Source organism: Pseudoxanthomonas sp. F11 (assembly GCF_037046485.1).
Lineage (GTDB): Bacteria > Pseudomonadota > Gammaproteobacteria > Xanthomonadales > Xanthomonadaceae > Pseudoxanthomonas_A.
On record NZ_JBANLZ010000006.1, the window covers coordinates 1 to 111712 of the forward strand.

109 protein-coding genes and 3 tRNA genes (1 of these 112 cut by a window edge) are annotated in these 111712 nt (G+C 66.2%); 45 read left to right on the forward strand and 67 right to left on the reverse strand.

Features of this window, described 5'->3' with window-relative positions:
• On the forward strand, positions 1-594 hold a 594-nt coding region (locus V8246_RS15970), incomplete at its 5' end, for a Sua5 family C-terminal domain-containing protein (RefSeq protein ID WP_336190101.1).
• A 108-nt stretch (positions 595-702) separates the two neighbouring features.
• On the opposite strand, the gene V8246_RS15975 is transcribed toward V8246_RS15970, so the two are convergent.
• The 4 genes from V8246_RS15975 to V8246_RS15990 are packed head-to-tail and all read right to left on the reverse strand — an operon-like array spanning position 703 to position 3083.
• A complete protein-coding gene (locus tag V8246_RS15975) occupies positions 703-1203 on the reverse strand; it encodes a GNAT family N-acetyltransferase (protein WP_336190102.1) in 501 nt (166 codons plus the stop codon).
• Positions 1203-1775, reverse strand: a complete 573-nt coding sequence (locus tag V8246_RS15980) for a DUF1993 domain-containing protein (RefSeq protein ID WP_336190104.1) — start codon at positions 1773-1775, stop codon at positions 1203-1205. The genes V8246_RS15975 and V8246_RS15980 overlap by 1 nt, the downstream gene beginning before the upstream one ends.
• 6 nt (positions 1776-1781) lie before the next feature.
• On the reverse strand, positions 1782-2588 hold the full coding sequence (gene aac(3), locus V8246_RS15985) for an aminoglycoside 3-N-acetyltransferase (RefSeq protein ID WP_336190105.1): 807 nt from the start codon (positions 2586-2588) through the stop codon (positions 1782-1784).
• Between the two features lie 12 nt (positions 2589-2600).
• Entirely contained in the window at positions 2601-3083 is a 483-nt protein-coding gene (locus V8246_RS15990) for a MarR family transcriptional regulator (RefSeq protein ID WP_336190106.1), read from the reverse strand.
• On the opposite strand from V8246_RS15990, the gene V8246_RS15995 reads away from it, so the two are divergent.
• A complete protein-coding gene (locus V8246_RS15995) occupies positions 3082-4029 on the forward strand; it encodes a S41 family peptidase (RefSeq protein ID WP_336190107.1) in 948 nt (315 codons plus the stop codon). The genes V8246_RS15990 and V8246_RS15995 overlap by 2 nt on opposite strands.
• Before the next feature lie 277 nt (positions 4030-4306).
• Positions 4307-4801, forward strand: coding sequence for a DUF2267 domain-containing protein (locus V8246_RS16000; protein ID WP_336190108.1), 495 nt, complete (start codon positions 4307-4309; stop codon positions 4799-4801).
• Between the two features lie 915 nt (positions 4802-5716).
• Here V8246_RS16000 and V8246_RS16005 read toward each other — a convergent pair.
• Both V8246_RS16005 and V8246_RS16010 read right to left on the reverse strand, forming a co-directional pair.
• Positions 5717-6274: a cytochrome b gene (locus V8246_RS16005; RefSeq protein ID WP_336190109.1), complete on the reverse strand. Its 558-nt coding sequence runs from the start codon at positions 6272-6274 to the stop codon at positions 5717-5719.
• 11 nt (positions 6275-6285) lie between these two features.
• On the reverse strand, positions 6286-6954 hold the full coding sequence (locus V8246_RS16010) for a hypothetical protein (RefSeq protein WP_336190110.1): 669 nt from the start codon (positions 6952-6954) through the stop codon (positions 6286-6288).
• 126 nt (positions 6955-7080) lie between these two features.
• Here V8246_RS16010 and V8246_RS16015 point away from each other — a divergent pair, with 126 nt between their 5' ends.
• From V8246_RS16015 to V8246_RS16040, 6 genes are all read left to right on the forward strand, one after another.
• Positions 7081-7641, forward strand: a complete 561-nt coding sequence (locus V8246_RS16015) for a sigma-70 family RNA polymerase sigma factor (RefSeq protein WP_336190111.1) — start codon at positions 7081-7083, stop codon at positions 7639-7641.
• Positions 7625-8683: a hypothetical protein gene (locus V8246_RS16020; protein ID WP_336190112.1), complete on the forward strand. Its 1059-nt coding sequence runs from the start codon at positions 7625-7627 to the stop codon at positions 8681-8683. Before V8246_RS16015 ends, V8246_RS16020 begins: the two co-directional genes overlap by 17 nt.
• Before the next feature lie 327 nt (positions 8684-9010).
• A complete protein-coding gene (locus tag V8246_RS16025; protein WP_336190113.1) occupies positions 9011-9916 on the forward strand; it encodes an IS3 family transposase in 906 nt (301 codons plus the stop codon).
• 1294 nt (positions 9917-11210) lie between these two features.
• Positions 11211-13625 carry a hypothetical protein gene (locus tag V8246_RS16030; RefSeq protein ID WP_336190114.1) on the forward strand — a complete coding sequence of 805 codons (2415 nt, stop codon included), beginning with the start codon at positions 11211-11213 and terminating at the stop codon, positions 13623-13625.
• Complete coding sequence (locus V8246_RS16035; protein ID WP_336190115.1) at positions 13622-14776, forward strand: hypothetical protein; 1155 nt, start codon at positions 13622-13624, stop codon at positions 14774-14776. Before V8246_RS16030 ends, V8246_RS16035 begins: the two co-directional genes overlap by 4 nt.
• A gap of 80 nt (positions 14777-14856) precedes the next feature.
• A complete protein-coding gene (locus tag V8246_RS16040; protein WP_336190116.1) occupies positions 14857-15933 on the forward strand; it encodes a hypothetical protein in 1077 nt (358 codons plus the stop codon).
• Here V8246_RS16040 and V8246_RS16045 read toward each other — a convergent pair.
• Positions 15930-17105 carry a Druantia anti-phage system protein DruA gene (locus V8246_RS16045; RefSeq protein WP_336190117.1) on the reverse strand — a complete coding sequence of 392 codons (1176 nt, stop codon included), beginning with the start codon at positions 17103-17105 and terminating at the stop codon, positions 15930-15932. The genes V8246_RS16040 and V8246_RS16045 overlap by 4 nt on opposite strands.
• Positions 17106-17328: 223 nt before the next feature.
• Entirely contained in the window at positions 17329-18414 is a 1086-nt protein-coding gene (locus tag V8246_RS16050) for a site-specific integrase (protein ID WP_336190118.1), read from the reverse strand.
• Between the two features lie 104 nt (positions 18415-18518).
• Between V8246_RS16050 and V8246_RS16055 the strand changes: the two genes are divergently transcribed.
• Positions 18519-19454, forward strand: a complete 936-nt coding sequence (locus V8246_RS16055) for a DNA-binding protein (protein WP_336190119.1) — start codon at positions 18519-18521, stop codon at positions 19452-19454.
• 26 nt (positions 19455-19480) lie between these two features.
• Here the strand turns inward: V8246_RS16055 and V8246_RS16060 are convergent, their stop codons facing one another.
• The 4 genes from V8246_RS16060 to V8246_RS16075 form a co-directional block, all read right to left on the reverse strand.
• Positions 19481-20017 (reverse strand): hypothetical protein, encoded by a 537-nt coding sequence (locus tag V8246_RS16060; RefSeq protein ID WP_336190120.1) that lies wholly within the window; start codon positions 20015-20017, stop codon positions 19481-19483.
• A gap of 25 nt (positions 20018-20042) precedes the next feature.
• The gene (locus tag V8246_RS16065; protein ID WP_336190121.1) at positions 20043-20582 is read right to left on the reverse strand and encodes a hypothetical protein; all 540 of its coding nucleotides are present in this window, start codon (positions 20580-20582) and stop codon (positions 20043-20045) included.
• Between the two features lie 4 nt (positions 20583-20586).
• On the reverse strand, positions 20587-20829 hold the full coding sequence (locus V8246_RS16070) for a hypothetical protein (protein WP_336190122.1): 243 nt from the start codon (positions 20827-20829) through the stop codon (positions 20587-20589).
• A 22-nt stretch (positions 20830-20851) separates the two neighbouring features.
• A tRNA-Ile gene (locus V8246_RS16075) sits at positions 20852-20944 on the reverse strand.
• A gap of 253 nt (positions 20945-21197) precedes the next feature.
• Between V8246_RS16075 and V8246_RS16080 the strand changes: the two genes are divergently transcribed.
• From V8246_RS16080 to V8246_RS16105, 6 genes are all read left to right on the forward strand, one after another.
• A complete protein-coding gene (locus V8246_RS16080) occupies positions 21198-21374 on the forward strand; it encodes an antitoxin (RefSeq protein ID WP_336190123.1) in 177 nt (58 codons plus the stop codon).
• 922 nt (positions 21375-22296) lie between these two features.
• Positions 22297-22722, forward strand: coding sequence for a GntR family transcriptional regulator (locus tag V8246_RS16085; RefSeq protein WP_336190124.1), 426 nt, complete (start codon positions 22297-22299; stop codon positions 22720-22722).
• Complete coding sequence (locus V8246_RS16090) at positions 22719-23603, forward strand: ABC transporter ATP-binding protein (protein ID WP_336190125.1); 885 nt, start codon at positions 22719-22721, stop codon at positions 23601-23603. Before V8246_RS16085 ends, V8246_RS16090 begins: the two co-directional genes overlap by 4 nt.
• Positions 23600-24286 (forward strand): ABC-2 transporter permease, encoded by a 687-nt coding sequence (locus V8246_RS16095; protein WP_336190126.1) that lies wholly within the window; start codon positions 23600-23602, stop codon positions 24284-24286. Before V8246_RS16090 ends, V8246_RS16095 begins: the two co-directional genes overlap by 4 nt.
• A gap of 37 nt (positions 24287-24323) precedes the next feature.
• Positions 24324-25454, forward strand: a complete 1131-nt coding sequence (locus V8246_RS16100; protein WP_336190127.1) for an acyltransferase family protein — start codon at positions 24324-24326, stop codon at positions 25452-25454.
• A 51-nt stretch (positions 25455-25505) separates the two neighbouring features.
• A complete protein-coding gene (locus V8246_RS16105; protein WP_336190128.1) occupies positions 25506-26588 on the forward strand; it encodes an alpha/beta fold hydrolase in 1083 nt (360 codons plus the stop codon).
• 57 nt (positions 26589-26645) lie between these two features.
• Here the strand turns inward: V8246_RS16105 and V8246_RS16110 are convergent, their stop codons facing one another.
• Together V8246_RS16110 and V8246_RS16115 are read right to left on the reverse strand one after the other, a co-directional pair.
• On the reverse strand, positions 26646-27911 hold the full coding sequence (locus V8246_RS16110) for a ferredoxin reductase family protein (protein ID WP_336190129.1): 1266 nt from the start codon (positions 27909-27911) through the stop codon (positions 26646-26648).
• Positions 27912-28000: 89 nt separating this feature from the next.
• Positions 28001-29002: a glucokinase gene (locus V8246_RS16115; RefSeq protein ID WP_336190286.1), complete on the reverse strand. Its 1002-nt coding sequence runs from the start codon at positions 29000-29002 to the stop codon at positions 28001-28003.
• A 147-nt stretch (positions 29003-29149) separates the two neighbouring features.
• Between V8246_RS16115 and V8246_RS16120 the strand changes: the two genes are divergently transcribed.
• The 6 genes from V8246_RS16120 (at position 29150) to V8246_RS16145 (ending at position 35781) form a co-directional block, all read left to right on the forward strand.
• A complete protein-coding gene (locus V8246_RS16120; protein WP_336190130.1) occupies positions 29150-29557 on the forward strand; it encodes a CopL family metal-binding regulatory protein in 408 nt (135 codons plus the stop codon).
• Positions 29558-29658: 101 nt separating this feature from the next.
• Positions 29659-31461: a copper resistance system multicopper oxidase gene (locus V8246_RS16125; protein WP_336190131.1), complete on the forward strand. Its 1803-nt coding sequence runs from the start codon at positions 29659-29661 to the stop codon at positions 31459-31461.
• Complete coding sequence (locus tag V8246_RS16130) at positions 31458-32372, forward strand: copper resistance protein B (RefSeq protein WP_336190132.1); 915 nt, start codon at positions 31458-31460, stop codon at positions 32370-32372. The genes V8246_RS16125 and V8246_RS16130 overlap by 4 nt, the downstream gene beginning before the upstream one ends.
• Before the next feature lie 11 nt (positions 32373-32383).
• Entirely contained in the window at positions 32384-32911 is a 528-nt protein-coding gene (locus tag V8246_RS16135) for a DUF411 domain-containing protein (protein WP_336190133.1), read from the forward strand.
• A gap of 90 nt (positions 32912-33001) precedes the next feature.
• Complete coding sequence (locus V8246_RS16140) at positions 33002-33397, forward strand: heavy metal-responsive transcriptional regulator (RefSeq protein ID WP_185896223.1); 396 nt, start codon at positions 33002-33004, stop codon at positions 33395-33397.
• On the forward strand, positions 33394-35781 hold the full coding sequence (locus V8246_RS16145; RefSeq protein ID WP_336190135.1) for a heavy metal translocating P-type ATPase: 2388 nt from the start codon (positions 33394-33396) through the stop codon (positions 35779-35781). Before V8246_RS16140 ends, V8246_RS16145 begins: the two co-directional genes overlap by 4 nt.
• Positions 35782-35828: 47 nt before the next feature.
• Here the strand turns inward: V8246_RS16145 and V8246_RS16150 are convergent, their stop codons facing one another.
• The 19 genes from V8246_RS16150 to V8246_RS16240 are packed head-to-tail and all read right to left on the reverse strand — an operon-like array spanning position 35829 to position 52645.
• A complete protein-coding gene (locus V8246_RS16150) occupies positions 35829-36266 on the reverse strand; it encodes an excinuclease ATPase subunit (protein ID WP_187572682.1) in 438 nt (145 codons plus the stop codon).
• Positions 36267-36292: 26 nt separating this feature from the next.
• Positions 36293-37534 carry a beta-ketoacyl-ACP synthase gene (locus V8246_RS16155; RefSeq protein WP_336190137.1) on the reverse strand — a complete coding sequence of 414 codons (1242 nt, stop codon included), beginning with the start codon at positions 37532-37534 and terminating at the stop codon, positions 36293-36295.
• Complete coding sequence (gene fabG / locus V8246_RS16160; protein WP_336190138.1) at positions 37531-38265, reverse strand: 3-oxoacyl-ACP reductase FabG; 735 nt, start codon at positions 38263-38265, stop codon at positions 37531-37533. The genes V8246_RS16155 and fabG overlap by 4 nt, the downstream gene beginning before the upstream one ends.
• A complete protein-coding gene (locus tag V8246_RS16165) occupies positions 38262-38717 on the reverse strand; it encodes a hypothetical protein (RefSeq protein ID WP_336190139.1) in 456 nt (151 codons plus the stop codon). Before V8246_RS16165 ends, fabG begins: the two co-directional genes overlap by 4 nt.
• On the reverse strand, positions 38717-39907 hold the full coding sequence (locus V8246_RS16170; protein ID WP_336190140.1) for a beta-ketoacyl-ACP synthase: 1191 nt from the start codon (positions 39905-39907) through the stop codon (positions 38717-38719). Before V8246_RS16170 ends, V8246_RS16165 begins: the two co-directional genes overlap by 1 nt.
• Positions 39904-40452 carry a DUF3261 domain-containing protein gene (locus V8246_RS16175; RefSeq protein WP_336190141.1) on the reverse strand — a complete coding sequence of 183 codons (549 nt, stop codon included), beginning with the start codon at positions 40450-40452 and terminating at the stop codon, positions 39904-39906. The genes V8246_RS16170 and V8246_RS16175 overlap by 4 nt, the downstream gene beginning before the upstream one ends.
• Positions 40440-41672 (reverse strand): NAD(P)/FAD-dependent oxidoreductase, encoded by a 1233-nt coding sequence (locus V8246_RS16180; protein WP_336190142.1) that lies wholly within the window; start codon positions 41670-41672, stop codon positions 40440-40442. Before V8246_RS16180 ends, V8246_RS16175 begins: the two co-directional genes overlap by 13 nt.
• Positions 41669-44041, reverse strand: a complete 2373-nt coding sequence (locus V8246_RS16185) for a hypothetical protein (protein WP_336190143.1) — start codon at positions 44039-44041, stop codon at positions 41669-41671. Before V8246_RS16185 ends, V8246_RS16180 begins: the two co-directional genes overlap by 4 nt.
• On the reverse strand, positions 44034-44666 hold the full coding sequence (locus V8246_RS16190; protein WP_336190144.1) for an outer membrane lipoprotein carrier protein LolA: 633 nt from the start codon (positions 44664-44666) through the stop codon (positions 44034-44036). The genes V8246_RS16185 and V8246_RS16190 overlap by 8 nt, the downstream gene beginning before the upstream one ends.
• On the reverse strand, positions 44663-45094 hold the full coding sequence (locus V8246_RS16195; RefSeq protein ID WP_336190145.1) for an acyl-CoA thioesterase: 432 nt from the start codon (positions 45092-45094) through the stop codon (positions 44663-44665). Before V8246_RS16195 ends, V8246_RS16190 begins: the two co-directional genes overlap by 4 nt.
• A complete protein-coding gene (locus V8246_RS16200) occupies positions 45084-46625 on the reverse strand; it encodes an aromatic amino acid ammonia-lyase (RefSeq protein WP_336190146.1) in 1542 nt (513 codons plus the stop codon). The genes V8246_RS16195 and V8246_RS16200 overlap by 11 nt, the downstream gene beginning before the upstream one ends.
• Positions 46618-47562, reverse strand: coding sequence for an acyltransferase (locus tag V8246_RS16205; protein ID WP_336190147.1), 945 nt, complete (start codon positions 47560-47562; stop codon positions 46618-46620). The genes V8246_RS16200 and V8246_RS16205 overlap by 8 nt, the downstream gene beginning before the upstream one ends.
• Positions 47559-48335: a glycosyltransferase family 2 protein gene (locus V8246_RS16210; protein ID WP_336190148.1), complete on the reverse strand. Its 777-nt coding sequence runs from the start codon at positions 48333-48335 to the stop codon at positions 47559-47561. Before V8246_RS16210 ends, V8246_RS16205 begins: the two co-directional genes overlap by 4 nt.
• Positions 48325-50007: an AMP-binding protein gene (locus V8246_RS16215; protein ID WP_336190149.1), complete on the reverse strand. Its 1683-nt coding sequence runs from the start codon at positions 50005-50007 to the stop codon at positions 48325-48327. The genes V8246_RS16210 and V8246_RS16215 overlap by 11 nt, the downstream gene beginning before the upstream one ends.
• Entirely contained in the window at positions 50000-50530 is a 531-nt protein-coding gene (locus V8246_RS16220; RefSeq protein ID WP_336190150.1) for a hypothetical protein, read from the reverse strand. Before V8246_RS16220 ends, V8246_RS16215 begins: the two co-directional genes overlap by 8 nt.
• 38 nt (positions 50531-50568) lie before the next feature.
• Positions 50569-50823 carry an acyl carrier protein gene (locus V8246_RS16225; RefSeq protein ID WP_142124725.1) on the reverse strand — a complete coding sequence of 85 codons (255 nt, stop codon included), beginning with the start codon at positions 50821-50823 and terminating at the stop codon, positions 50569-50571.
• A 23-nt stretch (positions 50824-50846) separates the two neighbouring features.
• The gene (locus tag V8246_RS16230) at positions 50847-51107 is read right to left on the reverse strand and encodes a phosphopantetheine-binding protein (RefSeq protein ID WP_336190151.1); all 261 of its coding nucleotides are present in this window, start codon (positions 51105-51107) and stop codon (positions 50847-50849) included.
• A complete protein-coding gene (locus tag V8246_RS16235; protein WP_336190153.1) occupies positions 51094-51891 on the reverse strand; it encodes a lysophospholipid acyltransferase family protein in 798 nt (265 codons plus the stop codon). Before V8246_RS16235 ends, V8246_RS16230 begins: the two co-directional genes overlap by 14 nt.
• Entirely contained in the window at positions 51884-52645 is a 762-nt protein-coding gene (locus tag V8246_RS16240) for a beta-ketoacyl synthase chain length factor (protein ID WP_336190154.1), read from the reverse strand. Before V8246_RS16240 ends, V8246_RS16235 begins: the two co-directional genes overlap by 8 nt.
• A gap of 139 nt (positions 52646-52784) precedes the next feature.
• Here V8246_RS16240 and V8246_RS16245 point away from each other — a divergent pair.
• The 3 genes from V8246_RS16245 to V8246_RS16255 all read left to right on the forward strand — a co-directional run bounded on the left by V8246_RS16245 (position 52785) and on the right by V8246_RS16255 (position 53405).
• Positions 52785-52860: transfer RNA gene (locus tag V8246_RS16245), tRNA-Ala, on the forward strand.
• A gap of 52 nt (positions 52861-52912) precedes the next feature.
• Positions 52913-52988, forward strand: a tRNA-Glu gene (locus V8246_RS16250).
• Between the two features lie 189 nt (positions 52989-53177).
• The gene (locus V8246_RS16255; protein ID WP_336190155.1) at positions 53178-53405 is read left to right on the forward strand and encodes a hypothetical protein; all 228 of its coding nucleotides are present in this window, start codon (positions 53178-53180) and stop codon (positions 53403-53405) included.
• A gap of 20 nt (positions 53406-53425) precedes the next feature.
• Here V8246_RS16255 and V8246_RS16260 read toward each other — a convergent pair whose 3' ends face one another.
• Both V8246_RS16260 and V8246_RS16265 read right to left on the reverse strand, forming a co-directional pair.
• Positions 53426-53908, reverse strand: a complete 483-nt coding sequence (locus V8246_RS16260; protein ID WP_336190156.1) for a DUF1249 domain-containing protein — start codon at positions 53906-53908, stop codon at positions 53426-53428.
• A 118-nt stretch (positions 53909-54026) separates the two neighbouring features.
• Positions 54027-54848 carry a pyruvate, water dikinase regulatory protein gene (locus tag V8246_RS16265; protein ID WP_336190157.1) on the reverse strand — a complete coding sequence of 274 codons (822 nt, stop codon included), beginning with the start codon at positions 54846-54848 and terminating at the stop codon, positions 54027-54029.
• Positions 54849-54999: 151 nt separating this feature from the next.
• Between V8246_RS16265 and ppsA the strand changes: the two genes are divergently transcribed.
• A complete protein-coding gene (ppsA, locus tag V8246_RS16270) occupies positions 55000-57390 on the forward strand; it encodes a phosphoenolpyruvate synthase (protein ID WP_336190158.1) in 2391 nt (796 codons plus the stop codon).
• Between the two features lie 93 nt (positions 57391-57483).
• On the forward strand, positions 57484-58434 hold the full coding sequence (locus tag V8246_RS16275) for a mechanosensitive ion channel domain-containing protein (RefSeq protein WP_336190159.1): 951 nt from the start codon (positions 57484-57486) through the stop codon (positions 58432-58434).
• Positions 58435-58502: 68 nt separating this feature from the next.
• On the opposite strand, the gene orn is transcribed toward V8246_RS16275, so the two are convergent.
• Positions 58503-59066, reverse strand: coding sequence for an oligoribonuclease (gene orn, locus V8246_RS16280; protein ID WP_336190160.1), 564 nt, complete (start codon positions 59064-59066; stop codon positions 58503-58505).
• 100 nt (positions 59067-59166) lie between these two features.
• Between orn and V8246_RS16285 the strand changes: the two genes are divergently transcribed.
• The gene (locus tag V8246_RS16285) at positions 59167-59637 is read left to right on the forward strand and encodes a DUF2721 domain-containing protein (protein ID WP_336190162.1); all 471 of its coding nucleotides are present in this window, start codon (positions 59167-59169) and stop codon (positions 59635-59637) included.
• On the opposite strand, the gene tadA is transcribed toward V8246_RS16285, so the two are convergent.
• From tadA to folD, 4 genes are all read right to left on the reverse strand, one after another.
• Positions 59634-60110: a tRNA adenosine(34) deaminase TadA gene (gene tadA / locus V8246_RS16290; protein WP_336190163.1), complete on the reverse strand. Its 477-nt coding sequence runs from the start codon at positions 60108-60110 to the stop codon at positions 59634-59636. The genes V8246_RS16285 and tadA overlap by 4 nt on opposite strands.
• Positions 60110-61675: a glutamine-hydrolyzing GMP synthase gene (gene guaA, locus V8246_RS16295; RefSeq protein WP_336190165.1), complete on the reverse strand. Its 1566-nt coding sequence runs from the start codon at positions 61673-61675 to the stop codon at positions 60110-60112. The genes tadA and guaA overlap by 1 nt, the downstream gene beginning before the upstream one ends.
• Positions 61676-61791: 116 nt before the next feature.
• Complete coding sequence (guaB, locus tag V8246_RS16300) at positions 61792-63249, reverse strand: IMP dehydrogenase (protein WP_245093950.1); 1458 nt, start codon at positions 63247-63249, stop codon at positions 61792-61794.
• A gap of 107 nt (positions 63250-63356) precedes the next feature.
• On the reverse strand, positions 63357-64214 hold the full coding sequence (folD, locus tag V8246_RS16305) for a bifunctional methylenetetrahydrofolate dehydrogenase/methenyltetrahydrofolate cyclohydrolase FolD (RefSeq protein ID WP_336190166.1): 858 nt from the start codon (positions 64212-64214) through the stop codon (positions 63357-63359).
• 70 nt (positions 64215-64284) lie between these two features.
• Here folD and V8246_RS16310 point away from each other — a divergent pair, with 70 nt between their 5' ends.
• Together V8246_RS16310 and V8246_RS16315 are read left to right on the forward strand one after the other, a co-directional pair.
• A complete protein-coding gene (locus tag V8246_RS16310) occupies positions 64285-64581 on the forward strand; it encodes a DUF1244 domain-containing protein (protein ID WP_336190167.1) in 297 nt (98 codons plus the stop codon).
• Positions 64574-65365, forward strand: coding sequence for an alpha/beta fold hydrolase (locus tag V8246_RS16315; protein ID WP_336190168.1), 792 nt, complete (start codon positions 64574-64576; stop codon positions 65363-65365). Before V8246_RS16310 ends, V8246_RS16315 begins: the two co-directional genes overlap by 8 nt.
• A 9-nt stretch (positions 65366-65374) precedes the next feature.
• Here V8246_RS16315 and V8246_RS16320 read toward each other — a convergent pair whose 3' ends face one another.
• The 3 genes from V8246_RS16320 to V8246_RS16330 form a co-directional block, all read right to left on the reverse strand.
• On the reverse strand, positions 65375-67216 hold the full coding sequence (locus V8246_RS16320) for a monovalent cation:proton antiporter-2 (CPA2) family protein (RefSeq protein ID WP_336190169.1): 1842 nt from the start codon (positions 67214-67216) through the stop codon (positions 65375-65377).
• Between the two features lie 99 nt (positions 67217-67315).
• Positions 67316-67861 (reverse strand): hypothetical protein, encoded by a 546-nt coding sequence (locus V8246_RS16325; RefSeq protein WP_336190171.1) that lies wholly within the window; start codon positions 67859-67861, stop codon positions 67316-67318.
• 85 nt (positions 67862-67946) lie between these two features.
• Positions 67947-68720 (reverse strand): SDR family oxidoreductase, encoded by a 774-nt coding sequence (locus V8246_RS16330; RefSeq protein WP_336190287.1) that lies wholly within the window; start codon positions 68718-68720, stop codon positions 67947-67949.
• 220 nt (positions 68721-68940) lie between these two features.
• Here V8246_RS16330 and V8246_RS16335 point away from each other — a divergent pair, with 220 nt between their 5' ends.
• Positions 68941-69135 (forward strand): hypothetical protein, encoded by a 195-nt coding sequence (locus tag V8246_RS16335; protein ID WP_336190172.1) that lies wholly within the window; start codon positions 68941-68943, stop codon positions 69133-69135.
• Positions 69136-69213: 78 nt separating this feature from the next.
• A complete protein-coding gene (locus tag V8246_RS16340) occupies positions 69214-69783 on the forward strand; it encodes an AraC family transcriptional regulator (RefSeq protein WP_336190173.1) in 570 nt (189 codons plus the stop codon).
• Here V8246_RS16340 and moeB read toward each other — a convergent pair whose 3' ends face one another.
• The 9 genes from moeB to ndk all read right to left on the reverse strand — a co-directional run bounded on the left by moeB (position 69784) and on the right by ndk (position 78936).
• Positions 69784-70920, reverse strand: a complete 1137-nt coding sequence (gene moeB / locus V8246_RS16345) for a molybdopterin-synthase adenylyltransferase MoeB (protein WP_336190174.1) — start codon at positions 70918-70920, stop codon at positions 69784-69786.
• A gap of 62 nt (positions 70921-70982) precedes the next feature.
• Entirely contained in the window at positions 70983-72200 is a 1218-nt protein-coding gene (gene glp, locus V8246_RS16350; RefSeq protein ID WP_336190175.1) for a gephyrin-like molybdotransferase Glp, read from the reverse strand.
• Positions 72197-73594 carry a ribosome biogenesis GTPase Der gene (der, locus tag V8246_RS16355; RefSeq protein WP_336190176.1) on the reverse strand — a complete coding sequence of 466 codons (1398 nt, stop codon included), beginning with the start codon at positions 73592-73594 and terminating at the stop codon, positions 72197-72199. Before der ends, glp begins: the two co-directional genes overlap by 4 nt.
• 185 nt (positions 73595-73779) lie before the next feature.
• Entirely contained in the window at positions 73780-74964 is a 1185-nt protein-coding gene (gene bamB, locus V8246_RS16360; protein WP_336190177.1) for an outer membrane protein assembly factor BamB, read from the reverse strand.
• Entirely contained in the window at positions 74961-75596 is a 636-nt protein-coding gene (locus tag V8246_RS16365; protein ID WP_336190179.1) for a tetratricopeptide repeat protein, read from the reverse strand. The genes bamB and V8246_RS16365 overlap by 4 nt, the downstream gene beginning before the upstream one ends.
• A 59-nt stretch (positions 75597-75655) precedes the next feature.
• Positions 75656-76450, reverse strand: a complete 795-nt coding sequence (locus tag V8246_RS16370; RefSeq protein ID WP_336190180.1) for a RodZ domain-containing protein — start codon at positions 76448-76450, stop codon at positions 75656-75658.
• A 20-nt stretch (positions 76451-76470) separates the two neighbouring features.
• Entirely contained in the window at positions 76471-77202 is a 732-nt protein-coding gene (gene pilW / locus V8246_RS16375; protein ID WP_336190288.1) for a type IV pilus biogenesis/stability protein PilW, read from the reverse strand.
• A gap of 73 nt (positions 77203-77275) precedes the next feature.
• Positions 77276-78499: a 23S rRNA (adenine(2503)-C(2))-methyltransferase RlmN gene (rlmN, locus tag V8246_RS16380; protein WP_336190181.1), complete on the reverse strand. Its 1224-nt coding sequence runs from the start codon at positions 78497-78499 to the stop codon at positions 77276-77278.
• 11 nt (positions 78500-78510) lie between these two features.
• Entirely contained in the window at positions 78511-78936 is a 426-nt protein-coding gene (gene ndk, locus V8246_RS16385; protein WP_162110370.1) for a nucleoside-diphosphate kinase, read from the reverse strand.
• 218 nt (positions 78937-79154) lie between these two features.
• Here ndk and V8246_RS16390 point away from each other — a divergent pair, with 218 nt between their 5' ends.
• The 3 genes from V8246_RS16390 (at position 79155) to V8246_RS16400 (ending at position 83548) form a co-directional block, all read left to right on the forward strand.
• Positions 79155-79784, forward strand: a complete 630-nt coding sequence (locus V8246_RS16390; protein WP_336190183.1) for a TetR family transcriptional regulator — start codon at positions 79155-79157, stop codon at positions 79782-79784.
• Positions 79785-79809: 25 nt separating this feature from the next.
• Positions 79810-82182 (forward strand): 3-hydroxyacyl-CoA dehydrogenase/enoyl-CoA hydratase family protein, encoded by a 2373-nt coding sequence (locus V8246_RS16395; protein ID WP_336190184.1) that lies wholly within the window; start codon positions 79810-79812, stop codon positions 82180-82182.
• Between the two features lie 160 nt (positions 82183-82342).
• On the forward strand, positions 82343-83548 hold the full coding sequence (locus tag V8246_RS16400; RefSeq protein WP_336190185.1) for an acetyl-CoA C-acyltransferase: 1206 nt from the start codon (positions 82343-82345) through the stop codon (positions 83546-83548).
• Positions 83549-83614: 66 nt separating this feature from the next.
• On the opposite strand, the gene V8246_RS16405 is transcribed toward V8246_RS16400, so the two are convergent.
• The 10 genes from V8246_RS16405 to cmk form a co-directional block, all read right to left on the reverse strand.
• Positions 83615-83947 (reverse strand): tRNA-binding protein, encoded by a 333-nt coding sequence (locus tag V8246_RS16405; RefSeq protein ID WP_336190186.1) that lies wholly within the window; start codon positions 83945-83947, stop codon positions 83615-83617.
• Between the two features lie 8 nt (positions 83948-83955).
• The gene (locus V8246_RS16410) at positions 83956-85254 is read right to left on the reverse strand and encodes an FAD-binding oxidoreductase (protein ID WP_336190187.1); all 1299 of its coding nucleotides are present in this window, start codon (positions 85252-85254) and stop codon (positions 83956-83958) included.
• A 67-nt stretch (positions 85255-85321) separates the two neighbouring features.
• A complete protein-coding gene (gene galU / locus V8246_RS16415) occupies positions 85322-86224 on the reverse strand; it encodes a UTP--glucose-1-phosphate uridylyltransferase GalU (RefSeq protein ID WP_336190188.1) in 903 nt (300 codons plus the stop codon).
• Entirely contained in the window at positions 86221-88134 is a 1914-nt protein-coding gene (locus V8246_RS16420; protein ID WP_336190190.1) for a nucleoside-diphosphate sugar epimerase/dehydratase, read from the reverse strand. The genes galU and V8246_RS16420 overlap by 4 nt, the downstream gene beginning before the upstream one ends.
• 24 nt (positions 88135-88158) lie before the next feature.
• The gene (locus V8246_RS16425) at positions 88159-89127 is read right to left on the reverse strand and encodes a lipopolysaccharide biosynthesis protein (protein ID WP_336190191.1); all 969 of its coding nucleotides are present in this window, start codon (positions 89125-89127) and stop codon (positions 88159-88161) included.
• Complete coding sequence (gene lapB / locus V8246_RS16430; RefSeq protein WP_187572716.1) at positions 89127-90305, reverse strand: lipopolysaccharide assembly protein LapB; 1179 nt, start codon at positions 90303-90305, stop codon at positions 89127-89129. The genes V8246_RS16425 and lapB overlap by 1 nt, the downstream gene beginning before the upstream one ends.
• 3 nt (positions 90306-90308) lie before the next feature.
• Positions 90309-90569 carry a lipopolysaccharide assembly protein LapA domain-containing protein gene (locus tag V8246_RS16435; protein WP_162110361.1) on the reverse strand — a complete coding sequence of 87 codons (261 nt, stop codon included), beginning with the start codon at positions 90567-90569 and terminating at the stop codon, positions 90309-90311.
• A gap of 71 nt (positions 90570-90640) precedes the next feature.
• Positions 90641-90946, reverse strand: coding sequence for an integration host factor subunit beta (locus tag V8246_RS16440; RefSeq protein ID WP_142124760.1), 306 nt, complete (start codon positions 90944-90946; stop codon positions 90641-90643).
• 96 nt (positions 90947-91042) lie between these two features.
• Positions 91043-92734, reverse strand: a complete 1692-nt coding sequence (gene rpsA / locus V8246_RS16445; RefSeq protein WP_245093900.1) for a 30S ribosomal protein S1 — start codon at positions 92732-92734, stop codon at positions 91043-91045.
• A 155-nt stretch (positions 92735-92889) separates the two neighbouring features.
• Positions 92890-93567, reverse strand: coding sequence for a (d)CMP kinase (gene cmk, locus V8246_RS16450; RefSeq protein ID WP_336190193.1), 678 nt, complete (start codon positions 93565-93567; stop codon positions 92890-92892).
• A gap of 173 nt (positions 93568-93740) precedes the next feature.
• On the opposite strand from cmk, the gene ykgO reads away from it, so the two are divergent.
• From ykgO to V8246_RS16490, 8 genes are all read left to right on the forward strand, one after another.
• Positions 93741-93866, forward strand: coding sequence for a type B 50S ribosomal protein L36 (gene ykgO, locus V8246_RS16455; RefSeq protein ID WP_010342887.1), 126 nt, complete (start codon positions 93741-93743; stop codon positions 93864-93866).
• Between the two features lie 193 nt (positions 93867-94059).
• Entirely contained in the window at positions 94060-94386 is a 327-nt protein-coding gene (locus V8246_RS16460) for a hypothetical protein (protein ID WP_336190197.1), read from the forward strand.
• A gap of 31 nt (positions 94387-94417) precedes the next feature.
• Positions 94418-95449, forward strand: coding sequence for an agmatine deiminase family protein (locus V8246_RS16465; RefSeq protein ID WP_336190198.1), 1032 nt, complete (start codon positions 94418-94420; stop codon positions 95447-95449).
• Positions 95450-95571: 122 nt separating this feature from the next.
• Complete coding sequence (locus V8246_RS16470; RefSeq protein ID WP_336190199.1) at positions 95572-96519, forward strand: aldo/keto reductase; 948 nt, start codon at positions 95572-95574, stop codon at positions 96517-96519.
• 8 nt (positions 96520-96527) lie between these two features.
• Positions 96528-97844, forward strand: a complete 1317-nt coding sequence (locus tag V8246_RS16475) for an MFS transporter (RefSeq protein WP_336190201.1) — start codon at positions 96528-96530, stop codon at positions 97842-97844.
• 94 nt (positions 97845-97938) lie between these two features.
• Positions 97939-98823 carry a carbon-nitrogen hydrolase gene (locus V8246_RS16480; protein ID WP_336190202.1) on the forward strand — a complete coding sequence of 295 codons (885 nt, stop codon included), beginning with the start codon at positions 97939-97941 and terminating at the stop codon, positions 98821-98823.
• 9 nt (positions 98824-98832) lie between these two features.
• Positions 98833-99363: a GNAT family N-acetyltransferase gene (locus V8246_RS16485; protein ID WP_253459619.1), complete on the forward strand. Its 531-nt coding sequence runs from the start codon at positions 98833-98835 to the stop codon at positions 99361-99363.
• A 4-nt stretch (positions 99364-99367) separates the two neighbouring features.
• Positions 99368-100603: a TraB/GumN family protein gene (locus tag V8246_RS16490; protein WP_253459616.1), complete on the forward strand. Its 1236-nt coding sequence runs from the start codon at positions 99368-99370 to the stop codon at positions 100601-100603.
• A gap of 61 nt (positions 100604-100664) precedes the next feature.
• On the opposite strand, the gene V8246_RS16495 is transcribed toward V8246_RS16490, so the two are convergent.
• The 3 genes from V8246_RS16495 to V8246_RS16505 are packed head-to-tail and all read right to left on the reverse strand — an operon-like array spanning position 100665 to position 108426.
• Complete coding sequence (locus tag V8246_RS16495; RefSeq protein ID WP_336190205.1) at positions 100665-103775, reverse strand: efflux RND transporter permease subunit; 3111 nt, start codon at positions 103773-103775, stop codon at positions 100665-100667.
• On the reverse strand, positions 103772-107287 hold the full coding sequence (locus tag V8246_RS16500; protein ID WP_336190206.1) for an efflux RND transporter permease subunit: 3516 nt from the start codon (positions 107285-107287) through the stop codon (positions 103772-103774). Before V8246_RS16500 ends, V8246_RS16495 begins: the two co-directional genes overlap by 4 nt.
• Positions 107284-108426, reverse strand: coding sequence for an efflux RND transporter periplasmic adaptor subunit (locus V8246_RS16505; RefSeq protein WP_336190207.1), 1143 nt, complete (start codon positions 108424-108426; stop codon positions 107284-107286). Before V8246_RS16505 ends, V8246_RS16500 begins: the two co-directional genes overlap by 4 nt.
• A 354-nt stretch (positions 108427-108780) precedes the next feature.
• Between V8246_RS16505 and V8246_RS16510 the strand changes: the two genes are divergently transcribed.
• Both V8246_RS16510 and V8246_RS16515 read left to right on the forward strand, forming a co-directional pair.
• On the forward strand, positions 108781-109179 hold the full coding sequence (locus tag V8246_RS16510; protein WP_336190289.1) for a cytochrome c: 399 nt from the start codon (positions 108781-108783) through the stop codon (positions 109177-109179).
• 7 nt (positions 109180-109186) lie between these two features.
• Positions 109187-109642, forward strand: coding sequence for a cytochrome c (locus V8246_RS16515; protein ID WP_336190208.1), 456 nt, complete (start codon positions 109187-109189; stop codon positions 109640-109642).
• Positions 109643-109794: 152 nt separating this feature from the next.
• Here the strand turns inward: V8246_RS16515 and V8246_RS16520 are convergent, their stop codons facing one another.
• Together V8246_RS16520 and V8246_RS16525 are read right to left on the reverse strand one after the other, a co-directional pair.
• A complete protein-coding gene (locus tag V8246_RS16520) occupies positions 109795-111447 on the reverse strand; it encodes a hypothetical protein (protein ID WP_336190209.1) in 1653 nt (550 codons plus the stop codon).
• A 15-nt stretch (positions 111448-111462) separates the two neighbouring features.
• On the reverse strand, positions 111463-111712 hold the 3' end of the coding sequence (locus V8246_RS16525) for an NfuA family Fe-S biogenesis protein (protein ID WP_162110943.1). 347 nt of this gene lie beyond the right edge of the window; the window shows 250 of its 597 coding nt (coding positions 348-597); its start codon lies beyond the right edge, outside the window; the stop codon is at positions 111463-111465.

Below are 111712 nucleotides of genomic sequence, written 5' to 3' on the forward strand. Positions count from 1 at the left end.
CGCCACTTCGGTGACGGCATTGCCGCACCTTCGGCCAATCGCTATGGCCGCGTCAGTCCGACCCGGGCCAGCCATGTGGCCGAGGCGCTCGGAAGCGCGGTGGATCTGATCTTAGATGGTGGACCGTGCGAGATAGGCCTGGAGTCGACCATCGTCGATCTCTCGGATGGAACGCCACGGTTGCTGCGCCCTGGCGCGATTACTCGTGCCATGCTTGAACATGTCCTGGGATCATCCATTTCCCTAGCAAATCCTCATGGCACACCCGCACCAGGTCAGAAGCCTTCGCATTACGCACCCAAAGCTCGCATCGTCCTGGTCGCTCCCGAACAGGCAGAAGCGATGGCGGCTCGCTTGGCAGCGCAGGGTTGCAGAGTAGGGCATCTAGCCGTTGCACCGTCGCACCATCCGGGTGTGTGGTGGCTCCCCCTTTCACTGACACTGGATCAGCAAGCAGCGAGCCTCTATCAGCGACTGCACGAGGCCGACGCGCTGCAGCTCGATATCGTGGTTGCATCGTTGCCGCGTGGTCACGGAATCGCCGAAGCCATTGCCGATCGCCTCATCAGGGCTGCGGGATTGGGAGAAAGTTAAGGGGGCTGAGACAAGAGAGTGACAGCATCGCGTCATTGCGAGGAGAGATCATCGCCGGTTGGCCGCGCCTCCGGCCACAGTTGATACTGATGCCGTCGATTGCTCGCATCAGCTCCAAGCTCGGTCCACATCATTGCGAGCGTACCGCATTGCAACATTACAGCGCTCATACCTGTTGCCGTACCGCTGCATGATTCCAGCGTCGTGCTGGAACCCTAGCTTCTCGTAAAGGTGAATCGCAGAGCTACAGGCAGTGTTCGTCAAAAGGTATAGCGGGTCGGCACCAATATCTAATGCTCGCTTGATGATCTCGTTCAGTAAGCGCTCGCCAATCTTGAGGCCTCTGGCGCGCGAAAGCACGCCCATCTTGGTGAGCTCATAGCTTCTCGGTCCCGTCTTCTGAAGTGCGCATGTGCCCACGATGCCGAGCCCTTCTGCCTCAGCAAACAAAATAACTCCTCCACGATCAATAATTCTCGCGCGAGCATTCAATAGTACATCTCGATCAGCGTCCTCTAACGTGAACATCGAGGTTATCCACTCGACGTTGATGTCCAAGAAGTGGGGAGCGAGTTCATCCCTGAAGTCGTAGACCGTGAAACGCGTCATCACACGTATTCTCGATGCTCAGCGTCTGCGACCCCATGGAAGTCGAGCTTGCCTAACGGAGCTCCTTGATTTCTAAGGATTGCGTAAGTAGTAGTCATATGAAACATAAAGTTTGGTATACAGAACTCATCCACGAAGCGACGGCCCGTGAAGTGCAGTTTTCCGCCTGTAGGAACCTCTAGTGTCACCGAAGCCGCCTCCCAGCCATATGGAACTCGCGCTGCTAGATTAGGCAGGAATCTAATCGCATGCTCGATAGCTCTTCTAGCGTCATCTAAGCTAACAATCCGTGGTTGCGGTGGAGAGGGAGGATCCTCCCCCGCCAATCGCGAAAAGGTTGCCATGGCGAGCTGGCATGCGATCTCGACCTGTTGGGAAAAACTGAACATGTCTGGCGCAAGCCTGGCTTCAAGGACCGATTGCTCGCTAAAGCCCGCGTGACGCGACCATGCAGAGGCTTTCAGGACGAAATGGAGATAGTTCGCCAATTGACGTTCAAAGAAGTTGGCGACGAGCTCAGTGGAATTCTGTCTGGTTTTGGCTTCTTCTGATTGACGTGTCACTGTGAGCATCCTCTTCTACTTGCTTCTGGAGTGGCGGGACTCGAGCCAGGAAACGCCGTAATCTAGAAGATGTCGGGCTTCAAAGAGATAGCAGACAGCCTCACCAATGCGCCCCCGCACGCCATGGTTGTCCTGCACGTAGCATCTGGCTATTGACTCGATGGCATCTGGACCAGTGAGATAGCAGTCAAGAATTCCATTGGAATCGAAATCACTGCAACGAACCCAAGCCTTCGTTCCGTTCTCTTGGAGGACCGGCATTTCATAGGTCACGCGACGCTTATGAGGGATTGCGGCCAAGGCTTCAGCATAATGAAGAAGCGTGACCGCATCGAGCGGTGCGCCCAGCATTAGAACTTGCCCATCTACATCAACAAAGCGCTCTAGTGGGGAACCAATGCCATATGCGCTGTCGAACGGATGTACTCTCATTAAGAAATCTGCGGCAGGTCCCACGGCAGCGAACGAAGCATCCGGATGAGGACTTCGCCGAACGCCGGGTTCACAAAGCAAGGCAGAATTGAGTATCCCGTAGCCAGGATACGCCGAGGAGGTTACGGGACAGAATGCAGGCCAGCTGTCTTTGAGGTGACCCGGCAGCGTGCGTCCATCAAGCGTCTCCGCATAAGGAGAACGGTCCCAAGAGACCATCGCCATCAGTGTACCCGTGGGGCCTAAGGCGCTGCGGAGTGCCTGTATGACGCCCGCAGCCCCTTGTTCCACTTGGCCCAGTTTCCGTAGTGACGAATGAACCATAACGACGCCGCCGGAACGCAAGCCGAGAGCGCGAACTTCTTCTGTCAGTGTTTCGATCTTGAGCATAGCGTGTCGCCACTACGTGGACCGATTCGTCTCACGGGCCTCTAGAAGCCTCGCGTCGAAAGACTTCTCGTATAGAGCTTGAAGTGCACGCTTCAACACTTCTTCAAGAGATATGCCAATGTCACTACTTATCGATTCGGCTGCTTGGGCAGTTATTGACCATTGTTGTTCCAGCGCAGGGTACGCCCGCTCTGCCTTCATCGACAGCCTGAGCACGCGTTCTCTTGCGTCCTCGCCGGGGCTGACGCTAATCCACCCCTCCTCGGCCATCTTGGATACCGTCTGACTGAGTGCGCTATGACTGAGGCCACAGCGCTGCGCCACTTCTTTGATTCGAGCCGATCCCGACTCGCGCAAGATGCGCACAACGGGCGTGAAACGCGGCCGGTATCCTAATCCTAGACCTTCGTACGCGCGTTCCACTGCTGGATCCAACTGATCAATCAGTGAGCGGAGCAGCGTGCCTAGAGTTGCTTGTTTGTCCATACGAGCCATGATATATAAGCGCTTATATAAGATCAAGGGGGTGCATATGCAGGTCTTGTCAGTTCTCAGTGTAGTAATGGCGCTTAGTTGCCCGACTCAGACCGAAGTGCTCTATGCGACAGCGGAAGCTGTTGAAGAGAACTACGTGGACATTGATGAAGGTCGCCGAATAGCAGCAGCTATCTTCCAATGGGCTGATAGCGGACGTTACGCTGAGTCGTGCAATGACACGGCAGAGTTCGCCGATCTCCTAAACAAAGATCTGGATGCCTATGATGGCCACTTCCATTTTGAAGCGCCCACAAGCAAATCGAGTTCGGAAGATTGGCTAATGGCGTGGCGCGCAGATGCCGCATCATCCAATGCGGGCATAAGGGAAGTGCGTGTCCTTGATGGGAATGTCGGCTACATGCGTATCTCGACGTTCTACCCTTGGGACCTTGTAGAGCAGAAGCTGACATCAGCGTTCAATCTCTTGCAAGGCAGCAGAGCAATGATTCTGGACTTGCGCCAGAACGGGGGAGGCGATGCGAGCACGGCAGAGCACTTGGTGCGGGCTGTACTGGAGGACGAAGTAGAAGTAGTCCAAAAAATTAGGAAGCGCACTTCCGTCGAAGCGACTCCTTTGCCGAAGCGAGAACTCCCGGCCTATACGAAGCCGATGGTAGTGCTGGTAGATAGAAGAACTGGCTCGGCAGCCGAGTTTGTCGCCTACTCCCTGCAATCGCTAGGCAGAGCGAAGATTGTTGGAAGTCGCACTGGTGGAGCAGCCAGCCTCATTGATGAGCCGATCACCCTGCCTACCGGATTTCGCATCTCTATACCCGTCGCGACACCAGTCAACGTGGTTTCAGGCAGTAGCTGGGAGAGGCGCGGGGTAGTTCCTGACTTCCCCGGTGGAGACGACCCCCTATTTGTCGCGCGCCTCCAACTCCAAGCCGTTAGCGACCATTAGCCTGGTGGATGTCTCGTTCCGACAAGATGCCAACCACCAATCGACGAACTGGTCGAGCTTCAGGATCTTTGTGCATACGCACAAAGCGTACTCATCTTCGGCGTTGAGACGTCGAGGGGGCGCGTATGTGTTCAGATGTCGCCAAGTACCGTGCTTTTGGGCGTGCGATCGTAACCTTGATTCGACGTTCTATCTAGCCAGTTTAACGTTGCAGGATGCGGCTCACCATTTGGAACACTATCGGTTTTACAGCAGGTCAAACTTGTCATGAACCTTCATGCGCAACATCGGTAAATGCGTTCTACGCTTAGCATCTACATTGTCTATGCCAATGCCTCAAGTCTTCCAACGCGCCGGTGAGGAATTTACGCGTTTCATGGTGATGGCTCGCGACTACTCCGGACTTCAGACTACCCACATGGCTTGGAATATGGTCGTGGGCGTACTGCATGCGTACCGAAAGCGACTGACCATTGCGCAGGTGATCTCCTTTTCCAGGGCGCTCCCACCGCACGTTGCTGCCATCTTCTTGACCGAGTGGGTGCCGGACATTCCCAAGGCTGTAGGAACCACCGAGGATTGGCTTGAAGATGTTCGCGCCGTTCGCACGGCTCACAACTTCTCGCCGCCTGGCGCCGTAGCTGCCGTTTCCGAAGCGCTTTGGGAGCTGCTCGGCGAAGACGGAATGGCGGAGGCACTTGCCGATCAACCCAAGTGGGCCTCCGCGTTCTGGACGAAGTCAATGGTGGGAAAGCAGTCGAGTCCTACCTGAGAATGGGAAGCTGTGCGGTCGCAGTAAGACTGGACCTCCATGATCCGTCCACGCCCCCTTTCTAAGCGAAGCAAACGCCGCGTAAGATCGATGACTAAGTTGAGGGAGTTGGAGTACTGATGAGTAGAGGGACTTCTGGCTTACTCCTGCGCCAGTACGAAATGGCATGGAGCCTAGCTTCGTATCATTTGAACGGTCTAAGCAATGAAGAGTGTCTGTGGCGCCCCTCCACCAAGGGTTTACACGTGGTGTCGCCGGAAGAAGGTTATTGGCGCGGGGAATGGCCAGAGCATGAGGGCTATGATCTGGGTCCGCCAAGCATCGCGTGGCTTCTATGGCACATTAGCTTTTGGTGGTCTATGGCCATAGATCACTCGTTTGATAGTGCGACGCTAGATCAGAACACAATTGCCTGCCCAGATAGCGCGGATGGCGCTATTTCGATATTGCGCGCATTGAATGATAGATGGCGTGGCCTCATATCAAGCATCGCCGATGAGGACCTACTGTCCGATGAGCGGACAAGGTGGCCCTTCCAAGAGCGTCCTTTTGGCGATGTTGTGGCTTGGGTCAACATCGAGCTGATGAAGAATGTAGCCGAGCTGGGGTACGTGAGATTCCTCTACGCGACAAGGCCTGCCAGCTGACAGGCCTGTTCAGGACAGAGCTGTCGATTCGAGATGGTGCTCACGGAGGGCAGGAGTTTCGGCTTCGCGGATTTCTTACAACCCCCAACAACACCCCATCGACATCAATAGCGGAAGAGCGGAGATTAATCGCTATCTCGTATGGCTGGAAGGTCAGCCCAATTGGTCCAGAGAGCAGCAGAGCACCAATGTCCACTCCTGGCCGGAAGCGGACATGCATCAACGTGTTCGTTGTGTCGATGATTTTCGGACTTGCTCGCTAGGACTTTCATGATCCGCGTTCTTCCCGCTGAGGCCGCTTGAACCCCATGCGTTGGGTGATGAACCCATCACGTCGGGCCCGCTGACGGAGTACTGCAGCGAGTATGTGGAGGCCTACGAGCCCCAGCAGGATCCAGGCGCCGTAGACGTGCACGTACCAGGCGATGGCGCGGCCGGTTTCGTCGGCGGGCGGGACGAACAGCGCCGGCAGTTCAAGTGCGCCGAACAAGGTCCGGTCCGCGCCCATCCACACCCATATGACATGCCCGCTGACCGGCACCGCCAGTACCAGCAGGTACAGCACGCCGTGGACCGCCGACCGGGCGCGGCGGAGACTGGGCGGCTCTCCCGGGTCGGCCGCTGGCGTCGGCATCACGAGGCGCAGGCACAGGCGCAGTACCGTCAGTCCCAAGATCATTACGCCGAGCCGGAAATGGAACGGCAGCAGCGCCTCGGACAACCGCGCGGCGCCATGCTCCGCTGCGAAGCCGAGCACGAACTGCAGGGCCAGCATCAGGGCGAGCAGCCAATGCAGCACGCGCAGGAGGCAGGGATAGCGGTCCAAGGGCTGCGGTCTCATGGCGCACACTCGGGATAGCCCGGGATGTTCTGGCCCAGCACGATGTCCCGGTGCGCCAGCCATCCGTCCGCGGTCCGCAGCGGCGTCACGATCCCGCTGCCACCGCGCCCCTTGTCCGCCTTGCGCGCGGCCGACGCGGTCAGGTGTGGGTCGTCGCGGAACAGCACGTCGTCGATGTAGTACAGCGCGCAGCCGGGCTCGATGACGTACAGATGGATGTGCTGCGGCATCGTGCTGCGCGGATAGCTGCCGGGACGGATGGTCAGGAAGGTGTACCTCCCCTCCGCATCGCTCGCGGCCCAGGCGCGCAGTCGTCCATGCTGGCGAATGCCATCATCGCCTTTGCCGCCTGCGCCCGGGTAGACGCCTTGGCGGTCAGTCTGGTGCGCGTATACGACCACGCCGCGGCGCGGCCTGCCTTGCGCGTCGGTCACGCGTCCAGTCAGGCGCAGGCGCTCCCCGGGTTCGTCATCGGGCGCTAGGCGGACGAGGGCGGGAGGATCGGCGGGCAGCCCGATCAGGGGCACCTCGCAGTCCTCGCAGGGCAACCCGACGACGGGCGTGGCGGCGGCGCCCGGCGCTGAGCACGCGGCGAGCAGCGACGCGAGGAGCACGCGCGCAACACGGGCAGCGAAGGGGCGGAACGAGGGCGTGGGGTGGGGCATGGGTGGTCTCCGGAGGGTCCACAAGGGAAGAGCCGGCGTCGCCACGCTGCGTTAACCGCGTCCGGCGTGTTAACACTTCCGCTCGAACTGTCCTCTACTTCCAGGCCACCCCGGACCCCATGGGCCATGAAGGCCAAGATCGATCCCGCTGACATCGCCAGGCAGGTGCAGGACGCGCGGCGTGGATCGCAGTCGGCGTTCGCGTGGCTCTACCGCAGCTTCGCGCCGCTGGTACATGCGATCCACCTGGGCGTGACGTCGCGCGCGCGAGCAGAAGAACTGACGCAGGAAACCTTCGTCATCGCGTTCGAGCGATTGGCGCAATTACGCGAGCCTGCGTCCTTCGGCCCGTGGATCGCGATGATTGCCCGCAGGAACCGTCCGACTTTCATGGTCGAGGAACGGGACCTCGCGGAGGTCGACGATCCCGCGTGGCGTGGCGCCGGTCCCGATGCGGCCGCCCAGGCCAGCGAAGCCCTGCGTGCGATCCGGCGCTTGCCCGACACCTACCGCGAGACCCTGATACTGCGGCTGGTCGAAGGCCTGAGCGGTCCGGAGATCGCGAACCTGACCGGACTGACACCGGAGTCGGTCCGCGTGAACCTCCATCGCGGCATGGCCCGGCTGCGCGATGCGCTGGGCATCGTCACGCAGCTCGAGGAGAAGGGTGATGATCGAACGGCCTGATCCGCTGTGGGATCCGCAGCAACCCGGCGACGAGACGCTGGCGCATCTCGCGTCGCTGCTGGGCCGGTACCGGCATGTTCCGCCACCCGAGCGGGTGTGGTCGGCAGGGCCGCCGGCCGTTCCGCGCAGGCGCGCGCGGCGCGCCTTGCTGGCCGCCGCCGTCGCGCTTGCGGCGTGCCTGGCCGGCGTCGCCGTCTGGGTGCCCTGGCGCCTGCACTGGGAGGAGCGCCGGCAATGGGCGGTCGATGCGGACACCGGTCCCGCATCGGCCGCGCTGGACGTGGGCACGACGCTGAGGACCCGCGCCGGAGAATCGGCCACGGTCCAGGTGGCGCGCATCGGCCGCATGGAGGTCTTGCCGGGAACGCGGATCCGGCTGCTGGATACGCGTGGTGGCCATCATCGTCTGGAACTGCTGGAAGGGCGCGTGCGTGTGCGCATCTGGGCGCCTCCCGGATACTTCGCCATCGCAGCGGGTACCAGCGAAACCGTCGACCTGGGCTGCGAGTTCGAGATGAGCCGCAACCTGCAGGGCGAGGGGACGATCCACGTCACCAACGGCTGGATCATGCATCGCGTCAACGGACAGGAGACGCTGGTGCCAGCGGGATCGGGCCTCGACTTCGATGCGACGCGCAGTGGCATTCCCCTCGCGACCATGTCGAGCGCCGCGTTCCGCGCGGCCGTCCGCCACCTCGATCTGGCGATGGCGGAAGGAGGGCGTCCGCCCGGCGGCGAAGAGGCCGTCGTCCGCGAGGCGACGCCAGCGGACAGCTTCGCTCTGCTCAGTCTGCTGACACGTTATCCAGCACTGGCCAGCGGGCCGGTCTATTCGAAGCTGGCGGCGCTGCTCGACTTGCCGACTGACGCCCAGCACCGCGAAGCGTGGTCACGTGGCAGCATGCATGCGATGAATCTATGGTGGGAGCGCATTCCGCGCCCCCCCAAGGCATGGTGGCTCAACTGGCGGGATGCATTCCCCTGGACGGAGTCTGCGAATCAGAAGGCCGCCGTATCGGTCACCAAACGGGAGACTCCATGACGGAGCACCTCATATCCATCGCGTACGGCCGTACTGCGCTTGCAGCAAAGGCGGGTTCAGGATGGTTATCGCTGGGGCGGAGGGCATGGTCGCTTCCGACCCAAAGCAGACATCCGCATACCCAGCTTGTTTTGGCCGGAGACGGACACTACTTTTGTACCAGACACAGCCGCCTGAATCTAGCAGGCGGCCCACCCAGTTCCGTACACGGCCCCCAGAACAGCGCTACCACGAAATCTTCGCCCCATGCCCCCTAGGTGATCTGTGGAGTTACCAGCATCTTGTGGACAGGTCTAGCATCCATGCGATCAGCGGGAGGCAAGCATCATGTCTTCGAAGAAGGTTCCAAGCCGGACTCGGCGGGCTTATCAGTTCATTGAGTCGCATCGGAATGAGTTCAGCGTTCAGATGATGTGTCGGCTGCTTGGAGTTGCTCGTGCTGGCTACTACGCTTGGCTCGATCATCCGGTGTCCGATCGAGCCCAGGAAGATGCGCGCCTGCTACGTCTCATACGATCATCTTTCACCGCAAGTTACGGGATCTATGGCGCCCCCAGGGTGCTGCAGGATCTACGCGAACGCGGTGAGAAATGCAGCAAGCACAGGGTTGCACGCCTCATGCGCGAGAACGGCCTCCAGGCGTTACACGGCTACCGCATACGTCATATCCCGGTTGCAAAGCCGCACGCATTGATCCCTAACGTGCTGCAGCGTCAGTTCACGGTGTCGAGGCCCAACGAGGCCTGGGTTACGGACATCACCTACATCCGTACCTGGCAAGGATGGCTGTATTTGGCCGTCGTCGTGGACCTCTTCTCGCGCAAGGTCGTAGGCTGGGCCGTCAAGCCGACGATTCATCGAGAGCTGGTCCTAGAAGCCGTCTTGAAGGCCGTTCGTGCTCGGCGCCCAAGAAAGACCCTGATCCACTCGGATCAGGGAACGCAGTATGGAAGCGACGCGTGGCGACGCTTCTGCAAGGCCAACCATCTTGAGCCAAGCATGAGCAGGCGGGCGAACTGCTGGGATAACGCAGTTGCCGAGTCTTTCTTCGGAAGCCTGAAGAAGGAGCGCATCAAGAAGCGCATCTACGCGGACCGCCAAACGGCAGCCTTGGACGTATCCGAGTACATCGAAGGCTTCTACAATCCGTTCCGTCGGCACAGCTACCTCGGTGGCGTTAGTCCCATCGAGTTCGAAGCGGCACATCGGTCCCGCCGCTCAGGTGTCCACTAAATCCTGGTAACTCCACTCCCGGCATCGACAAGGGCGGGGAATTGGGGAGATTTATCGTGAGTAGGGCACTCTCGACCCGAGGCGGTAACACCAAAGTTTTCGCCCCTAGACTCAGCGCACAAAAGATCGACCAAGCTCACCGCGTTGGCTGACGTGCCCGCGATAGCAGATCATGGATATTTGGTCCACGAGCCGCAGCGACGATGGGATGGTCGCGGTCAGTGGTCCTTCCTGTGCGGATCAGGCTAGAACAGCACACATTTACCGGCTCGCCTTTGGGGCCGGACACGTCGACTTGTTTGCCGCTCCCAGTCCCCCTAAGATCTGACGGTATCGAAGGCATGGCCCAACATTGGGGGGCTGTGGATAGGTCGGTTGGCTGATCCAGGGATAGGGGTAGTTGGCGCCATGACAAATGACGACTCAGAATCCATTCGAGAAGCCGTATTCGCCAAGCACATTCCGCCGCTGCGAAAGATGTGCTTCCACACGGGTGTAATTGTGCTTGCTGCATTGGTAGTGGGCTTGGTTGCGTTTCAGTTTGCAACCGTCCCTCCAGCAGTCTCCGAGACTGACGCAAGCATGCTCCGTCGAGGGTGGGGCCTCATGGCGGGCCTTACGCTGGCTGCGGTCGGTGCACTCGGATACGGTGCCTGGATAGTTGTCCTTGGCCTCCGAGCCAGGAGGGAGACACTGGGGCTGATCACTAAAGCTGCTATTGAGCGACTAGAGCGCAAACGCTAACACTTTATTTGATCAGGCGCTTTTTCGTTTCACAGCACAATTCCTGCATTAGCGCTAATACGCATGCACGGCGACAGTCTCTACTGGCTATTCAATTCATCTGCGCAAGCCATTGCAACGCATCGGTAATGTCGATACGTGCCTGTCAACATCAAGCCTGGTCAATGCCGCTTCTGGAAGGTTGGGTATTTCTACGGGACAAGAAAGAGATATGTTGCAGTTCCTTCAGGGATTTACATAGAGCTCTTACGAAAACATTGCGCTGATCTAGTATTATGACTATCTATCGCCGGGGGGCGCTGACGTGACAGATAACCCGCACAGGGGGCCAACACTCGCAGATGCGACCACCGCATGGCTCGATCGAGGGGGGCCATTTCCGAAAGAACTCGTCGTGAGGACGATGGATTCAAGCGGGGAAACCTATACGCAGCGCTTTGAAATCCTAGACAGGAACGAGCACGGTTTCATCGAACCACTAAAGAGCTCCCGTCGCGGCAAGAAGGGCTTCGTTCTTCGCGTCAAGGAACACTTGAGCGGGGGGCGAGAGATGGCAGCCAAGTTGAACATTCCAGATGACTACGACGGATCGTCACCGCTGATCGAGCTGGCAAATGCAAAGCGACTCAAAGGTGCGGGGACGCTCATTCATCTCCCCAGCTCAGTGGGCACCGTCGCCCGATTCGAAGATGAACCCGGCGCTGGTGGCACGCGGGACTGGGTTTGCTTCATAAGCGACTGGCTTCCCGGCCAAACCATCGAAGAGATCGTGAGCCACTCCCCGGATCTGGTCACGGCTAGTCTTGTCGCGAGTGTGGCCATCGAATTGATCACTGCGGTTCGTTTCTTCGAGGCTCGTGGCCTTAAGCATGACGACCTACATCTGGGCAACTTGATGCTGGTTGCACCCGACCCAGATCTAGTTGCTATCGACCCAGAGCGACGTGATCCGCACCTGACGGTGATCGACATAGGCAGCGTGAAAGACATCGATCGATCCACGCGGAAAGACGATGACGATTGGTCTTCAGTCGCGAAGTGCTTGGCGACGCTCTATAACGTGTTGCACCAGAACCGTCGTGAAGCGAGTCGGTATCCAGAGTTCATGACCCTCTTCCGGGCGTTCATTGAACAGATATCAGACGAGGATCCTAGCCGCTACTTTCCCGATCCCGGTGACTACATCGTTCGGCTTCGCGAAGCAGCATCCACCATAACCCTGCAGCCGCGTTCAAGAACCAATTTTTCGCCATTTAGCGCGATCAGTGCAGAGCATTTAGCTAGTGACGAGCTGCTCCTGAAGCTCTTTGTGGAACGCTTGCCCTGGATTGAGCTTGTTTCCAAGGGTGATCCCTGCTTGCTGTTTGGCCCGCGCGGCTGTGGTAAGTCAATGGTCTTTCGCTACCTTAGCGTCCGCACGCATGTGTCGACACGACAAGCGTCGACTGAAGCCATCAGAAAAATTGGATTCTTCGGCGTATATATCGGCTGTGCGAACGATCTTGGAAATGACCTGCAGTGGCTGGCTAGAAAGCCTGGCAGGACGGCTGAGCGAGCCCAGGAGATCACCACGTATTTTAATCTTGTCCTGGCGCGCGAATTGTTCCGGTCATTGGCGACCTGTGCACAAGCGCCAGAGGTCGCAGATATGCTTGGATTGTCCGACACGGCCAAGTCCTCGATCGTAGACCACTTGATCCGCCAATGCGATGGCGAACTGAGTATGGTGCGAATCGCCGGTATGGACCTGTTCCAGTCGTGTGTGGATGCTTTGGATCGAGCGCGATTGGAGCTTGGTCGAGATCTGATTTCTTCCACAACATCATCAGCTCTAGCGCTGCCTTCCACATTCATCAGAGACCTGTGCCGGCATGTCCTCAGCGTCGCGCCTGGATTCGCCACCTGCAGGATGACATTTCTGCTGGATGACTATACGCAGTCTCGGTTGCACGCGGAGATTCAAAGCATTCTGAACACCATTGTCTGGCAACGCGATAGCAGCTTCACATTCATGGTGTCTTCCGAACCCTATGGATTCGATACGACGCATCACGACGGCGCGCAGATCGATGCCAATCGCGAGTTCACACCGATTGATGCTGGTTCGCTGACACTTGGGAATGATCAGAGGGCCCAGCGCCGGGCATTCATTACACAGCTACTCAATAAACGCTTAGCAACAGCAAAGTATGCGGGAACGGCAGAGCAGTTGATCGGCGAAAGTGCTTGCAGAGAAGACACTGATCTTGCTTTGGCTATCCGTGGAGATGGGAAACCGACCAGAAGTGGAAAGAAGACGCACTACCATGGCCTGCATGTGCTGTCTGACGCATGGAGTGGCGATGTAGCAACAATCCTGCACATCACGCGCGAGATGTTCGCACGTGCGAAGGTCGATTCAAAGTCCGTAGATACGATCAAGCCAGAGATCCAGCACGACTCCATCACGAAGATCTCTAACGGGATGCGAGCACGCGTGCAAGGCTTCCATCCACTCGGCGATCAAATGCATCGGATCATGGTCGCATTTGGCGATACTGCCGCCCGTATTCTCGTCCACGGGAAGCTGCAAGATGTCGATGGTAGGTTGCAGCCTCAGCGCCGTTATCGGATGGAAATGAGCTTGAGTCCCGGTACGACATTGGATGCGGAGCTGATGAAAGAGTCCAATGGCCACCATTTGGTCGCTTTGCGGAAGGAGCTTGTGAGACGTGGGGTCTTCATCGAGCATCCGGAAAGTCGGGGTAAGGAGTCCTCTGGTCATCGAACGGTGCGTTGGGAACTGCGCACTTCCGTATTGCCGAGTTTCGGAACCTCATTGATTCGAAAAGACTACATCGACGTTAAGCGCATCGAGGACTTCGTGGAGCTATTGATGAAGCCAGACGTCTACATGGAGAAAGTGTGGATTAGGTATGGTGCCGACAGCGGACTATTTGATAGCCCCCAGGGGGAGCTGCTGTGAGCGTACGAAAGCCATTTCTGGTCAAGGCGGCGAGTGTCGAGGATGCCATCGCAGAGTTGCCTTCTCTTGAGGAGTGGGGCGGCTCGTTCGACGAGGAGGTTGATCTTTTTATCGTATCGCGCGGATTCGAGAAAAGGGTTTGCGCCTTCCCCGACGATCTTGCCCAGCGTGGAATTAAGGTTCGGGGGCCCATCCTTTTGGGTCACTATCGAACCAACGGCCAGGACAATGACCTGCGAGCCGAGGAACTAATGCCATTGCTTGATGCGATTGCCACGCAGCCGCACCTTCAATGCGATGCAGATACGCCTTCGGCCGTCAGGGACGCTATTCGTGCGGTGTTGGACAAGGTGCCTGACTTGGCGCCGTGTCATGTGGTATTCGATATCAGCGCATCCTCATCAACATTTATTCTTTCCGCCTTACTGACGATTTTTTCAATAGATCGCCCGATCAGATTGACAGTGCTCTACGCAACAGCCGCGGTCTACCACACGCCTCGCGAAGACGATATTGGGCGGCCAGCCATGCAATGGGCAGAGTCGAATCAACGGGAGCAGGGGGTTTCGGATGTCGGCACAAATGAACTTCAAGCTGGCATTCATCATGATCATCTACCTGGGTTTGCGATCGCGACTCCCTCTATGTTTGGCACCCGCCTGCAGCGCTGCCTTGGCCACTTAGGGTTGGATTCCCTGAATACGGAGGAGCAGGAAATCTACTGGCTGCTCCCTGACACGGATAGCGAAGATCACAAATGGCGCCATGACGCAATCATGCGCACGGTCTTGGCCATAATGTGCTCCGATCAGGAGACACCCGCCAGTCTCCCCGTCGGATCATTTGGCCACTGTGGCGCCCTGGATTACAAGGAGTGCGCAAGATTGGTCATGCGGGAGATCGAGCGCCGCACGGGCGCTAACGTCTCGATGATCCACATGGGCACCAAGCTTCAGGCCATAGGGGTCGCATTGGCATTGTCCGCGCGGCCGGAGGTGTCACTAGTTCATGCTAGGCCCGAAGCGTTTACCGCAAAGTCCTATTCGGATGGAGTCGGCACCCTACGACGGATTGTGTTCGCCGATGTGCGAGGGAACGTCCGATACTTGGCTCGCGTTGGTACTCTTCAAATAGAGGCGTGCTGGAAGTGACTGATCGTTCTGTACGTCCCGGATCCAACGTAAGCAAGCCAACTCTCCTATGTCTGACGACCTTGCGACACCGTCGCTTCGTGGAAGATGTCATCAATATTGTCGGTCTACCAAACGGCGCGCATGTTCGTTTGCGCTACAACAAGGCGTACGTGTCACAAGCCGTCTGGCAGGAAGTCCAGCGCGCCGCCTTACCTGATGCTCTCGTCTTGGTAGCCCTTGGTGCCAGCTCGGAGGTTGGCTCTAACGCCGTAGCACCTCTTCGAACCGGTCGCATCGTCCATGCGACATGCCAAGGTCAGCTTCTCGTTCTAGACGTCGCGTTGTCTGACTACGCTTATGAATCGTTTCCAGAGGGAATTTTTTGGCCAGAACTGCGGTCCAAAGCCAGCGGCCTGCCCGAACACTTCCGCTCTGCTGAAAGGGCGCCGGGGAACTACGTCGAGTTGATTGAGGCCCCCCTTACCGCCTTTGTAACCAGTGCCTCGGTCGACGCTTGGGAGATCGTCGCACAACGCGTGCTGACACTGGATGATCTTCTCCATGGGGAAGCCGTTTGCATCCCTTTCCTGTACCACCTGACAGGCCTGCCTCCCCGCATGCAAGCAACCTTGGACAGCAAAGGTGCGCTCACTGTCGATTCCGGGGCGAGCGTCGCGTGTGATCTGCATTCATTGACGCGCAAGCAAGGGGGAATTCTTCGAAATCCGATTGGCGAAGTAGTCCTTGAACTCTCCCACACGTCAGCAACTTTCGTGACTACGCGTCGTCTTCGTGTCGATTCATCACGAGATGTGAAACGTCTACAGATGTTCACCTCGACGTTGTTCCGCCGCGCCCATGGCCATCTTTCCCTTAGGCTGATCGAATTCAGAGCGCCCGCTGCTGTCGCCGATACCGAGGGTGTTCTAGAGTGTTTGACGCCGGGAGAGGATCGGGCCAAAGCGGTCGTTGCACGGTATGACTTTCCACTGGTGGTGGGCCGCTGGCGGCCAGTGGTCGCGTCCTTGGGTTTGGCGCTTAGTTCGGCGTTACTGGCATGGGATGCGCCCGATGCTGGAGCGTCCTTCCAGCAGAGCCTGATCGTGCCAGGCACCGTCGGTTTGCTCGCCTTCCTGGCACTTGCGTTGGGCTTCTGGAAGGAAGGTGGTAGCTAGTCCGGCGTTCCGTGGCTGAGGGCTTGCTCGAAAAGTGCATGGCTGTCGACTGCCTTCCATTCCGGATTGCGCAGGACGCGTGGACCGCACCATCGCTCCAGCCAATACTGCGTCCAAGCCTCGTCATCGAAATCGATGGGATCGGCGATCGCCGCGTTCTGGCAAACATCGGCGAGATTGCGCACAAGCGGCAGGATGAAAACTTGGCGCTGGATGCCGTGCGCCAGACAATCACGCGCGACGCCGAGCCCCAGCAATGTTCGCATGATGTTCTGCCAACGTACCTTCGGTCCGTTCCCGAAGCCAGCCGGAACATGTTGTCCTGTCATCTTCAACCAGTCCGCCATAAGAGGGTAGAGTCGCTCCAGATGAATCGTGCCATAACCCTTCGTGTAGCCAATGGGTTCGGCGAGCAAGGTGTCTTTGAAGCGCAGGCGGTTATAGATCGAGCTACGACCAAAGGCACTGGCCGTTGTAATGGCGATCAATGGTTGGGGAACCTTTTCTTTGAGCTGGGTGGTAACACTATTACCGTAGGCGCGCCAGTACGCTTGTCGGATCTTGTTGGAACACAGGAGACCTGCCACCAACTTACCGCCGAGTATGGAGGCGTACGCAGGCATGGCGCCGACGGTGTACGCATCCAACGTATTGTTGACGACTGCTAGCTTTCGGTCCTTGTCGACACCCAAGTAGGTGTCCCGGCAAGCCAGATCCGCCGAGGGCGACTGAAGCCCCAAGATTCCAATTACAGACTCATGGTGGCGGTCCATTACTAGGAACCGCAGACGGCGTCCATAGCCCTTGGAGAAGGGCATCGACCAGTAACCACGGGCGATACGGAACAGATCGCCTTCGAGCGTTCGTTGGATCACCGGCACTAGTATGGGATCGATCCTTGAGGGATCGATGGCGGTTGGCTGCGGAAAATAGCGGCGGTGACGGGTATAGAGCCGGCGCAGGTCCGCATAGGACACTTCCCGGTCGTGCGTTTTTGCTTGGACGTGAAGACTCCGTAGCCGCGCCTTGTCAGACGTTCGCACTGCCTCCTGGCAAGTCATCCACGCCTTTTGAATCTGCTCGGCCAGCGCGCCATCATCCACGACCGTCCCCGGCAGCGGGTACGAGGCTGGTTTCCCTGTGTCTGGGCGTTTGAGTGGGGCTTCAAGCATGGCGTATTTGGCCAGCAACGCCCCGGGTCTGTCAAACCCTTGGCACGCGCCTGCTGAGATCGAGCCACCCCTGAGGAGACAGTCCAGTGCCATCAAACGGTGCCGTGAAAGAGGGGGAGAGCGGGGGGCACAGTGCTCTGCCGCGTTCTGGTGCATCTCAACAGGACACTTTACCTGTGCTCAGCCCACACTCAAGGGAGTGGCTTCCGACCTGACAGGTGATTCAATTCTCCAGTAGGCGAGCCGCCGGGTTTGCGGTCGCACCTCCCGTCTGGAAGTACCCCACGACGCTCGACACCGACCGATGCTCGGTCAGCTGCATGATCGCCGGCAGCGCCACGCCTTGGCGACTGGCTTCGGTCACGAACCCGGAACGCAGGCTGTGCCCACCAAAATCTCCCTCCAGTCCCGCCATACGCGCTCGTCGCTGTACGATCTCCCCAACTGCGGCCGGGGAGAGGGCAGGGCCGATACGCTGCTTCCAGAGCCGTCGGAAAATCGCCCCCTCTGTGAGGCCGGAGGCCTCCAACCACTTTTCTAGCGCCAAGGCTGCCCGATCCAGCACTGGCTTGTCCGGTGTGGAAGATGCGGTGACACCGGCCTGCTGGGTTTTGCTGTATTCAAGCCGGTAGATGTAGCCCTTGTCGCCGATCCGGCGCAGATCACGCAGGTCGGCCGCCGCGATTTCGCTGCGTCGACGGCCGCCGCTGGCGAACCCGAAGCAGAGCAGGGCTCGGTCGCGCAGGCCTTCGAGGCTGTCGTCGCAGGTGACCAGCATCGCTTCCAGTTCGGCCAGGGTTATCGCCGTCTTCTTGCGCGGGCGCTCGCCACGCTTGACCGAAGCGCGCGCGGCGCGGCTGAGCACGGTGCGGATCGCCGGCTGCTCACAAGGGTTGGGCTGCTGCTTGAGTCGGTGAGCCGTGGACAGGACAGCGACCCGGTGCCGGACCGTGCTCAGCGTCCAGGGGCCGGGCTTGGCTTTCAGGCCGGCGGCCACCAGCGCTTGGTCAACGGCCGGCGGCAGTTCCCAGGCCAGGTCGCCATCGGCGTTGCGCCGGACCACGTGGTCGACCACGAACTGCAGAACGGCGGCCTCGGGCACCGGCAGCGTGAGTTCGATCCCGTAACGCGCCGCGTGCCAGCCAGCCCAGTAGCGCAGCGCGCTGGTGTAACTGCGGGTGGTATTGGCGGCAGACGCTTCGGCGAGCAGCTCGCGCACCGCGTCGGCGGCCTGTTGGGCCAGTTGGGCGGGCAGCGTCAGGCTGGCCGCCGGTTGCGCGAGGGTCGGAATCGCGGGAATATCTTTCATAGTATGTATGTTTTACTACGCCAAGAGCCTCGTAACCTCGATAATCATCAGTTATCGTGAGTACGTATTCAACGGGGCAGGGCGGCGACACAGGAGGCATTCCCATGGCACGAGGCATCACAGAAACCGACGTCCACACCGCCGCCGACGAACTGGTCGCGGCGGGGGAGCGCCCGACCGTCGAACGCATTCGCGCTCACTTGGGCACCGGCTCGCCCAACACGGTGACGCGGCACTTGGACACGTGGTGGCAGGGGCTCGGCGGCCGTCTACACATGCAGCAGGTTCAACTGGCGGTCCCCGACGCGCCAGACGCCGTTGCCGCCCTGGCCGGGCAGTGGTGGGCGCTGGCACTGGGAAGCGCCCAAGCCAGTCTGCAGGCGTCTTTGGCCGTGGACCGGCAGGTCCTTGAAGAGGAACGCAGCGCCCTGCAACGGGAGCGCGAGAGGCTGGAGGCCGAAGCCAGCGCGCTGCGGGCCCAGACGGAGGCCGCCCGCCAGGCGGAGCGCTTAGCGACCACACAGCTGACCGAACTGCAGCGACTGGTCTGCCGGCTCGAGGGGCAAATCGAAGAACTCACCCAGCAACGCGATGCCGTGACGGCGCGCGAGGTCGAGGCCCAAGGCGCCAAGCGGGCGCTCGAAGCCCGCCTACAGGTCCTGCAGGACGCTGCCCAATCCGAACGCGCCAGTCTGACCGCGCACGTGCAGGCGCTGGAGAATCGCGCTCATGCCGAAGTCGACCGGGCGCGCCAGGAGATCAAAGAGCTGCAGGGTCGCCTCACGGCGGTTACCAAGAACCAGGCGGCCAGCGAGGCGTTGCTGCGCCAAGCGCTCGATGAGGCCAAGACCGCCACCGCCGAAGCGAGCCGGAGCGCCAGCAGCGAGCGGGCGCGCGCCGACGCCTTGGAGAAGCAACTGAGCAAGCTGCAGAATCTGCCCGCGGCATTGGAAGCGGCAATGCGCCGACGTGAGCCCCCATCCAAGCCACGCAAGTCCGTTGGCAAGCGGGCCAACCGTGGGGCGGAAAAGCAACCCTAGCCAGGGAAATGACACGACGAGCGACCTCAGCCTTCTCTGACGGCTTTTGCTCGCGCCTCAAAATCCATTGAGGTTGCCGCGCGCAACGAGACAAAGACGCGTTCTGGCAACGTACTGAATGCCTGTGTGTACGGTGCGTAAAGAAGAATGCACCATCCCTCCGCCGTAGACTCGGCTGCATAAGGGTGCAGGATCTCGCCGCTGACATCGACCCGGTCGCTGCGGAGAAGTCTCGCTCGCGGATACGTTCGCGCATCCTCGCGAAGCCATGCTTCCATCATTGTTTTCATTACGTCATGGGGATAGCCTGGGTGCGTGCCGCCATTCATTCTGGTTATCGCGTCCAGGATGTGCTCCTCGGCGCTCCGGAACGCACCCGCGATGTCATGCTCATCGAACACCACTTCCGGCACCGGATAGGGTGGACCATGAAACCAGTCCTCATCTACATCCGATCGCAACTCAATGGCCACGATAGAGCGCTGACCCATGTCGGTGCAGCGCCAGCGCTGGCCGGTGCAGATTTCAAACTCAGTTCCGATGGCAAAGTCGGCGTGCTTCATTTCAACTCCTGAAAAGGATGAGGGGTCACTGGAGATGGACTGTCCGCGCCCATGCCGGCACTTCGATTCGACCCGTAACTACCAGCCACGCCATACGCAGCGCTTCTGCATCGACCAGAGCATGATGCCGTCGGGCTGCAGCCTCTGAATGGCCCGCGAAGTAGTCTTCAACCAGCATTCCCATTGCACCTTCCTTCAGCATTCTCGTCATCACAGGTTGAGGGATCGGACCGCAGGCCGCGGCCAGTTCGTCTGACATATCGAAACCGGCAATCACGTACTTCAGTAGCGCTAAGTCGTTAGGGTAATCAGCCAGCACAATCGGGGCTGGGATAGCCCCTAAGAAAGCACGCAACCCCGTAGTCATCGCTTGATCACACATCCGCCACTTCCCGCGATCGAGCAGGGGATAGACCACTGATCGCACGAAGTCGGTGGCCTCCTCGGGCAAGGGATCGCGCTCAGCATAGAACCGGTGAATTCCATCTTCACTGATGAGCGCCAAGCTCACTAGCTCGGAACCCGTCGGATCCGCCCATTCCGTATCGAGGAATAAATAGGTCACGACATCAGCTTGATGTGTACTTCTTGGGCCAGATCACCGTTGCGCCCCGAACCATCTCGGGTTGGATGAAATGCGTGTAGGTGGGCGGCTTTCGTCCCTCGATTACATCAAGGCGATCAAGCTCCTTGGTCCTGGCAATCATCTCTTGCAGAAGAAGCCACAGGCCTTCTTCAGTCAGGCACCAGCCATCACGCACTTCGTCATAGACGATGTGCGAGAGGTAGTCGTCGGGGTCTAGGATAGGCATGGCCAACCTCTAATAGGAGGTGTGGTGCCCCTGGCCGGACTCGAACCGGCATAAGCCGCTTATCTGGCGCTGACGGGTTATAAAACCGCTGCTCTAACCATTGAGCTACAGGGGCTGATCAGTCGACTGATCAGCCAGGTATTCGGAGCGCGCGGGAGAGGATGTTCACGGCAGCGACTCTAGCAAGTCTGGACGACAAATCAATAGCTCTGCGGAACGTGGCTCCCAAATTCTGGGGCATTACGAGTAACAGCATACGATGTTGGTTAGACCACATGCCCCCAAGTTTGAGGGCGCTTGAACCGTCTGACACGCAGATGCATGATCGAACCGTGAAGTCCCTGAGAGCTGAGGAGGAGGCTACATCTATGACTTCGGACGCACCTGGGACAGCTCAGGGCCTGCCAGACGACGAGTACGACGCTTGGTTCAGAGCCAAGGTGCAGCGTGCGCTGCAAGACCCGCGGCCTTCAATACCGCATGAGGAGGCCATGGCTCACGTCACGGCAGCAATTCAAGCTATTGCCGATCGCCGGAAGCGTTGAACCGGTTGGTCCAGCCCAACTGCCAGATCGGGCGCGGTGGGATAGCTTCCAGAAATCCAGGCATTCATGTATGTGATTCCAAACTATAGACACCCTTGTCTGCGTTCACTGAGCACAAAGAGTGCGTAGCAGGATCATCCAAGAGTGCGCTGCCCACGAGGCAACAATTCAGGCTATTGCCGATCGCCGGAATCGTTGACGAGGCGGTCACCGGATCGATGAATCAGATGCAGAACTGCAGGAATTTGTCGTCCCACAGAGCAGCGGTGCTGGAAATTGAAGTCCAGATCTCAGCGCTGCTGGAACTTATGGGCAGGGATTGCTGGAAACCAGGGCCTCGGCTGCTGGAACTTGTTGGTCGTCAGCAGACGATAGCGCTCAGCAGGTGCTCAGTATCCAGCAGCGTCTACCAAGAGTTCATGAACCACCAGAAATGTCTACTAAGGTTCACCGAGCCTCAAGGGCTTCTACTGCAGAACGCAAAAGTTCTGCATTGGGAGGGCCCAAATCTCTGCCATGAACAGTCACCATGCCAGCCACCACCGGACCGGCTGCCCAACTTATAATTTCGCATAATGCCTATTATGTAAATAAAAGCAAGGATGGGGCGCAACTGATCCACGGGCGCTTGTCCGGATGCCGCACAAGTCCAAGTCCTTGATCTGTCAAACGTAGATGCCTGCCGAAGCCGAGTCGGCAGTCACTTCGTCCGACAGTCAGCCAATGACGTCCCGACCTGCCCAATCGTGTAAGCACAACCTCCGCTCTGGGCGGCAGGAGCGATCCGGCTCGTCCGCTTCCTAACCGGGCGGCCCGGCTGGCCGGCAGACATTTTCTTCCCGACTTCAGTCGAACCCGCCGCGGCTTGACGACCGTGAATAGCTGTGTATATTGACTATGCACACGTGATTCGAAGGATCGCATGCCCACCGAACTCCTGCTGTCCCCGCACTCGGCCACGCCCATGTACGCCCAGATCGTGGAGCAGGTGGTCGCCAAGGTGATGACAGGCGAGTGGAGGGCCGGCGATGCCCTGCCCTCCATCCGCGAACTGGCCGGCAACAGCCAGGTCAGCGTGATCACCGTCAAGCGCGCCTACCTGGAACTGGAACGCGCGGGCGTGATCGTCACGCGCCAGGGCAAGGGATCTTTCGTCGCCGACACGCTCGATGCCACACAGGCGCTGGCCACCGAAGAATTCCAGCTGCAGTTGAAGGGATTGCTGGACGCGGCCAGGAAGCTGGCCCTCAGCCCACGCGAGATCCTGGATCGGGTCGAACTGGCGCTGTCCGACCCGCCGCACGCCGCCCAACCGCCCACCGACCCCACCGAAAGGACGCCGAAATGAGTTCCGCCATCGCGTTGAAAGGCGTGCACAAGCAGTACGACGGGTTCGCCCTGCGCGACATCCAACTGGAACTGCCGGGCGGCCAGGTCATGGGCCTGGTCGGCGTGAACGGCGCGGGCAAGTCGACCCTGATGCGCCTGCTGATGGGGCTCATCCGCGCCGACGGCGGCGAGGTCGAAGTGCTCGGGCAGCCCCTGCCGCAGGCGCAGGTCGCGGTGAAGCGGGACATCGGTTACGCATCGGACGACATGCGCCTGTACCCGGGCCAGACGCTGCGCTGGCACATGGACTTCATCCGCCGCATCTATCCCGGCTGGGACGAGCGCTACGCCCAGGATCTGCTCACGCGGTTCGACCTGCGAGAGCAACAGAAGCTCGGTGGCTTTTCCCACGGACAGCGCGTCAAGGCCCTGCTGCTGCTGGTCTTCGCCCGCCATCCGCGCCTGCTGTTGCTGGACGAGCCGACCACGGGGCTGGATCCGGTCGCGCGGGGCGAAGTGCTCGAAGCCTTGGCCGACGTGCTGCGCGACGAACAACGCTCGGTGCTGTTCTCCTCGCACAACACCGCCGACATCGAACAGATCGCCGATACGATCACCTTCATCCATGGCGGCGGCATCGTCGCTTCGCGTGACAAGGAATCGTTCCTGGACAGCTGGCGGCGGATCCTGTGTCAGGGTGCGTGGACCGAAGGCCTGCGGCACCTGCCGGGCGTGGTCTCCGCGCGCAACAGCGCACCGCTGATCGAGCTGAAGACGCGCGCATTCGACGAGGCCACCCTGCCCGCGCTCCAGGCGCTGGGCCTTGCGGTGCATTCGGTCGAACCGATGCCGCTGGAAGACATCTTCGTTACCACCGTCCGCGGAGGCAACAACGCATGAACTGGCTCGCATCCGATGCCGGCATGGTCGGAAAACTGATCATCAAGGACTGGCAGGTGTACCAGAAGCAGCTGGCCGGCTACGTCGCCGCACTGCTGCTTGCGCTGGGCCTGGTCGGCATGGGCACGCCGATGATGGCCGCGGCCGGCGCGTTGCTGCTGCTGGTACTGCTGCTGGTGGTGGGCTCCTACGCCATCCACTCCTCAATCACGGCCGAACGCAAGCAGCAGACCGTGCCCTTTATCCTGAGTCTGCCGGTCACGCCGATGGACGTGTACTGGGGCAAGCTGCTCGCCAACCTCGTCATCTATCTGGTGCCCTTCCTGCTGGTCGTCGCCGGCCTGCTGGCGATGATCCTGACCACGCCGCGCCCGGACGGCACCGTGCCCTGGGTGGTGGTGGTCGCGCTGTTCCTGCTGGCGAACTTCTGCGTCTCGCTGTGCGTGGCGATCGCCGTGGATTCCGAAGGCTGGAACATCTTCACCATGCTCGTGCTGATGACCCTGATCGGGCCATTCATCTATTGGGTGAGCCGCCTCGACGGCATCGTCCAGCACCTGAAGACCGACGAGATCGTCTGGAGCGCGCCCGTGCTGGGGATCGTGGCGGCCGAGCTTGCGGCGATCGCCGTCGCGATCCTGGTCACCAGCTGGATCCACGCCCGCAAGGCCGCGTTCCTTTGAGGGCATCGCCATGCAGGCCGAGGACCGCCTCCACTACATGGACCATCTGCGGGCGCTGGCCATGCTGGCCGGTGTGGTGTTCCATGCGGCGCTGGCCTACAGCCCCCTGATGCATCCGATCTGGCCGACGGCCGATACGGGGCGATCCATCGTCGTCGATGGCGCCGCCTGGTTCCTGCATCTGTTCCGCATGCCGTTGTTCTTCGTGGTAACAGGCTTCTTCGCCGCCTGGCTGGTGGCGCGCCGCGGCCTGGGCGGCCTGTTCCGCAACCGGTGCGCGCGGGTGCTGCTTCCGCTGCTGCTGTTCCTGCCCCTGGTCACCGCCAGCATGTACGGACTGACCCAGCATGCCGCCGCCTCGGTCGTGCACCCATCGCCCGCGCTGGCCTGGCTACGCACCTACATCGACCAACACGGCACGATGCCGTTCGTGCCCGGCTGGGCGCACCTGTGGTTCCTGTTCTACCTGATGCTGTTCACGGTGCTTGTCTGGGTTGCGTCCACGCTGGAACTGCGGCGCATCGGAGACTCGCTCGCGTCGCTGCCGGCGACGCTGTTGCCCGCCCTGCTGCCCGTGTGGCTGGCGCTGCCGCTGGTCTGGGCCGGTGTTCCCTGGCCTGCGCCCGACGCCCTGCTCCCCTCACTGTGGGCGCTGGTGTTCTTCGGGGCGTACTTCGCGCTGGGCTACGGCATGTACAGGCGCGCCGACCTGCTCGATCGCCTGCGTCCACTGTCGTCATGGCTGCTGTGCGGCGCTGTCGTGGCCTATGCGCTGTTGTTCTGGTCGAGCCGTGGCTTCACCGCGGCGGTCCGGCCATCGTCCTGGGGACACGCCCTGCTTCAGGCGTATGCGGGGTGCTGGATGACGCTGTGGTGCGTGCTCGCGGCGAGACGATGGCTGGGCGGGAGGAACAGGACCCTGCGCTGGCTCGCCGACGCCTCGTACTGGGTGTACCTGGTGCACCTTCCCGTGCTGTTCGCGATCCAGTACGGGCTGCTGGACGTGCGACTGCACTGGAGTGCCAAGTTCGCACTCGCCACCGTGTCCACGCTGGCGGTTTCGTTTGCCAGCTATCAAGCGTTGGTGCGACATACGGTGATCGGCAGGCTGCTCGGCGGGAAACTCACGGCCATGGCGCGCCGTCCTGCGACAGCGGGTTCCGTCTGAGGCGATCTTTCCAGTGCCGAACCCTCAGGTGGACATAAGGGAGCGTGATGCATGAAACGTTGGCTGCGATGGCTGTTCCGCGCGGGCGGCGCGTGCATCGCGCTGCTGTCCGTAGCGGTGCTGGCGGTGTACCTGGTGCCGGTGCATCCGACCGTGCTCCCCATTCAACCGCGCGCGGATACGCAGTACTTGCGCATGCAGGGCGGCTACCGCATCGCGTACACGAGACTGGCGCCGCCGGCCGACGTTCCCCGCGCCATGCCGGTCGTGTTCCTGCACGGCGGACCGGGTGGCTACGTGCACTCGTCGGTCATCAAGGCACTGCGGCCGCTGGCCGACGCCGGACATGAGGTCTACCTCTACGACCAGCACGGCTCCGGTCTTTCGGACCGCCTCCTCCACCCCAAGGACAGCGGATTCAACGATCAGATCGACGATCTGCGGGAGATCGTCGTCCGGCATCTCGGCGCCCGGCGCGTGGCATTGATCGGGCATTCGCACGGCGCCCGCGTCGCGGCGTACTACGCAGCCCGCTATCCGGGCACGGTCACTCGCCTGGTGTTGAGCGCGCCCGGGAACCTGGAGCCCGCGCAGTACGATGACCAAGGACGCGCCGTGGTGGCGTCGAGGTTTCCCGCTCCTGCGGCGCTGGATTTCCGTCCGCCGGATGCGGAGCAGTACCGCCGCGACACGGCATTGTCGGCGATGCCGCCCAAGGTGATCCTGGCGCAGGCGATCGCCATGGCCTTCAACGTGAAGACCGTATCGGACACGGAAGCGGATGCCGCATTGAATACGCTGGCCGCGCGCTTCACCCGCAACATGGTCTGCGATCCGCGCAAGGTGCAGCCTGAGGAAGGAGGCGCCGGGCTGTACGTGCGCACCGGCGCGAACTGGTTCGGCGATGTCGCCGATCCCCGGCCGCAGATGCGCCGCTTCCCGGGCAAGGTGCTGGTACTCCAGGGACAGTGCGACTTCGTGCCCTACGCCGAAGCCTACGAATACGTGGACCTGTTTCCCGACGCGCGTTACCGGTTCGTTGCCGGTGCCGGGCACATCCTGTGGTGGGAACAGCCTGAAGCCTATGCGCAGGCGATCAAGGCTTTCCTCGCGGAAGACACCCGGGCGCCGTAGCGCGGAAGCGGTGTGGCGCCGCCGGAGTTGCCCGGGCAGCGCATGAATGCCGCCGCTTCAGCGGAACTCGAACAGTTCGTGCTGCAGCCGGTCTTCCGCCACGCCGGTTTCGCGCATCAGCTGGCGCACATGGTCCAGCAGGCCCTGCGGACCGCAGAAGCTGATCTGCACGCCGGATGCGCCCGCGCGCTCGACCCGTTGCGCGAACTGCTGGCGGAACCCCGCCGAAGACGGCCCCGTCGCGATGTCGACCAGGTCCACGCCGCGCGCACGCGCCATGCCCGGAAGATCCACGGCTTCGGGAAGCTGGCGGCCCGGGGTGAAGAAATGGAAGAACGTCACGCCGTCCAGCCCGGTCGCATCAGCATCGTGAAGCCAGGCGATGAACGGCGTCACGCCCACGCCGCCGGCGATCCAGATCTCCTTCCGTCCTGCAGGCGCACGCTTGAACCGGCCGAACGGTGCGTAGACCTGCGCCACCATGCCCGGCCGGGCCTCCTTCACCAGCCGTTCGGTGTAATCGCCCAGCGAACGCACCATGAAGGCGATCCCGCCATCGGTGCCCCCCGCGCTGGCGATGGTGAAGGGATGCGGCTCGCGCAGGCCGTCGTGCTCGAAGGACACGAACGCGAACTGCCCCGCAAGGAAGGGAATGCGCCGGCCTTCCGGCACCAACTGCAGATGGACGGCACTGCCGTTGGCCGACACCGCGCGCAGGCGGTATCGCGCATGCCGCGAGAACAGGGGATACAGCAGCAGCTTGTAGGCCGCCCCCATCACACCCAGCAACGACAGCACGGCCAGCCATGCGCCCGCCGGGCTGGCCAGCACGATGGGCGACTTGAAACTGGCCCAATGCGCGATGACGATCAGGAACAGCGGACCGGACAGCTTGTGCCACCACCGCCAGGTCCGGTACGGGATCTTGCGGTTCAGCGCCAGCAACACGATGAGCATCAGCGACACGAAGCTGAGTTGCCGGACGAGGCGCGTCACCGCTCCGGGCAGCGGCAGGATGGCAGCGGTCTCCCATGCCGGCGTGCCCGCCTTGAAGACCAGGTGGACCGACGCGAACACCAGCGCCCACACCCCGAGCCACTTGTGCGTCTCGTAGACGCGGTCCAGACCGCCGAACAGCGATTCGACCGCCTTCCAGCGCGCTCCCAGGACGGCCGCAAGCGCCATCAGCGACACGGCCGCGACCCCCGACCCCAGGCTCAGCATCGCCGTGGTCGGCCAGGTGCTGCCGGGAACCGCCGATGCCGTCAGGCCGAAACTGGCCAGTACCACGGGAACGATCAGGGAACGCGAACCGAGCCGCATGTCAGGTCCGTCCAATCAAAGGGCCAGACCGATTATGGTGGCCCGTGCAGCCGGCGCGCGTTGATCCGGATCAACCCCGCGAACCGCGCTCAGGCCTTCCGGTTCTGCCGATACCAGGCCACGGCCCCCAGCAGCCCCAGTTGCCCATGCTCCACCCGCCACACCGGAACGCGCTCGAGCTGCTCGGTCATCACGCCCTTGTTGAGATAGCGCTGCAGGAAGCGGCCGTCGTGCAGGAACTGTGGAATGTGCGCGGTCACGCCGCCGGCCAGATAGACCACCCGCGCGCCGAAAATGATCGCCAGGTCGCCGACCACGCTGCCCAGCCAGCCACAGAATGTTTCCAGCGTTTCCCGCGCAAGCGCGTCCGACGTCGCCGCGGCCACCAGCGCACCGGCCTCCACATGCACGGGTGCGGCGCCGCGCAGTTCGCACAGGCAGCGATACAGGTTCATCAGGCCCGGACCGGACAACACGTGCTCGTTGTGCAGGTACGGCCGGTCCCGCAGCAGCAGGCGCACGATGTCCAGTTCCAGCGCATTACCGGCCGCCAGCGATGCCTGGCCGACTTCCGTGGGCAGCACGCGCGGCGGCTGGCCCTCGATCCAGACCGCTGCGCCCAGCCCGGTGCCGGGCCCGATCACCAGCGCCGGCGATGAGGCGCCCGACGCGACCGTCGGCGTCAGCGGCGACAGCGTGTCGGGCGCCAGCGTGGGCACCGCATTGGCCACGGCTTCGAAATCGTTGATCAGCTGCACCCACGCCAGCCCGGCGCCCGCCCGCGTCTGTTCCACCGACACGGGCCACGGCAGGTTGGAGTTGATCAGCCGGTCGCCTTCCAGCACGCCGGCGATGGCCACGACCGCGCCACGACAGGGCGTGCCGGCGGCGTAATCCCGCAGGATCGAGGCCAGGTCGGGATGGTCGGCGCAGGCGTAGCGGCGGTAGTCGTGGATCTCGTTGCCGCCGTCGGCGTCGATCCAGCCGAGCCGCGCATAGGTACCGCCGACATCCGCCACGATGATGCGGGTGGACACCGGGGCATCCTGGGAGGAATCCGTGTGATCGCCTGTCGGCACCTCGCCCGTCATTGCCGTGCCTGTCATGCGAATACCACGTCACCCAATGCCTGAAGTACGCGCCAAGGATAGCGTGTCCCCGCCTGGTCCGGGCGTCCGGCTCGGCGGGGCTCATCCTGCGTCAACGCGCGTCTGCCGCCCATGGCGTATCATCCCTGCATGTCCCGGTTCGTGCCCCTGCTCCGTGCCCTGCTCTGCCTGGTGCTGCTGCTCAATGGCACGGCGTATGCGCATGCCGCCACGCGCATGGCGATGAGCGGCATGGCGGCGATGGAACAGGCACACGACGATGCGCCACCGTGCCACGAGGGCATGGACATGGCGATGCCGATGGACGAACAAGCCACGGACTCCTCCGCCCACCCCGACGGCGATGCGGGCCTGCCCGATTGCTGCAAGGCAGGCAGCTGCGATGGGTTCTGTACCCAGCACGCGCCCGCGCTCGCATGGCCTTCGTCGTTGCCTGCGCAACGGTACGCCCGGACCGAAGCACCGGCCTACCACGCCGCCGCCCACACCTCCGCGCGTCTTTCGCACCGCCACCGACCTCCCATCCTGGCGGCTTGACGCCGCAAGCCGGGCGCGCACCGACGCGCCGGTTACCTCACACGACGGACGGCGCCTGCCGCGCGGGCGACCGTGCGTCCTGACCGACAGGATGCATTTGCATGAAACACGATGAACCCACCGTGGGACGCCTGGGCGCGTTCCGTCCCACCCGCCGCCAGTTCGTCACCGGACTGGCCAGCGGCGGCGCTGCGCTCGGCCTGGGGCTGGCGCGCCTGCCCGCCTCCGCCGGCACGCCCGCGCGTCGCGGCGGCGCCGCGCAGATGGCCGGCACCGCGTTCGCCCTGAGCATCGGCGCGATGCCGGTCGACATCACCGGCCGCCGCCGGCCCGCAATCACCGTCAACGACAGCCTGCCCGCGCCCACCCTGCGCTGGCGCGAAGGCGATACGGTCACCGTGCGCGTCAGCAACCGCCTGCGCGACATGACCTCCATCCATTGGCACGGCATCCTGCTGCCGTCGAACATGGATGGCGTGCCGGGCCTGAGCTTCAACGGCATCGGCCCCGGCGAAACCTTCCAGTACCGCTTCCAGCTGAAGCAGTCGGGCACCTACTGGTACCACAGCCATTCGCTGTTCCAGGAGCAGGCCGGCCTGTACGGCGCCCTGATCGTGGACCCGCGCGATCCGCCGCCGTACCACCACGACCGCGAGCACGTGGTGCTGCTGTCGGACTGGACCGACCTGGATCCGGCCGCGCTGTACCGGCGCATGAAGAAGATGCCGGAGCACGACAACTACTACCAGCGCACGCTGGTGGATTTGGTGCGCGACGCGCGACGCGACGGACTGAAGGAGACCCTCGAGGACCGCGGCATGTGGGGACGCATGCGGATGACACCCACCGACATCTCCGACATCAATGCCCACACCTACACCTATCTGGTGAATGGCGCCTCGCCGGACGGCAACTGGACGGGCCTGTTCAAGCCAGGCGAGAAGGTGTTGCTGCGCTTCATCAACGGCAGTGCGATGACCTACTTCGACGTGCGCATCCCGGGCCTGAAGATGACCGTCGTGGCCGCCGACGGGCAGTACATCCACCCGGTCAGCGTGGACGAGTTCCGCATCGCCGTGGCCGAGACCTTCGACGTGCTCGTCGAACCCACGGGCCAGGAGGCCTTCACGATCTTCGCGCAGGACATGGGCCGCACCGGCCATGCGCGCGGCACGCTGGCCATCCGCGACGGACTGGAAGCGCCGATCCCGGCGCGCGACCCGCGTCCGCTGCTGACGATGGCCGACATGGGCCACGACATGGGTGGCCACGGTGCACACAAGGGCATGGAGGGAGGCTGCGGTGCGATGATGGGCGAAGGTGGCTGCGGCGCGAACATGGGCGCCATGGACCACAGCGCGCACGGCGCACCGTCGAACGCACCGAACCATCCCGCCAGCGAAACCGGCAATCCGCTGGTGGACATGCAGTCGTCGGCCAGCGAACCGAAACTCGACGATCCCGGCATCGGCCTGCGCGACAACGGTCGCCAGGTACTGACCTATGGCGCCATGCGCAGCCTGTTCGATGATCCGGATGGTCGCGAACCCGGGCGCACCGTGGAGCTGCACCTGACCGGTCACATGGAGAAGTTCGCCTGGTCGTTCGACGGCATCCCGTTCGCCAGCGCGGAACCGTTGAAGCTGACGTACGGCGAGCGCATGCGCATCGTGCTGGTCAACGACACGATGATGCAGCACCCCATCCACCTGCATGGCGTGTGGAGCGACCTGGAGGATGCGGACGGCGGTTTCCAGCTGCGCAAGCACACCATCGACATGCCGCCAGGCACGCGACGCAGCTACCGCGTGCGCGCCGACGCGCTGGGACGCTGGGCCTTCCACTGCCACCTGCTGTACCACATGGAAGCCGGCATGATGCGGGAAGTGAGGATCGAGGCATGAACACCTTATCCCCCGCCCCGCTCCGCCTCGCCTCGGTGCTCGCCGCCATGCTCGGCGCCGCTGCGCCCGCCATCGCGCAGCATCACGACCATGCGCAGCATGCGAGGCAGGCGCAGGACACCTCCAAGCCTGAAGAGCACGCGCATCACGACCACGGCGCCATGTCCGAAGCGACGCCCGTGGCAGCATCCGCTGCGCCGCGCGAACCGATCCCCGCTGTCACCGCGGAGGACCTGGCAGCCGCGTTTCCCGACATCGACCACCACGCCATGCAACACGCCCCCGCGTTCAACCACAAGGTGACCTTCAACCGGCTCGAAGCTTGGGACGCCGACGAAGGCATCGGCCAGGCCTGGGAAGGCGTGGCCTGGTTCGGCACCGATACCGGCCGCCTGTGGCTGCGCAGCGAAGGCGAGCGCGTCGGCGGCCATACCGAAAGCGCCGACCTGGAAGCGCTGTACGGGCGCAGCGTGTCGCCCTGGTGGGATGTGGTGGCCGGCGTGAGGCACGACTTCAAGCCCGGCGACGCACGCAGCTGGGCCGCGTTCGGCGTGCAGGGCATGGCGCCCTACCGTTTCGAAGTCTCGGCGACCGCCTACGTCGGTGAAGGGGGACAGGTCGCCGCCAACGTCGAGGCCGAGTACACGCTGCGCATCACCAACCGCCTGATCCTGCAGCCGCTGGTCGAAGTGGACCTCGCCGCGAAAGACGACCCGGCGTACGGCACCGCGCGCGGATTCACCGGCATCGAGACGGGCCTGCGCCTGCGCTACGAGGTGACGCGCCGTTTCGCCCCGTATGTCGGCGTAGTGCATGAACGCGCACTCGGCGACACCGCGGACCTGCGCCGTGCTGAGGGCGAATCCACGCGCGACACCCGCATCGTCGCGGGCGTCCGGATCTGGTTCTGATGGAGGACACGATGGAACCTGTCATTCCGCTGCCCCGCCTGCTCCTGCCGTTGCTTGTCGTCACTCTTGCCGCCTGCTCGCAGGCGGTGCCCGCACCGGTGGAAAGCGCACGCGCCGCGATGGCGGCGCCTGTGCCGGGCAAGACGGTGGCCCCTGCTGCGCCGAAGATCACCGTCCATCGCGATGCCTACTGCGGATGCTGCCATCTGTGGGTCGAACACCTGCGCACCGCAGGTTTCGATGTGGAAGACCGCGTGGAGGACGCCATGAGCCCGGTCAAGGACCGGCTGGGCATCCTGCCCCAGCACGCGTCCTGCCACACCGCCGAAGTGGACGGCTACGTGATCGAAGGCCATGTGCCGGCCGACAACATCCGCCGCCTGCTGCGCGAGAAGCCGCCGATCCGCGGCCTGGTCCTGCCCGGCATGCCGATCGGTTCTCCGGGGATGGAAGTGGAAGGCGTCGATGCGCCTGCCTACACCGTGCTGGCATTGAACCGCGACGGCAGCACCACGCCCTACGCGGAACATTCGCCGTGATCCGGAAAGGGCGGCACGGACGCCGCCCGCCCTCTTGACTCTGGAGCGTACTCCAGGGTGCAGACTGCAGGTACTTCGAGGAGTCCCCGCATGAACATCGGACAATTGTCCCGCCGCACCGGTGTCCCCATCGACACCGTGCGCTATTACGAAAAGCAGCGCCTGCTGCCCCCGCCCACCCGCAGCGCCAGTGGCTACCGGCATTACGAGGCCGATGACGTGCTGCGGCTGAACTTCATCCGCCGCGCCAAGGTGTTGGGTTTCACCCTGGACGAGATCCGCGACCTGCTGGCACTGAGCAGCGCACGCGACGGCGACATGGCCGCCATCCGCGCCGCCGCGGCCGACAAGCTGGCCGACGTGGAGCGGCGCCTGGCGGAACTGACCCGCATGCGCGACGGCCTGCGCACCCTGGTGGAGGCCTGCCCCGGCCACGGCGCGCTGGATCAATGCCCCATCGTCGGTGCACTGGGAGGTGAGGCATGAACCCCACGCCCCACTCCCCTGCCGACCGGCCCGCGCCGCCCACCGCGACGCACGCGTGCTGCAGCGGCCATCGCGATGCGCCCAAGGCCGACGATGGCCGCGTCCTGGATCCGGTCTGCGGCATGCGGGTCGACCCCGCCACCACCCCGCATCACGCCGGACATGCGGGCCAGACCTATCACTTCTGTTCGGCCGGCTGTCGCACGAAGTTCGTCGCCGATCCGGTGCGCTACCTGCAGCCTTCCCCCCAGGCCGATGCTCCGGCGGCGGCGCCCGGCACGCAGTACACCTGCCCGATGCACCCGGAGATCGTGCAGGACGGTCCGGGCACGTGTCCGCTGTGCGGCATGGCGCTGGAGCCGATGCTGCCTTCGCTGGAGGAAGATGAGAATCCGGAGCTGACCGACTTCCGCCGGCGCTTCTGGTGGACGCTGCCGTTCAGTGCGGCCACGCTGCTGCTGGCCATGGGCGGCATGTACCTCGACATCATCCCGCCCACCGTGCGCACCTGGCTGGAATTCGCCTTCAGCACGCCGGTCGTGCTCTGGGCGGCCTGGCCGTTCTTCCAGCGTTGGGCGCAGTCCATCCGCCACCGCAGCCCCAACATGTGGACGCTGATCGGTACCGGCGTGGGCGCCGCCTACGGTTACAGCGTGGTGGCCGTGCTGGCACCGCAGCTGTTCCCGCCCTCGTTCCACGAACACGGCCATGTCGGGGTGTACTTCGAAGCCGCCGCAGTGATCGTCTCGCTCACCCTGCTGGGCCAGCTGCTGGAACTGAAGGCGCGCTCGCAGACCTCCGCCGCCATCCGCGCCCTGCTGGGGCTGGCGCCGAAGACGGCGCGGCGCCTGCGCGAGGATGGCGAAGAGGAGGATGTCGAACTGTCGCACGTGCACGTCGGCGACCGGCTGCGCGTGCGGCCCGGCGAGAAGGTGCCGGTCGATGGCGTGGTGGTGGAAGGCCGCAGCCATGTGGACGAATCCATGCTGACCGGCGAACCGATGCCCGTGCCGCGCGCGCCCGGCGACCGCGTCATCGGCGCCACGCTCAACAAGGCGGGCAGCCTGGTGATCCGCGCGGAGAAACTGGGCAGCGACAGCGTGCTGGCGCAGATCGTGCACTTGGTGGCACAGGCGCAGCGCACGCGCGCGCCGATGCAGCGGCTGGCGGACCGGGTGTCGTTCTGGTTCGTGCTGGCCGTACTCGGCGCGGCCCTGGCGACCCTGCTGGGCTGGGGCCTGTTCGGCCCTGAACCCTCATGGACGCATGCCGTGCTCAATGCGGTGTCGGTGCTGATCATCGCCTGCCCCTGCGCGCTGGGGCTGGCCACGCCGATGTCGGTGATGGTGGCCAGCGGTCGCGCCGCGCAGGCCGGCGTGCTGTTCCGCGACGCGGAGGCCATCGAGACCCTGCGCAAGGTGGACACGCTGATTGTCGACAAGACCGGCACCCTGACCGAAGGCCGACCGGTCTTCAGCGGCGTGCACGCACTGGCGCCGTTCGATGAGGACAGGGTGCTGCGTCTGGCCGCCAGCTTGGATGCAGGCAGCGAACATCCGCTCGCGCAGGCCGTCGTGCAGGAAGCGCGCCGTCGCGGACTGACACTCTCGCCAGCGCAGGATTTCGAATCCGGCAGCGGCATCGGCGTGCGCGGCCGTGTCGACGGCCATCGGCTCGCGTTCGGCAATGCCGTGCTGATGCAGGAGGAGCGGGTTCCGGTGCAGGCGCTGGAGGCGCATGCCGGCCACGCCCGCGAGGAAGGCGGCAGCGTGATGTTCCTCGCGGTCGACGGCGCGCCCGCCGGCAGCATCACGGTGGCCGATCCGGTGAAGGCCAGCACGCCGGAGGCCCTGCGCGCCCTGCGCGAGGGCGGGCTCCGCATCGTGATGGCCACGGGCGACAGCGAACGGACCGCGCATGCGGTCGCCGCGCGCCTGGGCATCGACGAGGTCCACGGCGACGTGCGCCCCGCCGACAAGGCGGCCCTGGTGGCGCGCCTGAAGCAGGCCGGGCACCGGGTCGCCATGGCCGGCGACGGCATCAACGATGCCCCCGCCCTCGCCGCGGCCGATGTCGGCATCGCCATGGGCACCGGCACCGACGTGGCCATGTCCAGCGCGCAGGTCACGCTGGTGAAGGGCGACCTGCGCGGGATCGCGCGGGCCAAGGCGCTGTCCGAGGCCACCGTGCGTAACATGCGGCAGAACCTGGCGTTCGCCTTCGTCTACAACGCGCTCGGCGTGCCGGTGGCAGCGGGCCTGCTGGGCCTGTTCGGCGGCCCGCTGCTGTCGCCCATGCTGGCGGCGCTGGCCATGAGCCTCAGCTCCGCCTCGGTGGTCGGCAACGCCCTGCGCCTGCGGCGCGCGGCGATCTCCGGCGACTGAAACGCATGCGGCCGCCCTCGGGCGGCCGCATGTCGATGCGCGGGCGATTACTTGACCTTTGCGTAGGTCGCCTTGAGAGCCACGCCGCTCATGATGTTGCCCGCGTAGCACTCGTAGTGGGTGGCGCTGCGGAACTCGTTCTTCTTGAAGTAGCTGACGATATCGATCACGGCATTCGCGCCGCGGTCCTTGGCGCCTTCCTGCAATGCCTTCAGCGCCGACAGCGCCACCCAGTTGCAGGATTCCACGTCCGACTTGCCCACACCGTTGGTCTTCTTGTTGGTGACGTCCTCGCCCATCCGGGCGGCCACGGCAGGCGTCTTTTCTCCGGCCAGGTAGAAGCGCACGCTGCCATCGATGCCGGCGGCCTTGGCCTGCGGCGAGTCGATCAGCTCACGCAGCGGGAGTTCCAGGCGCGTGTCGGCGGCGAATGCGGTCGGGGCGGTGAGCAGGGCCAATGCGGCCGTGGCGAGAATGCGTTTCATGGTGAGCTCCTTGGGATAACGGGTATTCAATCGTTCCAGCGCTTGAAGATGATCGATGTATTGATGCCGCCGAAGGCGAAGTTGTTGTTCATCACGTAGTCGGTCCGCAGTTCGCGACCCTCGCCGGTGATGTAGTCCAGGTCGGCGCAGCGGGGGTCGCGCTCCTCCAGGTTCAGCGTGGGGGCGAACCAGCCCTCGCGCATCATCTCCAGCGTGATCCAGGATTCGTAGGCGCCGCACGCGCCCAGCGTGTGGCCGACGTAGCTCTTTAGCGAACTGATCGGCATGCGCTGGCCGAACACCGACGCGGTGGCCGTGGTCTCGGCGATGTCGCCGTGGTCGGTCGCCGTGCCGTGTGCGTTGACGTAGCCGATCACATCGGGCTGCAGGCCCGCGTCTTCCAGCGCCAGCCGCATCGCCTGCGCCATCGTGTCGGCGCTGGGCTGGGTGACGTGCTGGCCGTCGCTGTTGGTGCCGTAGCCGACGATTTCGCCCAGGATGGTCGCACCGCGCGCGAGCGCATGTTCCAGGTCTTCCAGCACCAGCGTGCAGGCGCCCTCGCCCAGCACCAGGCCGTCGCGGTGGGCATCGAACGGGCGCGGCGTGCTGTCCGGTTCGTGGTTGCGCACGCTGGTGGCGAACAGGGTGTCGAACACGGCCGCGGCCGTCGCATCCAGCTGCTCGGCGCCGCCGGCGATCATCGCCACCTGCTTGCCGCTGCGGATCGCCTCGAAGGCCGAGCCGACGCCCTGACTGCCCGAGGTGCAGGCGCTGGACGTGGTGTAGACGCGCCCGGTCAGGCCGAAGAACACGCCGATGTTCACCGGCGCGGTGTGGCTCATCATCTTCAGGTAGGTGGTGGCATTGATGCCTTCGGTGGTGTGCTCGTTGAGCATGCGGCCGAAGTCGCCGATGGCCTCGTGGCTGCCCGCCGACGAGCCGTAGGACACGCCCACCTTCCCGCTCTTCAGCACCGGGTGCCCCAGCAGGCCCGCCTGTTCCAGCGCCAGTTCGGTGGCGCGCACGGCCATGATGGCCACCCGGCCCATGCTGCGCGTGGTCTTGCGGTTGTAGTGGGCAGGCAGTTCGAAGGGCTCGGCTGGCGCCGCCAGGCGGGTGTTCAGGCCTTCGTACCGATCCCAGTCCTGCATGTGCCGCACCGCGTTGCGGCACTCGCGCAGGCGCAGGTGCACGCTGGCCCAGTCGTGCCCCAGCGGGCTGATCGCGCCCGCGCCGGTGACCACCACGCGTCGATCGATGCGGCTCATCCGACCAGCCCTCCGTTGACCGAAATCACCTGGCGGGTGACGTACGAGGCCTGCGGCGACATCAGGAACGACACTACGGCGGCGACTTCCTCGGGCCTGCCCACGCGCTTCATCGGGATCATCTTCAGGGCCTCGTCCACCACCTCGCCGCTGACCATCTCGGTATCGATCAGGCCAGGCGCGACGCAGTTGACGGTGATCCCGCGACTGGCCAGTTCCAGCGCCAGTGCCTTGGTGGCGCCGATGATGCCGGCCTTCGCCGCGCTGTAGTTGACCTGCCCGCGATTACCGACCAGGCCCGACACCGAGGACAGCGTGACGATGCGGCCGGGCTTGCGCCGGCGCACCATCGGCATGATCAACGGATTGAGAACGTTGTAGAACCCGTCCAGGTTGGTGTGCAGCACGGCGTCCCAGTCCTCGCCGCTCATGGCCGGAAACGCGGTGTCGCGCGCGATGCCTGCATTGCAGACCACGCCGTGGTACGCGCCATGTTCGGCCACGTCGGCTTCCAGCGCCTGCGCGGCGGCGGCACGGTCGGCCACGTCGAAGGCCAGTACGCGGCCTTCCCGCCCGAGCGCACGCGCCTGTGCCGCGACGGCTTCCGCCTCGTCCACGCGGCTGCGGCAATGCACGACCAGGTCGAAGCCATCCTGCGCCAGCGCCAGCGCGATGGCGCGCCCGATGCCCCGGCTGCCCCCGGTGACCAGGACCGTTGTCTCTCCCCTCATTGCGGCGTGCTCTCCAGATAAGCCATGGCGTCCGGTGGTTCGAACACCGACACGTTGGCGGTTGCCAGTTCGTCGCCGTCCCCCAGGATGCGGCAACGGAACATTCCCAGCCCATTGTCGCCCAGCAGCTCGCGCGTCGCCTCCACCCGAAGTAATGCGCCCGCCACGAACCACGTCACCCGGCTCTCGTAGCGGCGCGTGCCCAGCAGGAAGCCGATCGACGGCTCGCGGCCCGCGCTGCGCGCACGGCATCCCGCCCAGGCGGCGATGGCCTGGGCCATGTATTCCACGCCCACCCAGGCCGGAACGCCTTCGGCATGGCTGAACGGCCCCTCGTGAGGCACGCGCAGCTCGACCGCCACGCTGTCCTCGTCCCAGGCCACCAGCCGGTCGACCAGGCGCATGCTGCCGCGGTGCGGCACCACCCGTTCGATGTCGTACAGATCGTGCATCACCCCTCCCCGAACACCAGCACCGAATTGCTGCCGCCGAACGCGAACGACTGGCTGAGCACGTGGCGCAGCGGCCGTGCGGCGGTGGCGCCGGGTGGCACGAAGGCGAGCGCCGGCAACGCCGGGTCCGGCTCGCCATCCCACCAGTGCGGCGGCAGCCGGTGGCGGGGATTGTCGACCATCGCCAGCCAGCACAGGCCGGCCTCGACCGCGCCCGCGGCACCCAGCGTATGGCCCGTCAGCGGCTTGGTGGAACTCACCGGCACGGCGGTACCCAGCGCCGCGCTGACCGCGCGGCTTTCCATCGCATCGTTCTGCGGCGTGGCGGTGCCGTGCAGGTTCACGTAGTCGATGTCGGCCGCCGTCAGGCCTGCCCGCGCCAACGCATGGCCGATCGCGGCGATGGCACCATGGCCTTCCGGTTCCGGCGCGGACACGTGGTGGGCATCGGAGGTTTCGCCCCAACCCGCCAGCCGCACCGGTCCCGGTTCGCGCGTCATCAGGAACAGCGCGGCGCCCTCGCCGATGTTGATGCCGTGGCGGTGCGCCGAGAACGGATTGCAGCGCTCGCTGGCGACCGATTCCAGCGCCATGAAGCCGCGCACGGTGAACTGGCACAGCGAATCCGCGCCGCCGGTGATGACCGCGTCCACCAGCCCGGTGCGCAGCAGCCGTGCCGCCGACGCCATTGCCTTGGCGCTGGACGAGCAGGCGGTGGAGAGGGTCCAGGCGGGGCCGCGCGCGCCGGATTCGGCGGCGAGGAACCGCGACGGCGCACCGATCTCCTGCTGCACGTAGTGGAAGCCTTCCGGCCAGCGGCCCTGCCGGCGCCACATCGCCATCGCCTGCTCCGCCTCGCCGATGCCCGAGGTGCTGGTGCCCACCACCACCGCCACCCGCGACGGACCGTAGCGTTCGATGGCCTGCCGGACCTGGCCCTGGATCTGCAGGTAGGCCGCGCGCAGCAGCGTGTTGTTGCGTCCGTGCAGGGGCACCGGGTGATGGTCCAGCGACGGCAACGGACCGGACACGGCACCCAGTGCCAGGCGGTGACCCGGCACCAACGTCTCGTTCATCGCCACACCGGCGGGCGCATCGTCGCGGAACAACGCCTCGCGTACCGCCGCGGCGCCATGGCCAAGCGCGCACACCAGGCCAAGATCGTTCAGGAAGATGGCCTCGCCACTCACGGACTGGACGCTCCGCCGGCCACCGATTCGATGGTCAGATCATAGCCATCGGCGCGGTTGCGAACCTGCAACGTCGTCTCACTTGTACGTTCGCGTACCAGCCATGCACGACCATCCCGCCGCAGCTCGCGCACATCGCCCGCCTCGTGCAGCTCCCATCCGGCAGGCAACACGGCACGCACGGCGTCGGCGGGCCACAGGCTGAACTGCACATCGTCGAGCACGCGCTCGCTGCGCACGGCGTCCGGTAGCCAGGCGGCACGCTGCTCCACTAAGTTCCGGCCATCCCACTGAAGGCGCACGCCGGTGCGACCCATGGCCTGCACCGCCAGGCGCACCTCGGCCGCGTCGACTTCGAGCAGCGCATCCAGTTCGCGCACCTGCGCACCGAAGCGGAACACCAGCCGCTGTTGCACGGCCAGTTCATGACCCAGCGCGGCGGGCGCCAGTCGCAACGCAGGCAGCTCTGCCGCGGGCGCGACCGGGCGCGTCGCGCATGCGGCCAGCAATACGCTGGACAGCAGCAGCGCGATCAGCCGGTGCACAGCTGCTCCAGCACCTGCAGGCGACGCTGCGTATCGGCGACGTAGGGATTCTTCTTGTCCCATGCGTAACCGGCCAGGATCGAACAGATCATGCGGCGGATGTCCGGCTGCGAATCCGGATGGAAGATGATCCGCTGGAAGCCGCCGGCGTACCACGATTCCACGAACCGGCGGAACGTCTGCACGCCGCCGCGCAAGGGCACCGCGAAGTCGGCTTCCCAGTCCACCGTCTCGCCGGCGTAGCGGCGGCGCAGGCACTCGCTGGCCAGCTGCGCCGACTTGAAGGCGATGGTGACCCCCGAGGAGAACACGGGGTCGAGGAACTCGCCTGCATTGCCGAGCAGCGCATAGCCCGGTCCCCACAGGGAGGACACGTTCGCCGAGTACCCGGTGATCTGTCGCACCGGCAACACGGCCCATTCTGCATTCTTCAGCAGGCGCGTAAGGTTGGGGTCTTCGCCGACGATGGCCTGCAGGCGTTCCAGTTCGGTGCCCTGGTAACGGTCCAGGAACGCCGTTTCCGCCACCACGCCCAGCGAGCAGCAGCCATTGGAGAACGGAATGGTCCAGTACCACACGTCCACGTGCTCGGGATGCGTGGTGATCAGGATCTTGTTGCGGTCGAAGCCCGCATCGTGCGGGATGTGATCGCGCACATGGGTGAAGATGGCGCCGCGCACCGGGAAGTTGGAGGGCGACTCCAGCTTCAGCAGGCGCGGCAGCAAGCGCCCGAAGCCGCTGGCGTCCAGCATGAAATCGGCTTCGATGGCGTATTCCTCGCCTTCCGGCGAACGCACGGTCACGCGCGGCGTCTCGCCCGGCTCGGCGGAAAGCACTTCATGGCGATAACGCACTTCCGCCCCCATGCGCTCGGCGCCCTTGGCCAGCACATGGTCGAAATCGGCGCGCTGCACCTGGTAGGTGGTGCCCCAGCCCGGCGAGAACTTGTCGCGGAAATCGAATTCGGTGGTGCGTTCGCCCCGCACGAACGCGGCGCCGTTCTTGTACTGGAAACCGGCTTCCACCACATCCTGCAGCAGGCCGGCCGCCTGGATGTACTCCATGCTCTGCGGCAGCAGGCTCTCGCCGATGGAGAAGCGCGGAAACTGCTCGCGCTCGACGATCAGGACCTTGCGGCCCTGCTGGCGCAGCATCGCCGCGGCCACGGAGCCGGCCGGGCCGGCGCCGATGATCAGGATGTCGGTGCGTTCCGTTTTCATTCTGAGGGATGTCCTAGCAGGGAAGAATCGTCCGGCGCCGGCCGGAACAGGGGCGACAGCAGCCACACCAGGCCGATGCCGAACAGCAGGGTCAGGCCGAAGGTGCGCAGCGCCGGCGTGGCCGACAGGCCCAGCAGGCCGAACGAGAGCCACGTGCTTGCGGCACCCACACAGACCGCAAGCCACGCGCTGGCGTCGCCGCGGTGCTCGACCAGGAAGATGCCGTAGTCGATGCCCATGCCCAGCAGCAGCATCAGCGCCAGCACGTTGAACAGCTGCAGCGGCTGGCCCAGCCAGCCCAGCAGCGCGACGGTCAGCAGGCCGGCCAGCAGGGTCGGCGTGATGACGCGCCAGGCCTGCGTGCGGTAGCGGATCGCCAGCACGACGAACACGACGACCACGCCGGCCAACAGCAACCAGGACATCATGTGGCGGTAGTGCGCCAACAGGCGGGAAATGTCGGCGGTGCGGTCCACCCAGCGCACGCCGTCCAGCCCCTTGGCCTGGGCGGCGAAGACAGCCAGCGCATCGGGCCGCGACAGGTCGTTGACCATCACCACCGAGGCCACGCCCTGCCCCACCTTCCCCAGCCATAGGGAGCGCACGGGCAGCGACGCGGGCGACGCCAGGAAGGTATCGACGTCCAGCGCCGATGCAGCGAATTCGCCACGTGCCAACGTCTCGCCGGTGACGGTCGACAGGCGTGCCAGCACGTGCCGTTCGACACGCGAGGTCAGTGCGGCGACTTCGCCCTGCCGGCGCTGCGATGGCAGCCAGTCGCTGAGCGCGCGATGGCCGCCGACGGACCCGTCGGCCTCGAGTTCGCGCAGCCGGGCGACCAGCCGCTCCTCGCGCTGCAGGACCTGTTCGGCATCGCGGCCCTGCACCAGGAAGAACTGCGCTGGGCTGGGCATGCCCAGCAGCCGGCCCACCTCGCGTTGCTGGGCGATCAGTTCGGCGGGTGACGATTGCAGGCTGCGCAGGTCGTCGTTCCCCTGCACGCGCATCAGTCCCGGCACGGCGACCAGCAGCACCACGACGGCGAGCGCGATGCCCCCGCGACGCGTCGCCAGGCGCGGCCAGCGCGCCAGCGTGCCGCCCAGCCAGCGCGAGAAGCCCGTCGTGCGCACCTGACCGCCATCGAGCCAGGGGAACAGGAAGATCACCGTCAGGAAGGCCGCCGACAGCCCGACCACCGAGAACAGCGCCATCTGGCGCAGTCCGGGGAAAGGCGCCAGTCCCAGCGCCAGGTACGCCAGCGCGCTGGTCAGCAACGCCAGCCACAGGCCCGGCAGCAACTGCCGCAACAGCGACCAGCGGCGCGCGGCCGCCACGCCCTGGCGCGAGGCGAACCAGTGGATGCCGTAGTCCTCGGCCACACCCACCAGGCTGGCGCCGAAAATCAGCGTCAGCAGGTGGATCTTGCCGAACACCAGCACGGTGGCGGTCAGGGCGACCGCGCACCCGACCAGCAGGGACAGGGCGACCAGCAGCAGCGGCCGGAACGAACGGAATGCCAGCCACACCAGCAGCAGGACGGCGGCCAACGAACCCCAGCCGATGGTGTTGACCTCGCGGCTGGCCTGAACCGCGGCGGACTCGGCATGCAACGGCACGCCCGCCTTCAGCACGCGCAGTCCCGGCGCGGCGGTGGTGGCCGCGGCTGAAGCGGCATCCAGCAGGTCCTGCAGCCGCCGTTCGCCATCCAGCTTGAACGCGGAGTCGCGCAGGACGAAGCGCAGCACCGCCCAATGGCGCCCGTCGGCCTGCAGCAGGCCCTCGGCATCCAGCGCCATCCCGGAGGCGGCCGCCTGGGCCTGCCACCACTGCGGCCACAGGCCGAGGGGATCGTCGCGCCATTCGGTCAGCCGCGGCGCCCCCATCGGGCCGTACAGCGCGGCGAGCGCCGATTCGGCAAGCGCATCGGCCGGGGTCTGCTCCAGTTGGCGGCGCTGCGCTTCCGTCAGCAGGCGATCGCGATAGGGGGCCAGCGCATCGCGCGCCTGGGCGAACCAGTCCTCGGGCGAGCGGTCCTCCATCAGCAGGCCTGCACCATCGGCGGCCGACGCCCGCACCGCGGCCTCGAACGCGCTGCGGGCGCGCACTGCCGATGCCGCGTCGGCGGCGCCCAACATCACCACCACGTCGCGCGCACTGTTGCCGGCGATCCGCTGGGTGGCGTCGGCGACCGCGGGATCGCCCGCATCCATCGGCAGCAGGGCCAGGATGTCGCTATCGATGCGCGGCGCCTGCCAGAAGCGCACGTGATGCCAGGCCACGGCCACGAGCACCAGCAGCCACGCCAGCGCCAGCCAGCGCCAGCCGCGCAGCCTGCCCTCCGCCCCCGGCGATGCGTGCGGTTCAGTCAAACCGGGCGGCCTCGTCGCGCGTCAGCGTGGCCGGCGTCTCGCTCATGGCCTGGAAATGCAGGCGGGTGACATCGCCGTTGGCTTCGCGCAGCTCCACGTCGCGCACGTAGCGGTCGCCCGCCAGGCGCACCGACGTGAACGCCTGCGCCAGCTGGCGCGAGCGGGGCGACAGCGTCATCCGCCAGCCCTTGCCGTCGGCGGCCTCCTCCTTCACGTCGAAGGCGGCGGTGAGCGCCTTCGTATCGCCGCTCATCAACGCGAACATCATGGCGTTGATGCTGCGCAGGCCCGGCTGCTGGCGCCCGTCCACCTCCACACGGCGACTGCCGTCGCGTTGGCGGCTCAGGATGCGGTCCTGGGTGATGACGGTCTCGGAGGGAAACGGCGCCAGCGTGGTCCACACCACGCCCTTGTCGCGCGCCAGCAGGAAACGCCCGCTGGAGCGCAGCGGATTCTTGAAGCCCGCGACCTGTTTTTCCTGCCTGAATTCACCGCGCAGCAGCGGCACCTGGGCCACCTGCTCGCGCACCCGGGCCAGCGGCTCCGCCGCCGCGGCCGGGGAGAGCGGACCGGCACAAGCGAAGGCCAGGGCAAGGACGACCAGCAGGTCACGGATGAACGTCATGGCGCAGGAACTCCCAACCGCTCCCAGAGCACAGGCGGGCACAGGTACAGCATCTCGCCTGAAGCGGCGTCGACCGCCACCTGGATCGTATGCGCGCGCGTCAGCACCTCGCCGCTGACGGCGTCGCGGATCTCGTAGTCCATCCTCAATCGGTTCTCCCACTCGCTGATCCGGGCCGCCACGACCAGGGGTTGCGCATACCGCAGCGGCCGGATGTACTTCACCCGGGTATCGACGATCGGCCACATGTAACCCGACGCATGCATCTGCGGATAGTCGTAGTCGAAGCGCTGCAGCAGCGCGCACCGGGCGATCTCCAGGTACTTGAAATAGTGCCCGTGCCAGACCACCTGCATGGCATCGCAGTCGTGGAAAGCGGGGTTCAATGCGACCTCGATGGCGAAGTCGTCGCGCAGTTCAGCCCGCATAGACGGCCCAGCGTTCATCGCGGATGTCGGCCAGCAACTGGCGCAGTTCGCCATCCAGTGCCCGGTCTTCCTCGACCAGCGCGATACGCGCCTGCAGGTCGGCGTACATCGCTGCCGGACCTTCGCCCAGCGTGGACGGCAGGCCGACGCGCTGGCGCAGGGCCAGGGCCTGGCGGGCGGCGATCAACATGCCGGCAACCACCTGCTCGGCCAGTTCGATCACGCGCAGGCAGTCGCGTGCGGCGATGGTGCCCATGCTGACTTTATCCTGGTTGTGGCACTCGGTGGAGCGGGAGAACACCGACGCCGGCATGGTCAGCTTCAGCGCCTCCGCCGTCCACGCCGACACGCTGATCTGCAGGGCCTTCAGGCCATGGTTGATCGCCGCGCGCGGGCCGGTGGCGCCGGACAGGTTGGCGGGCAGGCCGTGGTTGTAGCGGGCATCCACGATCAGCGCGAGCTGGCGGTCCAGCAGGTCGGCCACGTTAGCCACCGTGTTCTTCAGCGAATCCATCGCGAAGGCGATGTGGCCGCCGTAGAAATGGCCGCCATGCAGGATCTGTTCGCGTTCCGGGTCGATCAGCGGATTGTCGTTGGCGCTGTTGAGTTCGGTTTCGATCAGCTGGCGCAGGAACGGCAGCGCGTCCTCCAGCACGCCGATCACATGCGGTGCGCAGCGCAGCGAGTACCGGTCCTGAAGCCGCTGCTCGTTGCGCGGCGGACGGTCGCTGTGCAGGTCCTCGCGCAGGCGCTGCGCCACGCGCGACTGGCCGGGATGCGGCTTGGCGGCGAACAGCACCGCATCGAAATGATGGGCATTGCCGTTGCTGGCCAGCACGTTGAACGCCGTCAGCCGGGTGGCGAGCCGCGACAGGTACTCCGCGCGGTGGAACGCCAGGCAGGCCAGCGCCGTCATCACCGCCGTACCGTTCATGATGGCCAGACCTTCCTTGGGGCGCAGCGTCAGCGGCGTCATGCCGATCTCGGACAGCGCCTCGCCCGCGGGGCGCCGCCTGCCCCCGTGCAGGACCTCGCGTTCGCCGCACAGCACGGCTGCCACGTAGGACAGCGGCGTCAGGTCGCCGCTCGCACCGACCGAGCCCTCGGCCGGAATCAGCGGCAGCACGTCATGGCGCAGCAGGGTTTCCAATCCTTCCAGCAGCGGCAGGCTGACGCCGGACATGCCGCGCACCAGCGACGCCAGGCGTGCAGCCAGTACCGCGCGCGTCTCAGCCTCGTCCAGGAAGCGTCCCAGGCCGCAGCCGTGGTACGTGTACAGGTGGTGCGGCAGTTCCTCCACCAGCACGGGCGGGATGTTGACCGTGCAGGAGTCGCCGTAGCCGGTGGTCACGCCATAGATGACGCCCTCTTCCTCCAGCAACCGGCTGAGGAAGTCCGCCCCGCGGGCGATGCGTGCACGGAAACCGGGATCCCTCGAGAGCACGGCGGGCACCTGCCGGCGCGACAGCGCCACCACATCCTCGATGCGCAGCGGTGCGTCGCCGAAGACCGGCGCTGCGGATTCACTCATTGCGGGCGTCATGCGTTACCTGATCCCAGAAGGGGTAGAAGTTGAACCAGTCATAAGGCGACAGGCGGACCTGCCGTTCCAGCCACGCCGCGAACTGCGAAGCGTAGCCGGCCAGCGCGGCGTCGCGCGAGCCGCGCGGCAGTTCGATGCGTTCAGCGAAGGCGTCCATGCGCACGCTGTAGCCATCGCCCTCGTGCGTGCAGGCCATGGTGAACACCGGGCATTTCAGCGCGGCGCCCAGCACATAGGCCCCGATGGGAAACGGCGCCGGGTGGCCCAGGAACGGCGCATTCACCGTGCGGCCGCCACGCAGGGGGACGCGGTCGCCGGCGATGGCGACGAACTCGCCACGGGCCACGCGCTCGGCCAGCGCCACCGCGTCGGCCGGCCCCAAGTCGGTGACCTGCAGCAGTTCGACGCGGGTCGTCGCGTCCAGGCGGCGCATCATGCGGTTGAAGCGCTCGGCATGCGCCGTATGCACCAGCGCGGTCAGACGCAGCCCTGGGACCTGTTCGGCCATCACCTGGCACAGTTCAAGACAGCCCAGGTGTCCGGTGACGATCAATCCGCCCTGCCCCGACCTGACCCGCGCCAGCACGCCCTCGCGGTGCATGCGCACGCGGTCGACCGGATAGCGCTGGCCCAGCGCCAGGATCTTGTCCAGCAGCGTCTCGGCGAACATGGCGAAGTGATGCAGGCTGTGCCGCATGCCCGGCGCCTCCGCCGGCACACCCAGATGCGCGTGGGCGCGCCGCAGGTACTGCAACGAGGCGCGGCGCGCAGTGCCGTTGAGCAGCCAGTGGACCAGCACCACCGGATACACGCAGACGCGAAAGGGCCAGCGTCCCAACCAGCGATGCACCGCGCACAGCAGCAGGATGCCGCCGACCGAGGTGGATTCGCCGATCTCGGCCCAATGCTGGCCGCGACCGCTCACGATGCCACCGCCGCACGGCGCACCAGCAGTCGCGGCAGACGGCGCAGCATGCCGAAGAACAGGCGCGCGTGCATGCGGCTGATGCGGACGTTGTCGCGCCAGACATCGAAATGGGAAACCCCGTCCAGCGGGTAGGTTACCCGCGTGGGCAGGTTGTGGACCGCGATGCCACGCCAGAACAGCCGCACCAGCACCTCCACGTCGAAGTCCATGCGAAGGCCGATGGTCTCCTCGTCCATCAGCCGCAGCACCGGCGGCAGCGGATACACGCGGAAGCCGCACATCGAATCACGGATCGCGAACGACAGGGTGTTGATCCACACCCAGACATGGGTGAGGTAGCGGCCGTACAGTCTTCCCTTCGGCACGCTGGCGTCGTAGAGCGGTACGCCGCAGACCACATCGTCCGGATACGCCCGCGCCAGCGCGAGGAAACGCGGGATGTCGGCCGGGTCGTGCTGTCCGTCCGCATCGATCTGCAGCACATGGGAGTAGCCCTCGCCGCCCGCCTGCCGGAATCCGGCCAGCACCGCACCGCCCTTGCCCTGGTTCACCGGCAACCGCAGCAGCCCCACACGCGGTGCATGCAGCGCCGCCAGCCGGTCCAGTTCGCGGGCACAGGCCGCGCCCGACCCGTCGTCCACCAGCAGGCAGGGCACGTCGGCGGCCAGCACGCCCTCCACCATCGTGGCGATGGCGTGCTCGTGATCGAATACGGGGATCACCACCAGCGGATTGAAACCGGGCCGGGCCGGCGCCTGCTCACTCGCCATGGTCGAACACCACCCGGCCGCTGGCGTGCGGACCGTGTACGGACGTATAGCGGAACTGCAGCGTGCAACGCTCGGCCTGCCACTCCAGTTCCAGATGGATCGTGTCGCCCGGACGTGCCACGCGCTGGAATTTCAGCGCCTCCATGCGCAGGAAGCGCGATGGAATGGGGAACGCCTCGCGCGCAAGCTGGACCGCCCAATCCAGCTGTGCCACGCCGGGCAGGATCGCGGCCTGCGGGAAATGGCCATCGAACACGGCCAGCGACGCATCCAGCGGCAGTTCGACCCGCGCCTGCGTCGGCGTGCGCAGCGTCCACGTCGCCGTCGGGCGCTCGGGACGGAACAGGGCGGTCAGCGCCGCTTCGGTCACCTTGCCCTGCGCATTCGCCGGCAACGCGGACACGAACCGCCACCGTCGCGGACGCGTCACCGCATCCTGGCTGGCAGCCAGATGCCGCGACAACGCCTGCGACAGGGCGCGGCGCGCCGCCGCGTCCTCGGGTACGGGCAGGCCGCTGGCCATCGCGACCACGGCCGCCAACGTACTGCGGCTGCCGCCCAGCAACAGCACCCGCACGTCCCCGACCGCGGGATGCGCCCGGACCTGCCGTTCCAGCGCATCCAGTGACACGCGTCGCTCTTCCACCTTCACGATACGGTCCGCGCGACCCAGCAGGCGGAAGCCTCCGCAGCCGTCCGGCTCCGCGCGGTCCTGGCTGCGCCACCACGCGGCATCGGAGAGGTGCGGCGACTGCACTTCCAGCACGCCTTCGTGTACGCGCCAGTCCACGCCCGGCAGGGCCCGCCACGCTGGCTGCTCTTCGCGCCAGTGCCGCCATGCGATGCCGCCGGTCTCGCTGCTGCCCAGGATCTCCGTCGGCGACACGCCCAGCAGGCGCGATACCTCATGCGCGGCTTCGGCGGGCAATACCCCGCCCGAGGAGAACACCGCGCGCAGCCGTCCATGCAGCGCCGCCCAGTCCAACTGCGCCGGCAGGCGCTTGAGATGGGCCGGACTGGCCACCAGTACCGCATCCTGCCCGTCCATCGCGGCCAGCAGGTCTTCCGGAAAGAAAGCGCGCGGGACGATCGCGCGACCGGCGCACAGCGGCCACAGCACCCGGAACAGCAGGCCGTAGATGTGCTGGTGGGAGACGGTCCCGTGTACGGTCGCGCCCGCCAGGCCCCTACCGAGGGCAGCTTCCAGCGCGTGCACCTCGGCATCGAGCTGTCGCAGCCGTTTCTCGATCGCGACCGGCTCGCCCGTGCTGCCCGAGGTGAACACGACCAGCCGCGCCGCCTCCGCATCGAGCGGTTGCAACGGGGTAGCGGACACATCGTCGGCGGGCGACGCCAGCGTGGCCTGGGGCCAGTCGCCTGCGAAACCATCCACCCGCCCCTGCAGACGCGCCTGCGTCCCAGCCAGGGCATCGCCGGGCAGCACCACGGTCTTGCCCGCGTGCCAGGCGCCGTACAGGGCCGCGGCAAAGCATGCCGCGTCTTCGAAGTGGAGCGCCCACGCGTGCGCCGGCGACGCAGTGAATGCGGTACGCCACCGCAGCACGTCGCGATGGAAGTGCGCATGGTCGCGGGAATCCCGACCGGCCGCCGTGAATGCACGACCGGGCTCAGGCTGCACCGCCACCTCGGCCAGACAGCGCCACTCAGCCATGCCGGTGCCCCGCCCTGACCCGCTGCCGCACCACCCACTCCACGCCGAACAGCAGTCCGATCAGCCCGTAGGCGATCAGGCCGTTGTACAGCGCCCACGCGCGGTCGGACATCCACAACGCCGTCGCCAGCGCCAGCGTGCCGTTCAGCAAGAAGAAGCCGCACCACACCTGGGTGACCCGGCGCGTATACGCCACGCCGGACGGCGGCAGGTCGGGTTCGCTCAGCCGGGCGATGCGCTCCACCGCCGTCGGCGGGAACGCCAGGCTGGCCGCGAACACGACCAGCAGCACCGCATTGATCAACGCCGGATACAGCTTCAACGGCAGCGCCTGATTGAACACCGTCGCCAGCGCCGCCAGCACGGCCGCGCCGGCCGCCGCGACCAGCCACACCGCCTGGCGGGTCGCGAGCGCACGCAACAGCGCAAGCGCCAGCAGCAATACCGCCAGCCAGCGGGGCTCGAACCGGCCCATGGCCCAGTACACCACCAGCGGGTACGCCACCGACAACGCCACGAACATGGCCGCGCCTATCCTGGACACGGGAGAGCGCCCTGCGCTCAGGCGGCTTGGTCGCGGATCAGGCCGTACAGCACGTCCACGATGTCCTGCACCGTGCGCACCGACTTGAACGCATCCGGCTGCAGGCTGCGCCCCAGCAAGGGCTTGAGCTGCACGATCAGGTCCACCGCATCGATGCTGTCGATGTCCAGGTCGTCGTAGAGCCGGGCCTCGGGCGTGATCCGCGCGGGCTCGATCTCGAAGCTGTCATGCAGGATCGTGACGATCCGGTCGAAAAGTTCGTTCTTGGTCATCTTGCCAGTCCTGCCGTCCCTGCTCAGGCCTTGCCCTGCGAGGCGACGAAATCGGCCAATGCGCGCACGCTGGCGAAATGCCGACGGGTTTCCTGCGAATCCGCGGAAAGCGCCACGCCGTAGCGCTTCTGCAGCGCCAGGCCCAGTTCCAGGGCATCGATGGAGTCCAGGCCCAGCCCTTCCACGAAGAGCGGGGCGCCGGCATCGATGTCGTCCGGGGAAATGTCCTCCAGCGACAGCGAAGAAATGATCAATTCCTTGATCTCGTGCTCAAGTGCCTGCACGCGATGGATCTCCCGCAAAGTAGTTGGCCAGATGTTCCGTGAGCCGCCGGGCTGCCAGCGCCTCTCCCCCCGCCGACGGATCCCCCCCCTCCGTTCCGTTCAGGAACGGGGCGATCGGCAGGTCTTCCTGGACATCGATCACCATATGGAACCGCGTCGGCGGCACACGATACCACTTATCCCCTTTCCCCAGCGTCGGCGGCGAGCAGCGGATGCGCACCGGCGTGATGTCCAGCGCGCCGCGCACGGCGATGTTGGCGGCGCCACGCTGCAGGCGGAGCGGCTGGCCCGGCGTGGTCCGCGTACCCTCGGGAAAGATCACCAGCGCGCCTCCTGCGCGCACGGCGGCGATGCAGTCCTCCACCAGCCCTGCACCGTCGTCGTTGGATACGTAACCTGCGGCCCGGACCGGCCCCCGCATGAACGGATTGCGCGCGACCGCCGACTTGACCACGCAGTCCGCGTTGGGCAGCAGCGAGACCAGCAGGACCACATCGATCAGGGTGGGATGGTTCGCCAGCACCAGCAGGCCGTCGCGCGCCAACCGCTCGCGGCCGCGGATCTCGTAGGTCATCACCCCCAGCCGCCGCATCAGTTCCACGTGCGCGGCGAAGCTGCGCTGGACGATCCGCCGCGCCCAGCGCCGACGGCGCTCCGGGTCGCGCACCAGCCACAGCATGGGCGGCAGCACGCAGAGGCCCAGGAACAGGCCGCCCAGCCCGAAGGCCAGGAAACTCAGCCCGGTGCCCGCGACCCGCCACGCATGGTGGATGCGCTCACGCATTCCGCCGCCAGTGCCAGGCAGTGCCGTCGCCCCGCCACTGCAGGGAAGGATCGCCCGAGAGCAGGAATCGCAGGATATCCAGTGCATGGGGTAATGCCGCAGGGGCGTCGTCCGCCCCGTCTGCCTCGTTCCATGCGAGCGCGAGCGCATCGCCCACCGCGCCCACCGCGCCCACCGCGCCCACCGCGCCCACCGGCCCCACGCGCCAGCACCACGCGAATCCCGCGTCCGGTTCATCGGCAAAATCCGCGTACACGGCAGGCAAGGGTGCGTCGTAGACCACCAGCAACACTTCCGGCGCGCCATCGGCCAGCAGTGCGGCGGCCTCGATGCAGGCCGTCTCCACCGTCGCCCTGCCACCGGCCACGGCCACGTAGTTGCCGCGGTCCCGGCGCAGGATCGAATAGAGGGCGGCGATGGCGTTGTGTACCGACAGGCCGAACGTGGTGGGCGATGGGGGGTCGTCCGTGGCAAGCGCTTCCAGCAGCTCCATGGAGCGCGCCACGTCGCCATGGCGCGAGGCGAACACCAGCGGCACCCCGCCCTCATCGGCCTCCTGGCACCAGCACGCGGTCTGGATGGCCATGCGTCCCAGCCGCTCAATGCGCCGCCGCTGCATGGCGGGAACCTCCTGCAGCGCAGGCGTTTCGTCCCCCGAGGGCAGCCACGGCGCCGCGGCCCATGCGCGCCACGCATCGCCATCCACCAGACCCGGCGCCCATGCGGCCCATTGCTTGACTGAAAAGCCGATCATCCCGCGCGCACCGCTCCGTCGATTTCCGTGTGCGCTATTTCACCCGCATGCCCGGATGTTCGCCAGTCGTAAAAAATTTCGTAACAGATGCTTGCGCATCGGAAAGAGGCTGGCTATTATTTCGCTCCTGCCAGCACGTGGGGCCATAGCTCAGCTGGGAGAGCGCCTGCATGGCATGCAGGAGGTCGGCGGTTCGATCCCGCCTGGCTCCACCAACTTCCGGACAATAGGCCGTCCGGAAAGAAAATCTGGCACACACTTTCGTGTGTCCCCATCGTCTAGAGGCCTAGGACATTACCCTTTCACGGTAGCGACCGGGGTTCGAATCCCCGTGGGGACGCCACTTATCTTGAAGGCCCGGGAAACCGGGCTTTTTTTTTGCCGAGCGCGTTCGTAACGGCGCTTTCGCAGGCATTTACAAGAATCTCACCGCCTTCGGCGTAGAACCGGCGGCAGCCCATGCCGCTCGCGCGGCCGCGCATGCCATCCGTGGCGTGATCGAAGCTGTCGCCCCTTTGCCGGAGCTGCCGTCATGACCCACCATGCCCTCGCCGACGAACTGGTTTCGCAACTGCCGCTCCATCGCGACACGCGATGGACGGCCGGATCGCTGGGGCTGGATGAGGCCGCCTTCGATGCGGTCGCACAGCGGCTGCTGGAACTGGAAACACTGGGTGCGATCGACGTGATGAACATGAGTCGCGACGCCAGCAACGGCCTGCGCCGGCTCAACGCCATCCGCTTCGTGCGCGTGGCGTGAGGGGCGGATTCGGCGCGGGATCAGGCGACATCGCGCACGCGACCGGCGTGGCGCAAGGTGGCCACGCCATGCCCCTGCTCGGCCAGGTATTCCAGCCATTTGCCGAGAAAGGTATTCATCCGCATGCGGTGGCTGATGACCTCGGCCGGTGGCGGATACAGGCCGATCACATCCTGCCAGCGACGGCCCACGTAGCAGTGCGTCGCTTCGGCCTGGTGCGCGTCGCGGTAGAGCCGCACGAAAGCCGAGGGATCGGGTTCGCCCGTGAGCGGGTCGCACAGGTCGTAGGTCAGTCGCAGTTCCACCGTGTAGCGGTGCGTCTCGATCACGTCCAGACGCAGGTCCAGCCCGTCGCCGACGCTGGACAGGTAGCTTCCCACCATCAGGTGTTCGGGCGCGAACAGGCGCGAGAGCCGCGCGTGGTTCTCCGCATACAGCGCCATCAACCAGCCGAAACGGCTCAGCCGGGGAATGCGTGCGGTGCGTGCGAGGGCCTGGGACATGGGCCGATCCTACACGCGGAATTCCCTGCGCGGCAGCATTGACGCACACCCGCGTGCGGCCTAAGTTAAGGATCTGCCGCCCGTGGATTCCCGGGCCTGCGTCGCAACCGTTTCCCGCTCAGTACATCTCGCGCTGCAGGCCCAGCGTGGAAAGCACCTTGCTCGAGATTTCCTCGATCGACTTGTTGGTGGTGCTCAATGTGGGCAGGCGCTCGACCTGGAACATCGCTTCCGCCGCCGCGACCTCGCGCCTGCAGGTTTCCAGTTTCGAGTAGGTCGAGTTCGGGCGTCGCTCCTGGCGGATCTGCTGCAGACGCTCTGGATCGATGGTCAGGGCGAACAGCTTGCGACGGTAGGGGCGCAGCCTGGCCGGCAGGCGGTCGGTCTCCAGATCGCCATCGGTCAGCGGATAGTTCGCGGCGCGCACCCCGTAATGCAGGGCCAGGTAGACGCAGGTGGGCGTCTTGCCCGCGCGCGACACCGCCACCAGGATCACATCGGCCTCGTCGTAGCTCACCGCCATGCCATCGTCGTGCGTCAGCGCGAAGTTCATGGCGTTGATGCGGCGATGGTAGGTCTCGAAGTCGACCAGGCCATGCGCCTGGCCCACGCGCGACTGACGCTGCTGGCCGAGTTCGCGCTCGAGCGGCTCGATGAAGGGCGCGAACACGTCCAGCACCAGCGCGCCGCTCTCGGCGATCAGGGCGCTCAGGGCCGGATCCACGCAGGAGCTCACCACGATCGGACGCGCACCCAACTGCTCGCCCGTGCGACGGATGCGGTCCGCGGCATCCCGGGCCTTCTCCTCGTCGTCCACAAAGGACAGCCGGTCGGTCTGGAACCGCATGCCCGCGAACTGGGTCAGCAGGCTGTGGCCGATGGTCTCGGCCGTGATACCGGTGCCATCGGATACGTAGAACACCGGACGCAGTTCAGACATGTCCCTCTTTCCCCTGCTTCACCATGGAAACCCCTGTCAAATCAAGCTTGTCTGCAATTGGTATGCACTGCATCATATCGCTTCTTCCCCCTAGACACGGCCCCACGCCGGCGGTCCTCGGCGCGGTGCGGTCCATTTCGGAGCAATGCGCTTGAACGAGAACATCCTGTGGCTGCACGAGCTGCGCCTGGCCGACCTGGCCCGCGTGGGCGGCAAGAATTCGTCGCTGGGCGAGATGATCGGCCACCTGGCCAGCCTGGGCGTCTCGGTGCCGGGCGGCTACGCGACCACGGCCGACGCGTTCAAGGCATTCATCGCCCACAACGACCTCTCCAAGCGCATCTTCGACAAGCTCGCCACGCTGGACGTGGAAGACGTGCCCGCCCTGACCGCCGCCGGCAAGGAAATCCGCGGCTGGGTGATCGATGCCCCGCTGCAGCCCGACCTCGACCGCGACATCCGTAGCGCCTACGCGAAGCTCTGCGCCGAGAACGGCGGTGGCGACGTGGCCGTGGCCGTGCGTTCCTCGGCGACGGCCGAAGACCTGCCGGATGCCAGCTTCGCCGGCCAGCAGGAGACGTTCCTCAACGTCACCGGTGCCGACGATGTCGTGCACAAGGTCAAGGAAGTCTTCGCCAGCCTCTACAACGACCGCGCCATCGCCTACCGCGTGCATCACGGCTTCAAGCACGAGGACGTGTTCCTGTCCGCCGGCGTGCAGCTGATGGTGCGCTCAGGCGTCGGCGCGTCCGGCGTGCTGTTCACACTGGACACCGAATCCGGCTTCCGGGACGTGGTGTTCGTCACCTCCTCCTTCGGCCTGGGCGAGATGGTCGTACAAGGTGCGGTGAACCCGGACGAGTTCTATGTCTACAAGCCCACCCTCAAGCAGGGCAAGCCGGCGATCCTGCGCCGTTCGCTGGGCAGCAAGGCGATCCGCATGGTGTACTCGGACATCCCCGGCGAGCGCGTGCGCACCGAGGACACGCCTGCGGAACTCCGCAACACGTTCTCCATCACCGATGCCGATGTGCACGAACTGGCCAAGCAGGCACTGGTCATCGAACAGCACTACGGTCGCCCCATGGACATCGAGTGGGCGAAGGACGGCGTGACCGGCAAGCTGTTCATCGTCCAGGCCCGCCCCGAAACGGTGAAGTCGCGTGCCAAGGCCACCCAGATAGAACGCTATGCGCTGGAAAAGCGCGGCGAAGTGGTCGCCGAAGGCCGCGCCATCGGCCAGAAGATCGGCAGCGGCGTGGCCCGCGTGGTGCGCTCGCTGGAGGACATGAACCGCGTGCAGCCCGGCGACGTGCTGGTGGCCGACATGACCGATCCCGACTGGGAGCCGGTGATGAAGCGCGCCAGCGCTATCGTCACCAACCGCGGCGGCCGTACCTGCCACGCCGCCATCATCGCGCGCGAACTGGGCGTGCCGGCGGTGGTCGGCACCGGCAATGCGCTGGATCACATCACCGACGGCAGCGAAGTGACCGTGAGCTGCGCCGAAGGCGATACCGGCTTCATCTATGCTGGCGCGCTGCCCTTCGAGCGCACCACCACCGATCTGGCCGCCATGCCGGCGGCGCCGCTGAAGATCATGATGAACGTGGCCAACCCCGAGCGCGCGTTCGACTTCGGTCAACTGCCCAACGCAGGCATCGGCCTGGCGCGCCTGGAAATGATCATCGCCAGCCATATCGGCGTGCATCCGCTCGCCCTGCTCGAGTACGACCGCCAGGAGGCGGACGTCCGCAGGAAGATCGATGCCAAGATCGCCGGCTACGCGGACCCCGTGAGCTTCTATGTCGACCGCCTGGCCGAGGGCATCGCCACGATCACCGCGTCGGTCGCTCCGAATCCCGTCATCGTGCGGCTGTCGGACTTCAAGTCCAACGAGTACGCCAACCTGATCGGCGGCAGCCGCTACGAGCCGCACGAAGAGAATCCGATGATCGGCTTCCGCGGCGCCAGCCGCTATGTCGACCCGTCGTTCGAACCCGCCTTCGCGCTGGAATGCCAGGCCGTGCGCCGCGTGCGCGACGAGATGGGCCTGGACAACCTGTGGGTGATGATCCCGTTCGTGCGCACGCTGGAGGAAGGCCGCAAGGTCATCGACGTGCTGGCCAAGCACGGCCTGCGCCAGGGCGATGGCGCTACCGATGGAAAGCCGGGCCTGAAAATCATCATGATGTGCGAGGTGCCGTCGAACGCGCTGCTCGCCGAGGAATTCCTCGACATCTTCGACGGGTTCTCGATCGGATCGAACGATCTGACCCAGCTGACCCTGGGACTCGATCGCGATTCCAGCATCGTCGCCAACCTGTTCGACGAACGGAATCCGGCCGTCAAGAAGATGCTGTCGATGGCGATCAAGGCCGCACGCGCCAAGGGCAAGTACGTGGGCATCTGCGGCCAGGGTCCCAGCGACCACCCGGACCTGGCGGAATGGCTGATGGCCGAGGGCATCGAGTCGGTGTCGCTGAACCCCGACACGGTGGTCGACACGTGGCTGCGCCTGGCGAAGACCAAGGCCGGCTGAGGTCGCGCGCAACCGCCTTCACGCGAAGGCGGTTACCATCGCCGCATGCCACCGCACGCCCCTGACGGGGCGTGCTTCATTTCCGGAAGCCCGATGTCCGCCCCAGCCAAGACCCCGCCCGTCCTGCCCGACATCCCCACCGAGCCCGCCGCCTTCATGAAGGAACTGCGCGGCATCGACTGGCTGCAGTTGCTGGAAACCTGGGGGCTGAAACTGCTGGCCGCCGTCGTCATCTTCCTGGTGGGCATGTGGCTGGCCAAGCGCCTGAGCACCGGCCTGGAACGCGTGCTGGGACGTACCCACGCGGACGCCACGCTGGGAGGTTTCCTGCGCCGCGCCAGCTACGCCGCGATGATGGTGCTGGTGATCATCACCGCGCTCACCTCGCTGGGCGTGAATCCCACCTCGATGCTGGCCGTACTGGGCGCCGCCGGCCTGGCGGTGGGCCTGGCCCTGAAGGATTCGCTGTCCAACATCGCCTCGGGCGTGATGCTGATCGTGCTGCGTCCGTTCCGCGACGGCGACTACGTGCAGGCGGCGGGACTGGAGGGCATCATCGAGGAGGTCCGCATCTTCCAGACGCGGATGCGCACGCTCGACAACCGCCTGATCGTGCTGCCGAACAGCCTGATCACCACCGCGCCGATCATCAACTTCACCGCCAAGCCGCACCGCCGCATCGACATCCCGGTGGGCGTGGGCTACGACGACGACCTCAAGCAGGCCAAGGCCGTCCTGCTGAAACTCGCCAACGACCACCCGCTGGTGCTGGACGAGCCGGCGCCCAGCGTGATCGTCAGCAAGCTGAGCGAAAGCAGCGTCGACCTCATCCTGCTCGCGTGGACGAAGACCAAGGATTTCGGCGAGACCAGGAGCGATCTCACCGAAGCCGTGCGTACCGAGATCATCGGCAACGGCCTGAACATCCCGTACCCGCAGCGCGACCTGCATGTGTACCACCACAATGCCGACGGCACGCCGCTGACCGACATCATCACCAGGGGCGTCGCCGACGACGGCGACGTGGCCAAGCCGGCCACGTAACGTGCGCCGGGCACGCGACGCACGACGATGGGTGGTTCTGCAAGGTCGTGCGCTTGGCGCACGCCACGTCATTCGCCGGCCATTGCCGCCATGTGCCTGCGGTAGTGGCGCAGTTCCTCGATCGAGTCGCGCACGTCGCTCAGGGCGGTGTGGCTGGCCTGCTTGCGCACGCCCTCCAGCACCTGCGGCGCCCAGCGACGGGCCAGTTCCTTGAGGGTACTGACATCCAGGTTGCGGTAGTGGAAGTACTTCTCAAGTCGCGGCATCAGCCGGTGCAGGAAACGGCGATCCTGGCAGATCGAATTGCCGCACATCGGCGAGGCGCCGGCCGGCACCCATTCGGCAAGGAACGCGACCGTCTGCGCCTCGGCCTGGCCCAGCGTCACCCCGCTCTCCACCACCCGCTTCCACAGGCCCGACCTGCCATGCTGGTTGCGATTCCAGTCGTCCATGGCCTCCAGCACCGCCACCGGATGGGCGATGGCGAATTCCGGGCCTTCGGCCAACACGTTCAACCTGGAATCGGTGACCACCGTGGCGATCTCGAGGATGGAATCGCGGTCGGTATCGAGCCCGGTCATTTCGAGGTCGATCCAGATCAGGCGGTCGGTATGCGCGTTGTGCGAGGTCATGCAGCGGTCCGTGACGGGAGAAGAGCCCGGGAATCCACACCGGGAATGCGGACGAACCGCATCATGTCATCATAACGCAGACCTTTCCCGCGACCGGCCCATGACTCCTTCCACCGACCACACCGTGCTCACCGCGATGCTGGCCCCGGCGTTCTTCCTGACGGCGACCGCCTCGCTGCTGCTTTCCGCCAACAACCGCCTGGCACGCATCATCGACCGCGCACGCACCCTCTTGCGCGAACTGTCCGACGTGGAAGAGGAGTCGGAACGCTCGCTGCTGGAGAAGCGCATCGCCCTGCAGCGTCAGCGCAGCCTGATCATCCTGCGCGCGGGCCAGCTGTTGTACGGCGCCATCAGCTGCTTCGTGGGCACCAGCCTGGCCGTGGCGGTGGACACCTTCACCGGACACCGGCTCGGTTCAGTCCCCACCTGGCTGGCCGCGGTTGGCGTTGTCGCGATGCTGGCGGCCAGCCTGCTGCTGGCGCGCGAATCCACGCTGGCGGTGACCGCCATCAACGAAGAGATGGACCACCGCAAGGTGAAGCGCAAGGCGCCGCCGGCGGCCGGCTAGACCAAGGGGCGGCCGCGCTTGGCGCGAAAGTAGTTGGTCAGTCGGCGCCCGGCTTCGTCGCCCAACACGCCCCCGACGACTTCGACGCGATGGTTGTGCCGGGGATCGGCGATCAGGTCGAACACGCTGCCGCACGCGCCCGTCTTCGGATCGGAGGCGCCATACACCACGCGCGCGACGCGCGCATGCACCAGCGCCATGGCGCACATGGCGCATGGCTCGAGCGTCACGTAAAGGGTGCAGCCCACCAGGCGGTGGTTGCCCAATGCCCGCCCGGCCTCGCGCATCGCGACGATTTCGGCATGGGCCGTGGGGTCGTGGTCGGCGATGTTGCGGTTCCAGCCCTCACCCAGCACCTGCCCGTCGGCGCCGACCAGGACGGCGCCTACCGGGATCTCGTCGAATTCGCGCTCGGCCCGGTCCGCCAGCGCGAAGGCGTGGCGCATCCATTGCTCGTCGTCCAGACCGGTCATCACTCCCACTCGATGGTGGCTGGCGGCTTGCCCGAGATGTCGTAGACCACGCGCGAGACGCCGCGCAACTCGTTGATGATCCGGTTGCTGACCGTGCCGAGGAACTCGTACGGCAGGTGCGCCCAGTGCGCGGTCATGAAGTCGATCGTCTCGACCGCACGCAACGCGATGACCCATTCGTACGCGCGCGCGTCGCCGACCACGCCCACGGACTTCACCGGCAGGAACACCGCGAACGCCTGCGAGGTCTTGTCGTACAGGTCGGCCTTGCGCAGTTCGTCGATGAAGATCGCGTCGGCCCTGGCCAGCAGCTCGGCGTATTCGGGCTTGACTTCGCCCAGGATGCGAACGCCCAGGCCCGGGCCCGGGAACGGGTGGCGGTAGACCATCGTGCGCGGCAGACCGAGTTCGACGCCGAGCCGGCGCACTTCGTCCTTGAACAGCTCGCGCAACGGCTCCACCAGGCCCAGCTTCATGTGCTCGGGCAGGCCGCCGACGTTGTGGTGGCTCTTGATGACGTGCGCCTTGCCGGTCTTGCTGCCGGCCGACTCGATCACGTCCGGATAGATCGTGCCCTGGGCCAGCCACTTGGCGTTCGTCAGCTTGTTCGACTCTTCCTCGAAGATCTCGACGAACAGGTTGCCGATGATCTTGCGCTTGGCTTCCGGGTCGGCGACTCCTTCCAGCGCCTTGAAATAGCGGTCCGCCGCATCGACGCGCACCACTTTGACACCCATGTGCTCGGCGAACATCGCCATCACCTGGTCGCCCTCCTGCCAGCGCAGCAGGCCGGTGTCGACGAACACGCAGGTCAGCTGGTCGCCGATCGCCTTGTGCAACAGCGCGGCGACGACCGAGGAATCCACGCCGCCTGACAGGCCGAGGATCACCTCGTCCGAACCGACCTGCTCGCGCACACGGGCGATCTGGTCGTCGATGATGTTCGCGGCCGTCCACAGTGTCTTGCAGCCGCAGATCTCGGCGACGAAGCGGCGCAGCAGCGTCTGGCCCTGCTTGGTGTGGGTGACTTCCGGATGGAACTGCACGCCGTACCAGCGCTTTTCCTCCAGCGCCATCGCCGCGACCGGGATGCGGTCGGTGGTGGCGGTGATCGTCCACCCCGGTGGCGCCTTGGCGACGTGATCGCCATGGCTCATCCACACGTCGATGCGCGGCTCGCCCTGATGATCGCTCAGGCCACCCAGCAGCGCATCGTGCGCGACCAGCTGCACTTCGGCATGACCGAATTCGCGCGCGTCGGCGGCTTCCGTCGCGCCGCCCAGCTGCGCGGCCAGCGTCTGCATGCCGTAGCAGATGCCGAGGATCGGCAGGCCGCTGTCGAACACCTGCTGAGGCGCGGCCGGAGCACCGTGCTGCGTGGTCGATTCCGGACCGCCCGACAGGATGATGCCCTTGGCGCCGAACCTCGCGATCTCCTCCGGGTCGTGGTCCCACGCCCAGATCTCGCAGTAGACACCGATCTCGCGGATGCGGCGGGCGATCAGCTGCGTGTACTGCGCGCCGAAGTCGAGGATGAGGATCTTGTCGGTGTGGATGTTGGTCATGGAGCGAGAAGTGAGTGGCGAGGAGTGAGGAGTGAGCAAAAAGCGGGGCCGGAAAGAGGAGAGGAGTGCCGGAGCTTTTCTCTCACTCCTCACTCCTCTTCACTCACTCCCGCGCCTCACCCCATGCGGTAGTTCGGTGGTTCCTTTGTGATCTGCACATCGTGCACGTGGCTCTCGCGCTGGCCGGCACCCGTGATGACCACGAACTTCGGCCTGGCGCGCATCTCCTCGATGGTGGCGCAGCCCACGTAGCCCATCGTCGCGCGCAGGCCGCCGACCAGCTGGTGGATGATGCCACCGACCGAACCGCGGTACGGCACGCGGCCTTCGATGCCTTCCGGCACCAGCTTGTCGGCGTCGCTGGCGTCCTGGAAGTAGCGGTCCTTGGACCCCTTCTCCATCGCGCCCAGGCTGCCCATGCCGCGGTAGCTCTTGTAGCTTCGGCCCTGGAACAGTTCGACTTCGCCCGGCGCCTCCTCGGTGCCGGCAAACAGTCCGCCGATCATCACCGTAGACGCACCGGCGGCGATCGCCTTGCCGATATCGCCCGAATAGCGGATGCCGCCGTCGGCGATCAGCGGAATGCGGTCCTGCAGGGCTTCGGCCACCATGTCGATCGCGGTGATCTGCGGCACGCCCACGCCGGCCACCATGCGGGTGGTGCAGATCGAACCCGGGCCAACGCCCACCTTCACCGCGTCGGCGCCGGCATCCATCAGCGCCAGCGCGGCATCGCCGGTGACGATGTTGCCGCCGATCACCTGGATCTGCGGGAAGCGCTTCTTGACCCAGGCCACGCGGTCCAGCACGCCCTGCGAGTGGCCATGCGCGGTGTCGACGATGATGACGTCCACGCCAGCGGCCACCAGCGCTTCGACGCGCTGGTCGGTATCGCCGCCCACGCCCACCGCGGCGCCCACGACCAGGCGGCTTGCGCTGTCCTTGGCGGCGTTGGGGTTGTCGGTCTTCTTCTGGATGTCCTTGACGGTGATCAGGCCGCGCAGGTCGAAGGCGTCGTTGACCACCAGCACCTTCTCGATGCGGTGCTTGTGCAGCAGCTGCAGCACTTCATCGTCGCTGGCGCCCTCCTTCACCGTGACCAGGCGATCCTTCTTGGTCATGATGTGGCGCACTGGATCGTCGAGCTTCTTCTCGAAGCGCATGTCGCGGCTGGTGACGATGCCGACCAGTTGGCCGCCGTCGACGACCGGCACGCCGGAGATGTTGCGCGCACGGGTGAGCTTGAGCACCTCGGCGATAGTCGTTTCGGGCCCGACGGTGAAGGGCTCCTTGATCACGCCCGCCTCGAACTTCTTGACCTTGGCCACTTCGGCGGCCTGCTGTTCGACGGTCAGGTTCTTGTGCAGGATGCCGATGCCGCCCAGCTGGGCCATGGCGATGGCCAGGCGCGCCTCGGTGACGGTGTCCATGGCGGCCGAGACGATCGGCAGCTTCAGCCGCAGGTCGCGCGTGAGGCGCGTCTCCAGGCTGACATCCTTGGGCAGGACCGTGGAATGGGCGGGAACGAGGGAGACGTCGTCGTACGTCAGTGCTTCAGCCTGGATGCGCAGCATCGGCGGGCCCGGGAGAGTTGGGGAAGCGCGGCATTATACCCTGATCGGCACGGCTTCCGGAGTCCGCCGCTGACGGAACGCTGCTTTCCCCGTGCCCGGGACGCGCCTCAAATGCCGGCTTCGGCCGCTTCCAGGGTGTTTTGCATCAGCGTGGCCACCGTCATCGGGCCTACTCCGCCCGGCACAGGGGTGATCCAGCTGGCCCGCTGCGCGGCGGCATCGAAGCCCACATCACCGACCAGACGGCCATCGTCCAGCCGGTTGATGCCGACATCGATGACCACCGCGCCCGGTTTGACCCATTCGCCGGGGATCAGGCCCGGCTTGCCCGCCGCGACCACCAGGATGTCGGCATCGCCGACGCGGGCCTGCAGTACGTCGCGCGGGGTGAACTTGTGGCAGCTGGTCACCGTGCAGCCGGCGATCAGCAGTTCCAGCGCCATCGGGCGACCGACATGGTTGCTGACGCCCACGATGGTGGCATTGCGACCCCGCACCGGCTGGTCCGTATAGCCCAGCAAGGTGGTGATGCCGCGCGGCGTGCAGGGCCGCAGGCCGAACTGGCGCAGGGCCAGGTGGCCGACGTTGGCCGGATGGAAGCCGTCCACGTCCTTGCGAGGATCGATGCGCTCGATCAGGCGGCTGGCGTCGGGAATGCCCGGCAGCGGCAACTGGATGAGGATGCCATGGATCTTCGGATCGGCATTCAACTCATCGATCAGGGCCAGCAGCTGCGCCTCGGAGGTGCCGGTCGGCAGGTCGTAGTCGAAGGCCTCGATGCCGACCTTCTCCGCGGCCCGCCGCTTGTTGCGCACGTACACGGCCGAGGCCGGGTCGCCGCCCACCAGCACCACCGCCAGCCCGGGCCGGTTCATGCCTGCCGCCACCCGCGCGTCCACCCGGACCTTCAGTTCGTCCAGCAGGTTCTCGGCGATGCGGCGGCCGTCCAGGATTCGGGCAGTCATGGGGAAGCGCGGTGTAGAGTCGGCGCCTATTGTCCCCGATTCCCCCACCTCAACGCGACCCGCCAACCCCATGACCGACACCGACGCCCTGGAAGCCGCCGCCTTCCGCCGCCTGCTCAAGCATCTCAACCAGGAGCGCACCGATGTGCAGAACATCGACCTGATGATCCTGGCCGGTTTCTGCCGCAACTGCCTGGCCGACTGGTATCGCGAGGCCGCCCACGAGGCCGGAATGACGATGGACAAGGACCAGGCGCGCGAACGCATCTACGGCATGCCCTTCGCCGACTGGAACGCACGCCACCAGCGCGAGGCCACCCCGGAACAGCTGGCCGCGTTCAAGGCCGCGCAGGAGCGACATGGCTAGGCCGCGCCGGATGCTGGCATGGGGTGCTGGCGCCGTCCTCGTTGTCTATACCGCCCTGTGCGCGCTGCTGTACCTGCAGCAGCGACGGCTGATCTACTACCCCCAGTTCACCCGGGTAAACGCCACGCAGACGGACTTCGCACTGGCGCGGCAGGACGTGGTCCTGCGTGGCTGGGTCGTCAATCCCGGCCGCCGGGACGCCCTGCTCTACTTCGGCGGCAACGCCGAGTCGGTGGAGCAAAACAGGGAGGCCTTCATGCGCGCCCTGCCCTCGCGCACGGTATACCTGGTCGCGTACCGGGGTTATGGGGCCAGCGATGGCGAACCGACGGAGACCCGCCTGCTTGCGGATGCACTGGCCCTGCACGACGACATCGCGAAGCGGCATGCCGGCGGCCAGGTCGCCGTGGCCGGTCGCAGCCTGGGCAGTGCCGTGGCGACCTTTGTCGCCGCCGAACGCCGGGTGCCCGCCCTGGTGCTGGTGACCCCGTTCGACAGCCTGGCAGCGGTCGCACAGGCGCACTACCCGATGTTCCCGGTCGGCCTGCTGCTTCGCGACCGCTACGACTCGGCCGTGCGCCTGCCGCGCCACCAGGGGCGACTGTTGGTCCTGCGCGCCGGCCAGGACAACGTGGTAACGCCCGTGCACACCGACCGGCTGCTCAAGGCGCTGGGGCGGCCGGCACAGGTGGTCGAGTTCCCCGCGGCTGGCCACGACGACCTGTCGCTCGACCCGGCCTACTGGTCGGCCATCGGCGATTTCCTGGCGATGGGCACCGACTGAGCGCGCCGGCTACTCCTCTTCTTCCTCGCCGATGATCTCGGCGGCTTCTTCGTTGAGTGCCTTCGCCTCGCGCTTGGGCTTGGTGAAGGGCGTCGGGGTCGGCTTGGTGTGCTTCGCGTTGCCGTAGAGTGCCGGAATGCCGGAACGCAGGTCGCCGCCGGCGATCTCCAGTTCCAGCCGTTCGGCGTCGCGCCTGCGGATTTCCAGGGCGATGCTTTCCGCATCCTCGCGCGACGCGCCCACGCTCATTAGCGCCGCCTTGCCGAACTCGACCGCGGACTCGAACGTCTCACGGATCTGGTAGTCGACCCCTGCGCCGATCAATGCGAGCGAATGCTCGCGGTCGAACGAACGCACCAGCACCTGGGCCTGCGGGAACTCGTGCCTGACCAGTTCGACGATACGGTTGGCCGCATCCTTGTCGTCGATGCATATCGCGATCGACTGGGCGGTCTGCGCACCGCAGGCACGCAGCACGTCCAGCCGCGTGCCGTCGCCGTAGTAGATCTTGAAGCCGAACTCCTCGGCGTTTCGGATCATCTCGATGTCGGTGTCGATGATGGTCACGTCCACGTCGCGGGCGAGCAGCGACTGGCTCATCACCTGGCCGAAGCGGCCGAACCCGATGATCAGCACGCTGCCTGAAAGACCGTTCGCCTCCTCGATGCCCTCCATCGAAGGCGCTTCCGGGTGGGTGAAACGACGCAATAGCAGCACGAACAGCGGCGTCAGCGCCATCGACAGCACCACGATGGCGGTGAGGTTGGCGTTGACCGTCGCATCGATGATGCCGGCCGCCGCCGCAGCGGCGAACAGCACGAAGGCGAACTCGCCGCCCTGCGCCATCAGCACCGCACGATCCAGCGCTTCGGCATGGGGACTGCGGGTCACCCGCGCGACGACGTAGATGCACGCCGCCTTGACCACCATCATCGCCAGTACCGCACCGACGATCAGCGGCCAGTTGCTCGCCACCACGCCCAGGTCCAGCGCCATGCCCACGCCCAGGAAGAACAGGCCCAGCAGGATGCCGCGGAACGGTTCGATGTCGGCTTCGATCTGGTGGCGGAAGGTGGATTCCGACAACAGTACGCCCGCCAGGAAGGCGCCCATTGCCATCGACAGCCCGCCCAGTTGCATCAGCAGCGCCGCCCCCAGCACGACGAGCAATGCCGCCGCGGTCATGACCTCGCGCGCCTTCGCCGCCGCCAGCACGCGGAACAGGGGATTGAGCAGCCAGATGCCTGCGGCGATCAGGCCGGCCAGCGACGCCACGCCGATGCCGATGGACATCCAGCGCGAGCCTTCCTCGGGCTGCACCACCTGCGGCGACATGAAGGCCACCAGCACCAGCAGCGGCACGATCAGCAGGTCTTCGAACAGCAGGATCGAGACCACCTTCTGCCCGTGCGGCAGCGCGACGTCGCCCCGTTCGGCCAGCAACTGCATCACCACGGCCGTCGACGTCAGGACGAAGCCCATGCCGCCGATGAAGGAAACAGCCAACGGATAGCCGAAGGCCAGGCCTACGCCGGTCAACAGGACCGTGCACACCGCGATCTGCAGCGCGCCCAGGCCGAAGATCTGCCTGCGCAGGCTCCACAGATGGCTGGGCCGCATCTCCAGGCCGATGACGAACAGGAACATCACCACGCCCAGTTCGGCGACGTGCAGGATGGATTGCGGGTCGTTGAACCATTTCAGTCCGAACGGACCGATCGCGAGGCCGGCGGCCAGATAGCCCAGCACCGAGCCCAGGCCCAGACGCCGGAAGATCGGCACCGCCACCACCGCCGCACCCAGCAGGGCGACGACACTCACCAGTTGGCTGGCACCGGATTCTGCACTCATGCCGCGAGTCTACCGGATGTCGCCCGGCGCGAATGTCTCAGCCGTGCTCCATCATCGTTGCATGGTGTCGGCGACGAACAAGGAACGCCGCCCACACCGTCATCCATGCCGCGAGGTCGTGTTCACCGCTCCGTCGTCCCGAGGTTGAACCGGTGACTGACACAGGGGGTGTCGCCAACCGAGCCGGACGGCGAACCAGAGTATCGCCTTCCGCAGGACGCCCAGCGGTGTGTGGCGTTCCGGCAGGTAGTGGAACCGCTGGGCACGGCGAACACAGGGACCAGATCGAAGAACTGCCCGACGTGGGCGACGACCTCCACCGGCTGGCCTGACGTGCGCAGCAAGGGAGGGATATATGCGGTCAAGGATGGCACCCGCAGGGGACTGGAGGCATCCGCCAGCCGGCGCCTTCCACGCCAGCCGCCAGCCGGCCGCCACCGGTACCCCGAAGATCAGCACCTGGATCGGCAACTCCTCCTGCAGCGAATAGCCATGGGACATGCCAGTGCGCAGGTTCCAGATCACGGCCACCAGCCAGACCACGGTAAACAGCGCCGCCACGAGGCGACGCTTGGCAGCGCCCGCCGACCGCACGCCGATCCCCGCGATCACCAGCCCGACAACGATGAGAAGCAGGGTACGCATGGTGCTTTCTCCATGGCGTGGGCGAGTTCGTCCACCGTAGCGCAGCAATGGTCGGGATGTGCAGAGCGCAAGCACGCCCTCCCCTTCACTTGGTGGTGTAGCCGCCGTTGATGAGGATCGTCTGCCCCGTGATCCACCAGCCGTCGCTCACCAGATGGCGGATGAAGGGCACTACATCCTGGATGTCCGTCAGACCGGTCTTGCTGAAGGGCGACAGCGCGGCGGCGGTCTTGTGGTACGCCACCGCGTCCGCCCCTTCTGCCGGGTAGAAGAACGGGGTATCCATCGGACCGGGACCCACCGCGGTCACCGAGATGCCGCGCGTCCCGAACTCCTTGGCCGCAGCCCGGGTGAAATGCTCCACCGGGGCCTTGGTGCCCGCGTACGAGGCATAGAACGGCGTGAACGCGCCCAGCAGCGACGTCACCAGCGTGACGACCTTGCCGTTGTCGTTGACGTGGCGACCAGCCTCCTTGAGGAAGAAGAAGGCGGCCTTGGCGTTCACCGCGGTCATCTCGTCGTACTCCGCTTCGCTGATGTCCGTGATGGGTTTCTTCAGCACCTTGCCCACCGTATTGATGGCAATGTCCGGCCGGCCCACAACGGCGACAGCATCGGCGAACAGGCGTTCGACACTGCCAGCCGTGGTCAGGTCGCCCTGCAGCGCGACGGCGTGCGCACCGGCGCCGCGGACCGCGGCGAGCGTCTTCTCCGCGTCTGCCCGGCTCGCGTCGCTGTTGTAATGGATCGCGACGGCGGCAGCACCTTGTTGCGCGAGGTCGCGGGCGATCAGGCCGCCGAGGTTCTTGGCGCCGCCGGCGATCAAGGCGACCTTGCCCCGAATGGAATGATCAGTCATGAAATGCTCCTCTGGCTTGGGACGGGGTCTCGCGGCGATACCCAACGACAGAGTGGGCAAGCGCGACGAGGCACGTCTAAGATGAAGTGAACGGATTCCTGCGGCTTTCACGATGTCCCGCCCGCTATCAAATTCTCCGGTCTCAAATCACATTAGTGGAGCGCACGCTGCACCAGCGACAGTTGCCGATCCGGAACCCGGTCAGGTCCCGCAATACCGCGTGCTGGCGCAGGCGCACTGGCCAGGCGTGGAGCTGCTGCTCTGCAAGGAAGACATACGCCAACGCACGCTCTGGGCCATCGATGAGCCGCGCCACACCGTCATCGTCCACCTGGGCGGTTCGATGCGCGAACTGGACACCGAGATCGACGGCGTCGGCGCGACCCACATGCCGCCCTCACCCGGCGACATCTAGCTGGTCCCGGCGGGAAAGCGCTACGCCAGCCAGGCATCGGGACAGGTCATCACCTACGCCGAGTTGCGCATCTCGCCCGTGGCGAACGTGGACACGGGCGTGGACCGGCGCGCGCCCATCGAAGCGCTGATGCCACGGCTGTGCCATCGCGATGAATTCCTCCACTGCAGCGTCGCGCGCCTGGGCCGGCTCAGCCAGCAGGACGACGACCTGTCGACCATGATGGCCGAGCGCCTGCAGCTGCTCCTGCTCCAGCATCTGTACGCGGCTTATCGGCTTCCCGCCTTATCGGCGCCGGTGCCGACCGCGCTTGCACCCGCCATCGCGCGGCGACTGAGCGACCATATCGAAAGCGCCCTGGCCCAGCGCATCGCGCTGGCGGACCTGGCAACACTGGCCGGCATGAGCATGCACCAGCTGCTGATCGCGTTCCGCTGCACCTTCGGCACCACGCCGGCGCAGTACATCCTGGCGCAGCGCCTGCGGCGTGCGCGCTGGTATCTGCTCAACCGCAACGACGACATCACCGGCATCGCGCTGGCCTGCGGCTTCTCCAGCCATAGCCATCTCAGCGCCGCGTTCAAGCGGGATGCCGGCATCACCCCGCGCCAGTTCCGTGACGGCTTGCGGATGCGTCCGCTGGACTGATCAAACGGCGCGGCAGAAAGCCGCGTAATCGATGTAGCCGGGGAATGGTCGGCCAACCGCGCATACCGGGCAGTCCGGATCGTGGCGAAGACGGGTTTCGCGGAAACGCATGGACAGTGCGTCGAACTGCAGCAGGCGCCCGGACAACGGCTCTCCGATGTCGAGCAGCAGCTTGACGACTTCGGTCGCCTGCAGCAGGCCGATCACGCCGGGCAATACGCCCAGCACGCCGGCCTCCGCGCAGTTCGGCGCAAACTCCGGCGGTGGCGGCTCCGGGAACAGGCATCGATAGCAGGGCAGTTCGCCGCGGTGACGGCCGGCATCGAAGACGCTCACCTGCCCTTCGAACCGCTGCACTGCGCCATACACCAAGGGGATGCCCAGCTTCACGCAGGCATCGTTGAGCAGGTAGCGCACCGGGAAGTTGTCCGCGCCATCCAGCACCACGTCAACGCCTTCCAGCAGCCGTTCGATGTTGTCGGAGGTGACACGCACCTGCACCGCGTCGACCTGCGTCCGCGGATTGAGCGCACCGAGCGTGGCCTGCGCCGATGCCACCTTCGGTTCGCCGATGCGCGCTTCGGTATGCAGGATCTGCCGCTGCAGATTGCTGCGGTCCACCACGTCGTCATCGGCGATCCGCAGATGGCCTACTCCGGCCGCCGCCAGATAGAACGCCGCCGGCGATCCCAGACCACCCGCACCGATCATCAGCACCCGCGCGCCTTCGAGTCGCCGCTGCCCTTCCACGCCGACTTCTGGCAGCAGCAGGTGTCGCGAGTAACGCTCATTGAAATCGATCGTTTCAGCGGACATGTCCGGACGAACCATCGGCCGCCCCTCGTCCCGCCAGCGCTGTGTGCCGCCTTCCACGGACGCCAGACGCGTGTAGCCTGCGGCTTCGAGTGCGCGCGCAGCGTCCATCGAGCGTCCGCCCATCTGACAGATCAGCACGACGGGCGCGTCGCGGTCGGCAAGGTGGCGGTCCGGTTCGGCCAGCAACTGCGCCTTCGCGACGCCGCGCGCACCGGCTGCCTGTCCATTGGCGCGTTCGTGGTCCTCTCGCACGTCGATGAACACCGCACCTTCGGCAAGCCACAGGGCGACGTCGTCAGGGGAAATGGCTCGGATCGTCATGCCGGGATTATCACGCACGGGACGCACGACGGCGGTGCGCTGGTTGGAACGCGGTGTCGCCGTCAATACGGGATGACGTCGACCACATCGCCTTCGGCATAGTCATGCACCCCTTCCGGCAGCACGATCAGGGCATTGCTGTCGGCAGCCGCCCGCAGCTGGTGGGACGCGTCGGCGGCATTCGGCAGCACGCGCAGGCCGCCACCGCCATCGGGCATCAACTCGCCGCGCAGGAATTCCACCCGGGCGTGCCCCTTGCGCCAGTCGGCGCCCAGACGCGCCTGCCAGGCAGGTCGCGGGTCGTCGCGTCCCTGCAGACCGTCCAACAGCGCACGGCCGAGCGTGAGCAGCGTGGCCAGCGTCGATACCGGATTGCCGGGCAGGCAGAGAAACAGCGCACGGTCCCACTCGCCGAACAGGACCGGCATGCCCGGCTTCATGCGCACCTTCCAGAACGCGATGCGGCCGTGCGCGCCCAGCAGACCGGGAAGATGATCCTTCTGCCCCGCCGACACGCCCCCGCTGGTGATGACCACATCGAACGCCGAAGCGGCGTCGGCCAGCATGACCTGCATGCGCTCGGGGTCGTCGGGCAGCGTAGGCCACGCAGTAGGCTCCAAGCCCTCGGCCCGCAGCAGGCCCATCAGCAGGTCGCGGTTGCTGTTGTAGACCTGCCCGGGCCGCAGCGGCAGGCCGGGTTCCACCAGCTCATCGCCAGTGGTGAACACGGCCACCGTAGGACGCCGTGCCACCGGCAGCGTCGCCAGGCCCAGGGCTGCGGCCAGTCCGATCCGCGCGGGGGTCAGCACCTGGCCCTTGCGCATCACCTCGGTACCTGCGGTCACGTCCTCGCCGATACGCCGCACATCCGCGCCAGGCCGCACGCCTGCCGGCACTTCGATGCCACCGTCTATTTCGATGATGTCTTCACGGATGGCGACCGTGTCGGTGCCCTCGGGCAAGGGCGCGCCCGTCGTGATGCGGACGCATTCGCCGGGACCGACGCGCAGCCCCTGGACCACACCCGCATACTGCTGTCCCACCAGCCGCAGGCGCGTCAGACCTTCGGAAGCGAGGCTCGCATGCGCGAACGCCACGCCGTCCATCCGGCTGTTGTCGAACGACGGCAGGTCGATCGGCGCGCGAACCGCATCGGCCAGCACGCGGCCGCCGGCACGGTTGAGGGCGAGAGACTCGCTACCCAGGGGGCGCGACTGCGCCGCATCCCGGATCAGCGCGATGGCTTCATCGACGGCGATGCGGGTGGGGTACGCGCTCACTTGCGCTTGACGTGGCGGATCAGGCGGCGCTTCTTGGCGATCTGCTTCTCGGTCAACACGTTCTTCTTGCCTTCGTAGGGGTTGGCACCTTCGCGGAAGATGAAGCGCACCGGCGTGCCGACCAGCTTGAAGCGCTTGCGGAAGAAGTTCTCCAGATAGCGCTTGTACGACTCCGGCAGCACCTTCAGGCGGGTGCCATGCACGATGAAGGTCGGCGGATTGGCACCGCCCGGGTGTACGTAGCGCAGCTTGGAGACGTGGCCGCGGATGCTCGGCGGCGGGTTGGCCTCGTATGCGATTTCCAGCGCCTTGTTGACCTCGCTGGTGCCGAATTCCTTCGTCGCCGAGGCATGCGCGCGATGGATCGCCTTGAACAGTTCGCGCAGGCCCGAGCCATGCAGGGCCGAGATCCGCACGGCCTCGGCCCACTCGACGAATCCGAGCTTGCGCGCCAGCAGCGCTTCGGCCTGCTCACGCTGGTAGGCGGTCAGCCCGTCCCACTTGTTGATCGCCACCACCAGCGCACGGCCGGCGTCCAGCACGGCGCCGAGCACGGTCGCATCCTGGTCGGTAACGCCTTCGGTGGCATCCAGCAGCAGCACGGCGACCTGGCACTGCTCGATCGCCTGCAGTGTCTTGACCACGCTGAACTTCTCGACCGCCTCCTCCACCTTGCCCTTGCGGCGCAAGCCGGCGGTGTCGATCAGGCGATACTGGCGACCGTCGCGCTCCATGTCGACCGCGATGGAATCGCGCGTGGTGCCCGGCACTTCGGAGGCGATCATGCGTTCTTCGCCGAGCAGGCGATTCACCAGCGTGGATTTGCCCACGTTGGGACGGCCGACGAAAGCCACGCGCATGCGGGCGGGATCTTCGTCCAGCGCCTCACTCGCGCCTTCTTCCGGCAGGCGCGCGTGTACCTCGGACAACAGGTCGTCGATGCCCTGGCGATGCGAGGCCGAGATGGTCGTGACATCCGAGAATCCGTAGCGGGCGAAGTCCGCCAGCGCCGTGGATTCGTTGATGCCGTCGATCTTGTTGATCACCAGCAGGGTTGGACGCGCGGTCTTGCGCAACCAGGCGAGGATTTCATCGTCCAGCGCGGAAGGGCCTTCGCGTCCGTCCACGATGAACAGCACGAGGTCCGCTTCTTCCGCGGCCGCGCGCGCCTGACGCGCGGTGGCGCCTGCCAGACCCTCTTCCTCGCCGGCAATGCCGCCTGTATCGACCACCAGGAAGGGGGCATCGGCATCCAGGCGGCAGACGCCGTAGTTGCGGTCGCGGGTGACACCGGGCTGGTCGTGCACCAGGGCATCACGACTGCGGGTCAGCGCATTGAACAGGGTGGACTTGCCGACGTTGGGACGGCCCACCAGGGCGACGAGGGGCAACATGCAGGGGGGCAACCGAAGGATGGAAAGGTCGCCGGATGCGCGCCGCTGCGCACGTGGCAGGGCCGCTCCGGTCGGTAAACGGGCCGCCATGGTATCGGAATACGCCCCCGTCCGCGAAAAAGGGCCGCATGGCGGCCCTTTCGGGGTAACGGCACGGGAGCGGCAGGGCCGCTCCCACCGCAGGCTCACTTGAAGCCGAATGCGGTCAGCCCGCCCTCCACATCCTGCACCAGCAGGATGCCGTCGGCCACGACCGGCTTGCCGCGCACGGCCTTGCCGCCGATGCGCGCGCGCGCCACCACCTCGCCGTTGTCCGTCTTCATCCAGTGCAGATAGCCGTCGTAGTCGCCCACCACCGCGTAGTCGCCGTGTACGGTCGGCGCGGTCAGGGAGCGCCGCGCGAGCGTCGTGTTCGACCACAACGCACCACCGCTATACTTGTCCAGCGCCCAGACCGTACCCGCAGGGTCGGACACCAGCACCGCGCCGCTGGTCACCGCCAGCCCGCCGGCGCCGCCATTGTCGCGCGTCCACAGGGGGCGCCCGGACGGGCCTTCAATGGCCACGGTCTCCTTCTTGAAGCTGGTCGCATACACCGTGGTGCCTTCCAGCACCGGCGCACCATCGACGTCGGCCATGCGCTCCAGTTCGCTGCGGCCTTCGGGCGTGCCGACGGCCTGGGTCCACATCTCGCGTCCGTCATTGGCGGACAGCGCGGTCAGGGTACCGTCGTCGCTGCCCACGAACAGGACGCCGGGACCGACCAGCACGGGCGCATTGCCGCGCACGGTGAGGCTGGGCAGTTCGTTGGTCCAGAACCAGCGGCGCTCGCCGGTAGCATTGCTGAACGCGGTGACGCGCCCATCGTTGCTGCGCACGAAGACGTTCTCGGGGCCTACCGTCGGCGCCGCAACGACCTCGTTGGGTACCTTGGCCTGCCATTTCTCCGTACCGGTGGCCGCATCCAGGGCCACCACCTGACCATCGAGCGTACCCACCACCACCAGTCCCTGCCCGGCACCGGGGCCACCGGAGAAGCGGAGGTCGGACTTGTACTGCCAGACCTGCTTTCCCGTCTGCAGGTCGAACGCGCGCACCCCGCCCTCGACCGCCGCCGCGTACACGCGCCCGCCATCGACGACGGGTGCCTGCTGCAGGCCCAGGCGACCCTCACCCTTGCCGGCGTTGGCGCTCCAGAGCTTCGCCACCGACACCGTCGGCGTAATGTCGACCAGCTCGGCGGGCTCGGTCGGCTTCTCGTCCGCCTTCTTGCCGTCGAACCAACCCTTGACCGTGCTGCAGCCGCCCAGCGCACCCGCCAGCATGGCCGCCATCAGGACGCGGGACGCCACAGGATATGAGCGCGTCATGCCGCACCCCCGGTCTTGGGCGGCGTGCCACCGGCGTGGATCAGCTTCAGCTCGACCAGACGGCGCTGCGGGGACACCGCATCCAGCGTGGTGAGCGCGCGCGTGTAGGCCTCCTGGGCCTCCTTCGCCTTGCCGGTGGCAAGCAGCGCATCGCCGCGCACTTCAAGGCTGGACGCATCGTCGGCCGCGTCGAGCAGTTTCAGGGCTTCGCCGTGTTTGCCGGCATCGATCAGCAGCCGCGCCAGGCGCAGGTTGATCAGCGGGCGCAATGTGTCGTCGGGTGTCAGGCCGCGCAGGGTGGCGATGGCGGCGTCACGCTCGCCGGCCTGGACCTGCGCCTTGGCCAGTTGCAGGCCAGCAGCGTCCGCATACAGCGCATCGCTCTTCGCCAGCGCGTCCACGGCCGCCTTGGCCTGCTTCAGATCGCCCTTCGCCAGTCCTTCGATGGCCGTCTGGTACTCCTGGTAGGCCTGTTCCTTCTTGCCGGCCTGGTCCTTCTGCCACCACTGCCAGCCGAGGATCACCGCCAGACCCAGGGCAACGCCGCCCAGCAGGCCGGCACCGTTGTTTCTCAGCCAGCTGCGGACACGTTCGCTTTGTTCGTGCTCGTCGAGCAGATCGTCAATCGCCATGCGCTCTCTTGCCCCGTCTTGGCAGGGTCTTGGTCTAGGTGGACAGACCCGCGCGCGGGTCAGTCACCGACCGGCGCTAGGGAACCCTCAGAGGATACCGTAAAGCGCGCCACGTTCGCGCGCTGGTACGGCGCCAGATCCACCGTACTACCCGCTTGCTGAACCTCGACCGCCGTCGCATCGCCCAGCTTGACGCGACCGACTTCACCGGCCGCATAACGGCGCTCATCGCCTGCGCGCAGCAGCGCGTGCTCGACCTTGCGACCGTCGGGCGCATCGACCTCGACCCAGCTGTCGCCCTTGAACGACAGCGACAACCAAGGCGTCGTCGCCCGCGGGACGGGCGCCATCGAGGCCACGTAGGGCGCCGCAGGCGCACGACCGGCGAGGCGCGACGAAGTCGAACCCTGCTGTGTCGGCATCGACGCATCGGGCACGACGTCGAGCGATGCCATCGCAGGCTCGGGGGCCGGGTCGGTCGAGGAGCGCAGGGCCATCCATACCGGCGTGGCGATCACCAGCGTCAGGACGACGTACACCGCGCGGCGCTTGAAACTCTCGAAGACATACTGCAACCGCGGCGTGTGGCTGTGGCTGACCAGCACCGCAGGAGGCGCGACGACGGCCTCCGACTGCGCAAGGAAAGGCTCCACGTCCAGCTTGAGCAGGCGCCCATAGCTGCGCAGCTGCCCGCGCACGAACACCGCGCCGCCGGACTGGTCCCACTGCCCGGCCTCGAGCGCCTGCAACACCCTCACCGGCATCTTCAGCCGCTGGCTGACGTCCTGCAACGACAGGCCGGACTGCTCACGCGCCGACCGCAGCGCCTCACCGCACCCCTGCGGCGGCGACATGCCCCCACCTACCGAATCCATCATGGCCCTGCATTTCCCCCGGTTGTGACGTCCCTCGCGTCAGGGAACTCCGCCCGAATGCGCTGAACATATCGACTGGCGGCGGCCTTGTCGCCGAGTCTTTCCTCGATTTGTGATGCGAGTTTCAACACCGCCACGGACGCCGGCGCCGACGCCAGCCGTCGTTCGATGAAGGCACGTGCGGGCAGGTACTGCTGCCGCCGGAACTCCAGTTCGGCCATCGCGCCCAGTGCAACGGCATTGGCCGGGTCGCGCGAGAGCGCCTGCCGCAGGTCCCGCTCGGCCCGCTCGCTCTGTCCGGACGCCAGCGCGCAGTTGCCGGCGTTGGCCTGCGCCGTTTCGGGCGTGGCGTAGCCCGGCGCCTGCACGGCCCGGTCGAACCAGACCAGCGACTCGGCCTGGAAGCCGTTGGCGCACAGCCAGGTGCCGTAATTGTTCTGCATCGCGCCCTGCCCGGGCGCCAGCTCCGCCGCACGGCGATAGTGCTGCCCGGCCTGCTCGGAGCGTCCCCGCCGGTCGGCCACGACGGCCAGCATGGTTTCCGCATCCGCGGAATCCGGTGCCAGCTTCAGGGCCGCACGCGCTTCCTTCTCCGCCGTGTCCAGGTCTCCGGCCTGCAGACGCTGTACCGAGCGCGACACCATCATCTGCACGGACTGGCGCCGCTTCACTTCGGGACTGTCCTTGACGGAATAGTCCTGTGCGATCTGCTCACCGTCCTTGCGCTCCATCTTGGGGCGGACGAAGGTCAAACGGCTGCAGGCGGTGGCCAGCAGGAGGGGGATCAGCAGCAGGCAGAGCGCCTTATGCCGCATCGTCGATGCCCTGTTCCTGCAGTTGCCGGCGGAACTCGGCCTGACGGCGGGTGCGGTCCATCACCTGCCCCTTCAGCTGACCGCAGGCGGCGTCGATGTCGTCGCCCCGGGTGCGGCGGACCATCGTCAGCACATGAGCGTCGAGCAGCAGCTTCTGGAAGGCGCGGATGTCCTCTTCCGGCGCCCGCTCGTAGCGTGTGCCGGGGAACGGGTTGAACGGAATCAGATTGACCTTGCCGGCGTCCTTGAGCTGCGCGGCATTGCTGAACTTGCGCATCAGCTGGGCGAGCTGCCGCGCGTGTTCGGGCTGGTCGTTGACGCCCTTCATCAGCGTGTATTCGAACGTCACCGAATCGCGCTTCTTGTTAGCGCGCAGGTAGCGCACGCAGGAGGCCATCAGTTCGGCGATCGGATACTTCCTGTTGAGCGGCACCAGCTGTTCGCGCAGCGCATCGTTGGGCGCATGCAGCGACACGGCCAGCGACACGTCGGTCTCGGTGGACAGGCGATCGATCATCGGCACCAGGCCGGACGTCGAGAGCGTGACGCGCTTGCTGGCCAGGCCGTAGCCAAGATCGTCGCGCATGACGTTCATCGCACGCACCACGTTGTCGAAATTCAACAGCGGCTCGCCCATGCCCATCATCACCACGTTGGTGAGGCGGCGATTCTGCGCAGGCACGTTGCCCAGGTGGCGCGCCGTCACCCACACCTGGCCGATGATCTCGGCAGTGGTCAGGTTGCGGTTGAAGCCCTGCGTGGCGGTCGAGCAGAACGTGCAGTTGAGGCCACAGCCCACCTGCGACGACACGCACAGCGTCCCGCGGCTCTTGTCGGGGATGTAGACGGTTTCGACGGCATTCTTGCCGTCCACGCCCATGCCGAGCAGCCACTTGTGTGTGCCATCGGCGGAGGGCTTGTCGAATACCACCTGCGGCACGACGACTTCGGCATGTGCCTGCAGCTTGGCGCGCAGGTTCTTGCCCAGATCGGTCATCTGCTCGAAGTCGGTGACGTAGCGGTGGTGGATCCACTTCATCACCTGATGGGCGCGGAACTTCTGCTCACCGAGTTTCTCGATGAAGAAATGTTCCAGACCCTCGCGATCCAGGTCCATCAGGTTCTGCTTCGCAGACACGGGCGCGCCGACGGCCACGGACGGAGCGTCCGTGGCCAGCTTCAATTCGATCGGCGGCAGTTCGTGGCTGCTCATCACGCGATCATTCAGCGCGAGAACACTTCGGTGGCGGCGAAGAAGTACGCGATCTCGGTGTTCGCGTTCTCGACCGAATCCGAACCGTGCGCAGCGTTGGCGTCGATGGAATCGGCGAAGTCGGCGCGGATCGTGCCCGGCGCGGCATCCTTCGGATTGGTGGCGCCGAGGATCTCGCGGTGCTTCAGCACGGCGTTCTCGCCTTCCAGCACCTGGATCGCGACCGGGCCGGAGATCATGAATTCGACCAGCGCGTTGAAGAACGGACGTTCGCGGTGGACAGCGTAGAAGCCTTCCGCTTCACGACGCGACAGATGCTTCATCTTCGAGGCGACGATCTTCAGGCCGTTCTTTTCGAAACGGGCATAGATTTCGCCGATGACGTTCTTGGCGACGGCATCGGGCTTGACGATCGACAGGGTGCGCTCCAGCGCCATGGGGATTTTCTCCGTTGGGCGGGCCACTGAAGACCCGAGGTTAACATGAAAAACCCGCGTCGAAACGCGGGCTTAGACCAGAAAGCGTAGCGAGATTCTAAAGCATCCTGCGTCGCAGTGCAGCAGGAGTTCGCGGAATGCTGCTCTGCAGCATGACAGCACCCGCAAGCCGGCTGACAATGAATCAAACAAGCGTTTGATTCAGTCCCGGAGGGGCCATGGGCAACACCACGCATTTCTCCACCAAGGAGCGCATCCTGGGGGCCGCCGAAGAGCTGTTCGCCCAGCACGGGTTCGCGGGCACCTCGCTGCGCCAGGTCACCAGCCGGGCGGACGTGAACATCGCCGCCGTCAACTACCACTTCGGCAGCAAGGAAAACCTGGTCAACGAGGTGTTCCGCCGCCGGATGGACGACATGACCGCTGCCCGTCTGTCCCTGCTGGAGAAGGCGTTGGCTCAGCACCCGGGGCAGCTGGAGCCGATCCTGGCCGCCTTCGTCGAGCCCGCCCTCGCCCTGGCCCAGGACCGCCATGGTGGCGGCGCCTTCGTGCGGGTCATCGCCCGCGCCTACGCCGAGAAGAACGACGGGCTGCGCAAGTTCCTGTCCGACCACTACGGGCACGTGCTGCGCGAGTTCGGCAAGGCCATTGCCGCCTGCGTGCCGGGCCTGAGCAAGGAGGAACTCTACTGGCGGCTGGACTTCTTCTCCGGCGCCCTGACGTATGCCATGGCCGACTTCGGCCTGATCAAGCGCCCCACGGGCGTCACGGAAGCGGCCCACCGTGAGCGTGCCGCCCGGGAACTGATCCGCTTCGCCGAGGCCGGCCTGCGCGCCGACCATGTCTGAAACCCCTGTCATCCAAGGAAATTCCATGTCCAATCCATTGCTTGTACGCAAGGCGGCCGTGCTGGGCGCCGGTGTGATGGGCGCGCAGATCGCGGCGCACCTGACCAACGCGGGTGTCGACACGGTGCTGTTCGACCTGCCCGCCAAAGAGGGGCATCCGGACGGCATCGTGCACAAGGCCATCGCCAATCTGGCCAAGCTCAGCCCTGCTCCGCTGGCCAGCAAGTCGCTGGCCGAAGCGATCACGCCGGCCAACTACGAGACCGGGCTTGAGCACCTGAAGGGTTGCGACCTGATCATCGAGGCCATTGCGGAAAGGATGGACTGGAAGCAGGACCTTTACAGGAAGATCGCGCCTTTCGTCGCCCCGCACGCGGTGCTGGCCAGCAATACTTCAGGCTTGGGAATCAACAAGTTGGCAGAGGTTCTTCCGGAAGAACTTCGACATCGCTTCGCCGGCGTGCATTTCTTCAACCCGCCGCGCTACATGCACCTGGCCGAACTGATCCCGGCCAAGTCGACCGATGCCTCGGTACTCGAGGGCCTGGAGACCTTCCTGACCACCACACTCGGCAAGGGCGTGGTGTACGCGAAGGACACGCCCAACTTCATCGGCAACCGCATCGGCGTGTTCTCGATCCTGGCCACCGCGCACCACACCGGCGAGTTCAAGCTCGGCTTCGATGAAGTGGATGCCATCACCGGCCCGCTGATCGGCCGGCCGAAGTCCGCTACCTACCGCACCTCGGATGTCGTCGGACTGGACACCATGGCCCATGTCATCAAGACCATGGCCGACACCCTGCCGGACGATCCGTGGCATGCCTACTTCACGTCCCCGAAGTGGCTGGGGGCCCTGATCGCCAAGGGCGCGCTGGGCCAGAAGACCGGCGCGGGCATCTTCCGCAAGGTCGGCAAGGACATCGTGGTCCTCGACCTGGAGAAGCAGGACTACCGCGCGGCCGACCGCACCGCGGCGCCCGAGGTGGTCGAGATCCTGAAGATCAGGAATCCCGCGGAGAAGTTCGCCAGGCTGCGCGAGAGCCCGCATCCGCAGGCGCAGTTCCTGTGGGCGGTGTTCCGCGACCTGTTCCATTACAGCGCTTACCACCTGGCCGACATCGCCGAAACCGCGCGCGACGTCGACCTGGCCATCCGCTGGGGCTACGGCTGGTCGCTGGGTCCGTTCGAGACCTGGCAGGCGGCCGGCTGGAAGCAGGTGGCACAGTGGATCGCCGACGACATCGTCGCCGGCAAGGCCATGAGCAGCGCGCCACTGCCCAACTGGGTATTCGATGGCCGCGAGGGCGTGCACGGCACCGAGGGCAGCTACAGCCCGGCGAAGAACGCCAAGCTGCCGCGCTCCGGTCTGCCGGTGTACCAGCGCCAGCGCTTCCCGGATCCGCTGCTGGGTGAGGCGTTCCCGCAGGGCGAGACCGTGTTCGAGAACGACGGCGTCCGCCTGTGGACCGACGGCGACGGGATCGGCGTGGTCAGCTTCAAGACCAAGATGCACACCGTCTCCGACGCGGTCCTGGACGGCCTGCAGGAGGCCATCGCCATCGCCGAGAAGAAATTCAAGGGCCTGGTGATCTGGCAACCGAAGGAGCCGTTCTCCGCGGGTGCCGATCTGGCCGGTGCGCTGGGCGCGCTGCAGGCCGGCAGGATCGCCGAGTTCGAGGCGATGGTGGCCAACTTCCAGGCCACCAGCCAGCGCATCAAGTACTCGCTGGTCCCCGTTGTGGCGGCCGTGCGAGGCCTGGCGTTGGGCGGCGGCTGCGAGTTCCAGATGCACAGCGCGCGCACCATCGCACACCTGGAAAGCTACATCGGCCTGGTCGAAGCGGGCGTGGGCCTGCTGCCGGCCGGCGGCGGCCTGAAGGAAATCGCGGTACGCGCCTCGCAGGCGGCCGGTCCCGGCGGCGACGTGTTCGCCGAACTGAAGAAGACCTTCGAAACGGTCGCGATGGCCAAGGTATCCGCCTCCGCGGCCGAGGCCAAGGAGCTGGGCCTGATGCGCGCGGGCGACAAGGTCGCCTTCAATGCCTATGAACTGCTGCATATCGCCAAGCAGGAAGTTCTGGCGCTGGCCGAGACCGGCTACCGCCCGCCCCTGCCCGCGCGCCGCATCCAGGTGGCCGGCGACGTGGGCATCGCCACCTTCAAGATGATGCTGGTGAACATGCTGGAAGGCCGTTTCATCAGCCCGTACGACTACGAGATCGCCGTGCGCATCGCCACCGTGCTGTGCGGTGGCGAAGTGGACCGCGGCGCGGTGGTCGACGACGAGTGGCTGCTGAAGCTGGAGCGCAAGCACTTCGTCGAACTCGCGCAGCAGGAAAAGACCCAGGCCCGCATCGCGCACATGCTGAAGACCGGCAAGCCGCTCAGGAACTAAGAATCGGGAATGGGGAATCGGGAATGGAAACAGTCAATTCCCGGCTCCCCGCTCCCTCCCTAATTTTCTGCCGGGAAGCAGGAATGCCGCAGATCGCGCGAATCCGCCTTTACGATTCTCGACTCTCCATTCCCCATTCCCGGCTTTCGGAGAAAGCCAAGTGAGCAAACAAATCCAAGACGCCTACATCGTCGCCGCCACCCGCACGCCGGTCGGCAAGGCGCCCAAGGGCGTGTTCCGCAACACCCGTCCGGACGACATGCTGGCGCACGTACTGAAGTCGGTGGTGGCGCAGGCCCCCGGCATCGACGTCAACCGCATCGACGACGCCATCATCGGCTGCGCGATGCCGGAAGCCGAGCAAGGCATGAATGTGGCACGCATCGGCCTGCTGTTGGCCGGCCTGCCGAACACGATCGCCGCGCAGACCATCAACCGTTTCTGCTCGTCCGGCCTGCAGGCCGTGGCGATGGCGGCGGACCAGATCCGCCTGGGCCATGCCGACCTGATGCTGGCCGGCGGCACCGAATCGATGTCGATGGTGCCGATGATGGGCAACAAGATCGCCATGGCGCCCAGCGTGTTCGACAACGATCACGTAGCCATCGCCTACGGCATGGGCATCACCGCCGAGAAGGTCGCCGAGGAATGGAAGGTATCGCGCGAGGACCAGGATGCCTTCGCCGTCGCCTCGCACCAGAAGGCCCTCGCTGCGCAGGCAGCGGGCGAATTCCGCGACGAGATCAGCCCCTACGAAGTCATCTCGCGTCAACCCGACCTGGCCGGCAACACCGTGCGCCTGAAGAAGCTGCTGGTGGAGCAGGATGAGGGGCCGCGTGCGGACACCTCGCTGGAAGGCCTGGCCAAGCTGCGCACGGTGTTCCGCAATCCGCAGTTCGGCGGCACCGTGACTGCGGGCACCTCGTCGCAGATGAGCGACGGCGCGGCCGGCGTGCTGCTGGCCTCGGAGCAGGCCATCAAGGATTACGGCCTGACCCCGCTGGCCCGTTTCGTCAGCTTCTCGGTCGCCGGCGTGCGCCCGGAAGTGATGGGCATCGGCCCGATCGCGGCGATCCCGAAGGCGCTGAAGCAGGCCGGCCTGACCAAGGATCAGCTGGACTGGATCGAACTCAACGAAGCCTTCGCCGCCCAGGCGCTGGCCGTGATCCGCGACAGCGAACTGGATCCCTCGAAGATCAACCCGCTGGGCGGCGCCATCGCGCTCGGTCACCCGCTGGGTGCCACGGGTGCGATCCGTACCGCAACGATCGTGCACGGCATGCGTCGTCACCAGAAGAAGTACGGCATGGTGACCATGTGCATCGGCACCGGCATGGGCGCGGCCGGCATCTTCGAATCGCTGTAAGCCTCAGCGATCACCCGACAGGAATGGCGCCGCAAGGCGCCATTTCTTTTGGTTACTTGCATGGCGTTACGCCATGCGTGCGCCGTCGGGTACGGGACGTTCCACGGCCGTCACCACCACACCGTCATCGGTGTGGAATCCGGTCAGCAGGAATTCCGAAATGAACGGCCCTACCTGCTTCGGAGGGAAATTGAGGACGCCTACGATCTGCCGTCCCACCAGATCCTCCGGCGCATACAGCGCGCGGATCTGGGCACTGGTCTTCTTCACGCCATGAGGGCCGAAGTCGACCCACAGCTTCCACGCGGGTCTGCGTGCTTCCGGAAACGGCTCAACCCGCAGCACCGTCCCGGTGCACAGCTGGACGCGCGTGAAGTCCTCCCAACCGATCACCGGCACACTCTCCGTCACACACCCTCCCTTCTTCCCTTCCGCGCCTTCCACGCATCCTTGGCCTCCGCCCACCAGTAGCTCACCTGCGCGCCCAGGAAGCCGGCAGGCTTCATCGCGGACACCAGGCCGTAGGCGGCGAACTCGCGCCATCGCCGATCGCCTTGCGCGATGGCGGAGGCGATGACTTCGCCCGCGAACGTCGTGGGCGCGACGCCATGCCCACCGAATGCCTGCGCCACCCACAAGCCCGGCTCCACCTGGCCGATCTGCGGCATCTCGTGGCGGGCATAGCTCATCAGGCCGGACCAGGCATGGTCGATGCGCACGCCCTCCAGTTGCGGAAACACCTTCAACATGTCGCGGTACAGCAGGCGCTCGACCGACCGAGGCGAGCGATCCAGGACCGAAATACGCCCACCCCACAGCAGACGGGAGTCCGGCAAAGGCCGGTAGTAATCGAATGCGAAGCGCGTGTCGTAGATGGCCGCACGTGTGCGCAGCGCCGTGTCCATCCGCGCGCCCAGCGGCTCGGTGACCATCACGTAGGTGGCGATCGGCAATACCCCCGCGTCGACACGGCGATGCAGGCGCGCCAGATAGCCGCCACAGGCCAGCACGACTTCGCGCGCGTCGACATGACCGGACGGGGTGGTGACCCGCCAGCCCCCCTCCCGCCGCTGCAGCGATACCGCAGGCGAATCGCCGAACAGGGATACACCGTGCCGCGACGCCGCCCGGACCAGGCCGTGGGCGTACTTGAGCGGATGGAAGTGGAAAGCCCGTGGCTCGAACAGCGCGTCGTGATATCGCGGAGTGAGTATCTGTTGACGCAACTCGTCGCGCTCGACCCAGTGCCAGTCCTGCGCGAAGACATCGGCCAGCAACGCCTGACGTTGCCGCAGCAGGTCGCGGTCGTCGAACCAGTTCGCCCAGAGGATCCCGGCCTGGGTGTCGTCGCACGCGATGCCATACTGCGAGATGCGCCTGCGGATCAATTCCACCGCTTCCACGGTGCCCGCGTACAGGGCGCGCGCGCGTTCGCGACCCAGATCGCGCAGCAGAGCCGCTTCGCCGCGGGAGAAGCCGCCGAACACGAAGCCGCCATTGCGGCCGGAAGCACCGAATGCGGGCTGCTCCGCTTCCAGCAGCACGACATCGCGATGTCCCCGCTCTGCCAGGCCCAGCGCCGTGTTCAGGCCCGCGAAGCCTCCGCCCACCACGCAGACATCCGCCTCCAAGGCGGTATGCAACGTGGGGAGCGTGGGCGCGCTACCGGCGGTGTCGGCGTAATAGTGGCGGATGGACGTGGGCATGCGCCGATTCTGCGGGAAGCGGGCCGCCCTTCACCAGGGCGTGTCGCGCCGCAACGATCATGGGAGGTCAGCCCAGTTCCCGCACGCCCAGTTCGTTCAGTGCACTCTGCATCATGCTGCGTGCCGCGTCGCTGAGCGCTTCGTGGTCCAACGCATAACGGATGGTGGCTTCGATCAGCCCGATGTGCGTACCGCAATCGAATCGGGTGCCCTGGAACCGGTAGGCATGCACCGGCTTCTCGCGCAACAGGGCCGCGATGGCGTCCGTCAGCTGGATTTCGCCGCCGGCACCCGGCGCGGTACTTTCCAACAGTGCGAAGATGCGCGCGTCCAGCACGTAGCGCCCCACGACCGCCAGCGTGCTGGGGGCAACCTCAGGCTTGGGCTTTTCCACGATGGCGCCGATGCGCCCCTCGCGTCCCGAGAAGGCGTCCGTCGCGACGATGCCGTAACTGCCGGTCTGTTCGCGCGGGACGTCCTGCACGGCGATCACGCTGGCGCCGCTGGACTCCGCCGCATCCGCCATCTGCTTGAGGGCGCCCGGCCCGCGGTTCCAGATCAGGTCGTCGGGCAACAGCACGGCGAAGGGCTCGTCCCCCACGATGGGCTTGGCGCACAGCACCGCATGCCCCAGCCCCAGGGCTTCGGCCTGGGTGACGAAGACGGCGCGAACGTGTGGCGGCAGCACGTTGCGGACGAGTTCCAGCTGTTCGACCTTGCCCGAGCGCTCCAGCTTCTGTTCCAGCTCGTAGGCCTTGTCGAAGTAGTCCGCCACCGCATGCTTGTAGCGGTTGGTGACGAAGATCAGCGTGTCACAACCCGCCTCCACCGCTTCATCCACCGCGTACTGGATCAGCGGCCGGTCGATGATCGGCAGCATCTCCTTGGGAACGGTCTTCGTCGCGGGCAGGAAGCGGGTGCCGAGTCCCGCCACGGGGAACACGGCCTTGCGGATGCGGGGCGAAGTCATCGGGTCCTGCGGGCGTCTCGACCGGGGAAGACCACTATGTTAGCCGATGCTCCGTTCTGTTCGTTCGACATCGGCGTGAACTCCGGTACGGCGATCCTCAGCACCTCGGCCAGCTCGGCGGTGTCGTAGCGCGCGTGCGCCGCCCGCAGGCGCTGCAGGGCCAGGTCGATGAACTCGCCCGAGACCTCTCGCGCGATCGCCTTCATGATCTTGGAGTGCGAGGTGGGTTGGTAGCGCTCGTCGGCGTGGAACAGCGTCTCGTGCAGCTTTTCGCCGGGGCGCAGACCCGTGTAGACGATGGCGATGTCGCGCCCCGGCTGCTTGCCGGCCAAACGGATCATCTGCTCGGCCAGCAGCCGGATCGGTACCGGATCGCCCATGTCCAGCGTATAGATCGAGGCGTGCGCCGCGCCCGAGGCGGCCTGCAGGATGAGCTGGCAGGCCTCCGGGATGGTCATGAAATAGCGGGTGACGTCGGGATCGGTCACGGTGACCGGCCCACCCTTGCGGATCTGTTCGCGGAACAGCGGCACCACGCTGCCGGCCGAATCGAGGACATTGCCGAACCGCACGGTGACGTAGCGCGTGCCGGAACGGGCATCATCGAGCGACTGGCAGGCCATCTCGGCCAGGCGCTTGGTGGCCCCCAGCACGTTGACCGGATCCACCGCCTTGTCCGTCGAGATCAGCACGAAGGTGGCAACGCCCGCTTCGCGGCAGGCGCGCGCCACCGCCTCGGTCGCCAGCACGTTGTTGCCCACGGCTTCGCGCAGATGGCCTTCCAGCAAGGGGACCTGCTTGTAGGCGGCGGCGTGGAACACGGCGTCCGGCTCGGCGACCGCCAACGCATGGGCGATCACGGCGGGGTCGCCGCAGTTGCCCAGCACCGGCAGGACTTCCAGGTCGGGAAAGGCGCGCCGCAGGTCGCCCTGGATGGTGATCAGCGCCAGTTCGTCGATTTCGACCAGCGCAATCCGCTGGGCACCATGCCGCGCGCACTGCCGGCAGAGTTCCGATCCGATCGAGCCGCCCGCGCCCGTGACCATGACAGTGCGCCCGCCCAGCCAGCCCCGGATGAGCTTCCAGTCCGGCGTCACCGATTTGCGACCCAGCAGGTCTTCGATCGCGACCTCCTTGAGATCGCCCGGCATCGACTGCCCTTCCAGCACGTTGATCAGTCGGGGCACCATGCGGAACGGCAAGCCTGTGCTTTCGCAGATCGCCACCACGCGCTGCATCGCAGGCGCGTCGAGTGAGGGCATGGCGATGACGAGCATTCGCGCCGCGGTTTCGCGCGCGACGGCGGCTGCGCTCTCCAATCCACCCAGCACGGGAATGCCCTGCAGCTTCGAGCCATGCAGACGGACGGCATCATCGAGGAAGGCGACCGGATGATAGACGCCGGTGCGACGCAACTCGCGAACCAGGGCTTCGCCTGCGCGCCCTGCGCCAAGGATCAATACGCGCGAGGCCGTTTCATTGATGCGCTGGGCCTGACTGTCCTTCCAGGCGCGATAGACCAGGCGTGGCAACCCAAGAAAACCGACCAGCGCGAACGGATAGAAGCCGAGCACGATGCGCGGCGTAGAGCCGAAGCGGTTGTAGAAGAACAGACCCAACACCACCCCCAGGAATCCGAGGGCGCACGCCTTCACAATGTTCCACAGGTCCGGCAGGCTGGCGAAGCGCCACAAACCTCGGTAGAGCCCCATCCACCAGAACACCGCGCCCTGCGCCAGCAGGACGATGGCGATCTCGTTGGACCACAGGGGAAACTCCGGGGCGGGCGCCAGCATGGCGTAGCGCAACCGGTGCAGGACCTGCCAGCAGACCCACACCATGGCCAGATCGTGGACCGCGACGAGGACGCGTGGCATCAAACCGCTCAATCGATCCCGCCAGGATTCCATCAGCTCCATCTCCAGGTGCCTGTGCTACCCACGCCATCCTCGGCGCAATGAAAACCAAAGCGCCCCACCTACTCCGTAGGCAGCGATCACCCCGGCGAGCGCCACCCCGAGCGTCGCTTGGGACAGCGCACATGTTAACAGTAATGTAACGCCGCCAAACGCTGTGTAAATCACGGTTACGGAGGTGTGTCCATAGCGTCGCGCGCCCATCTGGTAGAGGTGGCGGACATGAGGGGTCCACCACGACTCGCCGCGCAGGATGCGCTCCAGCAGCGTGAAGCCCGCGTCGACGAGGAAGGCCGTGAGCGGCAACAGCAGTACAGGCAACCTTGCGGGGGGCGATACCAGAGCCGCGGCCACGACCAACCCGGCCAGCGCGAAGCCCAGCGCCCCGCTACCCACATCCCCCAGGAATATGCGGGCCTTGGGAAAGTTGAAGGGCAGGAAGCCCAGGCAACCCGCCAGCACGGCCAGGGCCAGCCAATGCCAGCCGTCCGTCAACAGGGTTGAAATGGCCAGCGCCGCCAGCGCGGCCTGGCTGGCCGCCAGCCCATTGATGCCGTCCATGAAGTTCCAGACATTGACCAGCACCATGGCGATACCGAATGCCAGCACGGCCGGCCCTACCTGGCCGCTCTCGCCCCAGGCACCCGCTGCCAGGGCCAAGGCCGCGACGGCCTGGACGCCCAAGCGCAGCCAGGGGGACAGGGGGCGATGGTCGTCCCACCAGCCGATACCGGCGACAATCAGGAATCCGGGCAGGAATCCCCCCCATAACGCGCCTGCCGCGGGACCCAGGGCAAGGAAGACGCCCGCTGCAAGCACCGCCGCCACGATGGCGACACCACCGCCGCGCGGCGTCGCGACGCTGTGACTGCGCCGTTCGCCGGGCTGATCCAGCAGATTGCCGCGCAACGCATAATGACGCGCCCACCAGGTCGCCAAAGCGGCGGCTGTGGTCAGCAGCCCCAGCCAGACGAATGCGTGAGGCATCAGACCACCGCGTAGTTCAGCAGCGGCTTGATCGTGCCCCACTCCTTGCAGCTCGGGCATTGCCAATGGTGCGTGCGTGCCCCGAATCCGCACCGCGTGCACCGGTAGCTGGGATTGCGCACCAGCAGCTGGTCGGTGATGTGCTTCAGATCGTGCAGGGTCGCTGCCGGATCGGCGCCTTCGGCCAGCGTGAGGTCGATCAGTGCGGCCTCGCCTCTTACCGACGGACGATCCTTCAGCTGTCGGGCCAGATAGCTCCGGGCGGCTGCGACGCCCTCCTGGCGTTCCACCAGTCGGGTCAGCGCCAGCACGGGCGCGATGCCGCGATAGTGCTCGCACATCTCGGACAGGAACGCACGCGCACCCGACAGGTCGCCCACCTGCTCGTACCCGGCCAACAGGCTGGGCAGCACCTCGGGCAGGTAGTCGGGATCGTGGCGCGCCGCCCGCTCGAACGCACGGATCGCCGCCTCGGGATTACCCGCGTCGGATTCGATCCGGCCTTCGATGATGCCGGCGCGGACGCTGCCCGCATCGGCCTGGTAGGCGCGTGCTACCGCGGCGCGGGCCGCTTCGACATTGTTGGCGGTACGCTGGCGTTCGGCAAGCTCGCACTCGAACTGGGCGACCAGCTTGCCCATGGGCTCGCCGGTGACCTCCTCATAGCGCAGCGCGTTGTCGATCGCCTTTTCCCAGTCGCGCTCGGCCTGGTAGATGCCGATGAGGTGCTTGAGCGCCTGCGGCGCCCGCTGGTCGATGCGCGCCAGGTCGGTGAACACGGTCTCCGCGCGGTCCAGCAGGCCCGAGCGCATGTAGTCCTCGCCCAGCGCCAACAAGGCCTGCACGCGCTGGGCGTCGCTCAGGTCCGACCGCTGCACCAGGCCCTGGTGCAGGCGGATCGCGCGGTCTACCTCACCCCGCCGCCGGAACAGGTGGCCCAGCGCGACCTGCGTCTCGAAGGTTTCCTTGTCGAGCTCGGCGATGTGCAGGAAAAGCTCGATCGCCTTGTCCGGCTGCTCGTTGAGCAGGTAATTCAGGCCGCGGAAGTAGGTACTCGACAGCCGGCTGACCTGGGTATCCCCGTGCCGCTGTCCACCACGTCGGCCGATGATCCAGCCACTGAGCGCAGCCAGCGGAAGAAAGAGAAAGAACCAGAACCACTCGGTCAGGAAGGCCATGGATCAGGCGCCAGCGTCTTGGGACGGCGCCACGGCGCGTGTGGCCTTGCGCAGTTTGGCGTAGAGGGGCCAGACCAGTGTGGCCAGCACGATCAGCCCACCGACCACCACCCCCAGCAGCAAGGACAGCATGATGCCCACGCCGGACGACGTCTGGAATTCGGTGAACAGCAGCTTGAGGGTGATCGGCTGCGTGTTGAGCACGCCGATGATGAGTCCGTAGGCCAGAAACAGCAGTGCGACGACCAGGCGGAACATGTTCATCAGGCGACTCCTTGCAGGACGGCGCCTAGCTTAGCGGAGTCGGCGCGGAACGACACGCGCACGACCGGACGCTACTCCCCTGCCTCTTCGATGGGCGTGACGTCGCTGACGCGCTCGCGCAGCTCCTTGCCCGGCTTGAAATGGGGAACGTGCTTGGCGGGCAATGCGACCGATTCGCCCGTCTTGGGATTGCGGCCCATGCGCGGCGGACGGTAATGCAGCGAAAAACTGCCGAATCCGCGGATCTCGATGCGATCGCCCTGGGCAAGCGCGCCGCCCATCATTTCCAGCAACGCCTTGACGGCCAGATCCACGTCCTCGGCCTTGAGGTGCGGCTGGCGGCGGCTGAGGATCTCGATGAGTTCGGATTTGGTCATCGCGTCTGGTGTTCGGGCGGATGTACCCGCGCCGGCCCGGAACACTCCGGGCCGGCGGGGACGTTACTGCAGGTGGAACTTCAAGCGTTCTGCCGGTTACTCGGACTTGCCGCCATCCAGCTGCGCACGCAGCAGCGCGCCCAGGCTGGTGGTGCCGGCAGCGGCTTCGGCGGCGGACTTGTTGTACTCGGCCAGCGCTTCGGCGGTTTCGGCTTCGTCCTTGGCCTTGATCGACAGCTGCAGGGTGCGGCCCTTGCGGTCCATGCCGATGAACTTGGCTTCCACCTTGTCGCCGACCTTCAGGTGCTGGCTGGCATCGTCCACGCGGTCGTGGCTGATGTCGCGCGCCATCACGTAGCCCTCGATGCCGTCGGCCAGTTCGACCGTGGCGCCCTTGGCGTCCACTTCCTTCACCGTGCCTTCGACCTTCGAACCCTTCGGGTGCGCCGCCATGTACTGGCCGAACGGATCCTGCTCCAGCTGCTTGACGCCCAGGCTGATGCGCTCGCGCTCCGGATCCACGGCCAGCACCACGGCTTCCAGCGTGTCGCCCTTCTTGAAGTTGCGCACGATGTCTTCGCCGGTGGTGTTCCAGCTGATGTCGGACAGGTGGATCAGGCCGTCGATGCCGCCGTCCAGGCCGATGAAGATGCCGAAGTCGGTGATCGACTTGATCTGGCCGGACACCTTGTCGTTCTTCTTGTGGGTGGCCGCGAAGGTTTCCCACGGATTGGCGGCGACCTGCTTCATGCCCAACGAGATGCGGCGACGCTCTTCGTCCACGTCCAGCACCATCACTTCGACCTCGTCACCGACCTGCACGACCTTGGACGGGTTGACGTTCTTGTTGGTCCAGTCCATCTCGGACACGTGCACCAGGCCTTCGACGCCCGGCTCGATCTCGACGAACGCGCCGTAATCGGTGACGTTGGAGACCTTGCCGAACACGCGGCTGTTGGCCGGGTAACGACGGGCGATGTTGTCCCACGGATCCTCGCCCAGCTGCTTCAGGCCCAGCGAGACGCGGTTGCGCTCACGGTCGTACTTCAGCACGCGGACGTCCAGCTCCTGGCCGACTTCCACGACTTCGGACGGATGGCGCACGCGCTTCCAGGCCATGTCGGTGATGTGCAGCAGACCGTCGATGCCGCCCAGATCGACGAACGCGCCGTAGTCGGTGAGGTTCTTGACCACACCCTTCAGCACCACGCCTTCCTGCAGCTTGTCCATCAGCTGCTCGCGCTCTTCCGAATGCTCGCTCTCGACCACCGCACGGCGGGAGACGACCACATTGTTGCGCTTGCGATCCAGCTTGATGAGCTTGAACTCGAGTTCCTTGCCTTCCAGGTAACCCGGGTCGCGCACGGGGCGCACGTCGACCAGCGAACCCGGCAGGAACGCGCGGACGTCCTTGATGTCGACGGTGAAACCACCCTTGACCTTGCCGCTGATGCGGCCGGTGATGGTTTCGTTCTTCTCCAGCGCCTGCTCCAGCTCGTCCCACACCATGGCGCGCTTGGCCTTCTCGCGCGAGAGGACGGTTTCGCCGAAGCCGTTCTCGATGGAGTCGAGGGCCACCTTCACTTCGTCGCCCACGCCCACGTCGATTTCGCCGGCGTCGTTCCGGAACTGTTCGATCGGCACGATGCCTTCGGACTTCAGGCCGGCGTTGATCACCACCACGTCGTTGCGGACTTCCACGACGACGCCGGTGACGATGGCGCCCGGCTTCAGCTTGGCCAGTTGGGTCTGGCTCTGTTCAAACAGCTCGGCAAATGATTCGGTCATTGAAAAAATACTCGGTTGATGAAACAGACCGGCGAGCGGGAGCGCGCAACGGTCCACCCGTTGTCGGCCTGCGCGGGATTGCGTGTGGCCGTGAGTGTTGTGGTTGGAAAAAACCGCGCGGCGGATTCCGCACGGGACCCTCTGCGGCGCGGGAGCTAGCCCGCGCGCACCGGCACCAGGGCCAGCACACGTTCGACGACGGCCTCGATGCCGAGGCCGGTGGTGTCGATGATGACGGCGTCGTCGGCCGGCTTCAGGGGCGCCACCGTGCGCTGGGCGTCACGGGCATCGCGGGCGAGGATCTCGCGCAGCAGACCGTCGATTGTGACGGAAACCCCTTTGTCTTTCAACTGCTTATACCGCCTTTCGGCGCGCTCCTCGGCGCTGGCGGTCAGGAACACCTTGTAGGGCGCATCCGGGAAGATCACCGTACCCATGTCCCGCCCGTCCGCCACCAGCCCCGGCGCCTGGCGGAACGCGCGCTGCCGCTCCTTCAGGGCGGCTCGCACCTCCGGGATGGCCGCGATGGCCGACGCCAGGGCTCCGGTCGTTTCCAGACGAAGCTCGTCGGTCGCGTCAAGATCGTCGACGATCACGCGCAAACCGGCATCTGTCTCGCGAAAGCCTACCCGCGTGTCGAAGGCGCAACGCACGAGGGCGGCCGGGTCCGACACGTCCAGGTCGGCCCAGCTGGCCGCCACCCCCACCGCGCGGTAGAGGGCGCCGGAATCCAGGTAGTGCCAGCCCAGCCGTGAAGCGGCGATCCGACTGACGGTACCCTTGCCGGCCCCGGAGGGGCCATCGATGGTCAGGACGGGGACGGGATCGGACATGCGGTTTTCCAGGCGGTCGGATGCCCCATTATGACGCCGGACGCGTCGGCACCGGCCCATGCCGGCCGCCGGGTTGCCGTCCCTAGCGTGCAACCGCTTGATCCGGCTATGGAAACCCCGCTAGAATAGCGGGCTTCGCTTCACTCCATACATTCACGCCGAGGTTTCAACTCATGAAGGTCCTGTCCTCCCTGAAGTCGGCGAAGGCCCGTCACCGCGACTGCAAGGTGGTCCGCCGCCGCGGCAAGGTCTTCGTGATTTGCAAGTCCAACCCCCGCTTCAAGGCGCGCCAGCGCTGAGAACGGCATTGCCGGCCCGGGCCGGCAATGTGCGAGAAGCCGCCGCAAGGCGGCTTTTCTGTTTCCGGGCACTTCTTTTTCCGGCCGGCACCGCCGCACCCACCGTCCTGGCCTTCGCCATTCCTTGCGGCCCGGCCGTTTTTTGTTTTCGGCCTTTTGTTATAAAAGGCGGGTCACCCAGGGGAACCCCACCATGAGCCGTCGCGTCCTTGTCCTGCCCTTGATCGCCCTGCTCGGCCTGTCCGGCCCGGCCCTGGCCGATACTCTGCTGATCGAGCGCGCGCAGGAAACGCCTGCCGCCGCCCCCGTGCGCGGCCAGACCGCGGCCGAGGTGGAAGCCCGCTTCGGCGCCCCGCAGCAGAAGCTGGAACCGCGCGGCGGCCAGAAGCGCCAGTGGCCGGTGATCCAGCGCTGGGTGTACCCGGGTTTCACCGTATACTTCGAGAAGAGCCGCGTGATCGACGTGGTGATCAACAAGGCCAGCGCCGAGGAAATCGGCCCCAAGCCCCCCATCCGCTGACACCGCGCGGCACGGCCGCGCCATTGATGCCATGACCGATGCCTTTCGTTTCCCCGCGGAGTGGGAACCCCAATCCGCGGTCCTGATCGCGTGGCCGCACGCCGATACCGACTGGGCCGAGCGCCTGGCGGACGTGGAAGAGACCTACGTTGCCCTGGTCGCCGCCATCACCCGCTTCCAGCCGGTCGTGATTTGCGTGGCCGACGACGACCTGCAGACCTACGCCGAGGCCCGACTGCGATCCGCACGGGTGGACATGGACCAGGTGCGCTTCGTCCCGGCGGAGTACGACGACACCTGGCTGCGCGACTCCGGCCCCATCACGCTGCGCGATGGGCAGCGCTTCAAGCTGCTGGACTTCCGCTTCACCGGCTGGGGCGGCAAGTACGAGGCCAGCCGCGACGACCGCCTGGTCGGCGAGCTGTCCGGCATGCAGTTGTTTCACAACTATTTTGTCCAAAGCATTGATTTTGCTCTGGAAGGCGGCGCCATCGAAACCGACGGCGCGGGCACCCTCCTGACCACCTGGCAATGCCTGCACGAACGGCATCCGGACGCCAGTCGCGAGGACCTGACCGGGAAACTGGCCGGCTGGCTGAAGCAGCAGCGGGTGCTGTGGCTGGACCATGGCTATCTGGAAGGCGACGACACCGACGCCCATATCGACACCCTCGCCCGCTTCGCCCCCGGCGATGCCATCGTCTACCAGGCATGCGACGACGCTTCGGATGCGCACTACGCCGAACTGCAGGCCATGGCCGCCGACATCGCCGCGCTGCGCACGGCCGACGGGCGCCCGTACCGCGCATTCCCGCTTCCCTGGGCACGGCCGGTGATCGACGACGGGCGCCGTCTGGCCGCCTCGTACGCGAACTACCTGATCATCAACGGCGCCGTGCTGATGCCGGCCTATGGCGACCCCGCAGACGCCGCCGCCGCCGCCGTGCTGGCGCAGGCCTACCCCGACCGCGAGATCGTGCAGGTGCCCTGCCGCGCCCTGATCTGGCAGAACGGCAGCCTGCACTGCATCACCATGCAGCTGCCGGCCGGCCTGCTGGGCTGAGTACATCCCTGCGCGCCCCGGCGCGCGGCACCGTGACATCAGTTGGGCACGGATTGAACGTTTCGTTTACACCCTGCGGGGGCTGATCCCCGATAACGACCGTTTCCCCAAAGGAGACGGCCGTGTACACACGACGCAGGTTCCTCGCCACCTCCGCCATCGCTGCCGCCGGCATCGGCCTGGCGGCCTGCCGCGATGCGGCCCAGGCCCAGCCGTCCTCCGCCGGCGCACCAGGCGCCATCGGCCCGTTGAACACGCGCGCCATTCCCTCGACCGGCGAAAAGATCCCCGTGATCGGCATGGGCACCTCGGGCAGCTTCGAAGTAGGCCAGAGCGCCGCCGAACGGGATCCGCTGCGTGAGGTGCTGAAGCGCTTCTTCGCTGCCGGCGCCACCGTGATCGATACCGCGCCTACCTACAGCGTGGCCGAGGACGTCATGGGCGCCCTGCTCGCCGAGCAGGGACTGACGGGTAAGGCGTGGCTGGCCACCAAGCTCTCCGGCGTAACCGGCCGCGAAGCGGGCCTGGCGCAGTTTTCCGACACCCTGCGCCGGCTCGGGACCGACAAGGTGGCATTGCTGCAGGTCCACAACCTGGGCGACCTGAAAACCCAGATGGCCGTCGCGCGCGAACTGAAGGCGCAGGGCAAAGTGAAGTATGTCGGCGTGACGCACTACGTCGAACGGGCGCAGGAACAACTCGCCGATGTCGTGCAAGCGGAAAAGCCGGACTTCCTGCAGATCAACTACTCGGTGGCCAGCCGTGGGGCCGAGAAGCGCGTACTCCCGCTGGCCCGGGACCTGGGTGTGGCGGTGCTGATCAACCGGGCCTTCGAGGACGGCAGGCTGTTCGCGCAGGTCAAGGACAAGCCCCTGCCGCCGGCACTCACCGAAACCGGCGTGACCTCATGGGCGCAGGCCTTCCTGAAGTTCGCACTGAGCCATCCGGCGGTGACTGCGGTGATCCCGGCAACGGGGAAGCCGGACCGGCAGACCGACAATCTGAAGGCCGGCACCGGCCCGGACCTGACGCCCGCCCAGCGCGATGCGCTGATCGCCACCCTCGCCTGAGCCCTTCCATGCCGGATACCTTACGACCTGCCCCACGCGGTGCGCCGACACGCCTGCTGTCCCGACTGTTCAACGTCGCGCCCCACGAGGCCCCTGCGGTGGGCGCGGGCTTGCTGATGTTCTTCCTGCTGTTCGCCGGCTATTTCATGCTGAGGCCGATCCGCGAAACGATGGGCGTGGCCGGCGGCGTGGATAACCTGCAGTGGCTGTTCACAGGCACCTTCCTCGCCACGCTGATCGTGCTGCCGCTGTTCGGCTGGATCGCGTCGAAGGTATCGCGTCGGCGGATCCTCCCGTGGGTCTTCGGTGCGGTCGTCGCCAGCCTGCTGGCGTTCGGCCTGGCCCTGCTGGCGAAGCCGGACGACGTGTGGCTGGCGCGCGGCTTCTACATTTGGGTGTCGGTGATCAACCTGCTGCTGATCTCCCTGGCGTGGAGCGTATTGGCCGACGTCCTGGCCAGTAGCGAGGCCAAGCGCCTGTTCGCACTGATCGCCAGCGGCGCCAGCCTCGGCGGGCTGGCGGGACCGCTGCTGACCACGCTGCTGGTCGGCCATCTTGGCCACGGTGGCCTGATGCTGCTGTCCTCGTTGCTGATGGGTGCCAGCGGCGCCACCGCCGTGTGGCTCCACCAGTGGCGCGACCGGCATCCCTTGCCAGATGGCGCCAGCGCGGCCGAGCAGCGGCGCGCTCCGCTGGGCGGCAATCCGTTCGCGGGCGCCACCGAGGTGTTCAAGTCGCCCTACCTGGCCGGCATCGCGCTGTTCGTGCTGCTTCTGGCGACGGTCACGACCTTCCTCTACTTCGAGCAGGCCAGGCTGGTGGAGCAGCTTTTCCCGGACAAGGCGCAGCAGACCCGCGTGTTCGGCACCATCGACACGGTGGTGCAGGCGCTGGCCATCCTCAGCCAGCTGTTCATCACCGGCCGCATCGCCCAGCGGCTGGGCGTGGGCGTGTTGCTGGTCGCGGTGCCGCTGGTGATGGCGGCGGGTTTCCTGTGGCTAGCGCTGGCGCCGGTCTTCGGCGTGTTCGTGGTGGTGATGGTCGCGCGGCGGGCCGGCGAGTACGCCTTCGTCCGTCCCGGCCGCGAGATGCTCTACACGGTGGTCGCGCCGGGACAGAAGTACAAGGCGAAGAACTTCATCGACACGGTGGTATACCGCGGCGGCGATGCGCTCAGCGGCTGGGTCAAGCGCGCGCTGGACGTGCTGGCCGAACACCCTGCCGTGGCCATGCTGATCGGCACCGGCGTGGCGCTGGCGTGGGCGGCGACCGGTGTGGCACTGGGCCGGCAACAGCGCCGTCGCGAGGAGACCACGACCTCCTGAGCGTGGCGCGGCGTGTTCACGCCGCGTGCGCCTGCGCGCGAGGTGGACGCGGTACCATTCGCCCCCTCGCCGCCGCTGCCCGATTGCGCCCACGATGAACCGCACCACGCTGCCCGTTGCCCTGATCCAGGAAAAGAACCACGGCGACGCCGACGCCAACCTGTCGGTGATCGAAGCCCGCGTGGCCGAGGCCGCCAAGCGTGGGGCCCGCCTGGTGCTGTTGCAGGAACTGCACAACGGTGCCTACTTCTGCCAGCACGAATCGGTGCGGGAATTCGACCTGGCCGAGCCGATCCCCGGTCCCAGCACCGAGCGCCTGGGCGCGCTGGCCAAGCAGCACGGCGTGGTGCTGGTGTCGTCGCTGTTCGAGCGCCGCGCCGCGGGGCTGTACCACAACACCGCGGTGGTCTACGAAAAGGACGGCCGCATCGCGGGCAAGTACCGCAAGATGCATATCCCGGACGATCCGGGCTTCTACGAGAAGTTCTATTTCACGCCGGGCGACATGGGGTTCACCCCCATCGATACGTCGGTCGGCCGTCTCGGCGTGCTGGTGTGCTGGGACCAGTGGTATCCCGAAGCCGCGCGCCTGATGGCGCTGGCCGGTGCGGATCTGCTGCTGTATCCCACCGCGATCGGCTGGGATCCGGACGACGAGCAGGCCGAAAAGAACCGCCAGCGCGATGCCTGGGTGTTGAGCCACCGCGGCCACGCCGTCGCCAACGGCCTGCCGGTGTTGAGCTGCAACCGCGTCGGCCACGAGCCTTCGCCGCTCGGCGCATCGGGCATCCAGTTCTGGGGCAACAGCCACGTGCTGGGTCCACAGGGCGAATTCATCGCCGAGGCCGGCGGCGAAGAGACCCTCCTGATGGCCGACGTCGACCTGCAGCGCAGCGAGCACGTCCGCCGCATCTGGCCGTTCCTGCGCGACCGCCGCATCGACGCGTACGGCGACCTGCTCAAGCGCTACATCGACTGAGGCCCGCGCGTGCCCCTGATCGTCCGCGATGCCACGCCGGCCGACGTGCCGGCCATCGCCGCCCTCTACGCGGATGAAGTCCGCGACCATGTCAACACGTACGAGTACGACGTGCCGGATGACGCCGAAATGGCGCGTCGCATGCAGGGCGTGCTCGACGCCGGCTATCCGTACCTGGTGGCCGAGCTGGACGGAGAGTTCGTCGGCTACGCCTATGCCAGCAGCTATCGCGCCCGCGCGGGCTACCGCAAGACCGTGGAGAACTCGGTCTACGTGGTCCCCGGTCGACAGGGCCAGGGCATCGGCGCGGCGCTGATGCAGGCACTGATCGACGCCTGCGAAGCGCGCGGCTATCGGCAGATGATCGCCGTGATCGGCGAGCCCACCAATACCGCCTCCATCCGCCTGCACGAGAAGTTCGGCTTCACCCTGGTCGGCATCTTCCGCGGCATCGCCTGGAAGCACGACCGCTGGCTGGACACTGTGCAGATGCAGCGCACCCTCGGCGCCGGTACCAGCGCGCCCCCGCAAGACGAATGACACGATGACCGAATCCAATCCCCTTCCCGCCGATCCGTTGCACGGACAACCCCATGAGATCGTCGAGCGGGATGGCGTGCGCTACACCCTGCTCGGCACCGCCCACGTCTCGCGCGCCAGCGTCGATGCCGTGCGAGCGGCCGTGGCCAGTGGCGACTACGACAGCGTGGCGGTGGAGCTGGACCCGGGCCGCCTGCAGTCGCTGACCGATCCCGACACCCTCACGCGGCTCGACCTGGTGAAGGTGATCCGCGAAGGCAAGACGCACCTGTTCGCTGCCAATCTGGCGCTGGCCGCCTATCAGCGGCGGCTGGCCGAACAGCTGGGCGTCGAGCCCGGCGAGGAACTGAAGGCCGGTGCGCTGGACGCGCAGGCACGCGGGTTGCCGGTGCACCTGATCGACCGCGAGGTCGGACTGACCTTCAAGCGTGCGCTTCAGTCGCTGGGCTGGTGGCAGCGCACGAAGGTCGGTGCCGGCATCCTGGCCAGCATGTTCGGCGATGAAGAGGTCGGCGACGACGAGATCGAAAAGCTCAAACAGGGCGACATGCTGGAATCCAGCTTCGGCGAGTTCGCCGCCGAAAGCCCGCAGCTGTACCAGGCCATCATCGCCGAGCGCGACCAGTACATGGCCTCGGCGCTGCGCCAGGTCGCGGCCGGCGTGCCGGCCGGCGCCGCATCTCCCTACCGCGTCCTGGCGGTGGTCGGCGCTGGCCATCTTCCCGGCCTGGTCCGCCACCTCCGTGACGATGCCGGGGATCCGGCCGAACTGCGGCGTTCGCTGGAGATCGTGAAGCCCAAGTCGCGCGTGCCGTGGATGGAGCTGGTGATCGGCGTGTTCCTGGTCGGCGGCTTCGCCTGGGGTTTCTGGCAGGGCGGCGTGGATGTCGGCTCGGATCTGCTGATCCAATGGGTGCTGGCGACCGGCGTACTGGGCGCCATCGGCTGCGCGATCGCGGGCGGGCATCCGCTCAGCATCCTCGCGGCCTTCATTGCCTCGCCGCTCACGCCGCTGCATCCCGCACTCGCTTCGGGCACGGTCAGCGCCTTCGTCGAGGCGACGCTGCGCAAGCCCACCTACGCGGACTTCATGGCCCTGCGCGACGACGTGCAGACGGTGAAAGGCTGGTGGAAGAACCGGGTGGCGCGGATCCTGCTCAATTTCTTCCTCACCAGCCTGGGCACCGCCATCGGGGTGTGGACGGGCGGCTTGAGGATGCTGGGCAAGCTGGTCGGCTGAGCCAAGCTCCGGGAGAACAGAAAAAGAGCCGGGCATTGCCCGGCTTTTTTCGTCAGCTCCCTCAGTCGACGTGCAGCGCCGTGACGCTGGCCTTCGACGGGGCATCACCCCGTCGCATGCGGGCCCGCGCGATCGCCCGTGCCGTGCCGCTGCGCAGATCGTCCAGGATGGCGTAGATGGTCGGCAGGAACAGCAGGCTGACCACCGTGGAGAACGCCAGGCCACCGGCGATGGCCCGCGCCATCGGTGCGTAGGCCGGGCCGTCGCCCGCCATCTGCGTATTGGCCATCGCGATGGGGATCATCGCCAGGATCGCCGTGCCCATCGTCATCAGGATGGGCCGCAGGCGCTCGCGACTGCCCTCCACCAGCGCATCGGTACGCGACAGGCCGCGCCGTCGCAGGTTGTTGATGTGCTCCACCATCACGATGCCGTTGTTCACCACCACGCCCATCAGCACCAGGATGCCGATGAAGGACATGATCCCGAACGTCGTGCCCGTCAGCGCGAACAGCCAGAACACGCCGAACACCGAGAACAGCACGCCGCTCATGATCGCCGCCGGGAACAGGAGCGACTCGAACACCGCCGCCATCACGATGTAGATCATCACCAGCGCGATCAGCAGGTTGAACATCATCTGCGCACTGGCTTCGTCCTCTTCCTGGAACGCGCCGCCGTCGAAGGAGTAGCTGTAACCGGCCGGGAACGACATGCCCTTCAGCGTCTCCTCCAGCGCCTTGCGCGCCTCCGGCACCGTGGCCTTCTCGGCAAGATTGGCCTGCACGGACAGCGTGGTCTGCCGGTTGGTGCGCTGGATCTGGGTGGCCGACGGCTGCACGCCCACGTCCACCAGCGCCAGCAACGGCACCGTACGGCCGTCCGGTGCGCGCACCATGAAGCCCGACAGGTCGTCCGTGCCGTAGTCCTCCGCACCCGCGAAACGCACCCAGACAGGCACTTCCGTCTCGCCGCGGCGGAACTCGCGCAGCGGCGCTCCGCGCAGCGCCAGGCTGACGAAGCGCGCGACCTCTTCGGCGCTGAAGCCGAAGGCCGCCGCACGCTCACGGTCCACGCGCACGTTGAGCTCGCTGTTCTGGTCGCCCACGTCCACCCGCACGTCCCGCAGCTCCTTGCGCTTGGCCAGGATCGGGATCAGGTCGTTGGCGATCTCCGACAGCGTCTGGGTGGAATCGCCGACCAGCTGGAAGGACACGCCTTGCCCCGGCTGGCCGCCGCCACCCTGGCCGCCGCCTTCGCCGCGGATGCCGATGTTGGCGCGCGCCGACTTGGGCAGGTCCTCGCGCAACTGCTCGATGATCGGCTTGGTTTCGCTGGCCTTGTCGGTATCGAACTTGACCTGGGTGCCGCCCCAGCCCTGTTCGCTGAAGTAGGAATAGACTTGCGTGACCCGGTATTTCTTGCGGTTGGCCTCCAGGAACTGTTCGACCTTCAGGATCTCGGCCGACATCTGCTCCTTGGTGTAGGCGCCCTTCCACTGGTAGTACAGCTCGGCTTCGCCGCCGCTGTCGCCGCCGAACATGTCGAACTTGGTGAACTTGATGGGCACGAAGCTGACCACCACGATCAGCAGGATGCCCAGCACGCTCCAGCCGCGATGCTCCAGCGTCCAGCGCAGCAGGCCGGCGTAACGCTTCTGCATGCGCGGAATGATGCCGGTTTCGGTGCGCACCAGCGGCGGCGTCTTCAGCCGCGCCGAGATCATCGGAATCAGGCTCACCGCGACCAGCCACGAGGCCAGCAGCGACACCGAGATGGTGATCGCGATCTGGCCCAGGTAGATGCTGAGGAAGTTGCGCTCGCCGAACAGGTTGGGCACGAACACGATGCAGTGGCACAGCGTGCCGGCCGACAGCGCGATGGCGACATGGCGGGTGCCGACGATCGACGCCCACACCGGGTTGTCCGGGTACTTCTCGCGTTCCTGGTAGATGCTTTCCACCACCACCACGGCGTTGTCCACCAGCATGCCGATGGCCAGCAGCAGTCCCATCATCGACAGGATGTTCAGCGTCACCCCGGCGAAGTACATGAAGCCCAGCGTCATCACGAAGCAGATCGGGATGGCCAGCGTCACCATCGACACCGACGGCCAGTGGCGCAGGAAAAACCACAGCACGACGATCGACAGCACCAGGCCGATCAGACCGGCCTCGGCCAGCTCCAGCAGCGAGGAGGTGACGTTCTCGCCCTGGTTCTCGATCACCTTGACCTGCACGTCGCTGAGCTGCGGCTGCGCGCGGATCGCTTCCACTTCCGCCAGCGCCTTGCTGGACACCTCCACCAGGTTGGCGTTGCGCTCCTTGAAGATGTCCAGGCCCACGGCCGGCTGGCCATCCAGGCGCCGCCCGTAATCCATGCGGGCGGGCTTCAGGCGCACGTCGGCGATGTCGCCCAGGCGCACGCTGCCGGTGCCGACCACCAGGTCGCGCAACTCCTGCAGGTCGGTCAGTTCGCCTACCGGCTGCACGCGCAGGCGCTGCGGCCCGTCGCTGATCACGCCGGCGGAGATGGAGAAGTTCACCGCCTGCAGGCGCTGGGTCAGGTCGTTGAGGCTCAGGTTGTGCGCGGTCAGCCGATCCTGGTTGATCGCGATCTCCACCTCGTTCGGCGGCGCGCCCGAGACGTCCACGCGCGCCACGCCGGGGATGCGCTCGATGCGGCGCTTGAACTCGCGCTCGATCATGTCGTACGCGCCGGTCAGGTCGGTCTTGCTGGCCAGACGCACCCGCAGGACCGGCTGGTCCGTGGTGGAGAACTTGAAGACGAAGTAGCGCTGCAGGTCTTCCGGCAGGTCGTCGCGGATGGCATCCAGCCGCTCGCGCGCCTCCGAGGCCGCGATGGCGACATCGCGGTCCCAGTTGGAGAACTGGATGAAGATCTGCGCGCCCTCCGCCTTGGCGTTGGACTCCATCCGCTTGATGCCCGCCATCGTCGAGAGCGCCTCCTCGGCCGGGCGCAGCACCGTGCGTTCGACCTCCTCGGGCGTGGAGCCGGTGTACGGCAACGACACGAAGATGAAGGGCGGCGAGACCTCGGGAAAGGCCTCCAGCGGCAGGCGGATCGCCGCGATCAGGCCGATCACGAACAGCGAGATGAAGAACATCACCGCCGTCACCGGCCGCTTGATGCTGAACTCCGCGACGCTCATGCGGGTTCGCCCTCCCCTTCAGCCGGCATCGCCGCCGCCTTGCGGGCACGGCGACCGCGTTCCAGGTAGTAGTCGTCGGCGCGGCGGTCCAGCAGGTCGTACACCACCGGGATCACCAGCAGGGTGAGCAACGTGGACACCAGCAGACCGCCGATCACGGTGATGGCCATGGGCGAACGCACCTCGGCGCCCGGACTCCCGAACAGCGGCGCGGTGGCCAGCGGCAGGAAGCCGAACAGCGTGCACAGCGTGGTCATGATGATCGGCCGCAGGCGCGAACGCGCGCCCTCCACCAGCGCCTCGCGCTTGGCCACGCCGGCCTCGCGCAGCTGGTTGACCTTGTCGATCAGGATGATGGCGTTCTTGGTGACCAGGCCCACCAGCAGGATCAGGCCGATGAAGACCACCACCGACACCGGCGAACGGGTCAGGAACAGCGCCGCCACCGCGCCCACCAGTGCCAAGGGGATGGTGAACAGGATCACGAACGGATGCAGCAGGGATTCGAACTGCGAGGCCATCACCAGGTACACCAGGAACACCGCCAGGCCGAAGGCGAACAGCAGCGAGCTGACCGACTCGGCCAGTTCTTCGCCCTGCCCGCCGATATGCATGCCGACGCCGGCGCCGAGCGGATTCTCGGCGACCATCTGCTGCACTTCCTGCACCGCGCTGCCCAGATCGATGTCGCGCAGGTTGGCCGACACGATGGCCACCCGCACCTGGTCGGCACGGTGGATTTCGCTGGGGCCGGTGGTGGCCACCACGTCGGCGACCGCCGCCAGCGTGACCGGGCGGGCGCTACCCGGGTTGACGATCAACTGGCGGATGCTCTCCACCGAGGCGCGGTCGCCTTCCTGCGCGCGCACCAGCACGTCGATCTTGCGGTCGCGGAAGCTGTAGCGCGTGGCCACTTCGCCGCGCACCTTCTTCACCACCACGTCGGCGATCTGGCGGGTGGTCAGACCCAGCGCACCGGCGCGCTCCTGGTCGAAGCGGATCTGGATCTCGGGAAAGCCCTGCTCCACGGTCGATTTGACGTCGGCATAGTGCGGGTTGGTGCGCAGCAGCGCCGCCAGCTTCTGGCCCGCCTTTTCGATACTGGCCAGGTCCTGCCCGCGCAGCTCGACCTCCAACGGGGTGGAGAAGCTGAAGAGTTCCGGACGGCTGAAATCGACCTGCGCGCCCGGATGCTGCTTCATGCTGGCACGCAGCGCTTCCGTTTCACGAGCCTCCAGGGCCTCGCTGCCGCCGTTGGCCATCACCACCGTCAGCTTGCCGATGTTCTCACCGCTCTCGGTGGGATTGGCGTCCAGGCGCGTGCCGCTGCCGCTCACGCCGTAGAGGGCATGAATGCCTTCGGCCTTGGCGTGCTGGTTCTGAAGTTCGCGCACCAGGGCGTCGGTCTTGGCCAGCGGCGTGCCGGGCGGCAGCTTCACCGTCATCTCGAAGCGGTCCTGCGCCAGCTGCGGGATCAGGTCCGCGCCCAACAGCGGCACCATCGCCAGCGAAGCGACGAACGCGGCGGCGGCGAAGCCCAGCACCAGCCAGGGGCGCTGCAGCGACGCCGGCAGCAGGCGCATGTAGCCGGACTCGGCGCGGTGGTACGGCGCCATCGTCAGATCGGACGCCTTGCGCATCACCGGCCCCACCACCGCCACGACGCCGCGCCAGACGCGCACAACCAGCCAGGCGATCCCGAAGAATGCGTAGCGGAACGTCGCGCCGATGCCACGGCCGCTGGCCGCGATCGGCTTCTGCCAGCGCGAGGCGGGCTTCCATTGCGGATGCGGGGCTTCCTCGGGGAACGCCAGCGGCGGACGGCCCTTCAGCGAGCTCAGCATCGGAATGAGCGTCATCGACACGATCAGCGAGATGCCGATGGCGATGGCGACCGTCAGCGCCTGGTCGCGGAACAGCTGGCCGGCGATGCCCTGCACGAATACCAGCGGCAGGAACACCGCGATGGTCGTCAACGTGGACGCCACCACCGCCATGCTGACTTCGCGCGTGCCGACCATGGCCGCTTCCAGGATGCCCAGGCCGCGCTCGCGCGCCTTGGCGATGCTTTCCAGCACCACGATGGAGTCGTCCACCACCAGGCCGGTGGCCAGCGCCAGGCCGCCCAGCGACATGACGTTCAGGCTCAGTCCCAGTTCGCCCATGAAGAAGAACGTGGTGACGATGGAGACCGGCAGCGACAGGCTGATGACGAAGGTGCTCCAGCCATCGCGCAGGAACAGGAAGATGATCAGGATGGCCAGCAGGCCGCCGATCACGGCATCCTTCTTCACGTCGGCGATCGCGTGCTCGATGAACAGCGACTGGTCGTCGATGATGGTCACCTCGACATCCGGCGGCACTTGCTGCTTCAGCTGTTCCAGCCGAGCCTTCAGCGCCTCGGCCGTGGACACGGTGTTGGCATCGCCTTCCTTGTAGATGGCCAGTTCGACGGCTTCTTTTCCGGCCAGGCGGATGATGGCCTCGCGCTCCTTGAAGCCCTGGCGCACTTCGGCCACGTCTTTCAGGCGCACCGGCATGCCGCCGGCGACCACCCCGCTGCCGCCGGAAGACGCGTTCTGCACGGATGCAGCCGCGGCCATCGCCTCCGCCGAGCCGGTGGTGGCGGCGATCGCCGCCATCTGCGCCGCCGCCGATGCCGCGGCATTGTCTCCGCCGCCCTGCGTGGTGACCAGCATCTCGCGGATCTCGTTGACGCTGGCGAACTGGTTGACCGTGCGCACCAGGTAACGCTGCGAGCCTTCCTCCAGGCGACCGCCGGAGATGTTGATGTTCTCCTGCTGCAGGCGCTGGATGATGGTGTCGATGGGCAGGTTCAACTGCGCCAGCTTCTGCTGGTCGATGTCGACCTGGATCTCGTCCTCCAGACCACCGCCGACCTTCACTGCCGCCACGCCGTTGACCGGCTCCAGCTTCTTCTTCAGGTCGTCGTCGGCATAGCGGCGCAGTTCGGTCAGCAGGCGGATCGCGTCGGCGTCGTTCTTCGGCTCCTGCTTGTTGGACAGCACCAGACGCAGGATCGGCTCGGTGGACGGGTTGAAGCGCAGCAGCACCGGCGCCTTGGCCTCCAACGGCAGCGACAGCACCTCCATCTTGTCGCGCACTTCCAGGCTGGCCTGGTCCATGTCGGTGCCCCAGGCGAATTCCAGCACCACGTCGCTCTGGCCGGTGCGCGAGACCGACTTCAGCTTGCGCAGGTTCTTCACTACGCCGACGGCTTCTTCCACCGGCTCGCTGATCAGGGTTTCGATCTCCGACGGTGCGGCCCCGGTGTACTCGGTGCGCACGGTCAGCGTGGGGTAGCTCAGGTCCGGCAACAGATTGACCTTCAGCGAGCCCAGCGCGATCACGCCGAACAGGAACATCGTGATCCAGAACATGGCGACGGTGACCCGGCGCCGCGTGGAGAACTCGACCAGGCCGCCGCCCAGCGTGTCGTCGCCGGCGGCGTGGGGTCCGTGGTCCCCGGGGGCGTGGTCGGGCGCGCTCATTGCTTGGTTCCGGCGGTCTTGGCGGCATCGGCCTTGGCGGCCACCTTGGCCGGCTCGGCGCCGATCACCTGCACGCTGCTGCCCTCGCGCAGGGCCACCTTGCCGGCCGTCACCACCTGTTCGCCGGCCTTCAGGCCCTCACGCACCTCGATCCATTCGCCGTCCACGTAGCCGATCTTCACCGGCACGCGCACCGCCTTGCCGTCGCGCACCACGAACACCGCCGGGTCGCCGTCGTCCAGCAGCGCCACGCGCGGCACCACCAGGGCATCGGCACGCTGGTCGTAATCGATCCGGATGCGGCTGAACATGCCCGGCTGCAGCACGCCGTCGCTGGCGAAGGAGCACACTACGCGGAACGTGCCGCTGCCGGCATCCACCACCGGCGCGATGCGGTCCACCGTGCCCTGGAAGGTCTTGCCCGGCAGCGCATCCACGGTCATCAGGACCGGCAGGCCGGCCTTCAGCGTGGCCAGTTCGCGCTCGGGCACGTCCAGCGTCGCCTCCAGGCGCGACTGGTCGACGATGCGGATGATCGGCGTATTGATCTGCACGAAATTGCCGACCTTGATCGAACGCGACGCGACCACGCCGGAGATCGGCGCGGTGACCGTCGTGTAGGACAGCTCCAGCGCGGCGCCCCGGTAGACCGCACGCGCGTTCTCCAGGTCGTACTTGATCTGGTCCACGTCGTTGGCGCTGATCATCTGCTGTTCGACCAGCTGTTGCGCGCGGCGGTAGTTGTTCTCCAGCTTGCGCATCTGCGCCTCGGCCTGTGCCATCTGCAGGCGCAGACGGTCCGGGTCCAGCCGGACCAGGGCCTGGCCGGCGCGCACCACCTGGCCTTCCTCGACCAGCACGGCCAGCGCCACGCCGGAGGTCTTGGCGATCACCTGCGACTCTCCCAGTGCTTCCAGCGGCGCCGTGTTGCTGTAGCTGGCCGCGACCGGGCGACGGGCGACCTTGGCCACTTCGACCGGCACGGCGTCGGGTTCCTTCGCAGCCTCGCCGTTCTTGGCCTGGGCCTCGGGCGTCGGGCCGCCGCCCTTGCAGGCGGACAGCACCAACAGGCCACACAACACGGGGACCAGGGCCAGCTGCAGGTAGGAACGGCCGGAGGGGGGGCGGGGTCGGGACATGGGACGGTACCGTGGTGGTGTTGTGGTGGTGTTGTATGAAGGTATATCACCCCTGAATGACTTCCATGCGCCGAAGGTCATGGTGACTAGCGTCGGGTTCGCCCGGGAGAGCGGTCGTGTCTTCGGTGCGCGACCTGGGCCGCGGGTCGCTTCGCCTTCGATGCGAAGGGAAGGACGTGCCGGTGTTCCCGCCCGGCGCTGCGGTAGGCAGGCGCGTCTGACAGCTCGCGGGCGCGCATCGTGTGCCTGCTGGGTGTGCGCCTGTGCGCGACATTCGGTCGCAGGCTATACTTGCGTTCAGCCAAGCGCTGCGGTGGTACGTGGCGCGCGCAACCTGAGAGTTTCCCGAGAATGATGCGACCGCTGCCGCTCGCCGCTTGCCTTGCCTTGGCCGCCCTTCCGCTGGCCGCCCTGACCGCCCAACAGGAAACCCCGGCCGCGCCCGCCCCGGTCGAAGCTGCGGCCCCGGCCGCCGCTCCCGCCGCCGCCCCGGCGCCGCTGGTCGGCAACCCCGAGTCTGGCCGTACCCTCACCTACACCTGCCTGGGCTGCCATGGCATCGAGGGTTACAAGAACGCCTATCCCAGCTTCAAGGTGCCGAAGATCGGCGGACAGTCGGCCGACTACCTGGCCAACGCGCTGACCGAGTACCGCAACGGCAACCGCAAGCACCCCACCATGCAGGCCCAGGCGCAGAGCTTCTCCGAGCAGGACATCGCCGATATCGCCGCCTTCCTTTCCACCGTCAAGTAAGCCCACCATGCCCAACGCCAAGCACGCCCAGCGTCTAGCCATCGCCCTGTTCGCTGCCCTCGCCCTGGTGGCTTGCTCGAAGGAGAACACCGAAGCCGCGGCCCAGGATCCGGGCCACGCCAGCGGCGAGCACGGCGCAAGTTCGTCGGCCGGCCTGCCGAAGGGCCACATCGCCAAGGGCGAGGAACTGGCCAAGGCCAAGGGCCAGGCCACCGGCCAGAGCTGCGTGGACTGCCACGGTGCCGAGGGCAATGCCCCCATCGACGACACCTACCCCAAGCTGGGCGGGCAGTACGCGGACTATCTGGCGCACGCGCTGCAGGCCTATCGCGGCGGCGACCGCAAGCATGCGTTGATGAGCCCGCAGGCCGCCAACCTGAGCGACCAGGACATCTCCGACCTGGCCGCCTATTTCGGTTCGCGGCCGTCGCAGTTGCGCGACCTGCACAACCTCAACAAGTAAGACGTCCCTCTTCGGGAACGCGAAAACGGAGCCGCAAGGCTCCGTTTTCGTTTCCGACTGCCGCCATGTCTTCCGTGGGAACGACGTGAGTCGGTATGGGAGACCGCGGTGGTCACGTCGGTCCCACACCATGCATTTCTGCCATCCCGCCATCAGCTGTCGGGGGGGATCGGCGTGCGCTTGACCGGGATCTCCGGCGGCGGACGCGCCTTCGGCGGTTCGGGGAACAGGCTGCCCAGGCCGCAGCCGCCCCCCAGCTGCAACACCGAGATCGTGCACTTCAGTTTCATGTTCGTGCCGGGGATGGCGATCTCCATCTCGCGCACGTTGCGCCGCACCCACTCGGCCAGCAGCGATTCGCTGGGCACCCAGTACTTGTCGAAGCTGGTCGGCTCATAGTCGTACGGCGGCCGCTGCAGCCAGGTGCCCGCCTCCGCCAGCCGTTCCCGGGTCCACTGGTCGTTCTGTCCGCCCGGCGCGCCGCGTGGGGGCTCGGATTCGCCCGTGACGCCGGGAACCCGCAGGCTGCCATCAGCGTTGTACAGGCCCGGCTTGTCGCGTCCGTCCGCCACGCTGTCGCCCGCCACGTTGCGCCGCGCATTACCCCAATCATCGCTGCGCGCGGGGGTGTTCCAGCCACCGGCGCGCGCCGCGGGCGCGGCAGGGGATGCGGTGGCGGACGAGGCCGCCGCCGCACCGCGGGGGGCGGACGAAGTCGAGGTTCCTGCCGGTGCCCGGGTCTGTGCTGTCGCAGCCGCATCGGCCGCCGAGGGCGCTGCGGGAGCGGAGCGCGAGGCCGTGGAGGGCGCGGGGGCGGGTTCGCGGATCTGCACCTGCTGGACGCCACGCTCGCGCGCCGTGATATCGCGCGGTGCAACCTCGGCCGCGCGACGCTGGAGGTCGCGGACCTCGGGCGCCTGCAGCGGCGCCGGGATCTCCCGCTCCCGCACGCGGGCGTCCCGCGTGGCCACCGCCGGCACTTCGGCACGCGCGGGAAGATCGCGACGGACCACCGCCGGCGCCGTCACCGGCGCGAGGATCTCGCGCGTCGGCACCCCGGGTTCGCGCAAGGACGGCAGCGTGACCTCGGGCAGGCGAGCGGTGGGGGGTGGCAGTACGAAGGCCCGTGTCGGCTCCGGCACCTCCGTGACCTGCAACGGCTGCGGGGCCAGTTCGGGCACGGGAACGTCGCGTGGGGGCATGGGCGGCATGTCCATCGCCAGCGCCGCAGGGGCGGCCGCTGCGGCTTCGGGCATCGCCGCTGGCGGCAGAAGCGGCTGCGGCGCGGGCACGGACGCCGCGGACCTGGTGGATGACGACTGCCCCGCCTCGGGCTGGCCGGCCTGCGCCTCGCCTCCCGGCTCCGCGGGACTGCCGTCGCCGATCATCTCCAGTCGCACGCGGCTGCTGTCACCGGGCTCGGCCGGCGGCGGCGGTATCTGCACCAGCGCCACCCACAGCAGGAACAGGAAGAACAGCAAGTGCAGCAGGCTGCTGCTGAAGCCAGCAAGCCAGCGCATCCAGCGCTCTTCGCGCGGCGGCGGTCCCCACCCCTGGTAGAACAGCGAGCGGAAAGCGCGCCAGCGTCCCGGCACGAACGGCGCTGCATCGGCCTTGCGTGGCGACACGCGCGCGGCCAGTGCCGCGACCACCGCATCGGCGCGCTCACGGGTGATGCGGCCCAGCCGTTCGGGCAGCGCGCGCAACCACAAGCCCCAACCGAACGGGAGTCCGGTCTGGCGTTCGACGATGGGGGCCGCCTTGCGTGGCAGCAGGTAGGCGATGACGTCGGTGGCGTTCGTCACCGGCGCGGGCGTCCGTCAGGCGGCGTTGCCGCGGGGGATGTACGGCGCGGCGCCGGTCCCGTGGTCGGTGGCGTCGCGCACCGCGGTCACGCCCGGCACGCGCGCCATCAGGGTCTTCTCGATGCCCTGCTTGAGGGTGACGTCGGCCATGCCGCAGCCGTGGCAACCGCCACCGAAGCGCAGCCACACCACGCCATCGCCGCCCACTTCCTCCACCGCCACGCGCCCCTTGTGGGACGCCAGCTGCGGATTGATCTCGTTGTCG

What these genes read in the sequence shown, in the direction of transcription:
- V8246_RS16085 (WP_336190124.1), top strand. Translation starts at nt 22,297, where the DNA reads ATGCCCACCGAACTCCTGCTGTCCCCGCACTCGGCCACGCCCATGTAC.
- V8246_RS16165 (WP_336190139.1), bottom strand. Translation starts at nt 38,717, where the DNA reads ATGCACGATCTGTACGACATCGAACGGGTGGTGCCGCACCGCGGCAGC.
- guaA (WP_336190165.1), bottom strand. Translation starts at nt 61,675, where the DNA reads ATGACCAACATCCACACCGACAAGATCCTCATCCTCGACTTCGGCGCG.
- pilW (WP_336190288.1), bottom strand. Translation starts at nt 77,202, where the DNA reads ATGGAGCGCAAGGACGGTGAGCAGATCGCACAGGACTATTCCGTCAAG.
- V8246_RS16150 (WP_187572682.1), bottom strand. Translation starts at nt 36,266, where the DNA reads ATGAAACGCATTCTCGCCACGGCCGCATTGGCCCTGCTCACCGCCCCG.
- V8246_RS16320 (WP_336190169.1), bottom strand. Translation starts at nt 67,216, where the DNA reads ATGAGTGCAGAATCCGGTGCCAGCCAACTGGTGAGTGTCGTCGCCCTG.
- V8246_RS16050 (WP_336190118.1), bottom strand. Translation starts at nt 18,414, where the DNA reads ATGAAAGATATTCCCGCGATTCCGACCCTCGCGCAACCGGCGGCCAGC.
- V8246_RS16420 (WP_336190190.1), bottom strand. Translation starts at nt 88,134, where the DNA reads ATGGAATCCTGGCGGGATCGATTGAGCGGTTTGATGCCACGCGTCCTC.
- V8246_RS16155 (WP_336190137.1), bottom strand. Translation starts at nt 37,534, where the DNA reads ATGAGCCGCATCGATCGACGCGTGGTGGTCACCGGCGCGGGCGCGATC.
- V8246_RS16180 (WP_336190142.1), bottom strand. Translation starts at nt 41,672, where the DNA reads ATGAAAACGGAACGCACCGACATCCTGATCATCGGCGCCGGCCCGGCC.
- V8246_RS16020 (WP_336190112.1), top strand. Translation starts at nt 7,625, where the DNA reads ATGATCGAACGGCCTGATCCGCTGTGGGATCCGCAGCAACCCGGCGAC.
- ndk (WP_162110370.1), bottom strand. Translation starts at nt 78,936, where the DNA reads ATGGCGCTGGAGCGCACCCTGTCGATCGTCAAGCCCGATGCCGTCGCC.
- V8246_RS16265 (WP_336190157.1), bottom strand. Translation starts at nt 54,848, where the DNA reads ATGTCTGAACTGCGTCCGGTGTTCTACGTATCCGATGGCACCGGTATC.
- V8246_RS16395 (WP_336190184.1), top strand. Translation starts at nt 79,810, where the DNA reads ATGTCCAATCCATTGCTTGTACGCAAGGCGGCCGTGCTGGGCGCCGGT.
- V8246_RS16120 (WP_336190130.1), top strand. Translation starts at nt 29,150, where the DNA reads ATGTCCCGGTTCGTGCCCCTGCTCCGTGCCCTGCTCTGCCTGGTGCTG.
- V8246_RS16025 (WP_336190113.1), top strand. Translation starts at nt 9,011, where the DNA reads ATGTCTTCGAAGAAGGTTCCAAGCCGGACTCGGCGGGCTTATCAGTTC.
- V8246_RS16330 (WP_336190287.1), bottom strand. Translation starts at nt 68,720, where the DNA reads ATGACTGATCATTCCATTCGGGGCAAGGTCGCCTTGATCGCCGGCGGC.
- V8246_RS16105 (WP_336190128.1), top strand. Translation starts at nt 25,506, where the DNA reads ATGAAACGTTGGCTGCGATGGCTGTTCCGCGCGGGCGGCGCGTGCATC.
- V8246_RS15990 (WP_336190106.1), bottom strand. Translation starts at nt 3,083, where the DNA reads ATGGCTCGTATGGACAAACAAGCAACTCTAGGCACGCTGCTCCGCTCA.
- V8246_RS16140 (WP_185896223.1), top strand. Translation starts at nt 33,002, where the DNA reads ATGAACATCGGACAATTGTCCCGCCGCACCGGTGTCCCCATCGACACC.
- V8246_RS16510 (WP_336190289.1), top strand. Translation starts at nt 108,781, where the DNA reads ATGCGACCGCTGCCGCTCGCCGCTTGCCTTGCCTTGGCCGCCCTTCCG.
- V8246_RS16145 (WP_336190135.1), top strand. Translation starts at nt 33,394, where the DNA reads ATGAACCCCACGCCCCACTCCCCTGCCGACCGGCCCGCGCCGCCCACC.
- V8246_RS16435 (WP_162110361.1), bottom strand. Translation starts at nt 90,569, where the DNA reads ATGAACATGTTCCGCCTGGTCGTCGCACTGCTGTTTCTGGCCTACGGA.
- V8246_RS15995 (WP_336190107.1), top strand. Translation starts at nt 3,082, where the DNA reads ATGATATATAAGCGCTTATATAAGATCAAGGGGGTGCATATGCAGGTC.
- galU (WP_336190188.1), bottom strand. Translation starts at nt 86,224, where the DNA reads ATGACTTCGCCCCGCATCCGCAAGGCCGTGTTCCCCGTGGCGGGACTC.
- V8246_RS16225 (WP_142124725.1), bottom strand. Translation starts at nt 50,823, where the DNA reads ATGACCAAGAACGAACTTTTCGACCGGATCGTCACGATCCTGCATGAC.
- V8246_RS16070 (WP_336190122.1), bottom strand. Translation starts at nt 20,829, where the DNA reads ATGCCTATCCTAGACCCCGACGACTACCTCTCGCACATCGTCTATGAC.
- V8246_RS16100 (WP_336190127.1), top strand. Translation starts at nt 24,324, where the DNA reads ATGGACCATCTGCGGGCGCTGGCCATGCTGGCCGGTGTGGTGTTCCAT.
- V8246_RS15980 (WP_336190104.1), bottom strand. Translation starts at nt 1,775, where the DNA reads ATGCTCACAGTGACACGTCAATCAGAAGAAGCCAAAACCAGACAGAAT.
- V8246_RS16315 (WP_336190168.1), top strand. Translation starts at nt 64,574, where the DNA reads ATGGCTAGGCCGCGCCGGATGCTGGCATGGGGTGCTGGCGCCGTCCTC.
- V8246_RS16410 (WP_336190187.1), bottom strand. Translation starts at nt 85,254, where the DNA reads ATGCCCACGTCCATCCGCCACTATTACGCCGACACCGCCGGTAGCGCG.
- moeB (WP_336190174.1), bottom strand. Translation starts at nt 70,920, where the DNA reads ATGACGATCCGAGCCATTTCCCCTGACGACGTCGCCCTGTGGCTTGCC.
- V8246_RS16440 (WP_142124760.1), bottom strand. Translation starts at nt 90,946, where the DNA reads ATGACCAAATCCGAACTCATCGAGATCCTCAGCCGCCGCCAGCCGCAC.
- V8246_RS16000 (WP_336190108.1), top strand. Translation starts at nt 4,307, where the DNA reads ATGCGCAACATCGGTAAATGCGTTCTACGCTTAGCATCTACATTGTCT.
- V8246_RS16285 (WP_336190162.1), top strand. Translation starts at nt 59,167, where the DNA reads ATGACTCCTTCCACCGACCACACCGTGCTCACCGCGATGCTGGCCCCG.
- ykgO (WP_010342887.1), top strand. Translation starts at nt 93,741, where the DNA reads ATGAAGGTCCTGTCCTCCCTGAAGTCGGCGAAGGCCCGTCACCGCGAC.
- V8246_RS16365 (WP_336190179.1), bottom strand. Translation starts at nt 75,596, where the DNA reads ATGGCGATTGACGATCTGCTCGACGAGCACGAACAAAGCGAACGTGTC.
- V8246_RS16500 (WP_336190206.1), bottom strand. Translation starts at nt 107,287, where the DNA reads ATGAGCGCGCCCGACCACGCCCCCGGGGACCACGGACCCCACGCCGCC.
- V8246_RS15975 (WP_336190102.1), bottom strand. Translation starts at nt 1,203, where the DNA reads ATGACGCGTTTCACGGTCTACGACTTCAGGGATGAACTCGCTCCCCAC.
- V8246_RS16195 (WP_336190145.1), bottom strand. Translation starts at nt 45,094, where the DNA reads ATGCGGGCTGAACTGCGCGACGACTTCGCCATCGAGGTCGCATTGAAC.
- V8246_RS16480 (WP_336190202.1), top strand. Translation starts at nt 97,939, where the DNA reads ATGAACCGCACCACGCTGCCCGTTGCCCTGATCCAGGAAAAGAACCAC.
- V8246_RS16460 (WP_336190197.1), top strand. Translation starts at nt 94,060, where the DNA reads ATGAGCCGTCGCGTCCTTGTCCTGCCCTTGATCGCCCTGCTCGGCCTG.
- V8246_RS16055 (WP_336190119.1), top strand. Translation starts at nt 18,519, where the DNA reads ATGGCACGAGGCATCACAGAAACCGACGTCCACACCGCCGCCGACGAA.
- V8246_RS16210 (WP_336190148.1), bottom strand. Translation starts at nt 48,335, where the DNA reads ATGGCGAGTGAGCAGGCGCCGGCCCGGCCCGGTTTCAATCCGCTGGTG.
- V8246_RS16515 (WP_336190208.1), top strand. Translation starts at nt 109,187, where the DNA reads ATGCCCAACGCCAAGCACGCCCAGCGTCTAGCCATCGCCCTGTTCGCT.
- V8246_RS16030 (WP_336190114.1), top strand. Translation starts at nt 11,211, where the DNA reads ATGGCAGCCAAGTTGAACATTCCAGATGACTACGACGGATCGTCACCG.
- V8246_RS16015 (WP_336190111.1), top strand. Translation starts at nt 7,081, where the DNA reads ATGAAGGCCAAGATCGATCCCGCTGACATCGCCAGGCAGGTGCAGGAC.
- V8246_RS16220 (WP_336190150.1), bottom strand. Translation starts at nt 50,530, where the DNA reads ATGTTCGTGGCGTTGTCGGTGGCGTACCCGCTGGTGGTGTACTGGGCC.
- V8246_RS16215 (WP_336190149.1), bottom strand. Translation starts at nt 50,007, where the DNA reads ATGGCTGAGTGGCGCTGTCTGGCCGAGGTGGCGGTGCAGCCTGAGCCC.
- V8246_RS16095 (WP_336190126.1), top strand. Translation starts at nt 23,600, where the DNA reads ATGAACTGGCTCGCATCCGATGCCGGCATGGTCGGAAAACTGATCATC.
- V8246_RS16235 (WP_336190153.1), bottom strand. Translation starts at nt 51,891, where the DNA reads ATGCGTGAGCGCATCCACCATGCGTGGCGGGTCGCGGGCACCGGGCTG.
- fabG (WP_336190138.1), bottom strand. Translation starts at nt 38,265, where the DNA reads ATGAGGGGAGAGACAACGGTCCTGGTCACCGGGGGCAGCCGGGGCATC.
- V8246_RS16325 (WP_336190171.1), bottom strand. Translation starts at nt 67,861, where the DNA reads ATGCGTACCCTGCTTCTCATCGTTGTCGGGCTGGTGATCGCGGGGATC.
- orn (WP_336190160.1), bottom strand. Translation starts at nt 59,066, where the DNA reads ATGACCTCGCACAACGCGCATACCGACCGCCTGATCTGGATCGACCTC.
- V8246_RS16045 (WP_336190117.1), bottom strand. Translation starts at nt 17,105, where the DNA reads ATGCTTGAAGCCCCACTCAAACGCCCAGACACAGGGAAACCAGCCTCG.
- V8246_RS16255 (WP_336190155.1), top strand. Translation starts at nt 53,178, where the DNA reads ATGACCCACCATGCCCTCGCCGACGAACTGGTTTCGCAACTGCCGCTC.
- V8246_RS16475 (WP_336190201.1), top strand. Translation starts at nt 96,528, where the DNA reads ATGCCGGATACCTTACGACCTGCCCCACGCGGTGCGCCGACACGCCTG.
- V8246_RS16080 (WP_336190123.1), top strand. Translation starts at nt 21,198, where the DNA reads ATGACTTCGGACGCACCTGGGACAGCTCAGGGCCTGCCAGACGACGAG.
- V8246_RS16010 (WP_336190110.1), bottom strand. Translation starts at nt 6,954, where the DNA reads ATGCCCCACCCCACGCCCTCGTTCCGCCCCTTCGCTGCCCGTGTTGCG.
- V8246_RS16425 (WP_336190191.1), bottom strand. Translation starts at nt 89,127, where the DNA reads ATGCCTCACGCATTCGTCTGGCTGGGGCTGCTGACCACAGCCGCCGCT.
- cmk (WP_336190193.1), bottom strand. Translation starts at nt 93,567, where the DNA reads ATGTCCGATCCCGTCCCCGTCCTGACCATCGATGGCCCCTCCGGGGCC.
- folD (WP_336190166.1), bottom strand. Translation starts at nt 64,214, where the DNA reads ATGACTGCCCGAATCCTGGACGGCCGCCGCATCGCCGAGAACCTGCTG.
- V8246_RS16260 (WP_336190156.1), bottom strand. Translation starts at nt 53,908, where the DNA reads ATGTCCCAGGCCCTCGCACGCACCGCACGCATTCCCCGGCTGAGCCGT.
- V8246_RS16110 (WP_336190129.1), bottom strand. Translation starts at nt 27,911, where the DNA reads ATGCGGCTCGGTTCGCGTTCCCTGATCGTTCCCGTGGTACTGGCCAGT.
- V8246_RS16190 (WP_336190144.1), bottom strand. Translation starts at nt 44,666, where the DNA reads ATGACGTTCATCCGTGACCTGCTGGTCGTCCTTGCCCTGGCCTTCGCT.
- rlmN (WP_336190181.1), bottom strand. Translation starts at nt 78,499, where the DNA reads ATGAGCAGCCACGAACTGCCGCCGATCGAATTGAAGCTGGCCACGGAC.
- V8246_RS16310 (WP_336190167.1), top strand. Translation starts at nt 64,285, where the DNA reads ATGACCGACACCGACGCCCTGGAAGCCGCCGCCTTCCGCCGCCTGCTC.
- V8246_RS16490 (WP_253459616.1), top strand. Translation starts at nt 99,368, where the DNA reads ATGACCGAATCCAATCCCCTTCCCGCCGATCCGTTGCACGGACAACCC.
- V8246_RS16060 (WP_336190120.1), bottom strand. Translation starts at nt 20,017, where the DNA reads ATGAAGCACGCCGACTTTGCCATCGGAACTGAGTTTGAAATCTGCACC.
- V8246_RS16090 (WP_336190125.1), top strand. Translation starts at nt 22,719, where the DNA reads ATGAGTTCCGCCATCGCGTTGAAAGGCGTGCACAAGCAGTACGACGGG.
- lapB (WP_187572716.1), bottom strand. Translation starts at nt 90,305, where the DNA reads ATGGCCTTCCTGACCGAGTGGTTCTGGTTCTTTCTCTTTCTTCCGCTG.
- V8246_RS16390 (WP_336190183.1), top strand. Translation starts at nt 79,155, where the DNA reads ATGGGCAACACCACGCATTTCTCCACCAAGGAGCGCATCCTGGGGGCC.
- V8246_RS16465 (WP_336190198.1), top strand. Translation starts at nt 94,418, where the DNA reads ATGACCGATGCCTTTCGTTTCCCCGCGGAGTGGGAACCCCAATCCGCG.
- V8246_RS16130 (WP_336190132.1), top strand. Translation starts at nt 31,458, where the DNA reads ATGAACACCTTATCCCCCGCCCCGCTCCGCCTCGCCTCGGTGCTCGCC.
- V8246_RS16200 (WP_336190146.1), bottom strand. Translation starts at nt 46,625, where the DNA reads ATGAGTGAATCCGCAGCGCCGGTCTTCGGCGACGCACCGCTGCGCATC.
- der (WP_336190176.1), bottom strand. Translation starts at nt 73,594, where the DNA reads ATGTTGCCCCTCGTCGCCCTGGTGGGCCGTCCCAACGTCGGCAAGTCC.
- V8246_RS16370 (WP_336190180.1), bottom strand. Translation starts at nt 76,450, where the DNA reads ATGTCGCCGCCGCAGGGGTGCGGTGAGGCGCTGCGGTCGGCGCGTGAG.
- bamB (WP_336190177.1), bottom strand. Translation starts at nt 74,964, where the DNA reads ATGACGCGCTCATATCCTGTGGCGTCCCGCGTCCTGATGGCGGCCATG.
- V8246_RS16275 (WP_336190159.1), top strand. Translation starts at nt 57,484, where the DNA reads ATGTCCGCCCCAGCCAAGACCCCGCCCGTCCTGCCCGACATCCCCACC.
- V8246_RS16135 (WP_336190133.1), top strand. Translation starts at nt 32,384, where the DNA reads ATGGAACCTGTCATTCCGCTGCCCCGCCTGCTCCTGCCGTTGCTTGTC.
- V8246_RS16125 (WP_336190131.1), top strand. Translation starts at nt 29,659, where the DNA reads ATGAAACACGATGAACCCACCGTGGGACGCCTGGGCGCGTTCCGTCCC.
- V8246_RS16495 (WP_336190205.1), bottom strand. Translation starts at nt 103,775, where the DNA reads ATGAGCGTCGCGGAGTTCAGCATCAAGCGGCCGGTGACGGCGGTGATG.
- V8246_RS16505 (WP_336190207.1), bottom strand. Translation starts at nt 108,426, where the DNA reads ATGTCCCGACCCCGCCCCCCCTCCGGCCGTTCCTACCTGCAGCTGGCC.
- tadA (WP_336190163.1), bottom strand. Translation starts at nt 60,110, where the DNA reads ATGACCGGTCTGGACGACGAGCAATGGATGCGCCACGCCTTCGCGCTG.
- V8246_RS16240 (WP_336190154.1), bottom strand. Translation starts at nt 52,645, where the DNA reads ATGATCGGCTTTTCAGTCAAGCAATGGGCCGCATGGGCGCCGGGTCTG.
- guaB (WP_245093950.1), bottom strand. Translation starts at nt 63,249, where the DNA reads ATGCTGCGCATCCAGGCTGAAGCACTGACGTACGACGACGTCTCCCTC.
- rpsA (WP_245093900.1), bottom strand. Translation starts at nt 92,734, where the DNA reads ATGACCGAATCATTTGCCGAGCTGTTTGAACAGAGCCAGACCCAACTG.
- V8246_RS16115 (WP_336190286.1), bottom strand. Translation starts at nt 29,002, where the DNA reads ATGACGGGCGAGGTGCCGACAGGCGATCACACGGATTCCTCCCAGGAT.